Origin of the sequence: Nonomuraea helvata, assembly GCF_039535785.1 — a bacterium.
GTDB classification, from domain to species: Bacteria; Actinomycetota; Actinomycetes; order Streptosporangiales; family Streptosporangiaceae; genus Nonomuraea; species Nonomuraea helvata.
This window is the reverse complement of sequence record NZ_BAAAXV010000009.1, coordinates 171,264-284,403: the sequence shown is the minus strand read 5'-3', so window position 1 is coordinate 284,403 and position 113,140 is coordinate 171,264. Positions and strand designations below refer to the sequence as shown.

Below are 113,140 nucleotides of genomic sequence, written 5' to 3'. Positions count from 1 at the left end.
GGTGTCGCGCGGCAGGCTGACCACGGTGACGCGCTTGTGGTCCGCCGACAGGTGGATGACCATCATGGTGTCGGTGCGCTGGCCGGCCTCGCGGCCCAGCTTGAGCTGGTTCTGCTGCTGGCGGGTGAGGTCGTCGCGCTTGTCGATGCCGACCAGCAGGATGTTCTCGGGGCCGTGGGCCGACGGCGGCGCCGACACGCCCGCGTCGACGGTGCCGATCTGCCGCGGGGTCGCCCACACCACGCCGGTGGTGACCAGGATCCCGGTGGACAGGAAGCCGGCGACGAGCACGTTGCGCCGGCGGGCCTTGGCACTCTTGAGCGGCCTGCGGGGGCGGGTGGGCGTGAGCTTGACGCCGCCGTAGGCGTCCCCGCCCACGAGCACGCCGGCGTCCTCCTCGCCCGCTACCTGCCCTCCCCCTTCGCGCATGCCGTCCCCCTCTTGTCACCCGGAGGATCGGGCTTTCGATTGCCCTCCTCCCCTGGTCGTACAGTAGCGTGAGCCCCGCCATGAAGCAGTTCCCCGACTCGCCGCAGGCCCCCGCGGAGACGCGTGCCTGGCCCCCCATTTCCGTCATCATGCCGGTCCTCAACGAGGAGCGGCACCTCCGCGAGGCCGTCGACCAGGTCCTCGCCCAGAGCTACCCAGGTGAGATCGAAGTCGTGCTCGCCGTGGGTCCGTCCCAAGACCGCACCCAGGAGGTCGCCGACGCCATCGCGGCGGCCGATCCCCGGGTGACCGTGGTCCCCAACCCGACCGGCCGCACCCCCAACGCGCTGAATGCCGCCATCGCCGCCTCGCGCAACGGCATCATCGCCAGGGTCGACGGCCATGCCATGCTGCCACCCGACTACCTGCGCGTCGCGGTCGAGACGCTGGAGGAGACGGGCGCCGACAACGTCGGCGGCATCATGGCGGCCGAGGGCGTCACGCCGTTCGAGCAGGCCGTCGCCTGCGCCATGACTTCCAAGATCGGCGTGGGCGCCGCCGCCTTCCACGTGGGTGGCACGCCCGGCCCCGCCGACACCGTCTACCTCGGCGTCTTCCGACGCTCGGCGCTTGACCGGGTGGGCGGCTACGACGAGCACTTCCAGCGTGCCCAGGACTGGGAGATGAACCACCGCATCCGCCAGAGCGGCGGCCTGGTCTGGTTCCAGCCGCGCATGCGGGTCTCCTACCGGCCCCGGCCCAACGCCAAGGCGCTGGCCAAGCAGTACTTCCACTACGGCCGGTGGCGGCGGGTGGTCTCGCGCACCCATGAGGGCACGATCAACCTGCGCTACCTCGCGCCGCCCGCCGCGGTGCTGGCCATGCTGCTGGGGCTGGTCGTCTCGCCGTTCTTCCCCTGGTCGCTCGTCATCCCGGGGGGCTACGCGGTCGCCATAGCGGCGGGCTCGGTGCTCACCGGCTCCGGGCTGCCCGGGGCGGCGCTGCTGCGGCTGCCCGTCGTGTACGCGACCATGCACTGCTCCTGGGGCTGGGGCTTCCTCACGAGTCCGAAGAAGCTGGCCAGGCCGCCCGGCTCATGATTCCCCGAAGACCCGTTCGATCGCCGCGTCGAAGCGGGTCAGCGCGTCCGGGGTCTCCGGTCCGAGCAGATAGGTCCTCAGCTTGACCCTGGCACGGGCGAGCGTGTCCTCCCCGTCGAGGAGGTCCGCGAGCCCGGCCAGGTCCGTCCCGAGCAGCACGCCCGCCTCGGTGCTCGGATAGCGCTCGTGGAAGGCCTGCTCGGGCAGGCCCGAGACGTTCGTCACCGCGTACGGCTTCTCGCTGGCCAGGAAGTCGGCCACGACGCTGGAGATGTCGCTGATCAGCAGGTCGCACTGGTTGAAGCAGTCGTACAGGTGCGGCTCCGGCCCGGTGACGATCAGATGCTCGATCCGCGGCGTCTCCCCGGACGCCTGCGAAGGGTGCCTGGCCTTCGACTTGGCCAGCTCGGCCGCCTCGATCATGGTCACGATCTTCTTGTGCGCGCGGGTCGCGCGCTTGTCGCGGTGGCCGGTCAGCGGGTGCGGCTTGTAGATCACGCGCAGCCGCGGCCGGTGGTCGAGCAGCGCCCGCACGATGCGCGGGCCCATGGTGATCAGCGAGGTGTGGAACAGGTCGTCGTTCCAGCCCTCCCAGGTGGGGGCGTACAGGACGGTGCGGTACGGCAGCTCGGGCCCCCGCGTCGAGATGCCTTCGAGCTGCGGCCGGCCGACCTCGTGGACGTTCTCGTCCCTGACGCCCACCTTGGCCCGGCGGTAGCGGTCGCGGCCCGCGGGCCCGGCCACCCACACCTCGTCGTACACCCGCGAGAACGGGTTGAACGAGGCCTCCTTGTCGCTGTCGCCGTGGTTGAGGAACGCGCTGCGCAGGTGCGGGATGCGCAGCATGTGGACGTTCCTGCCGACGTTGGCGACGTACAGGCAGAGCTTGGCGCTGGACAGGGCGCGGAAACTCATCAGGTCGGCCGCCGACGGGATGCACACCATCGGCAGCGTGGTCGATTCGAGGTGGCCGGCCATGCCGCGCTCGCGCAGCACGACGATGGCGCGCCGGCCGATGCGCTCGAGCGTGGGCAGCCACATCCTGGCCTGGTAGGCGGCCGCGGTGGCGCCGGAGAAGTACAGGATGACCTCGGGGCGGTACCTCTCGACCTGCTCGCCGACGACCGTCAGGACTTTGGCCCGGTCGGTGAGGGGGGTGGCGCGCCGCACGTACGGGATGAGCGCCAGCGCCCCCGCGGCGCCCAGCGCGAGCGCCAGGACGGCGCCGATCGTGGCGGGTCCGACGCCTGCGGCCGCGCCGAGCACGGGCAGGGCGTCCAGGTAGAGGAAGGGCACGCTACGGCTGTCACGCAGGTACGGGGGCGGCATCTTCGGGATGCGCAGCGCCGAGACGTCGAGGTTGCGGGTGGTCACCGGCATCCTGCTGAGCATCCCCTTGAGCCGCAGGGCCAGCCCGGTGTGCCCGGCGCGCACCACGTGGATCGCGAACATCCCGGCCGCCAGCGCCATGAACCACGGCGAGTCCACCCCCGCGGTCCGCGCCACCAGCAGCAGCGCCATCGTCTCCCTGGCCGCGAAGCGCAGCGTGGTCCCCAGATGCACCCTGCCGAGCAGCTCGGGCAGCGGCCTGGCCGCGCGCGCGGTCACGTACTCCATGACGTAGGAGAGCGCGGCGACCGCCCCGAACACCGCCGGCGCCGGCCAGAGGGCCGCCACCAGCAGCACGAGGTAGCCGCCGAGCAGGGCCGCGATCGCGATGAGTCTCCTCATGTGTTCGCACGGTAGCAATCGGCAGGTCAAGCGCCGTTCACGAGAACGTCTGCGACGTATCAGGGCAAGTCGGAGATCGACGGAGTTGCGGCGAGCTGGAAGAGCAGCTCGGCGATCCGCAGGTCGGCGGGGTGGGTGACCTTGATGTTCTGCTCGCTGCCCGGCACGAGGTGGATCGGCACGTCGGGCAGGTAGCGCAGCACCACGCCGCAGTCGTCGGTGGCCGGCCGGGAGGCGAAGCCGGGGTCGGCGAGCGCCCGCTCGTACGCCTCGCGGATCACCGAGAGGCGGAAGCACTGCGGCGTCTGGCTGCGCCGCAGCACCGAACGGTCCAGCACCTCGCCGATCACCTCGCCGTCGGGCGCCGGAACGGCCACCAGGACCGTGTCGGAGCTCGGGATCGCCACGTTGACGGCCCGATGCGTCTCCAGCGCCTTGACGCACTCGGTGATGATCCGGGGCTCCAGGAGGGGGCGTACGGCGTCGTGCAGCAGCACGTTGCACTCCTCGGCGCCCAGCGCCTGAAGGGCCAGCCACGTGCTCTCGGTACGGCTCGCGCCCCCGTCCACGACCTTGCCGACCTTGTCGTATCCGCCCTTGGCCACGATCTCGCGGATCCGGTCCGCGTAGCCCGGCGTCATCAGCACCACGATCTCGTCGATCTCCGGCGCCTCCTGGAACACCGCCAGCGAGTGCTCGATGATCGTCTTTCCCGCGACCTCGATGAGCTGCTTGGGCCTGCCCAGCCCGATCCGCTGCCCCACGCCGCCCGCGAGAAGCACCCCGACCGACCGCAACCGTGAATCCATATCGGCAGCGTAAGCCAGGTCGGCCGGACAAAGCCCACCGAGCGCTGCCCGGTTTGCTATCGTGATCTTGGATATGTCCGGACGCGCCGAGGAGGTCGCATGACGACGGAAAACGCCCCGAACATCCCGTTAGGTGTGCCAACGGCCGCGCGCATGTACGACGAAGCGCTCGGCGGCAAGGACCACTTCGAGGTGGATCGGGCGGCCAACGCGAAGCTGTACCAGGTCATCGGCGAGAACCGGGTGCGCTCCACCGCGCTGGAGAACCGCCGCTTCCTCGGGCGCGCGGTGCGGTACCTGTCGCAGGAGTGCGGCATCCGCCAGTTCCTCGATGTCGGCTCGGGGCTGCCGACCGCCCGCAACACCCACCAGATCGCCAAGGAGGCCGACCCGGGCTCGCGGGTCGTCTACGTCGACGTCGATCCGATCGTCGCCGTGCACGGCAGGGCGCTGCTGGCCGACAACTCCACCAAGATCGTCACCGCGGACATGCGCGAGCCCGAGAACATCCTGGACAACGCCCAGGTCAATGGGTTCCTCGACTTCAGCGAGCCGATCGCGGTGCTGTTCGTCGCGGTGTTCCACTTCGTCACCCCGGCCGAGGACCCCTCCCGGATCGTGGCGGCCTTCCGCGAACGGCAGGCGCCGGGTTCGTACGTGGCGATCTCCCACCTGACCACCGATGGGATGTCGGAGAAGGAACAGCAAGGGTGGTACGCCGGGTTCGCCGGCGCGACGGTGCCCCTCGTGCTCAGGGAGGAAAAGGAGATCCTCCGCCTTTTCGACGGCTACGAGCTCGTCGAACCCGGTCTGGTGCGCCCGTGCGACTGGCACCCGGAGGATGACGGGTCGCCCCGCACCACCTCCTTGTTCGGCGGCGTCGGCCGGCTCGCGCGCGCTTCCTGAAGGCTCAGCCCCGCAGGCGCGCACTTTTACCGGCAGGCGCAACGGTCTCGTTCCGTGATATCGGCGTGCCCTGTGGCTACGCTGTGGCTACGCACCCCCAAGCCACGCGGCTCCCGTGCGACCGGGAGGAGACCTGCGCTTTGCCTGACTCATTGACCCGCGAGAGCACGGCCACGTCGGTCGTCCTGCTCGCGACGACCCCGGCATGCAAGCTCTCCTGTGCCGACGGCACGCTGCTCGACCGCGTCACGGACCAGCTCGCCACGCTGCCCGTCCGCGAGATCCAGGTGGTGACCCCCGGCGGCGGCCTCGCGGCCGACCTCCGCGGCATCGCCAAGATCGCCCGCATCTCGGCCGGCACCGTGGCCGTGCTCCCCGCCGACCTTGTGGCCCACACCGAGGCGCTGGCGCTCCTGCTCGACCACCCCGCCCGCGACAGCGCGGCCCTGGTCTCCTACGAGGCGGCAGCGGCGCCCATGCGGCCCCCCGTACGCGTGGAAGGCGGCGAGATCGTCGCCGCGGGCAGCTCCTTCCACGTCGTCCCCGAGGCGAACGCCACGTTCAGAGGCGTGCTCCAGGCGGGCGAGTCCGACCTGGCCGCGCTGGCCGACATCGCGGAGGAGCTGGCCGAGCTGGCCGACACGGGCAAGCTGGGCCCGGTCACCCCCGTCGAGGCGGTCGATCTGCTGCTGGTCGGGCTGGTCAGGTCGGGCGTGGCGGTGCGGGCGGCCGGGCTCGGGCCGCTGCACGCCGACCGGGTGGCCGGCCAGAACGCCGCAGACGCCGCCGTCACCAGGCTGGCCGAGGTGGACGAGGCCAGGGTCAGGCTCGACCTGTCGATCAAGGAGAACGACGGCTTCTTCGCGACCTTCTTCGTCTCCACCTGGACGCGCCACCTGATCAAGCCGGCGGTGCTGATCAAGGTCGCCCCCAACACCGTCACCGGCGCCTCGATCGGGCTGGCCGGGCTGGCCGCCGTGTGGTTCTCGGCGGGCACGCAGGGCGGCCGGCTGGCGGGGGCGCTGCTGTTCTACCTGTCGTTCGCGCTCGACTGCCTCGACGGGCAGCTCGCCCGCTACACGCGTACGTTCTCGCCGCTCGGCGCCTGGGCCGACGGCATGGCCGACAGGGCGAAGGAGTACGTCGTCTACGTCGGCCTGGCCATCGGCTTCGGCGGCGACGAGATCTGGCGCCTCGCCGTGGCCGCCATGATCCTCCAGGTGGTCCGGCACACCATCGACGTCACGTACGCGGGGGCCGTCGCCGACGCGGGCCGCGTGGGGGCGCTGTGGGGCCGTCCCGCGCGTTCCCTGCTGGAGTCGGCCGACGGCGGTCATGCCAAGGGCGTGCTCCGGCTGGCCCAGCGGATGGAGCGCGACACGGTCGTCCGCTGGCTCAAGAAGATGATCGCGCTGCCGATCGGCGAGCGCACGGCACTGATCGCGATCACCGCCGCGATCTGGAGCGCCAGGGTCACGTTCCTGTCGCTGCTCTGCTGGGGCGGCGTGGCGGCCCTCTACCAGCTCGGCGGGCGGATCGCGAGGTCGGCACGGTGACATCCACCCACATGACACCCGTTCCCAGCGGCACGGTCGTGGCCTACCGCGACGACGGACCGCTTTCGCGCGCCATGGGACTGCTCGTGGCCGGGCAGCTCCCGCCGCTGCCGCCGGTGATCGCGGGCACGTTCGTGACCGCGGTGCTGCTGATGCTGGGCGTGGCGGGCACGGACGGGCTCGCGGTGTTCGCGCCCGCGGTGACGCTGCTGCTGGCCGGGCCGGGGAGCACGCACGCGCACGACGGCAGGTTCGACTGGCTCGTGCCGCCGATCCTGCGGGTCATCGAGTACACCTTCGTCGCGGCGTGCGGGTTCGCGCACGGGCTGCACCCCGTGCTGATCTTCCTCCTGCTCGGCGCACTGGCGTTCCACCATTATGATCTTGTTTACCGGCTCCGGCAGCGGATCTACCCGCCGCCGTGGCTGGCCACGTTCGGCCTCGGCTGGGACGGGCGGATGATGGCGGTCTCACTGATCGCCCTGTCCGGCTGGCTGGCCGCCGGCTACGTGCTGCTCGCGCTCTACCTGTGGGCGCTTTTCGGCTGGGAGAGCCTGACATGCTGGCTGGCCGCGCCCCGGTCCGGGGTGGAAGCGGCCGATGCGGGAACGCAAGACTAACCCCGGATTACCCGCAGAGGGTCTAAAGACGAATACTCTTTGGACCCACGAAGTCATGCTCTACCTAGGAGTGCACGTTGCTGGGAATGGTTCTGGCCGCTGGAGCCGGACGACGCCTGCGGCCGTACACCGACACGCTGCCCAAGGCGCTCGTGCCGGTCGACGGCGAAACCACGATCATGGACATCTCGCTGCGCAACCTCGCCGAGGTGGACCTGCGGGAGGTCGTGGTCGTCGTCGGTTACGCGGCGCAGGCCGTCCACGAGCGCAAGGAGGCCCTGGAGCGCCGGCACGGCGTCAAGCTCACCCTCGTCCACAACGACAAGGCCGAGGAGTGGAACAACGCCTACTCCCTGTGGTGCGCCCGCGACTACTTCTCCCAGGGCGCGCTGCTGGTCAACGGTGACACCGTGCACCCGGTCTCGGTCGAGAAGACGCTGCTGTCCGCTCCCGAGACGAGCGACATCCTGCTGGCCGTCGACAACGTGAAGAAGCTCGCCGACGAGGAGATGAAGGTCACGCTCTCGCCCGAGGGCTCGCTGCGGCGCATCACCAAGCTGATGGACCCGTCCGAGGCGTACGGCGAGTACATCGGCGCCACCCTCATCAGGCCCGGCGCCGCCGAGCGGCTGGCCGACGCGCTGAAGGCCACTTTCGAGCGCGACCCCCAGCTCTACTACGAGGACGGCTACCAGGAGATGGTCGAGCGCGGTGAAGTGATCCACACCGCGCCCATCGGCGAGGTCGACTGGGTCGAGGTGGACAACCACGACGACCTGGCGAAGGCTCGCACCATAGCCGTTCGCTACTGAGGGGGCGCGCATGCCGCTTCTAGCGAGGATGCTGCCGGCGCCGCTGACCATGCAGGTCAGGCGGGGCGCCGTGGCCGAGCTCGGCGCCCTGCTGGCCGACAGCCGCGTGGCGACCTCGGGCCGGGTCGCCGTGGCCGTCGGCCCCGGGCAGGGTGACCACATCGAGAGCCTGATCGCGCCCACGCTGGGCGAGGCCGAGGTGTTCCGGGTGGCCGACGGCACGGTCGACGCGGCCGTCTCGCTCGGCGCCGACCTGCGCAAGGCCGCCTACGAAGTCGTGGTGGGCGTCGGCGGCGGCAAGACCATCGACGTGACCAAGTACGCGGCCTCGCTCGCCGGCATCCCGATGGTCGCGGTGGCCACCAACCTCTCCCACGACGGCATCTGCTCGCCCACGGCCTCCTTGGTGTACGAGGGCGGCAAGGGGTCGTTCGGCGTGCCGATGCCGCTGGCCATCCTGGTCGACCTCGACTTCGTCCACAACGCGCCGGAGTCGCTGGTCAGGGCGGGCGTGGGCGACGTGGTGAGCAACCTGTCGGCCATCGAGGACTGGCAGCTCGGCAACACCGAGCGCGGCGAGCCCATCGACGGGCTGGCCTGCTCGATGGCCCGCACGGCCGCCGAGGCGCTCATCGGGCGTACGGACTCCATCGAGTCCGACGCGTTCCTGACCGTGCTGGCCGAGTCTCTCATCCTGTCCGGCATGTCGATGGTGGTCGCGGGCTCGTCCCGGCCCGCCAGCGGCGGAGACCATGAGATCATGCATGCCGTGGATCAGCTCTTCCCCGGCACCTCCAACCACGGCGAGCTCGCCGGCATCGGCGCCGCCTTCTGCTATTTCCTGCGGGAGGACGAGGCCCGGGTCGCGCAGGTCGCCGACTGCCTGCGCAGGCACGAGCTGCCCGTCGTGCCCGCCGACATCGGGCTGACGGTCCAGCAGTTCGCCGAGGCCGTCGCCCTGGCCCCGAGCACCCGTCCCGGCCGCTACACGATCCTGGAGCACCTGCGCATGCAGGACTCCGAGATCCACGATCGGGTGGGGGACTATGTCCGGGCCTTCGGTAGCTGAGCTGCGGCGGGTCGCCCAGCCCGCCGGCCACCTCGAGCGCAGGAACGGCGAGCACTGGGCAGGCGTGCTCTACATGCGCCAGCTGTCCATCTACGTCACCTGGCTGATGACCAAGACGTCCGTCACGCCCAACCAGCTCACCTGGGTGATGACGGTGGCCGGGATCGCCGGCGGCGTCGTGCTCGCCCTGCCGGGGCTGTGGGCCGCCGTGGCCGCCGCCCTGCTGATCCAGATCTACCTGCTGCTCGACTGCTCCGACGGCGAGCTGGCCCGCTGGACGGGGCAGACCTCGCTCGTCGGCGTCTACCTCGACCGTGTCGGCGCCTACTTCGCCGAGGCCGCGGTGCTCGTCGGCCTGGGCTGGCGGGCCTCGGCCGTCCTGCCCGACTGGTACACCGTGCTGGGCCTCGCCGGCGCGCTCGGCGCGATCCTCATCAAGGCCGAGACCGACCTGGTGGAGGTGGCGCGGGCCAAGGGCGGTCTCCAGTCCTCCACCGAGGCGTCGGTGGGACAGTTCCGCTCCGGGCTGCTGGGGCTGGGCAGGCGGGTGCTGTCCGCGACGAAGTTCCACCGGATCGTGCAGCCGATCGAGCTGTCCCTGCTCGCGCTGGCGGCCGCGGTGATCGACCCGTTCACCGACGGCCTGACGGCGACGCGGGTGCTGGTCGTCGCCTGTTTCGTCGCGGCCTGCCTACAGGTTGTCCTGCATTTGGTAAGCATCCTCGCCTCGAAGCGGCTGGCGTGATCTCATGTCGGAACCGGAAGAGGTCCTCGTCCGTCGTATTGATCGGACGTCCGCCGTTCGGTGGGGGTTCACTGTCGGTTCCGATACGCTTAGCCCCAGCCTTTCCATTACATGCAGACCAGCAGACTCGGTGATCATGAAAGAATGCTCCGCTCGTGTTCTCAACGCGTCAGGACAGTGATTCGTTGAAGATCTCGTGCGTCATCCTCACCATGGGCAACCGGGTCGCGGAGCTGAACCGGGCAGTCGAGTCCGCGCTCAACCAGATCGACGGCGACGTCGAGGTGGTGATCGTGGGCAACGGCGCCGACGTGCCCGAGCTGTCGGCGACGCCACCCGAGGGGTCGGCCGCGGTCGTGAAATCGATCCGGCTCGACCAGAACACGGGCATTCCCGCGGGCCGTAACCGGGGCGTGGAGGAGTGCTCGGGAGACGTCGTGCTGTTCCTCGACGACGACGGCTGGTATGCCAGCCAGAAGGTCGTCGCGCACGTGCGCGACCGCTTCGCCACCGAGCCGGACCTCGCGGTGATCTCCTTCCGGGTGATGGACCCCGACGGCGGCATCGGCCAGCGGCGCCACGTCCCGCGCCTGCGGGCGGGCGACCCGCAGCGCTCCTCGCCGGTCACGACGTTCCTCGGCGGCGCCTCGGCCATCAGGCGGTCGGCGTTCCTCCAGGTGGGCGGCCTGCCCGAGCGGTTCTTCTACGCCCATGAGGAGACCGACCTGGCCTGGCGGCTCCTGGGCGAGGGCTACCGCATCGAGTACGACGCCGAGACGGTGATGTACCACCCGCAGGTCCCGCCGACGCGGCACGCCGAGTTCTACCGGCTCAACGCGCGCAACCGGGTCTGGCTGGCGCGGCGCAACCTGCCGTGGCCGCTGGCGTTCCTCTACCTGACCAACTGGGTCGTGCTCACCCTCGTGCGCGAGCGCCGCTCGGGTGAGGCGATCAAGTCGTGGTTCGCCGGGTTCTTCGAGGGGCTGCGCACCCCGGCGGGGGAGCGGCGGCCCATGGCGTGGCGCACCGCCTGGCGCATGGTCAAGCTCGGCCGCCCGCCGATCGTCTGACACCGGTTGCCCGGCTCAGACCTCGACGGCTTCCCCGAAGGACATCGCGGCCCGCGTGACCGTGCTGGTGAACATCGCCCGCTTGGGCAGCCCCAGCTCGCTCAGCTCCTTGGCGATGGGATGGTTGCCCAGGCGGATCAGCGCGCCGCCGGGGCGCACCTTGGCCCCGCGGGCACGTACGGACCAGGGGACACGCCGCGTGATCCCGTCACGGTGGGTGTAGGCGTCCAGCGGCGCCATGACCGTGGCGCCCGGCGCGGGCACGCCCGCCTTGATCAGGATGTCCAGCACGAGCCTGCCGTCCTTGCGAAGGATGCACCGTTTGTACGGCGAGCCGAGCCGCAGCTCGATGTCCGCCAGCTCCTTCGGGAACCCCCACAGCGTCCGCCCGGCCTCCAGCGTGAACGACTGGTCCACCGGCAGCCAGTGCACGAACACCCCGGCCTGCCGCAGATCCCTCAGCCCTCCGGTCCCTGAGACGCCTGGAGGGCGCACCAGGAACGCCATGCCGAACTCGTGATAGGGATCGAGGTCGCCGTCTCGGTAGTCCACGAACAGCAGCACGCAGACGGCCTTGCCGGGCAGGATCTCGGCCACGTCGAGCCCGGAGTACGCGATCACCGCCCTGGCGGCGTCGGCGCGTACCGCGTAGAAGGCGCTGCAGACCTCCGCGTCCCGCACCCGCACCGGCATGGCCACGGTGCGGCCCTGGATGAGATGCGTTGCCATGCTTCCCAGTACATCAACCCGTCGGTCCTGTCGCCATTGCCGCCCCCGATGTCCTTCCGTGGTGCGGTGGCCGGCGCGTCTCCGCCAGGGCGTGGAGGGATCAGACGGCCAGGGCGTGGGCGGGGAGGCCGGCCCAGGACTCGGCGCGGCGTACGAAGGCGGCCGCGTGGTCCGGCCAGTGGTGGCGCAGGCGCGCCTCCGTGTGACCCAGCGCGCCGAGCCGGGCCCGCCGTGCCGGGTCCTCCTTCAGATCCAGTACGGCGTTCAGCACCGCGTCCACGTCCAGCGGCACCACGAGCCCGCACCCGGTGGCCTCGACCAGCGCGGAGCCCTGGGGCGTCGTGATCACCGGCAGCCCGCGCCCCATGTAGTCCATGATCTTGGTGGGCAGCGTCAGCACCGTGTCGTCGGCCAGCGAGAGACCGGCCAGCGCCCCCTCGGCCATCCGCAGCGCGTGCCGGTTGGGCACGTACCCGAACCAGTCGAGCAGCCCCACCCGCTGCGCGTCACGCAGGAGCGGACGGACCTCGCGGGCGGCGGCGCCGATGAGGTCGAGCCTGACGCCGTGCGGGATCAGCCGTTCGGCCAGCCCGATCAGCTCCGAGACGCCGCGCTCGGCCGAGAGACGGCCGATGTGCACGACCCTGGTGTCGCCGGGAGGAGGCGGGCTGGTCGACACCAGGGTCGCCTCGGGCACCACCGCGGGAGTGATCACCTGGTGGCGTCTTCCGGCCCTGACGAGCTGCTTGGGGGCCACCTGCTCGCGCACGTCCCAGACCACCGGAGGGCGCTTGTAGGGCAGCACGCGCAGCAGCCGGTGCTCGTGGACGATCAGCAGGTCCGCGTCCTTCACGCCGCGTCTGAGCGCCGTACGCGCCCTGCCGTACGAGGCGTGCCGCGCCACGTCGATCGCGGTGAGCCCCATGGCGGGGGTCACGTTGAAGTACGTGAACGGCGCGACGTAGGTGACCTCGTGGCCCGCGTCGAGCAGCGCCCTGATCTGCCGGTGCATGATCCGGGCGTCCTCGGGATGATGGACGGTCGTGGCGACACATACGCGCATGCGTCGATGCTCCGCGCCCACCAGGTCAAAGGCGTAAATACGGGTGAAACGGTCGCTTAACTTCGTGAGGGGCGACGATAGAGCCAGGTCAGGCGGGGCTCCAGCACCCACTTGAAGATCGTACGGGTCTCGGGCAGGCACAGCACGATCGCCAGCGCGAAGCAGCTCGAAGCGATCGCCAGCGCTCCCAGCGGTCCGAACAGCCACGGGAAGTCGAGCCAGCCCATCTCCTTGGCGACCAGCACGGGGATGCCGTGGAGCAGGTAGCAGTAGAGCGTGCGGGTGCCGAGGTCGGAGAACCACGTCTCACCCCTGGGCACCAGCGCCAGCACGGCGAAGCACATGGCCAGCGAGCACACCAGCAGGCCGCTGCGCAGGGCGAGCCCCATGTACCACGACAGGTGGAGGTCCTGGTAGCTGGCCTTGAAGTAGAACGGGTCGAGCGGCGCCTTCGGCGCGATGTAGATCGCCACCGCCGCCGCGCCGAGGACGGTGAGGGCCGCCAGGATCTTGATCCAGCGCCGGTTGAGCATCTCGAAGTGCTCGGGCTGCATCACCAGGCCGATCACGAAGAACGGAACGAGGCCGAAGAAGCGGTCCATGCTGAAGTCGCCCGAGATCTGCGAGAACCCGGCGAACAGGTAGATCGCGATCGCCACCGGCACGGGGAACTTCATCCGCTTCCACACCGGCGTGGACAGCCGCCAGAACAGCAGCGCCAGCAGATACCAGTTGAGCCAGGCCGGGTCGATGATCGTCAGGCTCCACTTCTGGCCCACCGAGGTACGGAGGATGGCGTAGCCGACCTCGACGATCACGTACGGGATGAGGAACGTGTCGACCAGCTTGTTGGTCTTCGCGTTGGAGTTCCAGAAGTTTCTGGACAGGTAGCCGCTGATGAGCACGAACAGCGGCATGTGGAACGTGTAGATGAAGATGTAGAGGGCCCGGTTGGAGCCGGCCGCGAGCGTCGGCACCAGCGCGTGGCCGATCGGCACCAGGGCGATCAGGACGAACTTGACGTTGTCGAGGAACGGGTCGCGCTTGCGCCTGGGCGGCTCGGCCTCGAGCTTCGGCTCGGGCTGCTGCTGGGGCCGGTCATCCGTCGTCGTCCGCGGCTGGGGTCGCTCCTTCGTGACCGTCGCCCGCGCGTCGTCCTTCACCGCGCCCTTCGAAGAGGTCTTCGCAGAGCCCTCCACCGCGCCCTTCGAAGGGGCCTCCTCTGGGCCCTTCGCCGGGCTCTTCGCAGGGGCCTTCACCACGGGCTGAGGCTCGGTGAGCTCCCCTGGCGCGACCCCGTGCGGGTCGGCGGCCTCGCTCCAGAACGCCTCCTCCGGCAGTGGCCAGCGGGCCCCCGTCTGGGCGGGGCCGCCGGCGTCCTCCTCGGGAGTCCGCGGAGTCGTGACCGATGGGGAGAATCTGGTGTCAGACACAGGGGAAGTCGCTCAGCTTCGCTCTCGGGGCCGGGGAACACGACGTCAACACGATCAGCGGATGCCTCTCGGCACCGTGTCGCGCTGCGTCGCCGACCCGCAACAGACTATCCCGCCCGCGCGGGTCCTGTCCCTCGCGCGGACGGAGAACACCCGATTCCACAGGGAACTTGGAGGTCAGGTGCAGGCGTTCTTCTGCTCGGACGCGGTGATGGTGCTGTTGTTGACGCTGTCGGGCAGCTTGGTCACCTTGACCGACTCGAAGTCCTCACCCACGACGAGCTGCATCACCGGAGTGCCCTTGGGTGCGGCGGTCGCGGGCGGGGCCGCGGCGGTGTACGGCTGAGGGTTGGTGACCGTGACCTTGCCCGCCGCCGGAGCGGGCTTGGGCACGACGGCTCCGGCCAGCGTGCTCGCGTGGTCGGGGGCCGTCTCGATGGTCTTGGCGTAGTGGATCTCGGTCTTGGCCAGGCTCTGGCCGCCCGCGGCCTCGTAGTTGCCCAGGCCGACGACGTTGAAGCCCTCCTTGGCGAGCTGGTCGGCGACCTCGCGCCCCTTGCCCACGGTCTTGGTGCCGTTGAGCACCTGGACCTTCACCTGCTCGGGCTTGATCGTGACCTTCGGCTTGGCGTCTGTGCCGGCGCTCGCGGACGGCGCCGGGGTGGCGACCTCGGTGTCGGTCTTGATCGAGGTGAACAGCTCGTTGGCGTCGGGCTGTCTCCAGACCACGCGGTTCTTGTCCTCGGGGTCGGGCCCCCACGGGATCGTCGTGAACTTGACGCCCCCCGCCGTCAGCTGCTTGGCGCTCATCGCGATGTTGATGAGCTGCTCGGTGTCGTTGGCCAGCTCGGGGTCCATGGTGACCGACTTGCCCGCGGCCGCGATGAAGTCCGTGAGCTTGCCGACGTCGGTGAGCAGCTCGCTGCTGGTGGCCTTGGCGACGACCTTGCTCAGGAAGATCTGCTGCCGCTTGATGCGCTGGATGTCGCTGCCGTCACCGTAGTGGCGCAGGCGCACGTACCCCAGGGCCTTCTCGCCGTTGAGCAGGCTCTTGCCCGGTGGCAGGACCAAGTGGGAGTTCTTGTCGTTGACGCCCGACTTCAGGCAGATCTCGATGCCGCCGAGCGCGTCCACGATGTTCTTGAAGCCGCTGAAGTCGACCTCGACGAAGTGGTTGACGCGGATGCCGGTGAGGGTCTCGATCGTGGAGATCGTGCAGGCGATGCCACCGGAGTTGTACGCCGAGTTGATCATGTCTCGGCGCGGGGGCATCTCCTGCTTGGTGGTCTCGTTCTTGCACTTGGGGATCTGCACCATCGAGTCGCGCGGGAAGCTGATCAGGCGTGCTTTGTCCCGGCCGGGGGAGAGGTGCATGAGGATGATCGTGTCGGTGCGCTTGCCGCCGGCGTCGGCCGTCCTGGCGAGCTGCTGGCCGTACTTCGCGTTGCCCTTGCCCGCGCGGGTGTCGGAGCCCACGAGCAGGACGTTGAGCGCTCCGGTCTCCGGCGGCCTCGGGTTGAGGATGTCGCTGTTGACGCTCTTCTTGTTGATGTTGCCGAGGGCGTCGCGATAGACCGTGTAGCCGGTCAGCGCGCCGGCCACCATGACCGTGGTGAGGCCGATGCTGACCCAGGCGAGGATCCGCATCTTGTTCTGGCCACCGCCGCCGCCGCCACCGCCGCGGTGACCGCGCGCCGACCGGTCGTCGGGCGGTGGCGGAGGCGGCGCGGAAGCGGCCGCTCTGCGTGCCATCCTGCTGCCGGGCTGGGTGGGGGCACCCCTGTAGCCCTGCCCGGTGTCGACTACGGGCACGCTCCTGTAGTCAGTCATACGTCCCCTAGCCTCGCTTCTTGCGCCTGACGCGCTGGCTTCGTCGCCTCGCGCCACGAGACGAGGTCACGTACGGCGTACCAGGTGTCATGACCGTGGGGGACGACCGTGACCCGGGCCTGAAGTTTCCGCGGCAAAGCATACTCAGAGCTGGACATTGGGTGGAATATCATCGCCAAACTCCTTATCGCCTCCGGACTGTCTTAGCACGTCAGGCCTGATGCTCAGGGCCGCCGCCAAACAGGCCAGGGGTACGGCCGGCAACACGTACCGATAGTCGAACTCCGCCGCCACGGCCGGTGTGACCAGCAGCACGACCGCCGCCGACCAGGGCACCAGCCAGGCCGGGGGGCGCCTTGGCCGACGCCTGCGCGTGACGGCCGCCACAAGGGGCACCAGCAGGGCCCCCAGCAGCACCAGGCCGGGCAGCCGCGCCACGCTCTGGTAGGCCCTCAGCCATCCGGCGTAGGGCTCGACGATCTTTGTACCGATCGCACCCTGTTCGTAGAGCTTTGCATAATCGGCACCGACCTGTGCGGGATAGCGGCCAGGTGGCCCGGGCTCCTTCACCGGGAACTGGTAGTAGCCGTAGATCTCGGGATCGGGATAGACCGGACGGCTCCAGGTGAAGGTGCGCCCCAGCTCGGTCAGCACCGAGGCGGCGTAGTCGACCGGCTGACTCCTGATCGCCAGCGTCGCGAACCTGCCCGCCAGGTCGTCGTTCTTCTTCGTGAACGTGATCCCGGGCAGCTCCACGAGAGGGGAGTCCTTGGCCCAGATGTACTCCTGGGACGGCGGGCGCCGCTCCGGTGGCCGCGGGTCGCACAGGACCCTCAGGTCGGGCGGCGGGTCCATCTTGGCGCAGTCGGCGAACGCCATCGTCCGGGCGTACAGGAAGACGCCGTTCGCGCCCACGAGGCCGACGCGCTGGTAGGTGGCGTAGAACCAGCCGCCGTACGCGACCACGGGCACCAGCGCGGCCGCGAGCAGCACCCCGGCGAGCCGCACCCGCCCGCGCAGGACGAACCACGCGGCGAACAGCACGATGAGGGGCTGGCCGATGGTCCTGGTCAGGGTGGCGGCGGCCAGCAGCAGCCCGATGGCGACCACCGTGGCCCGCCGCTCCGTCACGCACAGCGCCGACGCCACCACGACCAGGAACATGAAGAGCGTGTCGGAGACGAGCAGGTGCTCCAGCTCGATCTGGTACCCGTCGAGCAGCACCGGCACCGTGGCCAGCGTCGCCGCCCACCGGGGCGCCCGTCTCGCGGTCCGGTAGATCAGCACGCCGACGGCCAGGCCGAGCAGGTGCTGCGCGGCGGTGACCACCCCGAAGCTGTGGAACGGCTCCAGCAGCTTCATGAACATCGGGTAGCCGGCCGGCCTGACCCGGTCGGGGATCGGCTTGAAGACGGTGACGATGTAGGTGTAGGAGTCGGGGAACCACAGGGCCGGGCGGTAGCCCAGCATCGCCAGCGCCCGCAGGACGGCGCCGAGGGCGAGAACACCCAGGAACCACCGGTGCCGCTTCCACCAGGACGGATCCTTGAGCGGGGCGAGCCTGCCCCGAAGCCCTCTGCCGCTCCGGCGGGACGGGTCGCGCGGCGCGCGGCGCCTGCCGCGGCCGGTCTTCGCGGGCTCATCGGCGCGAGCCTCCGCCATCACCCCGCCTGTCCTCCCGCGTCTCTTTCCGGCACATGTACGCTACCCGCGATTCCGCGAGCCCCGTGCCATTGGCGCCGCACCCGCCGCGTTCGTCGAAGTGGCCTCCCAGGTTGGATACGCTCGCTCACCGATGGAACTCGATCGACCCGGACGGGTCCTCGCCCTGCTCTCGGTGGCGCCCGCGCTCGCCGTGGCCGGCTGGCTGCTGGCGGGGCTGCCGCTGCTGCTGCTCGGCTGGTTCGCGCCGCTGCCGGCCGGGCTGGCCGGGCTGTCCGCCGCCGCCCTGCTGTGCTGGGCCGGCACGCGACGGCTGGGCACGGTCGTCCAGGCCACGTGGCGGCAGGTCGCAGGGGTCGTGGCGGTGGCCGTGGCGTCGGGCGTCTTCAACGTGGTCATGCATGCCGAGCAGGTCATCGTCCGGCGGGATCCGGCGACGTACGCGCAGTACGCGGCCTGGATCGCGGGCCACGGCTCGCTGCCCGTCCCGACGCAGGCCGCGGCGTTCGGCGGGGCCGATCCCGCGCTGATCTTCGAGAGCGTCGGGTTCTACGAGGTGAACGGGGCGGTGGTGCCGCAGTTCATGCCGGGGCCGCCGATGCTGTTCGCGGTGGGCGACTGGCTGGGGGTGCCGTTCGCGGTCCCGGCGGTGCTGGGCGGGCTGGCCGTGCTCGTGGTGGGCGGGGTGGTGGCCCGGCTCGCGGGAGCGCGCTGGGCCGTACTGGCGTCGGCCGTCTTCGCGGTGAGCCTGCCGGTCCTCTACACCTCACGGACCACGTTCAGCGAGATCCCCTCGCTGATCCTGCTGTTCGGCGGGCTGGCGCTGATCTACGACGCGCTCGCGCGGGTGACCGGCGAGTCCTCGAACGGCGAGTCCTCGAACGGCAGGCTCAGGCCCGGCTGGTCGGGCTGGGTGCGGGGGCTGCTGGCCGGGCTGGTGTTCGGGCTGGCCGTGCTGGTCAGGGTGGACGGGCTGCGTGACGTGCTGCCGGTGCTGGCGTTCGCGGGATTGCTGATCGCGATGCGGCGCTTCGCCAGGCCGCAGGGGGCGCTGGGGCCGCCGCTGCTGGCCGGGCTCGTCGTGGGCGCCGGCACCGGGATGCTCGCGGCGTACCTGCTCGCCCGGCCCTACCTGTCGTACCTGTCGAGCTCGGTCAGGCCGCTGCTGTTCATCTGCGCCGCCGTCCTCCTGCTCACCCTGGTCGGCACGGCCGCCGCCCCGCTGCTCGCCAGGATCCGCCTGCCGAGGTGGGCCCCGGCGGCCGGCGCCGGGCTGGTGGTGCTCCTCATGATCGGCCTGTACGTCCGCCCGTGGCTGCAGACCGTCACCCGGATCCCCACGACGTTGGAGGACCGGCGCACGGAGCTGATGATCAGGCAGACCCAGGAGATCTACCGGCTGCCCGTCGACGGCACGCGGCTCTACTTCGAGAACTCCCTGCACTGGGTGATCTGGTACGTCGGCCTGCCCGTGGTGGTGCTGGCCACGCTCGCGGCGGCGGTGCTGGTACGCAGGCTCCTGCGGGACGGCCGGCCGTTCGAGTGGCTGCCGCCGCTCGCGGTCATCGGCTGGACCACCGTCACCACGCTGCTGCGCCCCGAGATCACCCCCGACCATCCGTGGGCCGCCCGCCGCCTCGTCCCCGTCGTGATCCCCGGGATGATCCTGCTGGCCACGTACGGGCTGGCCTGGCTGCGCGACCAGCCCTGGCTACGCGACCTCGCGGTACGGCGCGGCCCCAAGTGGCTGTCCGGCCCCCGGCTCCCGCGCTGGGGGATGGTGCTCGCGGTGCTGGCCGTTCTCGTGCCGCCGACCGTCACCTCGATCGGCACCGCGTTCACCCCGGTCGAGCGGGGGGAGGCGGCGGCCGTGGCGGCGATGTGCGCCAAGATCCCGCCCAACGCGTCGGTGCTGATCGTCGAGCGGGTCACCGGCGACCGGTTCACCCAGCTCGTGCGCGGCATGTGCGGCCGCCCGGCCGCGGAGGTGGCTCGGGAGAAGAGCTTGAGCGTCGCCCCTGAGTGGCGGGTGCGCCGCCTGATCGAGCGCGTGCGCGCCACGGGCCGCGTCCCTGTCGTCCTGGCCGCCGAGGCGGACCAGGTCTCGCCGTACGGGCCGGCGTCTCAGGTGCTGGCACTGGTCACCCGCCAGGACGAGCGCTCGCTCGTGGACGCGCCGGACAGTACCTTCACCCTGCGGATCAATGTCTGGATGGCCCTGCCCTGACCGCCCCTGCCACCCGGGATGATCTTGAAAGTAGGGGCTCCCACTGGGCGCACGTGGACTCGGCTTTGATGTGGGCAGAGTAACCTCAACCCCCGTGAGCACGCTTGAGACCCCCAAGAGTGGACCTGCCGTGGAAGAAGCGCCGTACGTCACCATCGTCCTGCCCTGCTACAACGAGCAGGATCACGTCATCGACGAAGTCGAGCGCATCACGAGGGCCATGGACTCAAGTGGCTACACCTACGAGCTCGTGGCCGTGGACGACTGCTCGACCGACGGGACGCTGGCCAGGCTGAAGCAGGCCGCTCCCGACTATCCCCACCTGCGCATCCGCGCCTTCCACCGCAACGGCGGCGCGGGCACGGTGCGGCGCATCGGGACGCAGGAGGCCAAGGGCGAGATCGTCGTCTGGACCGACGCCGACATGACCTACCCCAACGACCGGATCCCCGAGCTGGTGCAGATCCTGGAGAAGGATCCGACGATCGACCAGGTGGTGGGGGCGCGCACGAGCGAGGAGGGCTCGCACAAGTTCCTGCGGGTGCCGGCCAAGTTCGTGATCCGCAAGGTGGCGGAGGTGCTGGCCGGGCAGAAGATCCCCGACCTCAACTCCGGGCTGCGGGCCTTCCGCCGGACGGTGGCCAAGCCCTACCTGCGGCTGCTCCCGCCCGGGTTCTCGTGCGTGACGACGATCACGCTGTCGTTCCTGTCCAACCAGCACGACATCTACTACCTGCCGATCGACTACGCCAAGCGGGCCGGGAAGTCGAAGTTCAGCTTCGTGTCCGACGCGTACCGCTACATCCTGCAGGTGCTGCGGATGATCATGTACTTCAACCCGCTCAAGGTGCTCATGCCGCCCGCGTTGTGGCTGGTGGGCATCGGGTTCGTGAAGGGGCTATGGGACATGGTGCAGCATCCGTTCTACTTCCCGGCCAACACCGTCATGATCTTCTTGTCCGGCATGCTGATCGGGGCCGTGGCGCTGCTGGCCGACCTGATCGTGCGGTCGCGGGGAGAGTAGGCGCGTGCGGATCGCGATCGTCGGCCCGAGCTACCCGTACAAGGGGGGCGGGGCCCAGCACACCACCGAGCTGGCGCACCGGCTCGCGGCCCAGGGGCATGACGTGGTGATCGAGTCGTGGCGGGCGCAGTATCCGTCGTTCCTCTATCCGGGGCAGCAGACGATCTCCGCACCCGAGGGCACGCCCTTCCCGGACACCGTGCGCAGGCTCGACTGGCGGCGGCCCGACGGGTGGGTAGCGGCCGGGAGGCGGCTGCGGTCGGCGGATCTCGTGGTGCTGGCTGTGCTGAGCCCGGTACAGGTCCCCGCATATTTGGGGATTTTGTACGGGATAGGGCGAAAAGTCAGGACCATTGCCCTCTGTCACAATGTGCTGCCCCACGAGCGCAAGCCGTACGACGAGCCGCTCATGAAAGCGCTGCTCAAGCGGGTCGACGGGGTGCTCACCCACTCCGAGCAGCAGGCCGGGCTGGCCAGAGGGCTGACGGGCAAGCCGGTCGGTGTGGCGGCGCTGCCACCGCACCTGCCCTCGACGAATGCCGAAAAATCCACCCAGATCCATCGCCGGCTGCTCTTCTTCGGCATCGTGCGGCCGTACAAGGGGCTGGATCTGCTCCTCAAGGCGCTGCCCGACGGGATCTCGCTGATGGTCGCCGGTGAGTTCTGGGGCGGGCTCGACGAGACCAAGGCGCTGATCGCCGAGCTGGGCATCGGCGACCGGGTCGAGCTCCGCCCCGGCTACGTGGCCGCCGCTGACGTGCCGAAGCTGTTCGCCCAGGCGGACGCGCTGGTGCTCCCGTACCGGAACGCGACCGCCAGCCAGAACGTCTGGCTGGGCCACGAGCACGGCGTGCCGGTGATCGCCACGCGCGTCGGGGCGCTCGCCGACCACGTCACCGACGGGGTGGACGGGCTGCTGGTCGAGCCGGGCGACGTCGGGGCGCTCCGCGCGGCGATCGAGCGGTTCTACGCCTCGGGGGAGCCGGAGAGATTGCGTTCGGGCGTCAAGGCGGTCGATCCCGAGCCGTTCTGGTCGGCGTACACGGGGGCGCTGCTCGGCGTCTGACGGCCGAGCACGAACGAGACGCCCGCGGCGGTCGCGTCGGCCAGCGTGAACGCCAGCCGCGACACGATCGCCACCGCCAGCGCCGCCGGGGCGCCGATGACGGGGCCGAGTGCGAGCACCAGCGCGCCCTCCCTGACCCCGACCCCGGCCGGGACCACGACGGTGAGGATGCCGGTGGCCCAGGCGAACGCGTACGCGCCGGTCGAGACGATGTAGAGGTCGGGGCGGCCGGAGAGCAGCCAGATGTGCACCCCGTACACCAGCCACCCGAGCCCGGTCCACGCGACCGCGACGATCACGGTTCGGCCGGGCAGCACGCTCTCCAGCGGCTCCTTGCGGGCGATGCGCAGCGCCAGGTTGAGACCCCAGGTCAGCACCTTGGGATGCAGGCAGACGATGATCACCGGCACCAGCAGCACGAGATACCAGGCCTTGCGGACCGCCTCCTGGGAGCCCAGGGTGGCCGCGGCAATCATGAGCGCGACCCCGAGGTTGATCACGAGCCCCAGCGAGATCGTCGCGAACGTGCGCCTGGGCGGGCTGCCGTGGTCGCGCCCGAGGTCCATCATCGCCGCGTACGCCCAGACCCCGCCGGGGATGTACTTCCCGAGCTGGCCCACGAACATGATCCGCCCGGCGATCCGCAGCGGGACCCGCGTGCCGAGCCCCGCCAGGATCTCCCGCCAGGCCACCAGCATGAGGAACTGGCCGAGCAGCACCGCGGCGAACGCCCCCAGCACCGCCCACGGCGACATCGCGGCGACGGCGCCGGTGGTCGCGTCCCAGTTCTTCGCCAGCCCGTACCCCAGGAAACCGAGTGCGACCAGCGCGAGGACGACGCGCAGCAGGCGACGGAGCATTCGCTCAGGCTACGCGCGGTACACCAGGTATAGCCAGACGACCGCGCCGATCAGCGCCAAAGTCGCGAACGTCGTTGGGTACTGTGGGTCCTCGTGGGTACGCAACGAGTCGCGCAGCTCGAATACTCGGAGTTCCAGTCCGCCATGCTCGACGAGGGCAAGCGGCGGCGGAAGGCCGCGAAGATCATCGCGGTGCTCGAGCACTTCCGCGGGCCGCTCGGCGGCCTGACGGTGGGCGACGTGGGCTGCTCCGCGGGGTTCATCGCCGACGAGCTCGCGCAGGCCGGGGCGAAGCACACGCTGGGCATCGACATCGACGTCCCCGGGCTGCGCAAGGCCGCCGACCGGTTCGGCGAACGGGTGGCGTTCGTCTGCGGCGACGGCACGGCGCTGCCGTTCCCCGACGGCTCGATCGACGTGCTGGTGTTCAACCACATCTACGAGCACGTGGTCGACCCCGACGCGGTGGTGGCCGAGATGCACCGCGTGCTGTCCGACGACGGGGTGCTCTACCTGGGGCTCGGCAACCGGCTCGGCGTCATGGAGCCCCACTACAAGCTGCCGTTCCTGTCCTACCTGCCGCCCACGCTCGCCGACCGCTACGTGCGGGCGTTCGGGCGGGCCGACCACTACTACGAGCGGTTCAGGACGCGGCGCGGTCTGCGCAAGATGCTGAGAGCCTTCCACGTGTGGGACTACACCTTCCCCGTCCTGGCCACGCCCGGCCGGTTCGCGGGGGGCGAGCTGTTCCCCGGCGCTCTGGGGCGGATCGCGCAGACCCTGCTGGCCCGCACCCCTCGCGAGGTGCTCCGGCTGCTGCTGCCGCTCGTGCCGACGTACCTGTGGGTGGCCACCAAGACCCCGCGGCGGCCGGCGGGCGCCGCGCTGCCGCAGCCGCCCGAGCGGGTCCGCCCGCTGTGACCACGGTGGAAGACACGGTGAAGGAGACGGTGAAAGAGGCCGCGCCGCGGCGGTCGCTCGTGCGCAGACTGATCCGGTACGGCTTCCTCGCCGTCGCGCTCGGATTCGGCGCCTACGCCGTGGCCAAGCAGTGGGACGCCGTGGTGGCCGGGTTCGCCCGGCTGTCGTGGGCCGCGCTGGCCGGCTCGCTGGTCGCGGTGGTCGCCGCGCTGCTCGGGGCCATGCTCACCTGGCGCACCCTCCTGGCCGACCTCGGCTCCCCGCTCCCGCTGAGGCCGGCCGCCAAGGTCTTCTTCGTGGGCCAGCTCGGGAAATACATCCCCGGCGCCGTCTGGCCGGTGATCGCCCAGATGGAGATGGGCCGCGACCTCGGCGTGCCGCGCTCGCGCAGCGCGGCGGCGTTCTTCCTGATGATGCCCATCCAACTCGCCACCGGCCTGCTCGTCACGCTGGTCACGCTCGGCTGGGACAGGTACGGCTGGCTGCTGCTGTTCATCCCGCTGCTCCTGGTCCTGCTCGAGCCCAAGGTCATCAACGCCGTGATCGGGTACGCCCTGCGCAGGCTCAAGCGGGAGCCGCTCGAACGCCCGCTCACCCGGCGCGGCATGCTCACCGCGCTCGGGTGGGCGCTGGCCGGCTGGCTCTGCTACGGCGTGCACCTCTACTTCGTCGTCCCCCAGGCCGGCCTGCTCTTCGCGGTCGGCGCCTTCGCGCTGTCGTGGTGCCTGGGCATCCTGACCTTCGTCGTCCCGGCGGGCGCGGGTGTGCGGGAGGTCGCGATGGTCGCGGTGCTGGCGCCCCAATTGGACGGCGGTGCCGCGATTGCGGTGGCGCTTTCGTCCCGCATTGTCATCGTCATAGGGGACCTGATCTGCGCGGGTCTGGCGGGAATCGCGGCGCGTCGCGACTCGGTGTGATTTGGCCCACGATTTAGGGGAGGCTGGTCATAAGCTGAACTTGAGAGGGGGACGACCAGTCCCACGTGGATCTTGAGGGGAGAAGATCTTCGTAATGCCTCGAGTGCTCGTCGACGCGGCGGCGGTCCCCGCGGACCGTGGCGCGTTGATCAGATATGTGGACGGGCTCGTGGCCGCGCTCCACCGGGCCGGCGCGGACCTCGTAGTGGTCTGCCAGCGTTCCGATGCCGAACGGTACCGGCGTCTCGCGCCCTCGGCCCTGGTCATTCCCGGGCCTGTCGCGATCTCCAACCGGGCCGCCAGGCTCGCCTGGGAGCAGAGCGGCCTGCCGCTGCTCGCCCGTCAGACGGGGGCGGACGTGATCCACGCCCCCTATTACTCCATCCCGCTCGGGTCGGGCCTGCCGACCGTGGTGACGATCCACGACGCCACCTGGTTCACCGAGCCCGACCAGCACAGCCCGCGGGCGTCGTTCTTCCGCTCCGCCACCCGCACGGCCGTACGCCACGCCCAGCGGGTGATCGTGCCGTCCAAGGCGACCAGGGACGAGCTCGTCCGCGTGCTCTCCGCCGATCCCACCCGCATCGACGTCGCCTACCACGGGGTCGATCTGGAGCAGTTCCACCCGCCGAGCGAGGAGGAGATCCGCCGGACCGCCCTGAGGTGCGGGCTGCACGGCCAGCCCTATGTGGCGTTCCTGGGCGCGCTCGACCCCCGTAAGAACGTTCCCAACCTCATCCGCGGCTTCGCCACCGCCGTGAAGCAACTGGCCGAGCCGCCCGCGCTGGTGATCGGCGGCGGCGTGCACGAGGACGACGTCGACGCCGCCTGCCGCGAGGTCGAGGCCACCGTCCGGGTCATCCGGCCCGGCTACCTGCGCGCGCCCGACCTGCCCGGATTCCTGGGCGGAGCGCTGGTGGTCGCCTTCCCGTCACGAGGGGAGGGGTTCGGGCTGCCGGTGCTGGAGGCCATGGCCTGCGGCGCCCCCGTACTGACGACGCACCGCAGCTCGCTGCCCGAGGTCGGCGGGGAGGCGGTGGCCTACACCGAGCCCGACGCCGACAGCATCGCCACGGCGCTCGGAGACCTGTTGGGGTCCCCGGCGCGCAGGCGGCGACTGCGGGAGGCGGGGCTGGCACGAGCACGTGAGTTCACCTGGGAAGCCTCGGCAGAGGCGCATCTCAGCTCTTATCAACGCGCGATCGAATAGTTCGGTAACCTCACGGAGTGATGGAGAGCTCATTGCCAGACCTCGAGGCGATCCTCCTGGTCGGGGGGCAGGGCACGCGCCTGCGTCCGCTGACACTGGGCACGCCGAAGCCGCTGCTGCCGACTGCCGGCGTTCCGTTCCTGGCCCACCAACTCGCCCGGGCGCGATCCTTCGGAGTACGCCGGATCGTCTTCGCGACCTCGTACAAGGCGTCGATGTTCGAGCCCGCCTTCGGCGACGGGGAGGCGTTCGGGCTCTCGCTCGAATACATCACGGAGGAGACGCCGCTGGGCACCGGCGGCGCGATCCGCAACGCGGCCGAGGCGCTCACGTCCGGGCCGTCCGACCCCGTGCTCATCCTGAACGGCGACATCCTCTCCGGCCATGACATCGGCGAGCAGGTGCGCACTCACCTCGCGCGGCAGGCCGCTGTAACGCTCCATTTGACAGAAGTGGACGATCCCTCGCGCTTCGGGTGCGTGCCGACCGACGAGACGGGGCGGGTCACCGCGTTCCTGGAGAAGACCCCCGACCCGGTGACCAACCGGATCAACGCCGGCTGCTACGTCTTCAGCCGGTCGGTGATCGACTCGATCCCGCGGGACGAGGTCGTGTCGGTGGAGCGGGAGACGTTCCCGGGGCTGATCGAGTCGGGCGAGCTGGTGCTGGGGTACGCGGACCGCACGTACTGGCTCGACGTCGGCACGCCCGCGGCGTTCGTGCAGGGGTCGCGCGACCTGGTGCTGGGGCGGGTGGCGTCGCCCGCGCTGCCCGGGCCGACGGGCGAGTACCTGGCGCTGGAGGGGGCTCGGGTCTCGCCGGACGCCAAGGTGGAGGGCGGCACCGCGGTCGGGGCGCGGACCGTCATCGAGGCGGGGGCCACGGTGGTGGGCTCGGTGCTGACCGACGACTGCGTCATCGAGGCGGGCGCCTGCGTGACGGACTCCGTGGTGGGCAGGGGGGCGCGGGTCTGCGCGGGCACGGTGGTGAGCGACGCGGTGATCGGCGACGGCGCCATCGTGGGGCCGGGCAACGAGCTGCAGAACGGGGTGCGCATCTGGCCGGGGGTCGAGCTGCCCGAACGCGCGATGCGCTACTCGAGCGACGTCTGACGCCCCTCACCTGACGCCCATCCTCTCCAAAGGACTCCGCCGAAGTACGGCGGGTGACGGGGGAAGCGCGGGCCGCGAACGGAGCTCGCAGGTCCGAGCAGGGGGTCGGGCGCGCGAGACTGGAGGGGTGAGGGAGCGTCGATGGGTGCCGGAGGGGCCGCTGGACGTGGGGATGGCGTTGCTGCCCCACAGGCGCGGCGGTGGCGATCCCACCTGGCGCAAGACCGGTGACGGGGCCGTATGGCGGACGTCCAGGACGCCCGACGGGCCGTGCACGCTCAGGGTGAGTGTCAAGGCCGGGTGTGTGCACGGGCAGGCGTGGGGGCCGGGCGCGGAGTGGGCGCTGGAGACGCTGCCGGCGTTGCTGGGCGCGCTCGACGACGCTTCCGGATTTATCGTCAGACACGAGGTTCTGGCGGAGGCTGTCCGTAAATATCCGGGCTTGCGGATAGGGCGTACCGGCCGGGTCATGGAAGCCCTCGTACCGGCCGTGCTGGAGCAGAAGGTGGTCGGGCAGGAGGCGTGGCGAGCCTGGCGGTGGCTGCTGGACCGGTACGGCGAGGCCGCCCCGGGACCCGCGCCCGAAGGGATGCGGGTCGTGCCCGAGTCCGCGGTCTGGCGGCAGATCCCCAGCTGGCACTGGCACCGGGCGGGCGCCGAGGCCGTGCGGGCCAGGACGATCGCCAACGCCGCCTGGCACGCCGACAAGCTGGAGGCCGCCGCCACCACCGAGGAGCTCGACCGGCTGCTGCGCGCGCTGCCGGGGATCGGCGTGTGGACGTCGGCCGAGGTGCGCCAGCGTGCCCTCGGCGACCCGGACGCCGTGAGCGTCGGCGACTTCCACCTGGCCAAGCTCGTCGGCTATGCGCTGACGGGGGAGAAGACCGACGATCCCGGGATGCTGCGGCTGCTGGAGCCGTACCAAGGGCATCGGCATCGCGCCACGGTCCTGGTCTGGCTCACCGGCCTGCGCCCGCCCGCGCGGGGGCCGCGGATGCCGGTGCGGGACTACAGATCGTTCTGAGACGCCCCCTGGGTGCGGGCGGTGAACCCAGCTCGTCGTACTGTGCCCGTATGAGTCTCGTCAGCGATTCCGCACTCCGCCGGGCGCTCGCGCGTGCGCGCGACGGCAAGGCCCTCGACGTCACGGAGGCGACCGTCCTCCTGCACGCCCGGGGCGAGCACCTCGACGCCCTGCTCGAACACGCCTCCCGCGTACGTGATGCCGGGCTCCAGGCGGCCGGCCGGGAAGGGATCATCACGTACAGCAGAAAAGTATTCATCCCGTTGACCCGGCTCTGCCGGGACCGTTGTGGGTATTGCACCTTTGCCACCGCGCCGCACAAGTTGCAGGCGCCGTTCCTGAGCCCTGACGAAGTGCTGGAGATCGCCCGGCAGGGGGCGGCCATGGGGTGCAAGGAGGCGCTGTTCACGCTGGGGGACCGGCCGGAGGACCGCTGGCACCAGGCCCGCACGTGGCTGGACTCGCATGGTTACGACGACACCCTGTCCTACGTGCGCGCCATGGCGATCCGGGTGCTGGAGGAGACCGGGCTGCTGCCGCACCTCAACCCGGGGGTGCTGGGCTGGCGGGACCTGCAGCGGCTCAAACCCGTCGCGCCGTCCATGGGGATGATGCTGGAGACGACGTCGCGGCGGCTCTTCGAGGAGAAGGGGCAGGCCCATCACGGATCACCGGACAAGGACCCGGCGGTGCGCCTGCGCGTGCTGGAGGACGCGGGCCGGACGAACGTGCCCTTCACCACCGGGATCCTGATCGGCATCGGCGAGACCATCGAGGACCGGGCCGAGTCGCTCTTCGCCATCCGGCGGGTGGCACGCGAGTACGGCGGCATCCAGGAGGTCATCGTCCAGAACTTCCGCGCCAAGCCGGACACGGCCATGCGGGGGCTGCCGGACGCCGACCTGGAGGAGCTCGCGGCCACCATCGCGGTGGCGCGTCTCGTGCTCGGTCCGCGCGTACGCATCCAGGCCCCGCCCAACCTGGTGGACTCGGAGTACGAGCTGATGATCCGGGCGGGGATCGACGACTGGGGCGGGGTGTCGCCCCTCACCCCCGACCACGTGAACCCTGAGCGTCCCTGGCCGCAGATCTCCCTCCTGGAGTCCCGTACCGCTTCGGCCGGGTTCCGGCTGCGGGAGCGGCTGACCATCTATCCCGAGTACGTGCTGGCCGGGGAGCCGTGGCTCGACCCCCGGCTGACCGCCCACGTGGCCGCTCTGGCGGACCCCGCCACGGGGCTGGCGCGCGAGGACGCGGTGTTGCGGGGGTTGCCGTGGCAGGAGCCGGACGGGGGGTTCGCGGCGTCGGGGCGGGTGGACCTGCACGTGGAGGTGGACACGGCGGGACGCACGCACGATCGGCGGGACGACTTCGACCATGTCTACGGTGACTGGGACGTCCTCCGCGACCGCCTCACCCCGGCGGCACACGTCGCACCTCACTCAGCCGCCTCTTTGCCCGGCGCCGACCACGTTGCACCGAGCTCCACCGATGAGGTGCTCGCCGCACCGGCGCCGGAAACACGGCCCGGCGGGAGCGCGGGCGCTGACACCGCCGCGCCGTCGTCACACGCCGCGTCGTCACACGCCGCGTCGTCGGGTGTCGCGTCCTCGCAGGGCGTGTCGTCGGACGCTGCGTCCTCGCAGGGCGTGTCGTCGGACGCTGCGTTGTCGCAGGGCGCGTCGTCGGTGGCGTCCGGCGCAACGAGGTCGGCGCCCAGCAAAGAGACAGCCGCAACGCCCAGCACAGGGACGCCCGGCGACGTGCGGCAGGCGCTCAGGCGGGCGGCCTCGGACCCGGCAGGCCTGAGCGATGCCGAAGCGGTGGCGTTGCTCCAAGCCGACGGAGAGGCGCTGGACGAGCTGGCCGCCATCGCCGACGAGCTCAGAAGGCAGGCCGTGGGCGACGATGTCACGTACGTCGTCAACAGGAACATCAACTTCACCAACGTGTGCTACACCGGCTGCCGCTTCTGCGCCTTCGCCCAGCGCAGGACGGACGCCGACGCGTACACCCTGAGCCTCGACCAGGTGGCCGACAGGGCAGAGGAGGCGTGGCAGGCGGGCGCGACCGAGGTCTGCATGCAGGGCGGCATCCACCCCGACCTCCCCGGCACCGCGTACTTCGAGCTGGCCAGGGCGATCAAGGCCAGGACCCCTGGGATGCACGTGCACGCGTTCTCGCCCATGGAGGTCATCAACGGGGCGAGCCGTACGGACATGTCCATCCGGGCCTGGCTGGAGGCGGCCAGGGAGGCGGGGGTCGACTCGCTCCCCGGGACGGCGGCGGAGATCCTGGACGACGACGTACGGTGGGTGCTGACCAAGGGGAAGCTGCCCGCCAAGGAGTGGGTCGAGGTCATCACGACGGCCCACAAGGTAGGCATCCCGACGACGTCCACCATGATGTACGGGCACGTCGACAACCACCTGCACTGGGTGCGGCACATCAAGCTGATCCGGCGCATCCAGGAGGAGACCGGCGGTTTCTCCGAGTTCGTGCTGCTGCCGTTCGTGCACACCAGCGCCCCCATCTACCTGGCGGGCATCGCCAGGCCGGGCCCCACGGCGCAGGAGAACCGGGCGGTGCACGCGCTGGCCAGGATCCTGCTGCACGGCGCGATCAAGAACATCCAGTGCTCCTGGGTGAAGCTCCGCGACGACCTGTGCCGGCAGGTGCTCCAGGGCGGCGTGAACGACCTCGGCGGCACCCTCATGGAGGAGACCATCAGCCGGATGGCGGGCTCGGAGAACGGCTCGTACAAGACCATCAGCGAGCTGCGCGAGATGGTCGAGGTCACCGGCAGGCCGGTCAGGCAGCGCACCACCGAGTACGGCACCCCCACGCAGGAGCGGCTCGACGCCTCACGGGCGAGCGACGGCGTGTGCAAGAGCGTCAGGAGGGTCCTGCCGATGGCGTAGCTATAACATGTTCTAGAAACACTTGCGCCCGCTGTGGGAGGCGCTGCGAGAATCGTCACTCCCCGGGAGAGAGGTTCACCGTGCGCTTGGGTCGACACCGCGCCGCGCTGGCTCCCAAGCAACGTCGCAGGAAGGCGTTACAGCGCGGGATGCTGGCCGGGATCACCGCCGTGGCCATCGTCGCCGGTGGCCTCGTCGTGGTGTTCGGCAGCGGTGGCGTGCTGTGCAGCACGCGAGAGCCTGTTCTGGTCAGCGTGGCAGCCGCGGTCGACGTGGCGCCGGCGGTCATGGAGGCCGCCGGGCGGTTCAACGAGACGAAGACGGCGGTGGGCGGCCGGTGCGTACTGGTCCAGGTGACCGAGCAGCCGCCGGCCACCGTCCTGCGCACGCTGATCGGCGACCGCGCGGGCGTGCTGCGCGAGCGGCCGGACGGGTGGATCGCGGACTCGTCGGCCTGGATCAGGCTGGCCCGCCAGCAGGGCGCAAACGCGCTGCCCGCCGGTGAGAGCGTGGTGGCGACGTCACCGCTGGTGTTCGCCACCCGCTCGTCGCTGGCCCAGCGCTTCTCCGTGGGCAAGACCGAGATGAACTGGCGGATGGTCTTCCCGCCGACCGTGCGCGGGCGGCTGCGCCCCAACGCGAACGAACCGGACGTCGTACGCGTACCGGACCCGTCGCTGGCCGGGGCGGGGATCGCGACCGTGGCCGCCGCCAGGGACGTCGTCGGCACGGGACCCGAGGCGGACAAGGCGCTGACCGCGTTCGTACGGTGGGCGCAGGCCGGCTCGGCCCCCGACTACCGCAGCATGCTGGCGGCCGTGGACGACCACACGTTCTGGCAGCGCCCGGTCGTCATCGTCCCCGAGCAGTCGGTGTGGAACCACAACCTGCGCCCCTCCTCCGACCCGGTCGTCGCGCTGGCCCCGCGCGAGGGCACGATCAACCTCGACTACCCGTACGTCGTCACCGCCGGCGACGCCACGGTGGCCGAGGCGTCCACGGTCTTCGCCGACTGGCTGAAGGGCCCGCAGGCGCAGGAGATCGTACGGCGGGCGGGGTTCAGGTCGGGCGACGGCACCCAGGGGCCGATCTCGCCGGGCCCGCAGATTCCCTCGATGGCCCTGAAGACCCGGTCATCGGTGTCGCCGCAGGACATCGACGAGGCGCTGCGCGCCTGGAGCAGGCTGGCCCCGCCGACGAACATCCTCGTCCTGGCCGACACCTCCAAGCACATGGCCGAGCCGGCGAACGGCAGCACCAGGATCAGGATCGCGCTGGACGCGGCCAAGATCGGGCTGCAGCTCTTCCCCGACTCGACGCACATGGGTCTGTGGGAGTTCGCGGACCGGCTGGGCGGCGTCAAGAACTACCGGGAGCGCGTCGGGCTCGGCGCGATCACCGAGCCCGAGACGGGACAGGTGGTACGCAAGAGCCGTCTCGCCGAGGCGACCGCCACGATCGCCGCCCATCCCGACCTCGGCAGCTCGCTCTACGACGCGATACTCGGCGGCTTCCGCAAGGTCACCAGCGACTACCGCGAGGAGATGAACAACACGCTCCTGGTGATCACGGCGGGCAAGGACGACGGCAAGGGCACCACGCTGGCGAAGCTCCTCGACGCGCTGCGGCATGAGTGGAACCCGGACAAGCCCGTACAGATTGTCATCATCGCCTTCGGCAAGGGGGTCGATCACGGCAGCCTGTCGCAGATCGCGGCCGCCACGAACGGCTCCCTGCACGAGGCCCAGGAGCCGGGGGAGATCATCGACGTCTTCCTCGCCGCGCTGGCCCGCCGGCTCTGCCATCCCACCTGCAAGCCGACGACATGAGAAAGGGGGGCGTTCCGGCGCCCCCCTTTCCCGCTCAGATGCCCCGCTCAGATGCCCCGCTCAGATGCGCTGCCAGAGCGCCGGGACGTTGGGCGGCTCCCAGCCGGCCAGCGCGGTGTGGGCCTGGATGCAGCGGTATGTGACGCCGTTGTAGGTCACGATCGAAGGTTTAGGGTGCGGACCACTGGCTCCCGGCCATGGGGTAAGCCCTTTCTCGAAAACTTCTGCAAAGCCAGGGGCGTGAGGGTAATGTCTCCTTCACCGGCAGTGATAACCAAGCTGTTGGTGCTACTCACCGCCGGGAGGGCGGAGCTCGCGACAGTCAGGTCGGCTGTGCGGGTTGGGGCGTGGAAACCCGCGCAAGCGGGGCCGGAAGGTGAACCGCCAAGCGACAGCGTCTGAAGTCGCCGTACAGACGGGACACTTGGACGGCTGGAATCTCCTGGCTCTTAGCCATGGGGAGCGCTTCAAGTAGTACTCGTAGTTGAGGGCGGTGTGGTGTGCCGGGCGGTGAAGGTCACCGTGGTGCCCACCTGGGTGACGGGCCTCGCCGTGAAGGCGATCCGACAGGCGAGGCCCCGCCGGGGAAGTGAAAGACGTATAGGGAATTCCTAGCGCTAACGTATTGGCCGACCTCGGGGTTTCCCGGTCCGGTCAGCGCGTGACGATGAAGTCGTCCGGGTCGCGGGGCGCGCGGTCACGCGGCGGGGCGGCCGCGTGACCCACCGCCACGCAGCCCATGGGGTCCCACGATCCGGGCAGGTCGAGCACCTCGCGGACGACCGGGCGGCAGAACATCGTGGACGACACCCACGCCGAGCCGAGCCCTTCCACGGCGAGCTGGATGAGGAGGTTCTCGACCCCCGCGCCGGTCGCCACCACGAACATCTCCCGCTCCGACGCGTTGCGCCGATCGTCCCGGTAGGTGTGGGAGCCCTCCATCACCAGGCACGGCACGATCAGATAAGGCGCGTTACGCAGCACGTCGCCCCGCTTGATCCGCTTGGCGATCGACTCCTCGCTGAACCCGTCGCCGCGCAGGTCCTCGATCCAGGCCGCGCGCATGGCGTCGAGCAGCTTGGTCCGGGTCTCCGGCGACTCGACCAGCACGAACCGCCACGGCGTCGTGTGGTGCGGCGCGGGCGCCGCGATGCCCGCCGCCACCGCCCTGCGCACCTTCTCCGGATCGACGGGCCGGTCGGAGAACTCCCTGATGGTACGGCGCGCGAACACGACATCCCGCGACCCGTAGCGGAACAGGTCATCGTCGGCCGGTCGCACCAGCGGCCTGACCCCGGGCCCGTCGTCGTCGGTCACCAGGTCGGACAGCCCGCGCACGATCGCCACCGGGACCCCGTCGAGCTTCCCCTTGACCAGCTCGGCCGCGCTCGCGATCTCGTCGGCGAGCGCCGTGACGGTGGCGTTGAGCTCGTTGCCGTAGCCGTCGGACGTGCCGCGGAAGTCGTCGAGCGGGCGCACGCCCGCCGCCCCGATGGCCACGTCGGTGAGCCCGTTACGCCACGGGCGGCCGAAGGTGTCGGAGAGGATCACGCCCGCGCGCACGGGCAGGCCCTTTCTGATGCGCCTGGCCGAGGCGTCGGGATCCTCGGGCAGGAGCAGCACCGTGCCCGGCTCGGTGTTGGAGGCGTCGACCCCGGCGGCGGCCATGACGAACCCGTGGCGGGTCTGTGAGATCACGGTGTCGCCACGCCTGGCCACCACGCGCTCGGTCTCGTCCGCGATCGCCTGGATGCGGTCGGGAGCCTGGCGGATCCGGCCCTCCGCCTTGCTGACGATCTTGGAGGTGACGACCACGATGTCACCGTCGCGCAGGCCGACGTCCTCGAGCAGGGCCGCGACGTCGTCCCCCGGCCGCACCTCGCCGATGCCGGGCACGGGGATCACTTCCACTCGCCGCGTGGGCTCGCCGCTCATCGCGCGACCTCCTGGGCGAGGTCGAGGGCGGTGCGGGCGATGTCGGCCGCGGCGTCTGTGTCGTGCATGAGGATGGGCCGGGCGACCACCCGGACGCCGTCGAGCGTGACCCCTTCGTCCTCCTCCGCCACCAGCCACCCGTCGATCAGCTCCGAGCCGTACAGCTCGAGGACGGCCTGCGCCGTCGTCTCCACCCCGATGGCCGTCAGGCAGGCGTCGGCCATGCCCCTGACCGGCGCGCCCCCGATGATCGGCGAGACACCGACCACGGTCTTGGGGAGCAGGGCGTCGCGGATGCCCGGGATCTGCAGGATCGTGCCGATGCTCACGACCGGGTTGGACGGCGGCAGGATCACCACGTCGGCCTGCTCGATCGCCTCGAGGACGCCGGGCGCGGGCTTGGCCGTGTCGACCCCCACCAGCGCGAACGACTGCGCCGGGATCGAGGCGCGCAGCCGTACCCACCACTCCTGGAAGTGGACGGCGCGCTTGCCGCGCTCGTCCTCGACCACCACGTGGGTCTCGCAGCGGTCGTCTGTCATGGGCAGCAGCCGCACGCCCGGCTGCCAGCGCGCGCAGAGCGCCTGCGTGATCTGTGACAGGGGGTAGCCGGCCTCCAGCATCTGCGAGCGCACGATGTGGGTGGCGAAGTCGCGGTCGCCGAGCCCGAACCACTGCGGCTCCACGCCGTACGCGGCCAGCTCCTCCTTGACGACGTGGGACTCCTTGGCCCGCCCCCAGCCCTGCTCCTCGTCGATGCCGTTGCCCAGGGTGTACATGACGGTGTCGAGGTCCGGGCAGACCCGGAGCCCGAACAGGGTGATGTCGTCGCCCGTGTTGCCGATGACCGTGATCGAGGCGTCTGGAGCGGCCGCGCGCAGGCCACGCAGGAAGCGGGCCCCGCCGATGCCGCCCGCGAGTGACACGATGTGCATGCCGCCCAGTCTTCCATCGGCCCCTGACAAGCCCCTCTCGGGAGGGGTTTTACTCAAGCTGTTATGAGAGAAATGCCAGGTGTAGACCGAATTGGGATGCGGGAGGTTCCTGGGACTCCCGCCGTCCAAGTCAGTGATGTGGCAAACTCCCTTCGGACCAATGGGTCGGTTGGGGGTAGTTGTGAGCAAAATTGACGTCGCGCGGCTGAGAGATCCGGCCGCCTGGATCATGCTCGTCGCCGGGTTGCTGACCGTGCTGCTGGTGCTGGGCGACATCCTGGTGGGCTCGACCGGGTTCGGCCTGACCGTGCGCGCCGCCAGGAACGCCCTGGACCTGACGAACCCCGTGGTGACGGCACTGCTGCTCGGCGCCGTGCTGCTGGTGACCAAGGTCGGCGAGCCGTCGCCCAAGGCCAAGCCGATCATGTACGGGTCGGCGGCCGGGCTGCTGATGGTCTCGGTGTTCGGCACGCTGTCTCTGCTGCTCGGCCTGTTCGCCGGGATCGGCGGCTGGGTGACGGTGCAGATGGTGCTCCTCGGTGTGCCCTACATCGCGCTGGCCGCCATCGCGCTCGTCTATCTGCTCCCGCAGGTCCTTCCCGAGCGGCCCGCGCAGGTCTACAACCAGCAGCAGTTCGGCCAGCAGGCTCCGTACTTCGGGCAGTCGCAGCAGCAGTTCGGCCAGCCCGAGCAGCCCCAGCCTGGCCCCGGCTACGGCCAGCCCCCTTACCCCCAGCAGCCCCCGTCCGGCCAGCAGCCGGGTTACGGGCAGCAGCCGCCCTCCGGCGGGTACGCCCAGCCCCAGCCGGGCTCGCAGCCGGGTTACGGCCAACAGCCCGAGTCCGGCCAGTACGCCCCTCAGCCCGACTCCGGTCAGTACGGCCAGCAACCTGAGTACGGCCAGCAGCCCCAGTCGGGCCAGTACGGCCAGCAGCCCCCGTCAGGTCAGTACGGCGAGCAGCCCCCTAGCTTCGGCGGCCAGCCCGACCCCCAGACGGCCCAGCCCCAACACGCCGCCGCCGCGCAGCAGCCCCAGCAGTTCCAGTCGCCGCAGATCAGAGGCGCCCTGCCCGCCGCCCCCTCGGACCAGGGCCAGCCCGACCAGTCCTACGCGCCGCAGAGCTTCGGCCAGTCGCCCTACGCCCCCGCCGACACGGCTCCGTCGGTCCCGGAGTACAACACTCCGCCGGCCGCCGAGTACCAGCCCGCCCCGTACGTGCCCGCCGACAGCCAGCCGAACGTCTACGGCCAGCCGAGCCCCAACCCCTACGCGCCTGCCGCGGCCGACCACTCCAACCCGTACGCCCCGCCCGCGGATCAGCCCAACCCCTACGCCCCGCCCGCGGCCGACCAGGTCAACCCGTACGCGCCACCTGCGGACCACCAGGCCAATCCGTACGCACCGCCCGCGGCGGACCAGGTCAACCCGTATGCCCCACCCGCAGCCGACCAGGCCAACCTTTATGCCCCGCCGGAGCCCGCGCCCAACGCCTTCGCCGGCCAGGCGTTCCCGACGCCGGCGGCCGACACCGCTCCGAGCGTGCCGTACCCCCCGGCCCCCGAGCAGCAGTCGCACTTCGGCCAGAGCGCCTTCGACTCGCAGGGCGGCCAGCCGTTCACCGGTTACTCCGGCCACGAGTACGCCGCGCCGTACCAGGAGCCCGACCCGCCCGTGGACCCGCGGTCCCAGCAGCTCATGGACGCCTACCAGCAGGCCGAGACGTACCAGCACTCCACGGTCGGCACCCAGCCGGAGCTGCACGTGCCCGACTACTCCAACCAGGCGCCCAGGTCGTACGACGACCCGTTCGGCCACCCGCAGCAGCCGGCGCAGGGCGGCTACGAGCCCCAGCAGGGCCAGTACCAGCCCACTCACCAGGCCCAGCAGCAGCAGCCGGGCTGGCCCCAGCCGGAGGGCGGGGACGCGACGATGCGGCTCGACCCCTCGGCCTACGGCTCCCGCCCGGGGGACGACCCGATCGACCCAACAGCCATATACACGCCCAACGAGCCACGCAGGTAACGGACCGGCAATGAACGGTTAGAGAGAAGGTGGGCCACGGGCGGGTGTCTATCCCGCCCTGGTACGGTTCGGACCGCTGACACGTTGAAGAAGCCTTGCCGACCCCGAGAGCAAAGGGTGTCGGCCGGGTGTGAACATCACATGCCAAGCACACCGGGGCGAGCTCTGGTCTTTCCCCGGATAGCTGCATGCCGCTTGACGTCGGCTACGGCACACGCGTGTAATTACAACCATGTTGTTACGCCTTCCAGTGGGTGGGTAATAAGGAAGGCGTCCATGGGGGGCTCCATTGCGGGCGGGCGGCAGGGAGGTGTGCAGTGACCGATCCGGTCATCGCACAGGATCAGCTTGACGCTGAAGAACTCGGCTGGCAGGAGCGCGCGTTGTGCGCGCAGACGGATCCGGAGGCGTTCTTCCCGGAGAAGGGTGGCTCCACCAGAGAGGCCAAGAAGGTCTGCCGATCATGCGAAGTCCGTGCCGAGTGTCTGGAATACGCACTCGAGCACGATGAGCGGTTCGGCATCTGGGGAGGGTTGTCCGAGCGAGAGCGCAGACGGATCAAGCGCCAGGCCGTTTAGGTATATGGGTGACAGGGGTCACGCGGGCGACCGCGTGACCCCTTTTCACATCTCCTGCCGCGGTGTGGCCGGCACGAGCGCGTCCCGGTCGGCGAAGTGGATGTACACCGAGGTCGCCGCGACGCCGATCTCCCGAGCCACCGCGCGCATGGACAGGGCCTGGTCGTCGCCGAGTTCGTCCAGCAGTCGCAGGGCGGCGCCGACGATGCCCTCGCGCAGCCGCTCGCCCTGGCCGCGCGGGTTGCGACCCCGCCTGCCGCCGCGAGGGCCGGCCGGGGCGGAGGAGGTCTCATCCATAGCGGCCCATCGCAGGCAAACGAACGTTGCACTACAGTCATACCGCTACAGCCGTTCACTTATGGCGGTGAACGCTGACGGCACCGGCCTGGCCCTGACCTGGGATCCGGTCCCCGGCGCCGTCCACTACGACGTGATCCACCTGACCCTGCCGGACGACCGGGAAGTGGTCCTCGGCAGCACGACCGGCACGTCGTTCACGCACTGCGTCCTGGATCGGCGATGAGTTTCGCGCGGTTCGCGGGTCCAACCAGGTGAACCGAACGACAGGAGGCCCGAAGTGGGCGAGCAAGTGAGCACCGTTCTCCACGACCCGGACGGCAACGGCCTCGAGATCGTCGAGGAGCGGGAGGGCGAGCTGTGATGCCTCCTGCCTGCGGCCCGAGTCACGTGGCGGTGAGCTTCGCGAAGTCGGGGGCGTAGACGGTCATCCAGTGCGGGTGCAGCCGGTAGAAGACCACGTCGTCGTCCCAGTCGAAGGCGTCGTCGCCGTAGAAGTCCTTGAAGTACGCGAGCAGGTCCGGCCAGTCCGCAGCCGGCTCCCCGTCCTCGGGGTTGAGGATCTCCACTGTGCCGTGCGTGAACACGCCCAGGTCCTCGCCGCGCATGTGCGCGGCGCCGGCGGCGGGACGGGCGGCGAGGTGGCGGGCCTTGGCGGCGTTTCGCGCGGTGCCGAAGTGCCACTTGCCGTGCAGGAAGTGCCCGTCCACGCCGCTGATCCGCGGCTCGCCCTTCGCCGTCACGGTGGACAGGGCGAGCGTGCACATGCCGGCCAGGACCTGGGTGAGCTGCTCCGCGGTCAGGGTGCGCTCGGTGACGATCGAGCGGAGGTGCGTGGTGGAGCGGGACAGGGAGGCGTCGAGCAGGGCCTGGAGTTCGTCGAGTTCTCCGGACGTTTCACGCATCGGGCCACTGTAGTCACGTCGGAGGCGGCGCGCTGCCGCTCGTCACTCCTGTGCGGGCGGAGCGTCGGTGGGTCCGATGGCGCGTACCGCGATGTAGGAGGTGCGGTGCCCGTCAGCTCCCTCGTACTCCTCTTTTGCCAGCGGCAGGCCGCTGACGGGGTCGATGACGATCCGGCTGGTCGCGACGCCTTCCGATCCCTCGCCCGTACGCGTGAACGCCTGCCCCTTGCGCCCCAGCGGATCGGTGAGCTCTCCCAGCGACCGGACGCCGGGCAGATCAGCCAGGATCCGGTACGAGGCAGCGCGGACCTGCGGCGACACCGGACCCTCCGGGTTGAAGAACACCGTGCTGACCGCCGCCCAGAGTTCGCCGCTCCTCGGGTTTTCTTCACGCTCACGTCGGCCGCGTACGTTCATAGGCCCGCCCTCGGGGAACCACAAGCCGCATGTTCGAAGGCTTCGTGACCGAAGACATCGATGTGGGCGACGCGTCGCTGCACGTCCGCCACGGCGGAGAAGGCTTTCCCGTCCTGCTGTTACACGGGCACCCGCGCACGGCCGCCACGTGGCATGAGGTCGCCCCCCGCCTTGTACGGCAGGGTTTCACGGTGGTCTGCCCGGACCTGCGCGGTTACGGCAGGTCTCGAGGCCCGGCGCCGACTCCCGATCACTCGGCCCACTCGAAATGTGCCATGGCGGGAGACATGGTGCGTCTCATGCGGGCGCTGGGCCACGAGCGCTTCGCCGCGGCGGGTCACGACCGCGGAAGTTACGTGGCCCTCCGGCTCGCGCTCGATCACCCGACGGAGGTCGTACGCCTGGCCCTGCTCGACTGCATCCCGATCAGCGAGCACCTCAGGCGGGCGAACGCCAAGTTCGTGAGCAGTTGGTGGCACTGGTTCTTCTTCGCCCAGCCGGAGATCCCGGAGCGTGTCATCAACGCCGATCCGGACGGCTGGTACCACGGCGATCCGGCGAAGATGGGGCAGGAGAACTATGACGAATGGCGGGAGGCCACGCGCCAGCCCGAGGTGGTGCGAGCCATGCTCGAGGACTATCGAGCCGGCCTCGCCGTGGATCGGCACGACGAGGAGGCCGATCACGCTGCCGGAAAGCGGGTGACGTGTCCCCTGCTCGTCCTGTGGTCCCTCCGGGACGATCTCGAGGAGCTGCACGGGGATCCTGTGGCGATCTGGCGAGAATGGGCTACGGACGTGCGGGGACACGGCATCGACTCGGGGCACCACATGGCGGAGGAGGCTCCGGAGGCACTGGCCACGGCGCTCTCGGACTTCTTCTCGGCGGAGAAGTCTCCTCTCGCCGCCCCTTGCGGAGGACCGTGCTGTTAGGCCCCGGTCAGCGGCGGTCGTCGTAGCCCGGGTCGACGGTCTCCGGGGAGAGGCCCAGGAGGGTGGCCACCTGTTCCACCACCGTGTCGTGGACCATGGCGCCCAGGGTGTCGCGGTCTCTCGCCCTCGCCTCCAGCGGCCGCCGGTAGACCACGATCGACGCCGGGTTCTGGCCGCTCGCCGCGTCCGCGCGGCCGAACGGGATCGGGTCCGCGCTCAGACTGGGCCCGTCGCCCAGCTCGCTCAGCGGCGGGACCTCCTCCACCGCGAACTCCACCGCCGAAAGCTGGCGCTCCCAGCGGGGGCGGAGCCGGTCCACCGCGTCCAGCACGAGGTCGTCGAAGCGCTCGCTGCGGGACTTGGACATGGGCACGTGGGAGGGCGCGAGCGGGCCGCGGAGGCCGCGACCGTGGCGATCGCGCCGTCTGGGGCCGCGCTGCTGAGTCACGAAAGCCAGTTTAGGGTCTGGTCCAGTCGCTCCGGGGAGTGGTGTGACCCCGAAAACCTGACCGGGCCCCGCCTTGGGCGGCGGTCGTCTGAAGACGGTTCTCTGGGGCGGCAGGCAGGGTGGGGTTGCGGGCAGCAGACAGAGGACGGAACGCATGCCCGGAATACGGCTCCCAGGCGGTGCTGGGGAAGGGCGATCGCCCGTTGATTTCGGGGTTTCCGGTGCTGGGGTCTTCGGGGCATGTGGGTGGAAAGGCTGCGACAGGTGTCCGAATTGTGGCGACACGCTCGTTAAGAGCGCTCAGATAGTGGCGCCTCGCACTCTTACCAGATACGGTCCCTCCGTGAGCCCCGTCCGCCGCTGTTCCCGCACCGCCTGCAGTCAGCCTGCCGTCTTCACGCTCACGTACGTATACGCCGACTCGACCGCTGTTCTCGGCCCCCTGGCGACGTACGCGGAGCCACACTGTTACGACCTGTGCGCCGAACACGCTGAGCGACTGACCGCCCCCCGCGGCTGGGAGGTGGTACGGCTGCCGACGGACGGCGCGTCCCCGAGTTCCGACGACCTCGAGGCGCTGGCGAACGCGGTCAGGGAGGCCGCGCGGCCCACGCCGTCCGGTGGCGGCGAGCCGGTCGGTCAGGGCGTCGAGGTCGGACGCAGAGGGCATCTGCGCGTCCTGCGCTCGGCCCAGCAGCACCGCGACCGGTAAGCCGCCTGACCTCGCCAACCGGCCCCGCCAACCGGCCCCGCCAACCGGCCCCGCCAACCGGCCCCGCCAACCGGCCCCGCCAACCGGCCCCGCCAACTGACCCCGCCAACTGACTGGGCCATCGGCGGAGTTCCGCCTGCACACCAGCGCGTACGCCTCCCGGCCACGATGGGAAACGTTCCCGGACCCTATGTCTCGCCCAGGATCGCTAAGCTGACGAAAGATGCTCGGTAGACACGGAGAAACGACCTAGGGGCGGAGCTGGAGAGTGGGCGACCTCGCCAAGATCTTCAAAGCGTACGACGTTCGCGGCGTGGTGCCCGACGAGCTCGACGAGCCGACCGCCGAGGCCGTGGGAGCGGCCTTCGTCGAGGTCACGGGGGCCGATTCGGTTGTCGTCGCGCACGACATGCGTGAGTCCTCCAGGCCGCTGGCCGACGCGTTCATCCGGGGCGCACGTTCGCGCCGCGCCGATGTCGTGCACGCGGGGCTCGGCTCCACCGACCTGCTCTACTACGCTAGCGGGAGCCTCGGGCTGCCCGGCGTGATGTTCACCGCCAGCCACAACCCCGCCCGCTACAACGGCATGAAGATGTGCCGGTCGGGCGCGGTGCCGATCGGCGGCGACACGGGCCTGAGCGAGATCCGTGACAGGGCCACCGAGCTGGTGGGCATCACCGCCACGCCCAGCGGGTCGCTGATCGAGAAGGACCTGCTGCAGGGCTACGCCCACCATCTGCGCACGCTCGTCGACCTCACCGGCATCCGGCCGCTCAAGGTCGTCGTGGACGCGGGCAACGGCATGGGCGGCCACACCGTGCCCGCCGTGTTCGAGGGGCTGCCGATCGAGCTGACCCCGCTCTACTTCGAGCTGGACGGCAACTTCCCCAACCACGAGGCCAACCCCATCGAGCCCCAGAACCTCGTCGACCTCCAGCGGGCCGTGGTCGAGGGCGGGGCCGACATCGGGCTGGCGTTCGACGGCGACGCCGACCGGTGCTGGGTGATCGACGAGCGCGGGGAGTCGGTTTCGCCGTCGGCCGTCACGGCGCTGGTCGCCGCGCGCGAGCTGGCCAAATATCCCGGGGCGACGATCATCCACAACCTGATCACGTCGCTCGCGGTTCCCGAGATCGTGCGCGAGCACGGCGGCGTGCCCGTGCGCACGCGGGTCGGGCACTCGTTCATCAAGGCCGAGATGGCCCGCACAGGAGCCGTCTTCGGCGGCGAGCACTCGGCCCACTACTACTTCCGCGACTTCTGGTTCGCGGACTCCGGGATGCTGGCGGCGCTGCACGTGCTGGCCGCGCTCGGCGAGCAGGATCGACCGCTGTCGGAGCTGGTGGAGGTCTACTCCCGCTACCACGCCTCGGGCGAGCTCAACAGCGCCGTGGCGGACCAGGGCGACGCGTTGCGGCGAGTGCGGGAGGCGTTCGCGGGGCGCGGGGAGTTCGACGAGCTCGACGGGCTGACCGTGACCGGGCCCGGCTGGTGGTTCAACCTGCGGGCGTCCAACACCGAGCCGCTGCTCAGGCTGAACGCCGAGGCGGCCGACGAGACCGAGATGAAGGCGATCAGGGACGAGGTCCTCGCCATCGTGGGAAAGGTGTCAGAGTGAAGATCGACGACTGGTTGCTGGAGATCCTGGCCTGCCCGGCGTGCAAGGCTCCGCTGCGTGCCGAGACCGAGGCCGAGGAGCTGGCGTGTACGGGCTGCGGCCTGATCTATCCGGTACGGGATGACATTCCAGTCCTGCTCGTCGACGAGGCCAGGAAGCCGTGACCTGGGAGCCGGAGCGGCTCGACGACCAGCGTCACCTCAGTGAGGCCGATCCCGCCGGGATGCTGCCGGCGGTCGCGGCCTCCGCGGCCCACGTACGCACCGGCTACCGCACGGCCGTCGAGGCCGAGGTGGTCGGCCGCCTGGCCGGCCACGGGCGCCCGCGTGCCATCGTGGTCGCGGGCGTGGGCGGCTCGGCCATCGCCGGCGACATCCTGGCGGCGGTCGCCGGCAACGGCGCGCCGCTGCCGATCCTGCCCCTGCGCTCCTACCAGCTCCCCGGCTGGGTGGGGGCCGCCGACCTGGTCATCGCCGTCTCCGGCTCCGGTGCGGCCGAGGAGACGCTCTCCGTCGCCACCCAGGCCGTGCGGCGCGGCTGCACGCTGCTCGGTGTGGGCGCTCCCGGATCCCCGCTGGAGGCCATCGCCACCCAGGCGTCGGCGACGTACGTGCCGGTGCCCGTCACCGGCCAGTCCAGGGCGAATCTCTGGCTGCTGGCCACCCCCCTCATCGTGGCCGCGGCCGGGCTGCGGCTCGTCCAGGCCGACGCCGAGCTGTTCGAACGGGTGGCCAAGGCGCTGGAGGACATGGCGCATCGGTGCAGGCCGTCCAGCGAGTCCTTCATCAATCCGGGCAAGTCGCTGGCCATGGACCTGGCCGAGAGCGTGCCGATGATCTGGGGATCGTCGGCCCTGGCCTCGGTGGCGGCGTACCGGCTGGCCTGTCAGCTCAACACGAACGCGAAATATCCTGCCGTCCACGGCGAACTGCCCGAGGTCGACCACAACCAGATCGTGGCCTTCGACGGGCCGCTGGCCGAACGCGACATCTTCGCCGACACGGCGGGGCGCACGCTGAGGCTCGTCGTGCTGCGCGACGTCGAGGAGCATCCGCAGGTGACGAGGCGGCGTGAGGCGTCCGTACGGCTCGCGACCGATCGCGACGTGCCGGTGACGGAGCTCACGGCCGAGGGCGTGCACCCGCTGGAACGGATGGCCACCCTGATCGCGCTCGGCGACTACGCGAGCACGTATCTGGCCCTGGGATACGCCATCGATCCGACCCCCGTGTCAGCGATCACTGAGCTGAAGGCCAGAATTTCGCAATAGGATCCCTTTTCAGGTCTTTGTACGTGATCTTTATGGTTGGAGAAGATCGGTGAGCGCGAGCGGCGGAACGAAAGCGATCATTGCGGCGTTGTCCGCGAACCTGGCAATCGCCGTGTCGAAATTCGTGGCCGCGTTCTTCACGGGATCGTCCTCGATGCTGGCGGAGGGCATTCACTCGGTGGCCGACTCGGGCAACCAGGTGCTGCTGCTGATCGGCGGCAAGCGGGCGGCCAAGGCCAGCACCAAGGAGCACCCCTTCGGCTACGGCCGCGAACGTTACTTCTACGCCTTCGTGGTGGCCGTGGTGCTGTTCACGATCGGTGCGGCGTTCTCGATTTACGAGGGTGTCCACAAGATCTCCGATCCGCAGGAGGTGGAGGCGCCGATCTGGGCGTTCGCGGTGCTGATCTTCGCGATCATCGCCGAGGGGTTCTCGTTCCGCACGGCAATCAAGGAGTCGAACGGGATCCGCGGCAAGCTGTCGTGGGTCACCTTCGTCCGCCGGTCCAAGTCGCCCGAGTTGCCGGTCATCCTGCTGGAGGACCTGGGCGCGCTGCTCGGTCTGGTCTTCGCGCTGTTCGGCGTGACAATGGCGGTGATCACCGGTGATGGCGTCTGGGACGGCATCGGCACCCTGATGATCGGCGTGCTGCTGGCCGTGATCGCGGTCGTGCTGGCCGTGGAGACCAAGTCGCTGCTGGTCGGTGAGGGTGCCACGCCGGAGATGGAGGCGCAGATCCGGACCGCGCTGGAGAGCACGCCCGAGGTGGCCAGGATCATCCACATGCGCACGCTGCACCTGGGGCCGGAGGAGCTGCTGGTGGCGGCGAAGATCGCCGTGGCGCGCGACGACACGGCGGCCGAGGTCGCCCATGGCATCGACGAGGCCGAACGCCGCATCCGCGAGGCCGTGCCGATCGCTCGCGTCATCTACCTGGAGCCCGACCTGGACCGCCTCCGCGCCAACCCCTCGAGCTCGCCCTCCGAGGCCACCTCGAGCTGAAACGGGCCTCCTATGAGGCGAGCCGGGCCGGACCCAGCCAGGGAAGGCGCAGGCGGCGCCTGGGGGAGCGGCCCAGGGTGATGAACGCCTCCGCCTGCAGCGCCGAGACCCCGATGCGCGGCAGGTCGCGGGCGTTGGGGTAGACCACGAAACGGGGCTCCCAGATCGGCCGGAACTTGGCGTTGAACCGATACAGCGACTCGATCTGGAACCAGTGCGACAGGAAGATCAGCAGCGCTCGCCACGCACGCAGCACCGGACCGGCACCGAGGCGCTCCCCACGGGCCAGGACCGCGCGGAACATGGCGAAGTTCAGTGAGACCTGCGCGATGTTCAGGGCGGGCGCGGCCTGAAGGGTCTTGGCGATCAGCAGCTCGTTGAGCCCCGGCTCGGCGTCTCGGTCGCGCCGCATGAGGTCGAGCGAGATGCCGCGCGGTCCCCATGGCACGAAGTGCAGCACGGCCCTGAGCTCGCCGTCCTTGTGGGCGGTGGCCACCAGGCAGTCGGCGTCCGCCGGGTCGCCGAAGCGGCCGAGCGCCATGGAGTAGCCGCGTTCGGTCTGGGTGCCGCGCCAGGAGTCGGCGGCCTGCCGGATGTGCTCCCGCTCCTGTTCGGTCAGGTCCGCGGTGCGGAGCACGCGGCAGGTGTAGCCGGCCCGCTCGGTCCTGTTGACCATCTGCCGCACATTACGCATCGCGCGGCCCTCCAGCGTGAAGTCGGCGACGTCGATGATGGCCTCGTCGCCGATCTCGAGCGCGGACATCCGGGCCTCACGGGTCCACACCTCGCCGCCGGTCTCGCCGCAGCCGATGACAGCGGGCACCCAGGCGTGCCGCCTGGCCTCGCGCATGAACGTCTTGATCGCCGCGGGCCAGGCCTCGCGGTCGCCGATCGGGTCGCCACTGGCCAGCATGACCCCCGACACCACGCGGTAGGCGATGGCCGCCTTCCCCGAAGGGGAGAACAGCACGCTCTTGTCCCGCCGCAGCGCGAAGTAGCCGAGCGAGTCGCGTTCGCCGTGCTGGGCGAGCAGGGCGCGCAGGCGCCGCTCGTCGTCCTCGGTGAGCTCCGCGATCGGGCGTTCGGGACGCAGCGCCAGGTACAGCGTGGTGACGGCGGTGAGCGTGCCGAGCGCGAGCAGGGAGAAGTAGACCAGGTCGGAGACCCGCTCGACGGTGAACGCGACCGGTCCCTCGATGCCCGCCAGGCCGAGGAGCACGTGTTCGAGCCGGTCGAGCACGCTCGGATCGCCTACGAGCATCCGGGGGCGGGCACTGATGATCACATAGCCGAGGCCGATGTCGAGGGCGCCGAGCACGAGCAGGTTACCCAGGGCCCGCCAGCGCGAGCGCGGATCCGGGAGCGCGGAGAACTCGCCCCTGCCCATCACCAGCACGGCCAGCAGGGCGAGGCTGATCACGGCCGAGGCGGGGCGCAGGTGGATGAAGCTCACGACGGCGCTCGCCGGCAGCAGCACCACGACGGCACGCCAGGCCCGCACCTTCCCCCGGCGCAGCGCGTGCGCGATCATCACCAGCATGATGCCGACGACCAGGGAGGACGCCCTGGCGACGGTGGAGACGATGCCCGGCAGGAAGTCGGACCACTCGCCCATCCGCGTGTGCTCGAAATGGGGGAACACGGCCTTGCCGATGTCCAGAAGGCCGATCGCCAACGACGCGTAACCGGCGACGGCTGGGATCCAGGAACGCTTCACACCCCACATTGAAGACCTGGCTCGATAATGCGCATGTTAACTCTCCGCTTACGCTCCGACAGGTATCTCATACCCATGGAACTCACCTCGATGGGGTTGCTGGTCACGACGGCGGTGCTCGCGGTGGCGGCGCTGGTGGCGACGGTGTGGCTGTGGCCGCGGTTGAGCGCGAGCAAGCTGCAGGCCGTGCTGGGCCGGGTCGGCGTGCTGGCCGTCTGCCAGGTGCTCACGCTGGCCGCCCTGGGGCTGGCGCTGAACTCGTACTTCGCCTTCTACAGCTCCTGGGGCGACCTGCTGGGCACCGACACGGCGACGGCGCCGATCACGGTCGCCGCCACGGGGCTGCAGGTGCTCGGCAGCCGCGCGGTGCCGGGCGGGCGGATCGAGCAGGTGATCATGCCGGGGGCGTCCACGAGGCTGAGCTCGGAGGCGTACGTGTTCCTGCCGACGGCGTACCTGAAGCACAAGACGGAGCACTTTCCTGCGATCATCGCTCTCACCGGCTATCCGGGTGATCCGCGCAACCTCATGACCCGGATGGACCTGCCGGGGCGGATGGCGAAGGCGATCGCCGCGGGCCAGGTCAAGCCCACGATCCTGGTCATGATGCGGCCCAGCGTGGTGCTGCCGCGCGACACCGAGTGCGTGGACGTGCCGCGAGGGCCGCAGGTGCAGGCGTACTTCGCGAACGATGTCAAACAGGACATGATCGCTCACTACCGGGTGGCCCCGGATCGGGACTCGTGGGGCATCCTGGGCGGTTCGACCGGCGGTTACTGCGCGCTGAAGATCGTCATGAGCCATCCCGAGCAGTTCTCCGCGGCCGTCTCGCTGTCGGGGTACTTCAAGACGATCATCGACCGCACCACCGGCGATCTGTTCCATGGGGACAAGTCGCTCGAGCAGCGCAACGACCTCATGTGGCGGCTGGCGAACCTGCCGGCGCCTCCCGTGAAGGTGCTCGTCACCAGCAGCAAGAAGGGCGAGAGCGACTATCCCGCGACCGTGCGCTTCCTGGGGGCGGTGCGGCCGCCCATGCAGGGGTCGTCGCTCTTCCTGCCCAGCGGCGGCCACAACTTCAACACCTGGAACCGGGAGCTCCCGCAGGCCCTGCCCTGGCTCGCCCAGCAACTCGTCAGTCCCTCCGTCTGAGCGGCTTCCTCTGAGGAGTGGGGTTCTCTACGGGTGGCTCCCCATGGGGTGGCACCGGCACGCTGGTGGGCGTGGGATCAAGCCCTCGAAAGGAGCATGGCGTGCCGTGGGGTCAGCGGCCTGAGGGGCGGAGCAGGCGGAGGGCCTTCTCCTTCTCGAAGTCGAGAGCCCGGCGAGGCACCTGGATGCGTCCGATCCGAACCCCGAGGTCACGTACGGCCGACGCCACCGCTGGCTCGGTCAGCACCCGCAGCGCGAACGCCAGCTCGGCCGGCGAGACGTCGAACCTCTTCTCCAGTTCCACCCCCTGTGCCACCGCGGCCAGCTCCTCTGGGCCGAACCGCCGGTGCGCCCCCTGCTCGCGTACCGGCGGCAACAGGCCGAGTGCCTCCCGGTACCGGAGCATTCGCGGGGACATGCCGAGCCGCTTGGCGGCCTCAGTGATGCGCATCCTTACATTCTTACGTCAGGTTTGCGCGCCTGAAGATGCGGCCCCGCCGACAGGCCGCCTAAACTCTGTGGCGACACCCATCCGCGACGCGAGGGAACACCGATGGACTTCAAGGTCGCAGACCTTTCACTGGCCGACTTCGGCCGCAAGGAGATCCGGCTCGCCGAGCACGAGATGCCCGGCCTCATGGCGGTCCGAAAGGAGTACGCGGCCTCCCAGCCCCTTCGCGGCGCGAAGATCATGGGCTCCCTGCACATGACGATCCAGACTGCCGTCCTCATCGAGACGCTGGTCGCCCTCGGCGCCGAGGTCCGCTGGGTCAGCTGCAACATCTTCTCCACGCAGGACCACGCCGCCGCCGCGGTGGTCGTCGGCCCCAACGGCACCGTTGACGACCCGCAGGGCGTGCCGGTGTTCGCCTGGAAGGGCGAGACGCTGGAGGAGTACTGGTGGTGCACCGAGCAGGCCCTCACGTGGCCTGACGGAGACGCCCCCAACATGATCCTCGACGACGGCGGCGACGCCACGCTGCTGGTCCACAAGGGCGCCGAGTACGAGAAGGCCGGCGCCGTGCCGCCCGCCACCGCCGAGGACCCGGAGGAGTGGCACGTCATCATCGACCTGCTCACCCGCACGGTCGGCGACGACAAGCGGTGGACCAGGATCGCCGAGAGCATCAAGGGCGTCACCGAGGAGACCACCACCGGCGTGCACCGTCTCTACGAGATGCACAAGAACGGCCAGCTCCTCTTCCCGGCCATCAACGTCAACGACTCGGTCACCAAGTCGAAGTTCGACAACAAGTACGGCTGCCGCCACTCCGTCATCGACGGTCTCAACCGCGCCACCGACGTGCTGATCGGCGGCAAGGTGGCCGTGGTCTGCGGCTACGGCGACGTCGGCAAGGGCTGCGCCGACGCCCTTCGCGGCCAGGGCGCCCGGGTCATCGTGACCGAGATCGACCCGATCTGCGCGCTCCAGGCGGCCATGGACGGCTTCCAGGTGACCACGCTGGAAGAGGTCGTCGGCATCGCCGACATCTTCGTGACGGCCACCGGCAACTTCAACATCATCACCGCCGCCCACATGGCGAAGATGAAGCACCAGGCGATCGTCTCCAACATCGGCCACTTCGACAACGAGATCGACATGGCCGGCCTCGCCAAGCTGCCCGGCATCGTCAAGAACAACATCAAGCCGCAGGTCGATGAGTGGGTTTTCGAGGACGGCCACTCGATCATCGTCCTCGCCGAGGGCCGCCTGATGAACCTCGGCTGCGCGACCGGCCACCCGAGCTTCGTCATGTCCAACTCGTTCACCAACCAGGTGATCGCGCAGATCGAGCTGTTCGCGAAGACGTCCGAATACCCGATCGGCGTCTACACCCTGCCCAAGCACCTGGACGAGAAGGTCGCCCGTCTGCACCTCGACGCCCTGGGCGTCAAGCTGACCGAGCTGACCAAGGAACAGGCCTCCTACATCGGCGTCCACGTCGAGGGCCCCTACAAGTCCGACCACTACCGGTACTGAATTCGGATGTTGAGGCTCCGGCTCCGGAGGGGTTCTCCCTTCCGGGGCCGTTCCGTAGGAGCGCTCAGAACCCCGTCTTTGGTGCGGCCGCGCACGGTGGGCCGCCCTCTTGTCATCTTGTACGGCTGCGCACGGTGAGCCGCACGCGCCGACGTCAGCGGCCGTCCGTCATGGCCGGTCGTGAAGGCTCACGGGTCGCTCGCCGTGACGACGCGTATTCTTGGCCTTCTTCTTCGCTCAAAGGGCTGGCATGGATCTCTGGGAAAGCGGTGAGCGGCAGATCTCCTGGGCCGCTCGTTCGATGCCGGTGCTGACGGCGATCGGAGAGCGGTTCGGGCTCGAGCGGCCGCTGGACGGGTTGAAGATCGCTGCCTGCCTGCACGTCACCGCCGAGACAGCCGTGCTCATGGGGGCGTTGAAGGCCGGAGGGGCCGAGATCGCGCTTGCCGCGTCCAACCCCCTGTCCACGCAGGACGACGTGGGCGAGGCGCTGCGGATGTACGGGATCGACGTGCACGCGCGTGCCGGGGTCGATCGGGCCACCTACTACCGGCACATCCACCAGGCGCTCGATCTCGAGCCCGATCTCGTGCTCGACGACGGGTGCGATCTGGTGAACATCCTCCACACCGAGCGCACCGACCTGCTCGAAGGCGTCGGCGGCGGCTGTGAGGAGACCACCACCGGAATCATCAGGCTCCGGCAGATGGCCGCGGAGGGCGCCTTGAGGTTCCCCATGGTGGCCGTGAACGACACGCGTACCAAGCGCATGTTCGACAACCGCTACGGCACCGGGCAGTCCACGCTCGACGGCATCATGCGCGCCACCAACACCATGCTCGCCGGTCGCACGGTGGTCGTGGCCGGGTTCGGGTTCTGCGGGCGGGGCGTGGCCGAGCGGGCCAAGGGGTTCGGGGCGCGGGTGATCGTGACCGAGATCGACGCCGTCAAGGCGCTCGACGCGACCCTGCAGGGCTACGAGGTACGGCCGATGGCCCAGGCGGCGATGGTCGGCGACCTGTTCGTCACCGTGACCGGCAACCGTGACGTGATCAGGGCCGAGCACCTGTCGGTCATGAAGGACGGCGCGATCCTGGCCAACGCCGGGCACTTCGACGTGGAGATCGACGTGCGGGCGCTGGACGAGCTGGCCGCCGAGGTGCACCGTGGGGTGCGGCCCAACACCGACGAGTACGTCATGCCCGACGGCCGGCGCCTGCTGCTGCTCGCCGAGGGGCGGCTGGTGAACCTCACCGCGGCCGAGGGTCATCCCGCGGCCGTCATGGACATGTCGTTCTCGGCGCAGGCCCTCGCCGTGGCCTGGCTGGCAGGCGAGCGCTCCCGCCTTGACCCGGGCGTGTACGACGTTCCCGAGGAGATCGACCACGAGGTGGCCAGGCTCAAGCTGGCCGCCGCCGGCATCGGCATCGACGTCCTGACTCCTGACCAGGAGGACTACCTGCACTCCTGGCGCGTCGGCTCCTAGCCACCCTGAGCGGGGCTAAAGGGCGGACTGCATCTCCTGCATGCGGCGGATCTCGGCCGCCTGGGTCACGCTGACGTCCGTGGCCAGTTCCTCCACGCGGATGTGGGAGCCGCTGGTCAGCACCTGCTCCGACATCTTGATCGCCCCAAGGTGGTGGTTGATCATGAGTTGCAGGAACATCCGGTCGAAGTCCTTTCCCGTGGCCGCCTTCAGCGCCTCCATCTGCTCGGGTGTGGCCATTCCCGGCATTCCAGCGTGGGCGGCGTGATGGTCGGGCACCGTCTGCTGCTGCTCCTGCAGCCAGGTCGTCATGAACTGGATCTCCGGCCCCTGTGCGTCCTTGATCCGGCCGGCCAGGCTCTTCAGCTTGGCCGAGTCGGCCCTGCTGGGCGCGAGGAGGGACATGTCCAGGGCCTGCCGGTGGTGGACGATCATGTCCTGGACGTATTTGATGTCGGCCGCGTTGGCGGTGGCCGTGGGGACGGCGGTGGCGGCCTCGCTCGGCGACAGCGTCCTGGCCTGCTCGCCGGGACGGCCGGGAGCGATCACCGGCGCGGTCGAGTCGGCGCGCGGGGCCTGCGGTGGGGAGCTGCAGCCTGAGAGGGCAACGACCGTACCCATGACGACTATGAGCGCGGCGCGCACTCAACCTCCCTGACTGACTCGGTCGAGAATGCGCACTCTAGGCCAAAAGGGGACAACTTCAAAGGGGGCGAACAGGAACAAAAATTGACAAGTTGTCTGCTGGCTTGTTGAGGCCGGAGAGGCGAGGATGACGTAGATTTATGCCCCCTTTATAGGAGGATCCCGAGTGTTCTCCCTCCGCAGGGCCCTCACCCTGATGGCGACGGTCGCGCTGCTGGGCGGCGTCGCCTTACCGGTCCAGGCCGCGGACATCCCGGCTCCCGGCGAGATCGTCATGAGCCCCAACATCCAGCACGTCACCAACGTGCCCAAGCCCGAGGCGCTGGCCGACATCCACACGGACATGGCCTTCCAGGGCGACTACGCCTACGTGGGCAACTACTACGGCTTCTCGATCTACGACATCAGGAACCCGAAGCGGACGTCGCTGGTCAGCTCGGTGGTCTGCCCAGGCGGCCAGATGGACGTCACCGTCTACGGCAACCTGCTGTTCGGCTCCGTGGACTCCTCGCGGAACAACGACTCGTGCAGCAGCACCTCCCAGCCGGCCTCCGTCAAGGAGTCGTGGGAGGGCATCCGCATCTTCGACATCTCCGACAAGGCCAGCCCGAAGTACATCAAGTCGGTCGAGACGAACTGCGGCTCTCACACGCACACGCTGGTGCCCGACCGCAGGCGCGAGAACGTCTACCTCTACGTCTCCTCCTACGCGCCGAACGCGTCGTTCCCCGACTGCCAGCCGCCCCACGACCTGATCTCGATCGTCAAGGTGCCGCTGCGCGACCCGACGGCCGCCACGGTGATCGGGACGCCGAACCTCTTCCCCGACGGCGGCAACCCCGGCCTCCCGCTGCCGTACCCCGACGGCAAGTCCGCCACCACCGGCTGCCACGACATCACGGCCTACCCCGAGAAGGGCATCGCCGCGGGCGCCTGCATGGGCGAGGGCATCCTGCTCGACATCCGCAACCCCGAGCAGCCCAAGGTCACCGCCAAGGTGCGCGATGACACGAACTTCGCGTTCTGGCACTCGGCCACCTTCAACAACGACGGCACGAAGGTCATCTTCACCGACGAGCTCGGCGGCGGCACCAGGGCCACCTGCAACGAGGCCATCGGCCCGAACCGGGGCGCCAACGCGTACTACGACATCGTGAACGGGCAGCTCCAGTTCAGGAGCTACTTCAAGATCCCGCGCTACCAGGCCGACACGGAGAACTGCGTGGCGCACAACGGCTCGCTGATCCCGGTCAAGGGCCGGGACATCATGGTGCAGGCGTGGTACCAGGGCGGGATCTCGGTGGTCGACTTCACCGACTCGGCGCACCCGCAGGAGATCGCCTTCTTCGAGCGCGGCCCCGACAGCACCGCGCCGGCGCTCAGCGGCGGCTTCTGGTCGGCCTACTACTACAACGGCTACATCTACGGGTCCGACTTCAACCTGGGCCTGGACGTTCTGAAGATCAACGACTGGCGTACCAACCGGGCGAACGGCGTGCGGATGCGCTCCCTGAACGCGCAGACCCAGGCGTCGTATCCCGAACACGGCCACTGATTCTCCGGCGGCGAGGGCCCCGCGCGGGTCCTCGCCGCCTCCGTTCTGTCCGGACACACGATCTTGGAGGCTCCGGAGTGTCCAATCCGCGCCGCGCCCTCGTGGCGGCGGCAGCAGCCGTCGCGCTAGCGCTGACGGGAATGCCCGCCATGGCCGCCGACATCCCACCGCCCGACGCCGTGGTCAACAGCCCCAACGTGACCCACGTGCTCAACATCCCCAAGCCCGCCCCGATCGCCTCGACGATCAACACCGACATCGCGTTCCAGGGCGACTACGCGTACGTCGGCAACTACGGCGGCTTCTCGATCTACGACATCCGCAACCCCAAGAAGGCCAAGCCTGTCAGCTCCGTCGTCTGCCCCGGCTCCCAGATGGACGTCACCGTCTATGGCGACCTGCTGTTCACCGCCGTCGACTCCTCGCGCAGCGACGACTCGTGCAACAGCACGGCGCTGACCGCCGACCACAAGGAGGCCTGGGAAGGCGTCAGGATTTTCGACGTCTCCGACAAGGCAAGCCCGAAGTACATCAAGTCGGTCGAGACGAACTGCGGCTCCCACACCCTGACCCTGGTGCCGGGCAAGGGCCGCGACCAGTACAAGAACGTCTACATCTACGTCTCGTCCTACAACCCGAGCGCGACCTTCCCCGACTGCCAGCCGCCGCATGACAAGATCTCGATCATCAAGGTGCCGCTCAAGGACCCGGCCTCAGCCGCGGTCGCGTCCACCCCGGTGATCTTCCCTGACGGCGGCAACGAGACCCAGCCGGGCCTGCTGCTGCCGACCAGCGGCTGCCACGACATCACCGCCTACGCCGAGAAGGACATCGCGGCGGGCGCGTGCATGGGTGACGGCGTGCTGTTCGACATCTCGGACCGGCTGAACCCGAAGGTGACCGCCAGGACCACGGACCCGAACTTCGCCTTCTGGCACTCGGCCACCTTCAGCAACGACGCCAAGAAGGTCGTCTTCACCGACGAGCTCGGCGGCGGCGGCGCGGCCACCTGCAACGAGGCGATCGGCCCGAACCGCGGCGCGGACGCGATCTATGACATCTCGAACGGGCAGTTCACGTTCAAGAGCTACTTCAAGATCCCGCGCTACCAGGCCGACAGCGAGAACTGTGTCGCGCACAACGGCTCGCTCATCCCCGTCAAGGGCCGGGACATCATGGTTCAGGCCTGGTACATGGGCGGGCTCTCGGTCTGGGACTTCACCGACGCGGCCCACCCGAGGGAGATCGGCTACTTCGAGCGCGGTCCCCGCTCGGCGGGCGGTGGCGGCGGCATCTGGTCCGCGTACTACTACAACGGCTACATCTACGGGGCCGACTTCCACGAAGGCCTCGACGTCATCAGGATCAACGATCCGCTCACGGACAGCGCCAGGGGTGTCCGTACCGACCGGCTGAACGTGCAGACCCAGGGGTCGTACCGGAACGGCTGGCACGACTGACGGATCACCCGCGGAAGCGCCGTCCTCACTGAGGCGGCGCGAACCCGCCCGGAGTCGCCTTCGGCGGCTCCGGCGCGGGTGCGGCCGGAACCTGGTGGTGGTTCGGCTGAAACGGCGCATAAGGCCCCTGAGGCTGGTACGGCGCCGGAGCCGGCTGCCGGTACGGGCCTGACGCCGCCTGCTGATACGGGTTGGGCGGCACCGGCTGCTGGTAAGGGTTCGGAACCGGAGGCTGGTACGGGCCCGGCTGCTGATACGGAGGCTGCGGGGCCTGGTGCGCGAGGCCGTTGCCGGTGCGCAGCGCGAGGCGCATCTGCTCCCTCCTGCGGCGCTCGGCCAGGACGGCGCTCAGGTACGCGTGCGGCGGCACCCCGCCCGGCGCGGCGGGCGAGACGAACGCCGCCACCTGGGTCGCGATCCGCACCCCCATCTCGTGCTGGACCTGCGGCGACAGGTCGTGCCATCGCGACAGGTACTGCCTGGCGGCCTGCGCCACCTCGTCGGGCAGCTGGGAGAGCTCCAGCGTGGCCGCCCAGGTCATCAGCGGCGGCGGCATCTCGATGAACTGCCCGCGGTCGCGCGGCGCCCGCTCGGAGATCACGATGGTGCCCGCGAAGATGTCGCCGAGCCGCTTGCCCCGCTGCGAGACCAGCGACGAGATCAGCGCGGGAGCCCCGGAGAACATCCAGAACTCCACGACCCCGGCCAGGCCCCTGAACAGCGCCTGCCTGAAACGCTCGGGGCTGCCGTCGTCGCCGACCACCCGCAGCCCGAGTGCCAGCTTGCCGAGGCTGCGCCCTCTGGAGAGGGTCTCGAAGATCACGGGGTAGCCGACCAGCACCAGCACCACGAGCACGATCATCGCGGCCCCGAACGCGGCGGAGTCCGAGATGGCCGAGAACGCGCCCAAGATCGCATAGGCGGCGATCAGCACGGTGAACTGGACGGCCATGTCGATGATGATCGCCAGCGCGCGCGAGGGCATCTGGGCGACCCGCACTTCGACGACGACCGCGTCGCCGGTCACAACCTCTGACATATATGGAGCCTAACGGCTATGTCGCACTGACTGAGCGGCCAGAATGTTCGGGTGGACATCGATGCGTTCATCACAGCACACCGCCCCGTGTGGGACCGGCTCGACCACCTGGTCAAGCACCGCTCGTCGCTGACCGGCGACGAGGTGGACGAGCTGGTCGACCTCTATCAGCGGGTGTCGACGCACCTGTCCATCGTGCGCTCCTCCTCCGGTGACGCGATGCTGACCGGGCGGCTGTCGGCGCTGGTGGCCAGGGCCAGGTCCGCCGTGACCGGCGCGCACACGCCTGCCTGGCGGGAGTTCGTGCGGTTCTTCACGGTGTCGTTCCCCGTGGTGGCCTACCGGGCGCGGTGGTGGTGGCTGGCGAGCGCGGTGGCGTTCACGCTGGTGGCGTGGGTGATGGGCGCCTGGGTGGCCGCCAATCCCGACGTGCAGTCGTCGATCGCCTCGCCTGACCAGATCACCCAGCTCGTCGAGCACGACTTCTCCGACTACTACTCGGAGAACCCGGCCGCGTCCTTCGCCGGCCACGTGTGGGTGAACAACGCGTGGGTCTCCGCGCAGGTGATCATTTCTTCGGTGCTGCTCGGGTTGCCGATCCCGTACATGCTCTACATGAACGCGGAGAACGTCGGCGTCTCAGGTGGTCTGATGGCCTCCCGCGACAAGCTGGACATCTTCTTCGGCCTGATCATGCCGCACGGCCTGCTGGAGCTGACCGCCGTGTTCCTGGCGGCGGCCGTGGGCATGCGCCTGGGCTGGGCGGTCATCGACCCCGGACCGCGCCGCCGGACGGAGGCGCTGGCCGAGCAGGGCCGGGCGGTGATGAGCGTGGCGCTGGGGCTGGTCGCGGTGCTGTTCGTGTCGGGGCTGATCGAGGCGTTCGTCACACCGTCGGGGCTGCCCACGTGGGCGCGCGTGGGGATCGGCGTCCTCGCCGAGGCGGCGTTCCTGACGTACGTGATCGTCTTCGGCCGCCGCGCCCTCCGTCAGAACGAGACCGGCGACCTCGAACGCGCCCCGGACGTCGCCCCGACCGCCTGACCCCGCCCCCACCGCAGGCCGGTCACCGACGGCGGCGGGAGAGCCACCAGGGGAGGGTGGGGCTAGAGCCGTCCCGCCGCCTTCAGGGCCAGGTACGCGTCCGCCAGCGCGGGCGCGATGTCCTCCGGGGGCGCGTCCACGACCTCCACCCCGTGCCGCCGCAGCCGCGCCGTGATGCGCCGGCGTTCGAGCTGGGTGTGCTCGGCCGCCGCCGCGTCGTACACCTCCTCGGCCGACTCCCGGCGGCCCGCCAAGGCCGCCACCCGGGGGTCCGACACTCCGGCCACCAGCACCAGATGGCGCGAGGAGAGCTGGGGGAGCACCGGCATGAGCCCCTCGTCCAGCGCCGCCGCGTTGAGGTCGGTGAGCAGCACGACCAGGCAGCGCCGCTTGGCCCGCGCCAGAATGGCGGCCACCATGCCCTGCGAGTCGGCCTCGATCAGCTCGGCCTCGATCGGCGCCATCACGTTGACCAGCGACGACAGCAGCTCAGTCCGAGAGGCCCCGCTCACCCAGGCACGCACGGCCCGGTCGTAGGCGAGGAAGTCCACCTGGTCACCGGCCCGGGCGGCGAGCGCGGCGAGCAGCAGCGCCGCGTCCATCGACCAGTCGAGCCGCGGCCAGCCGGGCGCCGGGCGCGGATCCGGCCGCACCAGCAGCCCGCTGCCGCCCTGCGCGGCCCCCGCCATGGGGATCGGCGCGTCGCCCACCCGGCCCGCCGACGTGCGGCCGGTGTCGAGCACGATCAGCACGCGGCGGTCGCGTTCCGGGCGCCAGGTGCGTACGACGACGTCGTGGCGGCGCGCCGTGGCCCGCCAGTCGATGGAACGCACGTCGTCGCCCACCACGTACTCCCGTAGCGAGTCGAACTCCGTGCCCTGACCGCGCACCAGCGCAGGGTGCTGGCCGTCCAGCTCACGGAGCCTGGCCAGCCTGGACGGCAGGTGCTTGCGCGACAGGAACGGCGGCAGCACGCGCACCGACCAGGGCGCCTGGTGGCTGCCCTGGCGGGCGGCCAGGCCCAGCGGCCCGACCGAGCGCACGGTCACCGCCACGGACGACCGGTCGCCGCGCCTGGTCGGAGCGAGCGTCACGACGATCTTGCGGCGCTCGCCCTTGGGCACGTCCAGGTCGGCGACGCGCGGGGTGGCTCCCGCAGACGGCGGCCAGGCGTCCCTGAGCGCGCCGCGTACGCGTCTGGAGCCGGGGTTCTCGACGATCAGCTCGACCGTGGCCCGCTGGCCGAGCCGTACGAGCGTGTCGCCGGAACGGTGGAACCTCAGCGGGCGCACGGCCCCGGCGAACACCAGGTCCACCAGGATCGCGGCGGCCAGCAGCAGGCAGACCCCGGCCAGCGCGGCCCCCGGCTGGGGCGCCAGCAGCACCACCACGATCCCGATCGCCGCGACCAGCCCGGCACGTCCCGTGAGAGCCATCAGCGCACCACCACCGAAAGTGCCATCAGCGCGGGACCGGGACCGAGGCCAGGATGCCGTCGAGCAGTCCGTCGGCGGTCGCGCCCTCCAGCTCGGCCTCCGGCCTGAGCTGGATCCGGTGCCGCAGCGCGGGCCTGGCCAGCGCCTTCACGTCGTCAGGCGTCACGTACGAGCGCCCGGACAGCCAGGCCCACGCCCGCGAGGCCGCCAGCAGCGCCGTGGCCCCACGCGGCGAGACGCCGAGCTGCAGCGACGGCGAGTTCCTGGTGGCGCGGGCCACGTCCACGATGTAGCCGAGCACCTCGGGCGCCACGTGCACCTTGGAGACCGCCTCGCGCCCGAGGGCGAGGTCCTCGGCCGTGGCGACGGCCTTCACCTCGGTCAGGTCGCGGGGGTCGAAGCCGCGGGCGTGCCGTTCGAGCACCGAGATCTCCTGCTCGCGCGGCGGCAGCGGCACGGTCAGCTTCAGCAGGAACCGGTCGAGCTGCGCCTCGGGCAGTTGGTAGGTGCCCTCGTACTCGACGGGGTTCTGCGTCGCGCACACCACGAACGGGTCGGGCAGCTGCCGCGCCGAGCCCTCCACGCTGACCTGCCGCTCCTCCATCGCTTCGAGCAGCGCCGCCTGGGTCTTCGGCGGGGTGCGGTTGATCTCGTCGGCGAGCAGCAGGTTCGTGAACACCGGCCCCTCGCGGAACTCGAACTCCGCGGTCTTCGCGTCGTAGATCAACGACCCGGTCACGTCACCCGGCATCAGGTCCGGCGTGAACTGCACCCGCTTGAAATCCAGGGCCAGAGCAGCCGACAACGTGCGCACCATCAACGTCTTGGCCACGCCCGGCACGCCTTCGAGCAGCACGTGCCCCTTGCACAACAGCGCGATGACCAGCCCCGTCACCACCGCGTCCTGCCCGACCACGGCCTTGGCCACCTCGGCACGCAGCGCGCCCAGCGCCTCTCTGGCCGAGTCGCCCAGGCTCGTGACGCGCATAGTCTCCTCAGGGTTCACTGACCTGCCTTTCGATGAAGTCCAAGTATCCGGCCAACCCGACGAGCCCGGCGTCGTCCGCCGGCGGCGGCCCGTACAGTGCCGCGCCGACCTGCTGGGAGGCCTCCCCCGTGCGGGCGGCGAGCGCCGCGACGATCTCCTGCGGCCCGGCCCCCGACGCGAGTCCGAGCCTGGGCCTGAGCCGGTCGATCGTGCCCGCGCGCAGCGAGTCGGCCGCCCGCTGCCTGGCCCGCCTGGCCCGGTAGAGCCTGCCGCGCCCCTCGACGGTCTCGGCCGCGCGCACGACGACGGGCAGCTTCTCCGTCACCACGGGACCCAGTCGCCTGCCCCGCCAGAACGCGGTCACGGCCAGGGCGATGAGTGACATGTAGATCGTCCAGCGGATGCTCTCCGGCATCAGGTCGTACATCGACTCGCCCCGCTCGCCCGGCAGCTCCGAGATGGGCGGCGGGTTCTCGGGAGGCACGAGCCAGGTCACGCGCTTGCCGGTGCCGATCAGGTTGAGCGCGAGCGCGGCGTTGCCGTCCTCGGCCAGGAACTGGTTGGTCATGAAGCTCGCGTCGCCGACGACCGTGGTGGTGCCGCCCGCGTTCGGGAGGCTGACCAGCGCGTAACCCTCGCCGGACGGGTAACAGCCGGTGGCTCCCGCAGGGGCGGTGAAGTCGGTGCCGCCGATGTACGCGCTGCCGCCGGCCGTGGCGGCAGGAAGCGCGCACTCGGGCTCGCGCGAGCGGGTGCGCGCCCGGGCCAGCTCGCTGCGCACGCCGGGGGCCAGGGCGTCGAGTCCTGGCTGGTCACCGAGGATCAGCCGGTCGCCCTGGATGGTGGCCAGGGTGTACTCGTTGAAGTACGACACGTCCGTGATCAGCAGCAGCCGGTTGCCCGTGGTGGCCCTGTCGACCGCGGCCTGTACGGAGTCCACCCGGTCCACCGCGACGCCCCGGGACTTGAGCACCTGGGCCAGCGCCTTGGCGCCCTGCAGGGAGGTGTCGTCGGGGTCCAGGGGACGTGACGGGCCCCGCTGGGGGGTGAACAGCACGCCGGCGATCGCGACGAGGACGATGATCAGGCCGAGCAGCGCGATGAGCCGGCTGCCACGCCAGGTGGAGCGGGCGGTGGGGGAGGTCGAGTAGGACCCGCCGTCCTGCGCCGGAGCGCCGGCGGCCGGCGGTGGTGTGAGCACGCTCATGCCGCCCCACCCGCCCCGTCACCGGGCTGCTCGGGCGCCCTTGCCGACGACCCTTCCGCCGGGCCGCTCGATGGTGCGGCAGGCGGGCCCATCGGCGGGCCCGCGACGAAGTCGCCGGTCGGTGCGCCGGTGACCGGTCCCCCCGGTGCGGGAGCGGACGCGGCGCCGACCGGGGCACCCGCGCCGACGCCGGCCGGGACCGGGACCGCGAGCGGGACCGGGCGGGCTTCGCGGAGCTGATCGTCCAGGGCGGACATCACCTCGTACGCCTCCCGCGTCCCCGGAACCCCGCCGTACGTCACGTCGTCGAACGACCGCGCCGCCGCCGCCAGCCTCGTCGCGAACCCCGGCAGCGAGACGGCGGCCTCCGCGGCCAGCTCGTCGGCCGTGCGCCCGGGCATGCCGTCGACCAGCGCGCGTTCCTCCAGGTCACGCGCGATGGCCCGGAGCCGTTCCTGGATGGCCTCGGTCCAGCGCCCCTCGGCGGCCAGCCCCTCGGCGGCCGTCCGGTGCTCGGCCGCGGTCATCGCCCGCTGACCGAACAGCCCTCCCACGGCGAGCGCGTTCTTGCGGGTGGCCTTGCGGAGCTGCCACGAGATGAGCACGATCAGCGCGAGAATGATCATCACGATCAGCACGGCGGCGATGATTCCGCCGGTGGAGCCCCCGCTCGACGCCCTGTCGACCAGATCGCCGAGGAACTGCATGACCCGCCGGTAGATCTGGTCGATCAGCGGCTCTTTCTCGTAAGCGGGCTTGAGCAGCTCCTCCGCGGCCCTCCGCGCGGCCTCCTCCCGGTCGATCGGGGTGTCGAGCCGCAGCCCGGAGGCGGCCGCGGTGAGTGCGACCATGGGCACGCTCACGACCTGGCGGAGTTGGACGGGTGCCAGAGCTCGTCCGCGGACGCGTGCACCCATCCCTGGCGCTGCTGCTCGATGGCCGCCGTCTGCAGCACGAGGTCGAACGCCTCGCTACGCATGCGCCGGTCGGCGTAGAGCAGGCCGGCGACCCCGGCCTGGAACGGATAGCTGATCATGGCGCCGACCGTGCCGCCGATCGCGATCAGCACGGCCGACACCACGGCCGTGGTGGCCGAGCCCGCGCCGAAGATGCCGAACATCGTGCCCGCCAGCGTGAAGGGCACCGACAGGACGCCCGAGACCAGCCCGACCAGCAGGGACGTGAGCAGCAGGATGCCGAGCACCCGCCAGAAGTCGCCCGTCACCAGGTTCCACGAGCGCCGCATGGCGTCGAGGGGGCCCCTGGACTCCAGCACCGCGACGGGTGAGGCGAACGCGAAGCGGGTCGTGAAGAACAGGTAGTAAGGGATGTACGTGACGACGAACAGCAGGAACAGCCCGGCCAGCCAGCCGACGCTGTCGGCGGAGGGGTTCATCACGATCGCCGCGAAGAGCAGCCCGAACACGATCAACGGCACCACCATGATGGCCGCCATCAGCCCCACCACGCCGAACAGTGCGGGCACCCGCCCCTTGACCAGCCGCCAGGCCTCGCCCGCGCTGAGGCTGCCGCCGAAGACCGCCCGGCCGAGTATCCGGGTCAGCACGCCGGTCAGCAGGGTGACCACCACGAACTGGACCGCGTAGGAGATCAGGGTGCCGGCGTACTGGCTGGGCAGGGCGGTCATGCTGCTGAGCTGACCGGTGGAGGTCGCCGTCTCGGGGTCCCACAGGTCGAGGAAGAACGCCTGGCCAACAGCCACCGGCACGGCGGTGAGCAGCGCGGCGACGGCCGACAGGCCGAGCACGGCCTTGGGGTTGGAGCGGATCAGCTTGATCGTGCCGTCGAGTATGTCGCCGAGCCCCAGCGGGCGCAGGGGGATGATGCCCGGCCTGAGCGCCGGCTGGTAAGCCGTGTGGCCATAACCGGGCTGAGGATGCGGATGGGGCGGATATGGTGTTTGGGGCCCCGGTCCGGGGGGCTGCTGTGGCTGCGGGGGCTGGCCGTACGGCTGCCCGTAGGGCACCTGCTGCTGCGCGCCCGGTGCGGTCCACGGGGAGGCCGACGGGGCGCTGTACGGCGGGGGCTGTTCGGCCGACCAGCCTGATGGCGTCTCGGGCGGGGGACCGTGACCGTCTGACATATCCCAATCCTGGCACGCTGAACGGGGCATTGGTGTCACCGAGTGGATTCGCCGCCGCATCTTGCCCGCATTCCACGGCGAATCCGGCCGAGGTTCGTGCCGAGGGATGGCCGAAAGTCGCTCTGTTACCGCAGACTGAGATAGCGGTCGCGGGGGCGGACCTAAAATTCGCCTTTTGCATGGCTCATGTCACACTCATGGGCCTACCAAGGGTAACCTTCAGCGGTCGTGCGGGTATGTCCCACAATGCGTAGAACGAATGAGGGGCCATGAAAGGTCGCGTGCTGGTCGTCGATGACGACGCCGCTCTCGCCGAGATGCTGGGGATCGTGCTGCGAGGGGAAGGCTTCGAGCCGTCATTTGTCTCCGACGGCGACAAGGCCCTCGACGCGTTCCGGGATACACGCCCGGACCTGGTCCTGCTCGACCTGATGCTGCCGGGGGCGGACGGCATCGACGTCGCGCGGAGGATCAGGGCTGAGTCGGGGGTTCCCATCGTCATGCTCACGGCCAAGAGCGACACGATCGACGTCGTCCTCGGCCTCGAGTCGGGCGCCGACGACTACATCGTCAAGCCGTTCAAGCCGAAGGAGCTCGTCGCCAGGGTACGGGCGCGCCTTCGCCGCACCGACGAGCCGACGCCCGAGATCCTCCAGATCGGCGACATCACCATCGACGTGGCCGGCCACTCGGTCAAGCGGGGCGAGGAGACGATCAACCTCACGCCGCTGGAGTTCGACCTCCTGGTGGCGCTGGCCCGCAAGCCGCGCCAGGTGTTCACCCGCGAGGTCCTGCTCGAGCAGGTCTGGGGCTACCGCCACGCGGCCGACACCCGGCTGGTCAACGTGCACGTACAGCGGCTCAGGGCCAAGATCGAGAAGGACCCCGAGCACCCCGAGATCGTGGTGACGGTCCGCGGCGTCGGCTACAAAGCCGGCCCCGCCTGATCTTTCTTCTGCCCTGCCATGCCCCCGACGACGAAGAGGTCCCGCCGACGGACACTCCGCCAGATTCTCGGCGGCGTTCGCCGGCGGGTGCGTCGTGCGGCGGGCAAAACACGGAGCGTGTGGCGGCGCTCGCTCCAGCTCCAGGTGGTCACCAGCACGCTGGTGATCTCCGTGATCGTGGTGGTGGTGCTCGGCACGTTCCTGTCCGAGCAGATCAACAGGTCGGTCGTGTCGAGCAGCCAGCGCTCGTCCGCCAGCGAGGCGTCCGCCGACCGGCTGCAGATCGCCGACGCGCTCACCCCTGAGGCCGACGACCAGGCCAAGCCCGCCGACAGCGGCAAGAAGGGCGCGGCCAACCCGCTCGACGACGTCATGGACATCGTCACCGGATCGGGCGAGAACGGCTCCAAGAAGCGCTACGACGTCCTGATACTCAACCAGACCTCCCCAGGCCAGTCGCGGGCCTCCGGCGGCGTCGTGCCGATGAACGTGCCGCTGAGCCTGCAGCGCAAGGTGCAGAACGTCGAGTACGGCAAGGCCGTCGGGTCGATCGAGCAGATCAAGTTCGTCGGTGAGAGCCAGCCCAGGCTCACGTACGTGGTCGGCGGCATCGTGCACGTGCCGTCCACCGCCGAGAACTACGAGGTCTACCACTTCTTCCCGTTCACGGACGAAGAGGAGCTGCTGTCCAACGTCCGGCTCGCCATCGTCGTGGTGGGCCTCGGGCTCGTGCTGCTGCTCGCCGCCATCGCTTATCTGGTCGCCCGGCAGGTCGTCACTCCCGTACGGCTGGCGCGCCAGGCCGCGGAGCGCCTCGCCTCCGGCAAACTGGACGAGCGGCTCAAAGTACGCGGCGAGGACGACCTGGCCCGCCTGGCGAACTCGTTCAACGAGATGGCCGCGAACCTGGCACTGAAGATCCACCAGCTGGAGGAGCTCTCACAGGTCCAGCGGCAGTTCGTCTCCGACGTCTCCCACGAGCTGCGCACGCCGCTGACGACCGTGCGCATGGCCGCCGACCTGCTGTACGACGCCCGCGAGGACTTCGACCCGATGGCCGCCCGCTCGGCGGAGCTCATGCAGGCCCAGCTCGAACGGTTCGAGTCGATGCTGGCCGACCTGCTGGAGATCAGCCGCTACGACGCCGGCGCCGCCACGCTCGACCTCGACCCCGTGGACGTGCGCGACGTGGTGCTGCGGGCGATCGCCGACTCCGAGGCGCTGGCCGAGCGGCACTCGACCCGCTTCGAGCTCCGGCTGCCGAACGAGCCGTGCATGGCCGAGATCGACAACCGCAGGGTCGAGCGCATCCTGCGCAACCTGCTGTTCAACGCCATCGAGCACGGCGAGGGCAGGGACATCGTGGTCACCGTGGGCGCCGACAGGGACGCGGTCGCGGTCGCCGTACGCGACCACGGGATCGGGCTGAAGTCCGGCGAGGACACGATGGTGTTCGACCGGTTCTGGCGGGCCGACCCGTCGCGGGCGCGGACGATCGGCGGGACCGGACTCGGGCTGGCCATCTCGCGCGAGGACGCCACGCTGCACGGCGGCTGGCTGCAGGCGTGGGGGCAGCCGGGGGAGGGCTCGCAGTTCCGGCTGACGCTGCCCAGGACCGCCGGGGCCGATCTGAAGGGCTCGCCGCTGTCGCTGGTGCCGCCGGAGATCGAGATGCGCCGTACGTGGCGCACGGCCATGACCCCGGTGCTGCTGCCGGCGTCCGCGGACGGGACCGGCCATGACGAGGACTAGACGCCCCGCCGTAGCGGGGACGGGGCGACGGGCCAGGGCCTGGCGGCTCGCCGCGATGTTCGCGATCGTGGCGGCCATGGTGCTGGCGGGCTCCGGCTGCACCGTGATCCCCGTGACCGGGCCGCTCAACCTCAACGAGGCCGGCAGCAACGATCCGCTGAGCAAGCCGTTCCAGCGGATGATCGCCATCCTGCCCCAGAAGACGTGGGGCCTCGAGCAGACCCTCAGAGGCCTGCAGGCCGCCATGGCGGCCTACGCCGACGACCCGACCGTCCTGCCTCAATACCTGACGCCCGAGGCGCGGGCCAAGTGGAACGCCTCGGGCCCGGTCACGGTGATCGAGGACGACTCCGAGGTCGTGCTGCCGACGGCGCGCGAAGAGCCGGGGCAGGAGCAGAAGGTCACGCTCAAGGGCCGGTGGGTGGCGAGGATCAACGAGGACGACTCGTACGTTCCCACGGGCGGACCCTGGGAGGGCACCTTCGAGCTCGTGCAGGTGCAAGGGGGCGGCTACCGCGTCAAGAGCCTGCCGAACGGGCTGCTGCTCACCCATGCCGACGTGGCGCGCGCGTACCGGGCCACGAACCTCTACTACCTGAACGGCAACACCCGGGACCGGCTGGTCGTCGACCGGGTGCGCCTGCGGCTGAGGCCGACGGAGACCTACGCGCACGCCATTCTGCAGCGCCTGCTCAAGAACCCGACCGGGGCCCTGCAGGGAGCGGTGACGACGAGCTTCCCGCCCGGCACCAAGATCCTGTCGATCAGGTCGGACGAGCGCGTGGTGATCAACCTCTCCGGCCCCATCGACACCCTTGACCCGAGCACCGAGGCCCTGCTGAAGGCCCAGATCAGATACAGCCTCAACAAGAACGAGATCGCCAAGGGCCGCACCATCGAGATCCAGGTGGACGGCGAGCCGTACTCCGTCGACCAGCCCAACTCCGACGATCAGTGGCTGGACGACAGCAGCGACACCGCCTACTACGTCACCAAGGGCGCCGTCCACTACATGGGCAAGGACGGACCCTCGGTCGCCGTGCCCGGCCCGGCGGGGGAGCCGCGCGAGGGCTATTCGGGCTACGCCCTGTCCAAGGACGGCACGCAGATCGCCGCCAAGACCTCGACCGGCATCTCGGTGGCCGGGCTGACGGCGCAGGGGCGCTGGCAGGAGGTCATCCAGGGCGCGAAGCTGACCCTGCCGACGTGGCACCGGGACGGCTCTCTGTGGACCTATGACCAGGAGAACTCCGTCCTGCTGCGCTACGACCCGTCCAGCGGGAAAGCCCCCGAACGGGTGGCCGCCCCCAAGCTGACCGGCCTGGACGTCACCCGGCTCAGGATCGCCAGGGACGGCGTGCGGGTGGTGGTGATGACAGGGGAGAACACCGTCCAGATCGGCGCGCTGACCGGCGAGGCCGGGGGGACGATGCTGGGGAACTTCCAGTTGCTGACCACCACCACGGCGGGCAACAAGATCCTCGACGTCGCCTGGAGCGATGACGAGCACCTGCTCGTACTGGTGGGGAGCAAGGCCGGGCAGACCCTCAACGAGATCAACGTGGGGGACGGTGAGGTCGTGGGGGTGCCGTTGAACGACGTGAACGATCCGGTGACATCGGTGGCGGCGCTGGACGATCGCGTGCTGGCGGAGGCCGACACGGACCAGAGCACCAAGATCTACGAGCTCAACCAGGACCGGCAGACCTGGACCGTCAAGATCGAGTCCGACGCCGGCTCCCCCCTCTTCCCCCTCGGCTGACCCACCTTCCTGGCCCTGCGCCCTCGGGTGGTGGTGGCGCGGAATTGTCGGTCGCGGGCGGCATCCTGGTGCGCGTGCTGAGCGCCGTACTGGATCTCGTCCTGCCCCAAGCCTGCGCCGGCTGCGGCGCCAAAGGGGCGCGGTGCTGCCCGGGGTGCCTGGCCGAGCTCATCGGCGCCCCGGCGCGGCGGCTGCCCGAGCCTGTGCCGCGCGGCCTGCCCGACTGCTGGTCGGCGGCCCCGTACGAAGGCGCGGTGCGCAGGGCGATCGTGGCGTACAAGGAGCGGGGCGCGGTGGTGTTGGCGGGGGTGCTGGCGGAGGCCGCGGCGTTCACCGTCGTGCGGGCGGTCGGCGGCACCGGGGCGTCCTGGGCGGACCGGACGTTCGCGGTGGTGCCGGTGCCCAGCGGGCGGCGGACGCGGCGGCATCGGGGGCACGATCCGGTAGGGCGGTTGGCGGTGCTCGTCACGGGGCGGCTGCGGGCGTTCGGCATGCGGGCCGAGACCTGGGCAGCCCTCGGCCAGGCGAGGCGGGTCGCCGACCAGGCGGGGCTGAGCTCCGCTGAGAGGAGCGCCAATCTCGCCGGGTCACTCCAGGTCCCGGAGGCCGCGAAAGGCCCTCCAGCGGCCTGTGCGCTGCTCCTGGACGACATCGTCACGACCGGGGCGACCCTCGTCGAAGCCACGAGGGCGCTGCGTTCCGCCGGGGTGCGGGTGCCGCTGGCGGTGACCGTGGCCGCGACACGCCGAAGATCTTGAAAAGGATTACGGTCACGCTGTGTAAAGAAAGATCCAAATCATGACCCTCACCTGGAGGTCACATGTCACTTCCCCCAGGGCCGCGATGGGGCTGCTCGGCAGGCTGGAAGCCAGCGCTCATAAGCGTTGCCGATCGGTTAAATAGGGCATTTATGGCCCTCCATATACCCCGGGAAAGTCACGGTACGTGATCCTTTGGCCGATCCTCCGGCTGACATTCGCCCTGGATGCGGATAGCGTTCTGACATGGCACCCGTTCGGGTCCGTGGTTGCGCAGGGCCGGTGATCCCGGCTCTGCTAGCCGATGCCAGCCGCAGGCAAAACGGTCCACGTAAGGCGACTCTTTGTCGACCGATCACGGTGCGGCTTAGGGGTAAGTCCTGCCTTCCCGAGGGTCCAGATGTCCCTCGCCAGAAGAGAAGGGCAGTAGTGGCGACAGAGCTGCGAGACCCTCAGCAGGCGAATGTGGGGTCGAAGACCAGGTCGGCCGGGCGGGTGCCGCCAGAGTTCCCGAGGACGCAGAGTCGGAAGAGGGTAACGGTGAGAGAAAGGCAGACAGCAGACCTCGTCCGACGCGCACGTTGTCGGACGCTCTTGCTCAGTCGTTAGACCGAAAGGGGGGCTGTTGCATGGACATCATCGTCAAGGGCCGGCACACAGGAGTGAGTGATCGGTTCCGAGACCAAGTGACGACCAAGCTGGCCAGGATCGAACGTCTGGACAACAAACTCATCCGAGTCGATGTGGAGGTGTCCAAGGAACGCAACCCGCGTCTCGCCGATCAGCGCGAGCGCGTCGAGCTCACCATTCACTCCCGAGGACCGGCCATTCGCGCCGAAGCCTCGGCCGACGACCGGTTCACAGCCCTCGACATGGCTCTCGACAAGCTGGAAGGCCGCCTCAGGAGACTGGCCGACCGGCGCAAGGTCCATCACGGCAACCACTGCCCGCCCTCGGTGGCGGAGTTCACCGCGACGCTCCCCGACGTCGCCGACCTGGCGCCCCGGACGGAGCCCACCGTCCCCGAGCAGCAGGCCGAGCCCGACGAGGACGAGCTGGCGCGGAGCGACCAGCAGTACGACGACATCGTCCCGATAGAGATGGACGGCGAAGGGCCGCTCGTCGTACGGGAGAAGTTCCACAAGGCGGAACCCATGACCATCGACCAGGCTCTCCTCGAGATGGAGCTGGTCGGACACGATTTCTACCTCTTCCGTGACAAGGAGAGCGGCCAACCGTGTGTCGTTTACGCCAGACGCGGCTATAACTACGGCGTGTTGCGGCTCGTAGAGCCCTGATCGCACGCTAAAAGATCTTCTCGACCACCCGAGAACCGCGGCCACGTGCCATCATGGCGGTTCAACGGCTCTGGCCCCCCGACGAGGAGGAGACGTGAGCGAGCTCAGTCAGGTTCAGATGAGCGAGCGAAGCGAGGGTAAGGCAGTCGCGAGGCACCCCGAGGAGGCCTCGTGACCGAGTCCGGCGAGGCTCGCCCGTCAGCGAGCGAGCCGATCCGCGTGCTGATCGTTGACGATCACGAGCTGATCCGGCGGAGCCTGGCGCTCGCGCTGGCCGCCGAGCCCGACATCGAGGTGGTCGGTGAGGCGAGCGACGGGCAGGAGGCGGTCGAACTAGCCGATCGCCTCATGCCCGACGTCGCCCTCATGGACGTGCGCATGCCGCGGCAGGACGGGATCGAGGCCACGAAGGGCATCAAGGCCTCCGTCCCGAGCACCCGCATCATCATGCTGACGGTGAGCGACGAAGAAGAGGATCTCTTCGAGGCCATCAAGGCGGGGGCCACCGGCTACCTGCTCAAGGACGTCCAGATCAACGACGTTCCGGCCGCCGTGCGCGGCGTCCACGAGGGACAGTCGTTAATCAACCCGGCGATGGCGGCCAAGCTCATCAGCGAGTTCGCGAACATGAGCCGCAAGGAGGCCGAGCGCCCGCCCCAGCTCCCCGTGCCCCGGCTGACCGACCGCGAGATGGAGGTCCTGCGGCTGGTGGCCAAGGGGATGAACAACCGCGAGATCGCCAAGCAGCTGTTCATCTCCGAGAACACCGTGAAGAACCACGTGCGCAACATCCTCGACAAGCTGCAGCTGCATTCGCGGATGGAGGCAGTGGTCTACGCCGTGCGGGAGCGCATGCTGGAGATCACCTAGCGGGGCGCCCGGCTCTCCGAGCAGTTCAGGCCCCTATCGCCCCGACGCCGGCGCCTGGTGCTGTGGGATGCTGGTCGGGTGACGTCGTTGGAGGACCTCGTACGGTTGCGCCGCGCCCGCGACCTGATGGACCGCGACTACGCCAAGCCGCTCGACGTTCCGGCGCTGGCGGGTGTCGCCTTCATGTCGCCGGGCCATTTCTCCCGCAGCTTCCGCGCCGCCTTCGGCGAGACGCCGTACAGCTACCTGATGACGCGCCGGATCGAGCGGGCCAAGGCGCTGTTGCGGCGGGGTGACCTGTCGGTGACGGAGGTCTGCTTCGAGGTGGGCTGTACCTCGCTGGGGTCGTTCAGCTCGCGGTTCACCGAGCTGGTCGGCGAGACCCCGAGCTCGTACCGGGCCCGCCCCCACGACGAGGGCGCCGCCATCCCGGCCTGCATAGCCAAGATCTACACACGCCCGGTGCGCAACGGCGAAGCGAGAACCACCCCTCGCCGGTAGCGTGAGGTGCATGGACCTCAAGCTCTCAACGTGCTTCATCGCCGTCGACGACCACGACAAGGCGATCGCCTTCTACCGGGACGTTCTCGGCCTTGAGGTACGCAACGACGTCGGCTTCGAGGGGATGCGCTGGGTGACGGTCGGCCCGCCGTCGCAGCCCGATGTGAGCATCGTTCTCGAACCGCCTCTCGCGGATCCCAGCGCCTCGCCCGCCGACAAGGAGGCCATGGCAGAGCTCCTGGCGAAGGGCCTGCTGCGGGGTGTCATCTTCGAGACCGACGACTGCGACGCCACCTTCGAGCGCATCAGCGCCGCGGGCGGCGAGGTGCTGCAGGAGCCGATCGACCAGCCGTACGGCGTGCGTGACTGCGCCTTCCGCGATCCCTCCGGCAACATGCTGCGCTTCAACCAGTCCCGCAAGCGGTGAGCGGACCGGTCGCCATCCTGCGGGCGACCGGAAGCCCCTGGTCACAGGCGGCCCTGTCGCTTGCGGCGGAACGCGGCACGCAGCCCCGCCCCAGCTCCGCCTGCGCCACGTGGTGCGCGGGAGGTCGGCGGGTGGTGGATCAGCGCGGCGCGTTCAGGAGGGGGATGAGCTCCGGCGGGTCGGCCCGCTCGACGCGTACGGCCTCGCAACCCACCCACTCGGCGGCCGACCACAGGGCCTCGCTGAAGGCGTCGGCCCACTTGGCGGCCGAGAGGCCCGGCTCCAGGTGGAGCTGCCTGATGACCAGGGTGCTGCCCTCGCGGGCCGGGTCGACGCGGCCGATCAGGCGGCCGCCGGCGAGCACCGGCATCGTGAAGTAGCCGTGGACGCGCTTGTGCTTGGGGACGTACAGCTCGAGCGTGTACTGGAAGCCGAAGACGCGCTCGGTGCGGCCGCGGTGCCAGATGAGGGAGTCGAACGGCGACAGCAGCGTCGTGCGGTGACGGCCGCGCGGCTCGGACTCCAGGGCCGCCGGGTCCGCCCAGGCATTGGGCCTGCCCTTCTTGCCCGGCCAGCCCGTGACCGTCACGGGCGCCAGGCCCGCGGCGCCGCTGTGCAGGAGCTCGTCGAGGACGGCCGCCTGCTCGCCCCTGAGACGGAGGAAGTCGAGCAGATCGGTCCGGTTGGCCACGCCCAGCGAGCGCCCTGCCACGGCGGCCAGGCGGCTGATGCACTCCTCGTCGGAGAGGTCCTCGGCCAGCAGGTCGGCCGGGACCACGCGCTCGGCGAGGTCGTAGACGCGCCGCCAGCCGACGCGGCGGCTGCAGACCAGCTCGCCGATGTCGAGCAGCCACTCCAGGCCGATCTTGGAGTCGGACCAGTCCCACCACGGGCCGCCGTTCTTGGCGCCGCCGACGTCGGTGGTCGTGAGCGGGCCCTGCTCGCGGACCTGCGCGAGGAGCTTGTCGACGCCGTCGGGGACCTCGTGCCAGCGGTAGCGCCTCTTGAGGTATGCCCGGCGCCTGAACGCATAGAGCGGCCAGTGCTCGATGGGCAGGATGCAGGCGGCGTGGCACCAGTACTCGAAGCTCTGGGCGGGGTTGTGCCAGTAGGCCCGCTCGATCTTGGGCCTGCCCACCGCGCCCAGGCGGGCGTATGCGACCAGCTCGTGGGAGCGCGCCAGGACCGAGATCGTGTCGAGCTGCACGGCGCCCAGCCTGCGCAGCATGGCGTGCGCGCCGCCCTTGCGGGCGTCGGCGCCGATCAGGCCCTGCGCACGGAGGACGATTCGGCGCGCCTCGTCGGGGGTGAGCTCGGTGACACCGGTCATGGGGGAAGTTCCGTACGACGTTGCATGCGAGCAATTTGACCTGCACCTCGCCCTGAAGGGACGAGGATTCCCGTGCCGCCTGCGGCGGCAACCCACAGCGCTGGACGCCATAGGTTATGGAACGGGGTGCTTGACGCTTCACAGACCGGGCAACCCCGAAGTCTCCACGTCCTGAGACGACCAGCCCGGCCGCCTTGTTCCATAAAAGCGATCTCCCGCGCGGCTTGGTTATCGCTCGCTTGTTCGACCGCCACTGACTGTAGACCCGGCCACGTCACTGCTGCAAGTGATTTCGGCAAGGTTCCGGGTCCGCTGTGCGCTCCGGTCTACCCCGCCTTCGGCGGGCCATCCCCTGGCGGGGCCGCATTCATCCACGGCCTGAAGGCCGATGGCTTTCTGCGGGTTCTTGGTAACGGCGACGACCGACAGAAACGGCGTTGCGGATGCCTCGCCTCCGGGGGCGATGTCAGTCGCCGGGGAAGCATGAGCGCCGGAGACACGCCCGGGATCCGGGACGCCGGCAGGGCACCCGTTGGGGCGGGTGCCCTGCTCTGCGGAGCCTGCGTCAGCGGTGATCCTCAGCGCGCATGCCCACGCGCGGCGCGTCGATCACGACATCGGTGGTGATGTTGAAGACCAGGGCCAGGATGCCACCCACGACGAACACGCCGGCGCCGACCCAGACGAGCATCCAGTTGGCGGCCGTCATGCCGAAGCCGGCCACCACGGTGCCCACGATCATCACGGTCACCGCCAGCCACGATGACGCACGACCGCCGTGACTGCCGAGATTCTCCGCGTGCTCCGACTTCGTCCCCTCAACCATGCCTAATCCTTCCTTTGCCGGTTATCGCGCTTATTGGTGCGAGCCGGCTCTCAACCGGCATACCCTCTGCCTTGCCCCATTCTCCCAGACAGGTCAGGCGCCCTCGTCGGCACGGTGGCTGTGTCTGGTTGCGGAACCGCCTACGATGGCAACGGGGAAGTTTGTCTCGGCCTCTCCTCCTGGCGACGCCGCCGGGGTAGACCTGCGAGGAGCTTTACATAAAGTGGCAGCCATTCTCGACAAGATCCTACGTGCCGGCGAAGGTAAGACCCTGCGCAAGCTCAAGCGGATTGCAGACCAGGTCAACTCCATCGAGGACGACTTCACGAGCCTGTCCGACGCGGAGTTGCGTGCGCTGACGGCCGAATTCAAGCAGCGCCACGCAGACGGCGAAAGCCTCGATGATCTGCTTCCCGAAGCGTTCGCGACCGTGCGCGAGGCGGCCCGCCGCGTGCTCGGCCAGCGGCCGTACGACGTGCAGATCATGGGCGGCGCCAACCTTCACCTTGGCAACATCTCGGAGATGAAGACCGGTGAGGGCAAGACGCTGACCTGTACGCTGCCGGCGTACCTCAACGCGATCTCCGGCAAGGGCGTCCACGTCGTCACGGTCAACGACTACCTGGCCAAGCGCGACGCCGAGACCATGGGTCGCATCCACCGCTTCCTCGGCCTCGAGGTCGGCTGCATCATCGCCGGCCAGCAGCCGGACGAGCGGCGCAAGCAGTACGAGGCCGACATCACGTACGGCACCAACAACGAGTTCGGTTTCGACTACCTCCGCGACAACATGGCCTGGTCGCTGGAGGAGTGCGCGCAGCGCGGCCACAACTTCGCGATCGTCGACGAGGTCGACTCGATCCTGATCGACGAGGCCCGCACGCCGCTGATCATCTCCGGCCCCGGCGAGCAGTCGGGCAAGTGGTACCAGGAGTTCGCCAAGATCGCGCCGCGGCTGCGCAGGGGCGTCGAGGCGAAGAACCCGGGCGAGGAGAGCACCGGCGACTACATCGTCGACGAGAAGAAGCGCACGGTCGGCATCCTGGAGTCCGGCGTCGAGAAGGTCGAGGACTGGCTCGGCATCGACAACCTCTACAAGCCCGAGCACACCCACCTGGTCGGCTTCCTGAACAACGCGCTCAAGGCGAAAGAGCTGTTCAAGAAGGACAAGGACTACATCGTCGCCGACGGTGAGGTGCTGATCGTCGACGAGTTCACCGGCCGCATCCTCCACGGGCGCCGCTACAACGAGGGCATGCACCAGGCCATCGAGGCCAAAGAGGGCGTGAAGATCAAGGACGAGAACCAGACTCTCGCCACGGTCACCCTGCAGAACTACTTCCGCCTGTACGACAAGCTCGCCGGCATGACCGGTACGGCCGCCACCGAGGCCAACGAGTTCCACCAGACGTACAAGCTGGGCGTCGTCCCCATCCCGACCAACCGCCCGATGGTCCGCAAGGACCAGGCGGACGTGGTCTACAAGAACGAGGACGCCAAGTTCAACGCGGTGGTCGACGACATCAAGCAGCGCTACGAGGCCGGGCAGCCGGTTCTCGTCGGCACCACCTCGGTGGAGAAGTCGGAGCGGCTGTCCAAGGCGCTCAAGCGCCGTGGCGTGCCGCACGAGGTGCTCAACGCTAAGAACCACGCGCGTGAGGCGTCGATCATCGCCGAGGCCGGGCGCAAGGGCGCCGTCACCGTGGCCACCAACATGGCCGGTCGAGGCACCGACATCATGCTGGGCGGCAACTCCGAGTTCCGCGCCGACCTCGAGCTGCGCCAGCGCGGCCTCGACCCGGTCGAGACGCCGGAGGAGTACGAGAAGGCCTACCCCGAGGCGCTGGAGAAGGCCAGGGCGGCGGTCAAGGCCGAGCACGACGAGGTCACCAAGCTCGGCGGCCTCTACGTCCTCGGCACCGAGCGCCACGAGTCCCGCCGCATCGACAACCAGCTCCGCGGCCGCTCCGGCCGTCAGGGTGACCCGGGCGAGTCGCGGTTCTACCTGTCGCTCGGCGACGACCTCATGCGCCTGTTCAACTCGGCCAGGGTCGAGATGATCATGACCAGGTTGCAGATCCCCGACGACCAGCCGATCGAGTCCAACATCGTCTCCAAGGCGATCGCCTCCGCCCAGCACCAGGTCGAGCAGCAGAACTTCGAGATCCGCAAGGAAGTTCTGAAGTACGACGAGGTGATGAACCGCCAGCGCAAGGTCATCTACGCCGAGCGCCTCCGCGTGCTGGAGGGCGCCGACCTGCACGAGCAGGTGCGCGGCTTCATCGGCAACGTGATCGAGGGCTACGTGCAGGGCGCCACCTCCGAGGGCTTCGCCGAGGAGTGGGACCTCGACAAGCTCTGGAAGGCGTTCGGCGAGCTCTACCCGATCTCGGTGCGGATCGACGACCTCATCGAGGAGGCCGGCTCCCGTGAGGAGCTGTCCGCCGAGTTCATCACCGAGAAGGTCAAGGCCGACGCGCTCGCGGCGTACGACAAGCGCGAGGAGGAGTTCGGCCCCGAGACCATGCGCGACCTGGAGCGCCGCGTGATTCTCTCGGTCCTCGACCGGAAGTGGCGCGAGCACCTCTACGAGATGGACTACCTGCGCGAGGGCATCGGCATGCGGGCCTACGCGCAGAAGGACCCGCAGATCGAGTACCAGCGCGAGGGCTTCGAGATGTTCGCCGCGATGCTCGAGGGCATCAAGGAGGACTCCGTCGGCTTCCTGTTCAACCTCGAGGTGGAGGTGCAGGAGAACCCGATCGTCGAGGAGGAGGACGCGGCCATCGCGGAGACCCGCTCGATCATCGCGCGCGGGCTGCGCGGCCCCGAGCGGCCGGCCGAGCTCGAATACTCGGCGCCCGGTGAGCAGGGCGAGGTCGAGCACGTCAAGGTCCGCACCACTTCGGCGGAGCGGGCGGCGTACGGCAACGTGGAGCGTAACGCGCCCTGCCCGTGCGGCTCCGGCAAGAAGTACAAGCGCTGCCACGGCGATCCCAAGAACGCCGCCTGACAGCTCTTCTGAGACCCCCACCTCGGTGGGGGTCTCTTCCTTTTCCAGGCCGTCTCGAAGCCCTAAGCCGTCTCGAAGTCCGTGCAGAGCCATCGCACGCCTCTCCGTTCGAGGCGTACGGCGAGTACGTGGTCGCGCTCCCCGCAATGGATGAGCAGGCACATCTCCACCACGCCGTCGCGGGGCTCCTTCACGTGCACGCTTCCCGCGAACGGCGGCCGGGCCGTCTGGATCATCGGCCCCGCCTGGATGAGCTCCCGGTAGGCGCGGTCCGTGAGCTTGTCGGCCACGGTCTCCGCAGGACGCCGGCCCGCCAGCACCTCGGCCAGGGCCTGTCCCAGGTGGCGCAGCCTGCGCTCGTCGGGGACGGCCCCTGGCGGCCCCCAGACCATCGGGTCCAGGGCCAGGGCGCCGTGGGTCCGGGGAGTCTCGGGCGGCTGGTCCTCGTCGTACGCGGGCTCGGGGGCGGGGGTGATGCCGACGCGGGGGGCGGGTGACACGCATCCTCCAAACTCTTGAGCGAAGAAACAATCGCTTTAAGGAGTTTTCGGGCTGGCCGAGGAATACGAATGCCGCCAACTTCTTCAAGCGTCGATGGAGTTTGTCCGGGTTTGGTGGAGGAAGGCGCTGGAAGTTGGATTCCCTGGCGTGGAGAGCGTGAGGCCTCCGCTATGCCCGAAACGGCACTGAGGGCTGTCCCCAACCGTTCTAGACGCGCACAGACGTGGTTAGGTTTCGCCCGAATCGACGTCCGGCTCGGGTTCGCGGCCCGGGGTCATGATGTTGAGCTTGCGGATGAGGAACGTGAAGACCACGTAGTACACCACTCCGTAAACGACGCCCAATATCAGTATTCCGGCAAGGTTCGCGGTATTCGCCTTGCTGGCGTTCAGCAGCATGTCCAGCAGGCCCGCTGAGAAGCCGAAGCCCAGTTGGCCGCCGATCAACGTGGTCAGGGCCATGGCCAGGCCGGTCAGCACGGCGTGCACCACCAGCAGCAGGGGCGCCACGAAGATGAAGGCGAACTCGATCGGCTCGGTGATCCCCGTGACGAAGGACGCCAGGGCGGCCGACAGCATGATGCCGCCCACCGTGGCCCGGCGGTGCGGCGGGGCCGCGCGCCACATGGCCAGGGCGGCGGCGGGCAGGGCGAACATCATGATCGGGAAGAAGCCGGCCATGAACTGGCCGGAGTGCGGGGCGCCGCCGAAGTAGCAGTTCCAGTCGCCGCCCAGCACACGGCCGCCGACCTCGCACTGCGGCACCACGTACCAGACGACCGAGTTGACGAAGTGGTGCAGGCCCAGAGGGATCAGCAGGCGGTTGACCAGGCCGTAGATCCCGGTCCCTATCGGGCCGATCGAGGTCAGGGCCTCGCCCGCGTGGCGGATCCACTCGCCGATCACCGGCCAGAGCCAGCCGAAGAGCACGCCGATGACCAGCGCCATGATCGAGGTGATGATCGGTACGAATCTGCGCCCACCGAAGAACGCCAGCCAGGACGGCAGCTTGATCCGGTGGAAGCGCTGCCAGAGCAGCGCGGTGACCAGGCCCATGACGATGCCGCCGAGGACCTTGGTCGGGTTCTGCATGCCGTAGTCGATGACCTCCTTGACGCCCTGGGCCTGGACCTCCTTGACGAGGATGGTGTCCCTGATGTCCGAGCCGAAGAACATCACCTTGCTGACCCGGTCGAAGACCAGGTAACCGACCACGGCGGCGAGCGCGGTGGAGCCGTCGGACTTTCGGGCGAAGCCGATCGCCACCCCCACGGCGAACAGCAGCGGCAGGTTCTCGAGGAGCGCCGCGCCGGCCGCGGCCAGCACCTCGGCCACCTGGTTCATCCAGGCGAACCCGGCCACGTCCGCCAGGCCTCCCGGCTCGGCGCCGTTGGAGCCCAGCATGTCGGGCTGGCCGAAGCGCAGCAGCAGGGCTGCTGCGGGCAGGGCGGCGATGGGCAGCATGAGGGAGCGGCCCAGCCGCTGGAGCACGGTCATCACACGAGCGAACGGCGAAGGCCGGGCGGCGGTGGTCTCGTTCACCGGGCGTTCCTCCGAGCCGGGTGAGGCCTCAGCCCCGTCTTACGGGCATTTCCAGGATGGTGCGTAGCTGGTAGCGGTCCGCGCGGTAGGTGGACACGCCCAGCTCCGCACAGACCCCACCGGCGAACGACCTGCGTTGCAGCAACAGTACGGCCCCGCCACGCGGCAGCTTCAGCAGGTCGGCGTCGCTCGGGTCGGCGATGCCGCCGTCGATGGTGAGCTCGCCGGCGTCCATGACCAGGCCGTAGCGGCTCTCCAGCAGCTCGTACAGCGATTTGTCCGACAGATCCAGGGAGCCCAGGTCGGGCGCGAGCTTGACCGGGATGTGCGCCCGTTCGATGGACAGCGGCTCCCCGTCGGCCGTCCGCAGCCGCTCGATGAAGTGCACCTCCTCGCCCGGCTGGATCCCCAGCTCCTTGGCCAGGTGGGCGCTGGCCCGCACGATCCGGCGGTCGAGGTCGCGCGAGCCCGGGATCATGCCTCGTGCCCGCATGTCGTCGGTGAACGACGTCAGCTGCAGGGCCAGTTCGATCTTGGGCCGCGCGACGAACGTCCCCTTGCCCGGCACGCGATGCAGGCGGCCCTCGGACACGAGATGGTCGACGGCCTGCCGCACGGTCATCCTGGACAGGCCGAAGCGCTGGCAGAGCTCCCGCTCGGACGGGATGGCCGCCCCGATGCTGAGCTCGTCGCTGTCAATGAGGTCCAGCAGGATCTCGCGTAGCTGGAAGTACTTGGGCACCGGGCTGTCCGGATCGATGTGCGCCACGGATCCTCCCCTCGATGATCAAATAAGAAATCTGCGATACGGACTGCCGCTACGGGCCTTTACCAGGCACAAGGGTAGGGCGGCAGTCTGCTGAGCAGATTTCTTGTTTGTTGGACATCAGCTATGGTTCGTACTGGTCTAGTCCGGACTAGACCACATGTCGCAAAAGACGGTCAAGTCCGCACCTCAGCCGATCAAGGAAAGAGTCCGAGATGACCACGAAGATGCGCAGCGAGATCGCCGAGCAGCCGGCCGCGCTGCGGGCCACGCTGGACGCCCTGCTGCCGAGGGTCGGTGAGGTGAGGGCGGTGGCCGAGCAGACTCGCCAACTGCTGTTCATCGCACGGGGCACCTCCGACAACGCAGCAGTGTACGGGCGGTACCTGGTCGAATCACACGCGGGCCGCCTGGCCGCGCTCGCCGCGCCCTCGATCGCGACCACGTACAAGCGCCGGCTCGACCTGGACGGGGTGCTGGCCGTCGCGATCTCCCAGTCGGGGCGCACGGAGGAGATCGTCGAGACGCTGGCCTGGGCCAAGGAGTGCGGGGCCACGACCGTCGGCATCACGAACGGGGGCGAGCAGAGCCCCCTCGCGCAGGCCGCCGACGTGGCTCTGTGCACGGTCGCCGGGGAGGAGAAGGCCGTTCCCGCGACCAAGACGTACACGACGCAGCTCGCCGCGCTGGCCGTGCTCGCGCTGGGCCTGGGCGCCGACGTGGACGCGGACGACCTGCGGCGGGTGCCCGAGGCGGTGGAGAAGCTGATCGCCGAGCCGGGCGATCTGGACGCCGTGGTCGAGGGGCTGTCCGACAAGCCGGGCGTCGTCGTGTCCGGGCGCGGGCTGGCGTTCTCGACGGCCCTGGAGACGGCGCTGAAGCTCAAGGAGGCGTGCTACCTGCACGCCATGGGCCTGTCGTACGCCGACCTGCTGCACGGCCCCATCGCCGTGGTCGACGCCGACACCCCGGCGCTGCTGGTCGCCGCCCAGAACAGCCCGACGCTGTCCGGGACGATCGCGCTGGCCGAGCGGGTGGTGGCCGCGGGCGCGGCGGCGTACACGATCGGGGGCGGCGAGGCGCTGGCACGGGCGGGCACGGCCGCGCTGAACGGCCCTGACCTGCCCGAATGGGTGGCGCCGATGGGCCTGATCGTGCCGGGGCAGCTGCTCACGGAGGCGCTGGCCCGCCGGCTCGGCATCGATCCCGACGCGCCGCGCGGGCTGAACAAGGTCACCCAGACCGACTGAAATAGCCTGGGCACGAGAGCGAGGGAGGGCCGGATGGCGGCGGATGCGAATGCGATCATCGCCGGGCTCGGCGGCGCCGACAACATCATCGAGATCGAGCCCTGCATCACCCGGTTGCGTACGGAGGTGCATGACGCGTCCAAGGTCGACCAGGCCGCGCTCAAGGCGGCGGGTGCGCACGGTGTGATGGCAGCGGGAAACGTGGTCCAGGTCGTCGTGGGGCCTGAGGCGGACACCATCGCCAGCGACATCGAGGACATCATCGGCTAAGGGCGAGATCATGACGACTGTTCTCGCCCCGGTCGAGGGGGAGGCCGTGCGGCTGGCCGCCGTGCCCGATCCGGTGTTCTCGGCGGGGCTCGTCGGGCCGGGAGCGGCGATCGATCCGCTCAGGGGCCCGGGGAAGGCCGTGGCCCCCATCGCGGGAAAAATCATGAAACTGCATCCGCACGCGTACGTGATCGTGGGAGACGACGGCAAGGGCGTGCTGGTGCACCTGGGCATCGACACCGTCCAGCTCAGAGGCGAGGGGTTCCAGCTCCTGGCCGCCGAGGGGGACAGGGTGAGCGCCGGGCAGCCCGTCGTGGCCTGGGACCCGGCGGTCATCGAGGCGGGCGGGCGCTCTCCCGTCTGCCCCGTCGTGGCACTCGACGCCGACTTCGTGAGCGGAGTCGCTGAGGGGGCAGTGCATGTGGGAGACGAGCTTTTCCGATGGGACTAGCCACGGCGGCCGAGGCGTCACAATGAACGGGCGCTATCACATGAAAGGTCCGGCTGGTCTGGACCGGCACAGAAGGAGGAGTAATGGCTGAGCGCAAGGTCACCGTGGCCGCGGAGGTAGGGCTGCACGCCCGACCCGCCGCGACGTTCGTCCAGCGGGCCAAGAAGGCCCCCATGGACATCACGGTGACGAAGTCCCACGGCGGGGAGAAGGTCAACGGCAAGAGCATCCTCGCCATCATGGCGCTCGACGTCAGGCAGGGTGAGACCGTCGTGATCAGCGCGGAGGGCGAGGGCTCGGAAGAGGTCCTCGACGAGCTGGCCGAGATCGCCGGCACGCCATGAACCTGCGGGGGGTGGGGGTCAGCCCGGGCATCGGGCACGGCCCCGCTTACGTGCTCACCGCCTCCGTGCCCGAACCCCCCGAGGGCGCCACCTACACCGGCGAGGCTGAGCAGGAGAAGGAGCGCGCGATGGTCGCGCTCACGCAGGTCGCGGGCGAGCTGGAGGCCCGCGGCAACCGTGCGGGCGGCGAGGCCGAGGAGATACTCAAGGCCCAGGCGCTGATGGCCGAGGACCCCGGGCTGGTTGTGAAGGTGCGAACGCTGATCGACCGCGGCCTGGCCGCCCCCAGGGCGGTCTTCGAGGCCTTCACGAAATATCAGGCCGTGCTGGCCGGCTCCGGCGGCTACCTGGGCGAGCGGGCCGCCGACCTCGACGACATCAGGGACCGCGTGATCGCGATCCTCTACGGTCACGCCATGCAGGGGCTCCCGATCTCTCCCAAGGAGCCGTACGTGCTGGTCGCCAGGGACCTCGCGCCCGCCGACACGGCGCTGCTGCGCAAGCAGGACGTCGCCGCGTTCGTCACCGAGGAGGGCGGGCCCACCAGCCACACCGCGATCATCGCCAGGGCGATGGGCGTGCCCGCCGTCGTGGCCTGCGGGGGCGCGACCGCCATCCCGCCGGGCGTCCGGGTGATGGCCGACGGCACCTCGGGAGACGTGCGCGTGGAGCCCGCCGCGTCCGACGTGGCCGAGGCGGTCGGCGCCGACACCGCCAGGCAGACCGCGTTCGCCTCGGCGAAGGGCCCCGGCAGGACCGCCGACGGGCACGCGGTTCCGCTGCTCGCGAATATCGGCGGCCCCTCCGAGCTCGACGACGCCGTCAGCGCCGGCGCCGAGGGCGTCGGGCTCTACCGGACCGAGTTCCTCTTCCTCGACAGGGCCGAGCCGCCCTCCGCCGAGGAGCAGCGGCGCGCCTACCGGGCCGCGCTCGAGGCGTTCCCCGGCGGCAAGGTGGTCGTGCGGACGCTGGACGGCGGTGCCGACAAGCCGCTGGCGTTCCTGCCCGCGCCCGCCGAGCCGAACCCGGCGCTGGGGGAGCGGGGGCTGCGCAGGTTCAGGCGGTTCCCCGAGGTCATGGACGCGCAGCTCGGCGCGCTGGCGGCCGTGGCGTCCCCGGGGCTCCAGGTCATGGCGCCGATGGTGGCCACGGCCGAGGAGGCCGGGTGGTTCGCGCAGGAGTGCCGGGCCAGGGGCCTGAGAGACGTGGGTGTGATGATCGAGATCCCGTCGGCCGCGCTGCGGGCCCGCGAACTGCTCGTCCGGGCGGACTTCGTCTCGATCGGCACCAACGACCTCGCCCAGTACGCCTTCGCCGCCGACCGCCAGGTCGGGGCCGTGAGCGCGCTGCACGACCCGTGGCTGCCCGCGCTGCTCGACCTGGTGGCCATGACCGCGACCGCCGCCTCGGACGCGGGCAAGCCGTGCGGCGTCTGCGGCGAGTCGGCCGCCGACCCGGCGCTGGCCTGCGTGCTCGTCGGGCTCGGGGTCTCCACGCTGTCGATGGGGGCCGCCGCGCTGCCCGCCGTACGCGCGGGGCTGGCCGCGCACACGCTGGACCAGTGCCGCCGCGCCGCCGAGGCCGCGCGGGCACAGCCGACGGCGGCCTACGCGCGTGCGGCGGCCCGCGCCCACCTGCCCGGGCTCGACCGGCTCGGACTGTAACCCGACGCGCCCGGTAGAGGGTAAAGGGAAGGTCTCGGCCGGGTCGTCGGATGGATACCTTTGGAGGCATGCTTCGACGGATCGGTACGGCAGGCCTCCTCACGCTCGCTCTCACCGCCTGTGCCGGCAGCGGCGGATCGGCGGGCGCGACCCCCACCGGAGGCGGCAAGGCCGCGCCGCCCGCGCAGACCACGGCACCCGAGACCGCGACCCCGCAGAGCCCGCCGCAGGCCCAGGGGGGCACAGTCGGGCGCGCCCTGTCGAAGATGAGCGTGCAGGAGAAGGTCGGCCAGCTCTTCATGCCCGTCCTGTACGGCACCGCGGCCGACACGGTGTCGGGCGAGAACCAGGCCAGGTACGGCGCCGGCACCCCGGCCAAGGTGATCGCGAAGTACCATCTCGGCGGCGTGATCCTCTTCCCGCACAACATCAAGGGCGTCGGCCAGGTCGTCGGCCTCACCACCGGCCTGCAGAAGTCGTCCAGGGAGGTCCCGCTCCTGATTGGCACCGACCAGGAGAACGGCCTGGTGGCCAGGATGTCCGCGCTCATGACCGACTTCCCCGGCGCCGCCGAGATCGGCGCGACCAAGGACCCCGACCTGGCCAGGGCCGTGGCCAAGGCCACCGGCGACGAGCTGCGCGCGCTCGGCGTCAACCTCGACTTCGCCCCGGTCGCCGACGTGAACGTGAACCCGGACAACCCGGTCATCGGCCGCCGGGCCTACGGCGACGATCCGGCGCGGGTGGCGAAGATGGTGGCGGCGGCGGTCAAGGGCTTCGGCGCGTCCAAGGTGGCCGCCACCGCCAAGCACTTCCCCGGCCACGGCGACACCGACGTCGACAGCCACACCGGGCTGCCCGTGATCAAGCACACGAAGGCCCAGTGGGAGCGGATCGACGCGCCGCCGTTCAAGGCCGCCATCGGCGCGGGCGTGGACGCCGTGATGAGCGCCCACATCGTCTTCCCCAAGCTCGACCCGTCGAGGGACCCGGCCACGCTCTCCAAGCCCATCCTGACCGGCCTGCTCAGGCAGAAGCTCGGCTTCAAGGGGGTGATCTCCACCGACGCGCTCAACATGGAGGGCGTGCGCAAGAAGTACGACGACGGGGAGATCGCGGTGCGGGCCGTCCTCGCCGGGGCCGACCTGCTGCTCATGCCGAACGACCTGCAGAAGGCTTATCAGGCGGTGCTGGCGGCGGTGAAGTCCGGCCGGATCTCGCAGCAGCGGCTCGACCAGTCGGTCACCCGGCTGCTCACGCTCAAGCAGAAGCGGGGATTCCTGGCCAAGGCCCCCGTGGCCGACGCGGATGAGGCAGCCCGCGTGCTGCGCTCCGCGGAGCACCGCAAGCTGGCCGCCCGTGCCGCCGGTTAGTGCGAGCCGCGCAGCCCGCTGGCGATGAACATCCCGGCCAGCATGGCGAACAGGAACGCCTGCAGGAACTGGATGAGGATCTCCAGCGCGGTCATCACGATCGTCATCGCCACGCCGAGGACACCGAGGCCCGCGCCCAGCGGGGTGAGCCGCTCGAACAGGAACCAGAAGCCCACCGAGCTGAAGAAGGCCACGATGATGTGGCCGGCGAACATGTTCGCGAACAGCCGGATGAAGTGGGTGAACAGTGACGTGATGAACACCTCGGCCAGGATCATCGGGGCGTAGAGCCCGTACGCCCAGCCCGGCAGGCCGGGCAGGTGCACGATGCCCCGCAGGTAGCCGCGCACGCCGTGGTGCCGGACGCCGAGGTAGATCTTGATGACGTACACGGTGACCGCCAGCACCAGCGGGAAGGCGACGTGCGCGGCCACGGGGAACTGGATGAGCGGGATGACGCCCATCAGGTTCCAGATGAGCACGGTCAGGAAGACCGTGAAGAGGAAGCCCATCCAGCGGTCGGAGTCCTTGCCGAGGTTGGGCTTGGCGATCTGCTCGCGCACGAACTCGTACGCGTACTCGCCGATGCTCTGCCAGCCACGTGGGATGATCTTCGGCTTGGCGAACGCGGCCCAGCACACGGCGATGGCGATGGCCGCGCTGAGCAGGGCGATGAGCACGGGTTTGGTGAGCCATTCCGGGCCGCCGGGGAAGATCGGCGGGAACTGGAACAGCTCGGTTCCGGGGGCGGTCCAGTGATCTGGGGAGGCGGTCAGGCCATTGGAGGCGGTCAGGCCATTGGAGGTGATCAGGCCATTGGAGGCGGTCAGGCCATTGGAGGTGATCAGGATCGTCGTCCGCACGGCGGTCCTTTCTGGTAGCGAGCTATCGCTGGAGAATCACCATAACGGCATATTTCGGACATTCTTTTTGTGGGGTTTTGCCGATTAACAAACGCCGAGTCGTGTAAAGGCGACATCCGGGACTGCTCTACGCTGGAAGCGTGCTTACGGGTGTGCTCATCGACTGGGGCGGGGTGCTGACGACCGGCCTCTCCGACGCCATCGCGCGCTGGATCGCGGCCGACAGGATCGACGGCGACCACTACCGCGACGTGATGCGGAAGATGATCGACCACGCCTACCACGGTGACGGCGAGAGCGTCGTCCACGCGCTGGAGCGGGGTGAGATCGACGGCTCGGCTTTCGAGCGTGACCTGGCCGCGAGGCTGCTGACCGTGGACGGCGTGCCGCCCGTGGCCGACGGGCTGCTGGCCCGGATGTTCGCGGGATTCGAACGCGTTGACGCAATGTACGACATGCTCCGCGAAGTTCGGAAAAATGGTGTCAAAACGTGTTTGGTCTCTAACTCATGGTCGAATGAGTATCCCCGCCACGACTGGGACGAGTTCTTCGACGCGGTCGTGATCTCCGGCGAGGTCGGCATGCGCAAGCCCGAGCCGCGCATCTTCCACCACGCGCTCGAGCAGATCGGGCGCGGCGGCGAGGAGTGCGTGTTCATCGACGACATCGAGGCCAACATCGTGGCCGCCCGCGCGCTCGGCATCGCCGGCATCCACCACAGCGACGCGAACTCGACCATCGCGGAACTCGAGACCCTCCTCCGCCTCACGTTGCGACGGGCATGATAGATCCCTTGCAAGGTTGAGACGGATCCGCAGCGCAGCGAGGACATCCGTCTCAACGCCGCCGAGCGGAGCTCGGCCAGAAAGCACGAAAGGTTCGTCATGCGCGTCTATCTGCCGTGCACTCTCCCGGCACTGGCCACGGCGGTGCAGGCGGGGGAGTTGGGCCCGGCCCCGCTGACCGGCTACGCGGTCACCCCCGCGCTGACCGAGTGGTATGCCTCGGGTGACACCGAGGAGCTCGAATACGTGGCGCTCACCGAGGCGGCTCGCGCCTCGCTGCGGATGCTCGCCGCCGACCTCGCGGACGGCCTCGAGGCCGCGCCGCGGCGCGTGGTGGTCGCGGCCGAGGTGCCCGACCGCTCGGTCTCCGCGGGGGCCGATCTGGAGGAACGGGCGAGAGTACGCCTCGCCGACCCGATCCCGCTGGCCAAGGTGGCCGCGGTGCACATCGACGACCACGAGGCCGGCCCCGACATCGAGGCCGCCGTCGCCGCGCTGCCCGCCGCCGACGCGGGCGACGACGACGCGAGGTTCACCGTGGACGGGGCCGAGGCGCACGAGCTCATGTGGTACGCCACGCAGGAAATTCCCGACTTGCTGCGTTGATAACGGTGAGATCACATAGATCACCGTTCCGTGAACGTCCGGAGCCCGGTCTCGCTAAGGTCCCGACGCAGCACTGTCAGTTAGATGCAAGGAGTCGGTCCCAAGTGAAGCTTCGAGTCGCGGCCGCCGCCGCGGGCGCCATGGCAGCGGTCCTGCTGGCGGGCACGCCCGCGAACGCGCAGGCCAAGCCGTACGACCACCAGGACCCGGCCAAGTCAGGTTGCTGGAACGCGGCCAAGGTGGTCCGGACGGCCGACATCAAGATGCGGCGCGAATCAGTCGGGACGATCAAACTGTGGTGGTCCTTCAAGTGCAAGACCAACTGGGTGGAGATCAGGACATCCTCGGCCGCGACCGGCACCATCAGCGTTTTCGCGGGCGACGGCCGGAATGACAAGTTCAGCTTCAAGGCGGGCAACAAGGGCAAGCACTGGGGGAACATGATCTGGGCGAACAACATGTGCGCCTATGGCCAGGCCTCCGTGCGGTGGAACGGCGGCCGCGGCGGCCAATACGGCTCCGGCAGCACCACCAAGGCCTGCAAGTAGCTCTTCGCGGGAGGCCGTGGCCGGATGGTCGCGGCCCCCGCCCTTGACGTTCATCGAGTTGTCACACGTGCCGTCTAAGCTAGTCGCAACATGACGACGCACATCATCTGGGATTGGAACGGCACCCTCTTCCACGACATCGACGCCGTGGTCGGTGCCACCAACGAGGTCTTCAAGCCGTACGCGCTTCCTGTCCTGACCGCCGAGGGCTTCCGCGCGGTCTACACCCGGCCCATCTGGGTCGCCTACGAGCGCCTGCTCGGCCGTCCCCTGGCCGAGGGCGAGTGGCAGTTGCTGGACGACGGGTTCCACGAGCACTATTTCCGGCTGAGCGAGGTCTGCGGGCTGGCCGACGACGCCGAGCTCGCCCTGACGAGCTGGACGGGCACCCAGTCGCTCTGCTCGATGGCGCCGCACGCCCACCTGGTGCCCAAGGTCGAGTCGTTCGGCATCACCAGGCACTTCAACCGGATCGACGGGCTGCTCGGCACCACGGGCGGCGAGAAGGCCGCGCACATGGTGGCGCACATCGAGTCCATCGCCGTGGACCCCCGCGAGATCCTGGTGATCGGCGACAGCGTGGACGACGGGCTCGCCGCCAAGCACGTGGGGGCCAGGGCGGTGCTCTACACGGGTGGGATGACCACCAGGGCCGAGCTGGAGGGCACCGGCCTTCCCGTGGTCGACACCCTCTCCGCCGCGCTGGAGTACGCGTAGGGCAGTCCATGCCCAAATCGCCCAGGCGCCGAACCCGAGCCGGGCGTTGGCCTTAAGCTCAAGGACTGAACTCGAGCGGCGGCGCACGTCGTACGCTATGCAGCGTCACCCCCAGGAGGCTGCCATCAACCGGCTTGTGCTCTGGAACGTCGACCTGACGCTGGTCGACGTCGCCATCGTGACCAGGGACGCGTACGCCGAGGCGTTCCGCTTCGTGACCGGGCGGCCGCTGGTCAAGCTCGTGCCCCCGATGGGCCGCCCGGACTCCGAGATCGTCTTCGAGACGCTCGCCGTCAACGGCGTCCAGGCCGAGGACGATCACCTGCCCAAGTTCCTGTCGGCGCTCGCCGTGGCCTTCGCCGACCGGCGCGGGCGGCTGGCCAAGGAGGGGCGCATGATGCCGGGGGCGAAGGACGCCCTGAAGGCGGTGTCCAGGCTCGACGGCGTGATCCAGACGGTGCTGACCGGCACCATCAAGAGCAATGCCGTTCACAAGCTCAAGGCGTTCGGGCTGGACAAGCACGTCGACTTCGCGCTGGGGGGATACGGCGAGGAGGTCTACCCCAAGGCGACGCTGCTGCAGGTGGCGCAGTCGCGCGCCAAGCAGCGCCTCGGCACGCCGTTCACCGCGGCCAACACCGTGGTGATCGGCGACTCCACGCGCGACGTGCAGGCGGCCAAGATCGGCGGGGCCGCGATGATCGGGGTCGCCTCCGGTCGCTCCATGGCCGCCGAGCTGCGCGACGCGGGCGCCGACGTGGTGCTGCCCGACCTCTCCAACGCCTCCGAGGTGGTCGCCGCCGTCGCCTCTCTCACCGCCCCCGCCGGCCGCGCCGTCCTCTGAACCGTCCTTCCGGCGGTTCCTGCGGGGTTGTTCTTCGGCCCCGTCCGGGTGCGCGAGCCGTGGGTCGGGACAGGGCGGTCAGGACAGGGCGGTCAGGACAGGGCGGTCAGGACAGGGCGGTCAGGAAGCGGGCGGCGGCGGGGGCGGCCACGGCGGCGCCTGGGCCGGCGCCCTCGGCGATGACCGCGAAGGCCAGGTCGCCCCGGTAGCCGATGAACCACGAGTGGGTCGGCGGCTCCTTGCCCGAGCCGTACTCCGCCGTGCCCGTCTTGCCGGCCGTGCCCTCCGGGAAGCGGACCGCGTGGGCGGTGCCTTCGGTGACGACGGCGGGCATGAGCTTGCGCAGGGCGGCGACCACCCCCGGCTCCAGCGGGCGCGGGTTGTCCGGCTGGGCCCCGGGGATCAGCTCTTCCTTGACGAGGTGAGGGGCGATCCACGCGCCCGAGGCGATGGCGGCCGCGACCGAGGCCATGTTGAGCGGGCTCGCCAGGACGCGGCCCTGGCCGATCGCGGCGGAGGCCAGATCCGTGTCGTCCTTCGGGTCGGGGAACTCCGCGCGGACCGCGGGAACGCCGGGCGTGATCGGGGTGCCGAACCCGAAGCTGCGGGCGACCTCGGCCAGCCGTCCGCCCTTGAGCCGGTCCACGCTCATCTGCCCGAACGTCGTGTTGCACGAGTGCGCGAACGCCTCCTCGAACGACAGCGAGCCGAAGTCCTCGAAGTTCGCGTTGTGGAACGGGAAGCCGCCGATGTTCTGCTCGGCGGGGCACGTGACCCGGCGGGACGGCTCGGTCCCGTCCGCCACCAGCGCGGAGGCGGTCACGACCTTGAACGTCGAGCCGGGCGGGTACTTGCCGAGCAGCGCCCGGTTGAAGCCTCCCGGCCTGTTCACCACCGCGAGGATCTCGCCGGTCGAGGCACGGAGGGCCACCAGTGAGGCGGGCTGGGAGACGCCCTCCAGGGCCTTGGCTCCTGCCCGGTGGACCTTCAGGTCGACGGTGGTCTGGATCGGTCTGTATCCGGCCGCGGGAACGACCGTCTGGATGGGTCGGTCCCCTTCGTAGAGGTCGATCCGGTCGCGGTTCTGCGACTTGAAGCGGTCTGGGAACGTCTGCTTGATGCCCTCCACGAGCTGCTGCACCGAGCCCGGCGCGGACGGGGTGTTGATCGGGGTGCCGTCGGCGGCCAGGACCCGCAGCGGGTCGCCCTGCTGGGTGATGACGCGCAGCGAGCGGCCCTTCCTGAGCAGCGGGTGGATGGTCGCCGGCGTCCAGGCCACCTTCCAGGTGCGGTCGCGCTCGACGAGCTTCAGCTGACCGCTGTAGTCCCAGTCCTCCTGGCCGGTCAGCTTCGCCGCGAAGCTGATCTCCTCTCCGTAGGAGGCGAAGACCCCCGACGCCCTGGGGACGTAGAACTGCGCCCCGGTGAGCTTGAGATCGGTGCGGAAGCGGCGGTGCCAGGTCTCGAAGTCGGCGGGCGGGTCCGCGACCAGGGCGCGCATCCCCGCATAGTCCTGGTCCGACCACGCCGCCAGATACTTGTCGGCCGTCTCTTTCGGCGAGCCCTCCGTGCGCAGCGCCCAGATGACGCCTCCCGCTGCGACTACCGGGACCAGGAGCGCCGGAATGATCCACGGCCACCGGCGGCGCCGCACGTACAGTGTCCCCCTTTGTGGTGCCATGACGCAGAGAACACCAGAGGAAAGGCAGGGGTGTCCAATACTGATATGGCTGCTTCAAAGATATAAATGTGGATATAGTGGCTGGTCGTGGACCTCGTCCGGCATCTACGCTACTTCGCCGTGGTCGCGGAGGAACTCCACTTCGGCAACGCCGCGATCCGCCTCGGCATGGCACAGCCGCCGCTCAGCCAGCGCATCAAGCGCCTGGAGGAGGAGCTCGGCGTGCGGCTGTTCGACCGCTCGGCCCGCCAGGTGCGGCTCACCGAGGCGGGCAGGCTGCTCCTGGGCGAGGCCCGCGAGATCGTGGCCAGGGTGGACCGCCTGCACGAGCTGGCCAGGCAGGGCGAGGGCGCGGTGCTCAAGGTCGGTGTCCCGCCCGACCTGGCCGACGCCGTGATCGCCGCCCTGGTCGCGGGTTTCCGCGAGACCAATCCCGAGGTACGCCTCGCGCCCGCCGAGATCTGGACCGCCGACCAGGTGACGGCGCTGGCGGAGGGGACCATCGACGTGGGCCTGGTCCGCCATCCGGTCTCCGCGCCCGGTCTGCGGTTCGGCCAGGTGCTCGTGCAGGCGCAGGGCGTGCTGCTGGCCGAGGGCGACCCGCTCACCGGCGTCGGGGAGGTGCACCTGGCCGACCTGGCCGGACGTGAGTTGCTGATGCCGCCCCAGGAGGGCGAGCCGGGTCTCTACGCGGAGATGCTCTCGGAGTGCCGCCGCCACGGCTACGTGCCCGTCCAGGTGCACGAGGGGGCGGGGCTGGGTCTGGTGCTGGCGGGGGCGGCGGTGGCGTTCGGCCCGAAGGTGGAGCTCCCGGGGCTCTCCTGGCGGCCGCTGCTAGGCTCGCCGATCACGTGCCGGGTCTCCACCGCCTGGCGTGTGGCGGCGAACGCGGTCAACGACTTCTCGGCCGTGGCCGTACGTACGTTGAAGGAGAGCGCCGGGATGACGGACGAGCGCGCTGTGTCCGTGCGGCGGGTCAGCCGCCGGCCGGGGATGCTGGCATGAGTGAGCGCAGCGAGCGAACAATCAGACACAGCCGGCTGCCGCTCGTGTGCCCGACGAAGGAGGGCGCATGAGCGGCCCGGACTTTGACGCGCTGTTCCGGGCGGCGGGGGTGACCGGCTGGCTGCACGCCGCCGACATCGACTCGGGGCGGCATGTGGGGCACAGGTCGGACGAGCCGGTGCCGACGGCGTCGATGTTCAAGGTGCCGCTGCTGGTGGCGCTCTGCCGGCAGGCCGACGCGGGGCTGCTGGATCTCTCCGAACGGGTGACCGTGACGGCCGGCGACCGGGTGCCGGGGCCGACGGGGATCTCGGTGATGCTCGACGACGTGACGATCTCGCTGCGCGACCTGGCCTACCTGATGATCACGGTGAGCGACAACACCTCGGCCGACCTGCTGCTGCACCGGGTGGGGTTCGACGCGGTCAACGCCGTGCCGGCGGAGTTCGGGCTCGACGGGACGCGGGTGACGCAGAGCGGCCGTGAGCTTCTCGACAGCATGAGCGTCGACGCCGGGCACGCGTGGCCGTTCGTGGATCCCGAGGACATCGCGCGGCTGCGCGTGCTCGACCCCGCGCGGACGAACCGGTCCACCCCCCGCGAGCTGGCCCGGCTGTTCGGGATGATCTGGCGGGACGAGGCGGCCTCGGCGGAGTCGTGCGCCTGGATGCGCGGCGTGTTCAACATGCAGGTGTGGCCGCACCGCCTGGCCTCCGGCTTCCCGTACGACGACGTCGCGGTCAGCGGCAAGACCGGCACGCTGCCCACGCTGCGCGCCGAGTCCGGCGTCGTCGAGTACCCCGACGGCCGGCGCTACGCGGTGGCCGTGGTCACCCGGTCCTTCAGCACCGCGCTCAACCAGCCACGGGCCGACGCCGTGATCGGCACGGCCGCGCGTATGGCGGTGGACCACCTACGGAAATAGCAAGTTATGTGGAAGGTCGGGTATGACTTTCCCCCAAACGGGCGACAGGATGGGGCACATGGTTGCTGAGGGCGCGCTTCTCTGGGAGCCGAGCGAAGAGGTGGTCGCGAAGGCCAGGCTGACCCGCTACCTGGAGTGGCTGGGGCGGCCGGGTCCCTATGAGGACGTGTGGCGATGGTCCGTCGAGCGCCCCGAGGAGTTCTGGACATCGGTCTGGGACTACTTCGACGTGATCGGGGAGCGTGGCGACGGGCCGGTCCTCTCAGGGACGATGCCGGACGCCAGGTGGTTCGAGGGCGGCTCGCTCAACTACGCCGAGAACGCGCTGCGCCGTACGGAGGGCACCGCCGTGGTGTTCGTGTCCGAGGACGGCGCCCGCCAGGAGCTGACCTGGGAGGAGCTGCGCGAGGAGGTGGCCTGCGTCCGTACGGGGCTGGCCCGGCTCGGCGTGCGGCGCGGCGACCGGGTGGCGGCCTACCTGCCGAACATCCCGCAGGCCCTGATCGCCTTCCTGGCGACCGCGTCGCTGGGCGCGATCTGGTCGGCGGGCTCGCCCGACTTCGGGGTGCCGAGCATCGTCGACAGGTTCAAGCAGATCGAGCCCAAGGTGCTCATCGCGGTCGACGGCTACCACTACAACGGCAAGACGTACGACCGCTCCGACGCCGTCAACGAGATCGCCGCCCAGCTGCCCACGCTGCGCGCGACCGTGTGGATCCCCTACCTGGCCGCGCTCGACGAGGGCCGTGCCCCTCAGCAGGCCGAGCCCTCCGAGGCGCGCACCCGGGAGGTGCCGCACGGCGAGGTGATCGGCTGGGAGGGGCTGCGGGCGGAGGAGGGGCCGCTGGAGTTCGAACGGGTGCCGTTCGACCACCCGCTGTGGATCCTCTACTCCAGCGGCACCACGGGGCTGCCCAAGCCGATCGTGCACGGCCACGGCGGCGTCGTCCTGGAGCATCTCAAGTCGCTCGCCTTCCACCAGGACGTGGGCGAGGGCGATGTGTTCTTCTGGTACACCACCACGGGCTGGATGATGTGGAACTACCTCATCGGCGCCCTGCTGGTGGGGGCCACGCCAGTGCTGTACGACGGCGCGGCCACCTATCCGTCGCCGGCCGCCCTGTGGCGGATCGCCGGCTCCGAGGAGGTGACCTACTTCGGGGTCGGGGCGCCGTACATCATGGCCTCGCTGAAGGCGGGGATCCACCCCGAGGGGCTGGAGCGGCTGCGGGGCATCGGCTCGACCGGGTCGCCGCTGCCGCCCGAGGGGTTCGAGTGGGTGGCCTCCGAGCTGCCGGGGATCCCGCTGGGATCCTTCTCCGGCGGGACGGACGTGTGCACGGGGTTCGTCGGGGCGACCGTGCTCCACCCGATCAGGGCGGGGATCATCCCGTGCCGGTCGCTGGGCGCCAAGGTGGACTCGTACGACGTCTCGGGCAAGCCGGTCGTCGGCGAGGTGGGCGAGCTCGTGCTGACCGCGCCGATGCCGTCGATGCCGGTGAAGTTCTGGAACGACCCCGACGGCCGGCGCTACTTCGAGAGCTACTTCGACGTCTACCCGGGCGTGTGGCGGCACGGCGACTGGATCAAGGTCAACGAGGACGGCAGCTGCGTGATCTACGGCCGCTCCGACTCGACGCTCAACCGGGGCGGCGTCCGGATGGGCACCAGCGAGTTCTACCGGGTGGTCGAGCGGTTCGAGGAGATCGCCGACAGCCTGGTGATCGACACCGGGCAGCTCGGGCAGGAGGGCCGGCTGCTGCTGTATGTGACGCTCGCGGAGGACGCGACACTCACCGAGCCGCTCGAACGCGCCCTCTGTGACGCCCTGCGCAAGGAGCTGTCACCGCGTCACGTGCCCAACGAGATCCACGTGGTCCCGGGCATCCCCCGCACACTCTCCGGCAAGAAGCTGGAGGTGCCCGTACGCAAGATCCTGCTGGGCACGCCCGTCGAGCAGGCGGCCAACCCCGACGCCATGGCCAACCCCGAGGTGCTCCGCCACTTCACGCCGGAAGCAGGATGATCTTGCCGCGCGTGTCGCCCTCCTCGGCCCGGCGGTGCACCTTCCCCAGCTCGGTCAGGGGGAGCGACTCGGCGATCTCGACGTCGAGCTCGCCCCGGTCGATGAGGGCGGCGAGCTCGGCCAGCTGAGCCGGGTCGTTGCGGGCCACGAAGTGGGTGCCGCCCTCGATCGGGGTGGCGATGGTGACCACCGTGCGCCCGAGCCCGGCCAGGGCGGCGGCGTCCTTCGCGGGGAGCGCGGCCAGGTTCAGCAGCACGTCCATGCCGCCGGGGAGCGGTGTGGTCGTGTAGTCGATCACCTCGTCGGCGCCGTACCGCTTGACCGCGGCCGCGCTGCGCGGGCTCGCCGTGGCGAACACGGTCGCGCCTGCGAGCTTGGCGAGCTGGACGGCGAACATACCGACCCCGCCGCCCGCCCCGTTGATCAGCACGCGCTGCCCCCGCGTGACGCGGGCGTGCTCGTGGACCGCCTGCCAGGCGGTGAGCCCGGCCACCGGCACGGCGGCGGCGTGGGCGAGCGGTACGCTCTGCGGCGCCCTGGCCAGCACGCTCGCGGGCACGGCGGCGTATGCGGCCGCCACGCCGCCCACCAGGCCGAACACGCGGTCGCCTGGTGCCAGGTCCGTGACGCCCCGGCCGGTCTCGACGACCGTGCCGGAGACGTCCGAGCCGAGCGTCCACGGCAGCTCCACGTGGAGCACGTCGCGCAGCAGGCCCGCCCGCAGACCGACCTCCGACGGGTTGAACGAGGTCGCCGCCACCTCGATGAGCACCTCCCCAGGGCCCGGCCGCGGCGTCGGGATCCGGTCGTGGCGGATCTCGCCGCCGTATTCGTGGATGCGGGCGGCCGACATGGTTTCGGGCTTGGGGACGGCGCCGAACTCCGCCGCGTGCTCCGCCACCCAGGTGGCGAACGTGCGGGGCGGGGTCTTGGTGACCTCCTCGACCGTCGCGGTGAGGGGAGCAGGGTGGGCGACCAGGTCTGCCTGGGCGCGGAGGACGCCGTCCACCGCCTGTGGGGGCCATCCCCTGGCCAGCAGCTCCTCTCGGGTGTGATGCGCGGGGACCTCCTCCCAGCGGACCGGAAATTTCATGATTTCGGAAATGATGCGTACCTGATCGGCCTGGGTGATCGACTCTGGGCCGGTCAGCTCGTGGACGGCGCCGTGGTGCCCGTCGTCCAGCAATGCCCGTACGGCGACCGCCGCGATGTCCCGCTCGTCCACCACCGGCATGGCGGCCCGGCCGTACGAGCCGCGTACCACCCCTGACCGCACCTGCGCGGCCCATCGCAGCGCGTTGGCCGCGAAGGCGTGCGGACGCAGGAACGTCCACTCCACCCCGGACTCCTCGATCAGCCGCTCGATCTCGCGTTCGTGGTCGCGTACCGCGGCGGAGGAGAGGTAGACCACGCGGCGGGCCCGGCGCGCGATGGCGTCGATCACCGCCCGCGCCCCGTCCGCCGTGGCGAACGGCCACACCAGGAACGCCGACTCCACCCCGTCGAGCGGCAGCGACCCGGGGTCCGACAGGTCGCCCCCGGCCCTGCTGAATGGCCTGACCTCGACTCCCGTGTCACCCAACTGCGCCGCCACCAGCCTGCCGACCGTGCCGGTCGCGCCCGTGACCAGTACTTTTCTCATGCAGGCCACCGTAGGTGCCCAGAGCGAGACAACCAATGCGTCAGACTCGCCTGTTTCATACGCGATCGTCTTCCTGTAGGTTTCGTCCGTGGATGTGCTCAGCGACGTGATCGCCCTCATGCGCACCGGCAGCCCCCGCTCGGCCCGCGTCGAGCTGCGCGCCCCCTGGGGGCAGCGCTTCCCCTCCGTGCCGGGCTCCGCGGGATTCCAGGTGATCCTGCGGGGGTCGAGCTGGCTGATCCCGCCGGAGGGCGACCCGATCGCGCTGTCGGTGGGCGACGTGCTCTTCTTCCCCCACGGTCACGGCTACGCGATGGCCGACTCGCCGACCACGCCGGTGGTCGAGCTCGACTGCGACCCGCTGGACGACGGGCTCGGCCTGTTCGCCTCCGAGTCGATCGACGGCCCCGTGTCCGCCGTCCTGCTGTGCGGGGGCTACCGGCTCGACCCAGGACGGGCCCATCCGATCCTGCGCGAGCTGCCCGACCTGATCCACCTGCCTGCCCGGCTCGGCCTGCACACCGAGCTGCGTTCCGCCGTCGAGGCCCTGGGTGCGGAGATCCAGCGCCCTCGGCTGGGCGCCGACACGGTGGTGTCGTCGCTGCTCGACCTGCTCCTGCTCTACATCCTGCGGGCCTGGTTCGAGGGGGAGCACGGCCGATGCTCGGTCGGCGGGTGGGCGCAGGCGCTGGCCGATCCGGGCATCAGCGCCGCGCTGGACGCCATCCACCGCGATCCCGCCCATCCGTGGACGGTGCAGGAGCTGGGCGCGCGGGCGGGGCTGTCGAGGGCGGCCTTCTCCCGCCGCTTCAGTGCTCTGGTGGGCCGGCCGCCGCTCGCGTACATCACCTGGTGGCGCCTGGCCACGGCGGCCCGCCTGATGCGCGAGTCCGACGCGCCGCTCAGCAGGATCGCCGCCAGCGTCGGCTACGGCTCGGAGTTCGCTTTGGCCAACGCCTTCAAGCGGGAGTACGAGGTGGCGCCGGGCAGGTACCGCCGCGAGGCGTGTTCTTTGCCCGCGAAAGAACTTCTTAAAACGTAACAATTTCCGCACGACTTTGTGCGTGTGACGATCTCTTATTCGGCGGCCATTGACGCTCTCTCATCGCTGAATTACCGTCGCCACATTGCTTAAAACGATTTTGCCGGGGAGTCGCGGCAAATGAATGAGACGCCCGTTCTGTCCCTCTCGCAGGTCAGCAAGGCGTTCGGTGCGGTGCGCGCCGTACGCGAGGTCTCTCTGGAGCTCTTCCCCGGCGAGGTGCACGCGCTCGCCGGGGAGAACGGCGCGGGCAAGTCGACGCTCGTGAAGATCCTCTCCGGCGTCCACCGCCCCGACTCGGGGCGGATCCTGCTGGACGGTGCGCCGGTGGAGTTCGGCGGGCCCGCGGACGCGCAGCGGGCCGGGGTCGCGGTCATCTACCAGGAACCGACCCTCTTCCCGGACCTGTCGGTCATGGAGAACATCTTCATGGGCCGCCAGCCGCGCCGCCGCCTCGGCATCGACCGGCGGGCCATGCGCGCGAGCACCGCCGAGCTGTTCGGCAGGCTGGGCGTGCACCTCGACCCCGACCAGCCGGCCCGCGGCCTGTCGATCGCCGACCAGCAGCTCGTGGAGATCGCCAAGGCGCTGTCGCGGCAGGCGCGGGTGCTCGTCATGGACGAGCCGACCGCCGCCCTGTCGGGCACGGAGGTCGCCCGGCTGTTCGGCGTCGCGCGGGCGCTGCGCTCGCAGGGATGCGCGCTGCTGTTCATCTCGCACCGGCTGGAGGAGATCTTCGAGCTGTGCCGGCGGGTCACCGTCCTGCGCGACGGCACGTACGTCGCGAGCGACCTGATCGCCGACATCACCCCCGACGACCTGGTACGCCGCATGGTCGGCAGGGAGCTGGACGCCCTGTTCCCCAAGCAGGAGACGTCCCGCGGCGAGGTGGCGCTGAAAGTGGACCGGCTCACCCGCGAGGGAGTCTTCACCGACGTCTCCTTCGAGGTGCGGCGGGGCGAGATCGTGGCGCTGGCCGGGCTGGTCGGGGCGGGACGCAGCGAGGTGGCCAGGGCCGTGTTCGGCATCGACCGGTGGGACGCGGGGAGCGTGGAGGTGGACGGTGAGCGGCTGCGGCCCGCCAGCCCCACGGCGGCCATGGCGGCCGGGCTGGCGCTGGTGCCGGAGGACCGGCGGCAGCAGGGGCTCGTCATGGACCTGTCCATCGAGCGCAACATCGGGCTCGCCGGGCTGGCCGCCGTACGCCGGGGGCCGCTCATCTCCCGGCCGGCCGAGCGGGAGCGGGCGAGGGACTGGGCGGTGCGGCTGCGGATGAAGTTCGGGCGGCTGACGGATCCCGTGAATGTGCTGTCCGGCGGCAACCAGCAGAAGGTGGTGCTGGCCAAGTGGCTGGCACGCCGGCCGTCGGTGCTCATCGTGGACGAGCCGACCCGCGGGATCGACGTGGCCACCAAGGCGGAGGTGCACCGGCTGCTGTCGGAGCTGGCCGGGGGCGGGGTGGCGGTGCTGATGATCTCGTCCGAGCTGCCCGAGGTGCTGGGGATGGCGGACCGGGTGCTGGTCATGCACGAGGGGCGGCTGGTGGCCGAGATCCCCCGCGCGGACGCGACCGAGGAGAGCGTGATGGCCGCCGCCACCGGAAGGAGCGTCGCATGACCGCGACCGCCACCAGGACGGAGGCCGTGCGGCGGGGCGGCGGGCGGCGGCTCGTGGACCGGGTCGCGCGGGTGCGCGAGCTGGGCATCGTCGTCGCGCTCGGCGTCCTCTTCGGTGTCACAGGCGCCGTCAACCCGTCCTTCCTCACCTACGCCAGCATCCGCGACATCCTGCTGAACTCCGCCATCGTCGCCATGCTCGCCGTCGGCCAGACACTCGTGGTCGTCACCAGGAACGTCGACCTGTCCGTCAGCTCCGTGGTGGGCCTGTCGGCGTTCGGGGGCGCGCTGATCCTGGCCGACCACCCGGGCGTGCCGGTCGCGGTCGTGGTCGCCGGGTGCGTGCTGCTCGGCGCCCTGTGCGGGGCGGTCAACGGGCTGCTCGTCGGGGCGGCGAAGGTGCCCGCGCTGGTCGCCACGCTCGGCACCCTGTACGCCTTCCGCGGCATCGACTACGCCTGGGCCGGCGGACGCCAGGTCAACGCGGCCGACATGCCCGAGGGCTTCCTCTCACTCGGGACGCGCTCGGTGCTCGGGGTGCCGCTGCTCGCCCTGACCGCCCTGGTCGTGCTGGTGGTGGTCGGCTGGATGCTGGGCAACCTGCGCTCCGGCAGGGAGCTGTACGCCATCGGCTCCAACCCCGAGGCGGCGGTGCTTGCCGGGATCAGGGTGCGGCGCCGGATCGTCGCGGCGTTCGTGGCCAACGGGGCGCTGGCGGGCCTGGCCGGGGTCATGTGGGCGGCCCGCTTCGGCACGGTGGACGCCACCGTGGCCACCGGGAAGGAGCTCGACGTGGTCGCGGCCGTCGTGGTGGGCGGGGTGGCCATCTTCGGCGGCAGCGGCACGGTGTACGGGGCGGCCCTGGGGGCGCTGCTGCTGTCCGGCATCACCAGCGCGCTGGCCGTGCTGCGGGTGGACGCGCTCGCCCAGACGGCGATCAACGGCGCGCTGTTGCTCGCCGCCATCGCCCTCGACCGGATACTCGCGCTGCGGGTGGCCGCCGCGCTGCGCCGCAGGAGGTTCCACGATGCGACTTGACCTGGCGCGCCGGTGGGAGGGGCTCATCCTCGTGCTGCTCGTCGGCGTGGTCGTGTGGGCCTCGCTGGGCGTGGACGGGTTCGCGAACGGCTCCAACATCTCCTTCCTGCTGCTCGACACCACCGAGATCGCCCTCATGGCCCTGACCATGACCCTCGTGATCATCGCGGCCGAGATCGACCTGTCGGTGGCCTCCACCCTGGGCCTGTCGTGCGCGGTGCTCGGCCGGCTCTGGAACGCCGGGCTCCCGATCGAGGCGATCATGCCCATCTGCCTCCTCGTGGGCGCGGCGTGCGGCGCGTTCAACGGGCTGCTCGTCACCCGGCTCGGCCTGCCCTCGCTGGCGGTCACGATCGGGACGTTCGCGCTGTTCCGCGGCCTGGCTTACGTGATGCTCGGCGACCAGGCGGTGGCCGACCTGCCGCCCGCCTACACGGGCCTGGCGACGGCCTCGTTCGGGCCGGTCCCGGTCGCGACCGCGCTGGTCGCGGTGCTGGCGGGGGTGGCGGCCGTGGTGCTGCACGCGACGGGGACGGGCCGGTCGATCTTCGCGCTCGGCTCGAACGTGGAGGCCGCCTTCTTCGCGGGCGTCCGGGTCAAGCGGATCAAGCTCTGGCTGTTCGTGGCCTCCGGGGTGATGGCGTCGCTGGCGTCCCTGGTCTACACGTTCCGCTATGCCAGCGCCAGGGCGGACAACGGCGTCGGGCTCGAGCTGGCTGTGGTGGCCGCCGTACTGCTCGGAGGGGTGTCGATCTTCGGCGGGCGCGGCACGCTGCCCGGGGTCCTGATGGCGGTGCTGCTGCTCGGCGTGGTGCGCAACGCGCTCATCCTCGCCGACGTGGCCAACGAGGTCCTGAACTTCGTGACGGGCCTGCTGCTCGTCGCATCCGTGCTGGCGCCCAACGTGGGGGCGGTATGGCGGCGGCGCACATCACCACAAGTGGAAGGGAAGTCCGCTTCATGACAACGCGCACCCCTTGGCGGCCCACGGCGCTTCTCGCCGGACTCGTCCTGCTGACGGCCGCCTGCGGCGGCACCACCAAGAGCGACGTGGCGCAGCAGTCCTCCGCCTCCGCCACGGCCGCGGCGTCGTCCGCCGCGGCCGATCCGAACGCGCCCGTCAAGCAGGGACTGAAGATCGCGTTCCTGCCCAAGCAGGTCAACAACCCCTACTTCACCATCGCCGACGGCGGCGGCGCCGCGGCCGCCAAGGAGTTCGGGGGCGAGGCCAAGGAGGTCGGCCCGTCCGAGGCCAGCGCGTCCTCCCAGGTGTCCTACATCAACACGCTGATCCAGCAGAAGCAGGACGCCATCGTCATCTCCGCCAACGACCCGAACGCCGTCGTGCCCGCGCTCACGCGGGCGCGGGCCGCCGGGATCAAGGTCGTCAGCTACGACTCCGACACCGCGCCCGCGGGCCGGCACGTGTTCGTGAACCAGGCCGGTGCCGAGGACCTCGGCCGCACGGAGGTCCAGCTGCTGGCCGAGCAGATCGGGCACAAGGGCAAGATCGCGGTGCTGTCCGCCACCCCCAACGCGACGAACCAGAACACCTGGATCGACTTCATGAAGGACGAGCTCAAGAAGCCCGAGTACAAGGACATGGAGCTGGTCAAGGTCGCCTACGGCAACGACGAGGACCAGAAGTCGTTCACCGAGACGCAGGGACTTCTCCGCTCGTACCCGGACCTGGCGGGCATCATCTCGCCCACGACCGTGGGGATCGCCGCGGCCGCCCGCTACCTGTCGGACTCGCCGTACAAGGGGAAGGTCAAGCTCACCGGGCTCGGCACCCCCAACCAGCTCAAGAAGTTCGTCAAGGACGGGACCATCGAGGCGTTCGAGCTGTGGAACCCGGCCGACCTGGGCTACCTCGCGTCGTACGCGGCGGCCGCGCTCGCGTCCGGGCAGATCACCGGGGCCGAGGGGGAGAAGTTCAAGGCGGGCAAGCTCGGCGAGTACACGATCGGGGCCAAGGGCGAGGTGCTGCTCGGCAAGCCGACCGTGTTCAACAAGGAGAACGTCGACAAGTTCGACTTCTGACGTTCAGGCCCGGCCGCGCGGCACGACCAGGCCCGACTCGTACGCGGCGACGACGGCCTGGGTCCTGTCGCGCAGGCCGAGCTTGCCCAGGACGCGGCTCACGTGCGTCTTGACCGTCTCCTCCGTGACCACCAGCCTGGCCGCGATCTCGGGGTTGGACAGGCCCTCGGCGACCAGCCGCAGGACCTGCGTCTCGCGCGGGGTGAGCGAGGAGAGCGCCGCCGTTCCCGGCTTCGGGCCCAGGCGGGCGAACTCGCTGATGAGGCGGCGGGTGACCGCCGGGGCCAGCAGCGCCTCCCCGGCGGCGATGACGCGGACCGCGTCGAACAGGCGCTCGGCCGTGACGTCTTTGAGCAGGAAGCCGCTGGCTCCCGCGCGCAGGGCGTCGTAGACGTACTCGTCGAGGTCGAACGTGGTCAGGATGAGCACCTTCGGGCCGCCGGCGAGCCGCCTGGTGGCCTCGATGCCGTCCATGACCGGCATGCGCACGTCCATGAGCACCACGTCGGGGGAGAGCTCGCGACAGGCCCGCACCGCCTCGGCCCCGTCGGCGGCGGTGCCCGCGACCTCGAAGTCGGGCTGGGTGTCGAGCAGCTCGCCGAACCCCGTCCGCACGACCAGATGATCGTCGGCGATGACGATCCTGATCTTGGAGGTCTCGCCGCTCATCCGTCCGTCCTGTCCCTTCCCGGCAGGCGAGCCTCGACGAGGAAGCCGCCGCCATGGGCAGGACCCGTGCGGAGCTCGCCGCCGACGGCGGCGGCGCGCTCGCGCATGCCGGACAGCCCGTGCCCGGCCGCCTCCGCCGTCCGCATGCCCGGCCCGTCGTTTCCGGCCGCTTCCGTGCTCGGCGGCCCCGGGCCGTTGTCGCGGACGAGCAGGCGCAGGTCGTCGCCGGTGTAGTCGAGCTCCACGTCCACCGCCGCCCCCGGCGCGTGCCGCCGCGCGTTGGTGAGCGCCTCCTGGATGATCCGGTACGCGGCCAGCTCCACCCCGGGGTCGAGCTCCACGGGCGAGCCACGCAGGATCAGCCGGGTGCTCGTACCCGACGCCTCCCTGGCCTCGTCCACCAGCTCGTTGAGCTCGTGCAGGCGCAGGCCGGGCTGGGGCCGCCAGGCGGCCCCAGCCTCGGCGTGCTGCTCGGCGTCCTCGCGCAGCACGCCGAGCAGCCGCCGCATCTCGGTCAGCGCCGCCCTGGCCGTGTCGCCGATCGCCAGCAGCCGTTCGGCGCCCGCCGCGGGCATACCGGGAACGGCCAGCCGGGCGGTCTCCGCCTGCACGGCCACCATGGAGATGTGGTGGGCGACGACGTCGTGCAGCTCGCGGGCGATGCGGGCGCGCTCGCCGCGGGCGGCGTGCTCGAGCAGGCTGTCGGCGATGACCTGCCGGGCGGCGGTGTCGGCCCTGGCCTTGCGCCGGGTCCGTACGGCGATCCCGGCCAGCGCCGCCGCCGGGGCCAGGAACGCCAGCAGCAGCGTGAGCCGCCGCACCTGGTCGCCCGGCCCGAGCGCCGCCGCCAGCACCGGGTACGGCATGGTGACCAGCACGGCCGCCGCCGGTGAGCCGTGGCGGCCGAACCGGTAGCCGGTGGCGAGCTGCGCCACCGCGCCCGCCACGGTCAGGGTGTGGAAGGCGCCGATCGACAGCAGGCACGCCCCTGAGGTCAGCACCGCCGCCACGGCCGGCTGGGCCCACAGCAGGGGGAGCGGCAGCGTGGTGGCCAGGGCGAGCAGGGAGAAGACCACGAGGACCAGCGGCGTGCCCTCGGACCGCACGGGTGAACCGTCTACCGAGCCGTTCATTGGGCTGTCCATTGGGCCATTCACAGGGGCGCTCACGGTGTCGCTGAAGGCGGGCATGCTCCCGGCGTGTGTGACCGACTCGGCCACCGCGAGCAGCGCCAGCACCACGCCGGCCACGATCGGCGCGTACGGCGCCGAGGCGACCCGGCACCCCCAGCCGTACGCCACCCCGACCAGCCGCGCGGCGCGGTCCTGCGCTCGTTCCACCAGGTCATTGTCCCGGGCGCCCGCGATCCTGGCATCCCTCACAAGAGGGACGTGACGTAGCTGACGTCAGCGACGGCGGAGATCGCTCCGCCGCGTGACGACCGCGACGGGGGCCGCTGCCTAGTCTGCCTGGCGTGGAAGCAACCATCGAAGTAGCCGGCCTGCGCAAGCGGTTCGGCCAGACCCAGGCGCTGGACGGGATGACGTTCACCGTGCTGCCGGGCCGGGTCACCGGGTTCGTGGGGCCGAACGGGGCGGGCAAATCCACCACCATGCGGGTGGTGCTCGGCCTGGACGCACCCGACGAGGGCCGGGCGCTGGTCGGCGGGCATCCGTACCCGAGCCTGCGCAATCCCCTGAGCCACGTCGGCGCGCTGCTCGACGCGGCGGCGCTGCAACCGAGCCGCACCGGGCGCAACCACCTGCTGTGGCTGGCGCACTCCCAGGGGCTCGGGGCCAGGCGGGTGGACGAGGTGATCGAGCAGGTCGGGATGACCCCCGCGGCCCGGCGCAGGGCGGGCGGTTACTCGCTGGGGATGCGCCAGCGGCTCGGCATCGCCGCCGCGCTGCTCGGTGACCCGCCGGTGCTCATGCTGGACGAGCCGTTCAACGGCCTCGACCCCGAGGGCATCGTGTGGATCCGCGGCTTCCTGCGGTCGCTGGCCGCGGAGGGGCGCGCCGTGCTGGTCTCCAGCCATCTGATGAGCGAGCTGCAGGACACCGCGGGCCATCTCGTGGTCGTGGGCAGGGGCCGGGTCGTCGCGGACACCGGCGTGGACGACCTGATCACGACCGCCTCGCGCGACCGCGTCACGCTGCGTACGACGGCCCGCGCCGAGGCGATGTCGGTGCTGGCCGGCGCGGACGCGACCGTGACCGTCACCGAGCGGGACACCCTCGTCGTCTCCGGGCTGGCCGCCGAGCACATCGTGCGGCTGCTCGGCGCGCAGGGGGTGCCGTTCTCGGAGGTTGCCGCCCACCGCGCGACGCTGGAGGAGGCGTACCTGGATCTCACCAGGGACGCGGTCGAGTTCAGGGGAGCGGCGCGATGACCGCCGTCACCCCCTACCGCCCGGGGCAGCGGACCGGGCGCGACGGCTTCGCGCAGCTGCTGCGCGCCGAGTGGACCAAGCTCCGCACGGTACGCGGCTGGATGGTCGGGCTGGCGCTCGTGACACTGCTGATCGTGGGCCTGGGAGTGCTGTTCGCGACCGGCAGCCGCTCCTCGTGCAGCAATGGGCCGATCGAGGTGCCTTGTCCCGCCCCACTGATGGGTCCCGGCGGCGTGGCCGTGGAGGACCGCTTCTACTTCGTGCACCAGCCGCTGGCCGGCGACGGCAGCGTCACCGTACGCGTGAGCTCCATGACCGGGCAGCTCCGCAAGCCCGACGTCACCCCCGGCGTCAGGAACGTCGTCCCCGGCGTCACGCCGTGGGCCAAGGCCGGGGTCATGATCAAGCAGAGCGTCCGGCAGGGCACCGCGTACGCGGCCCTGATGGTCACCGGCAGCCACGGCGTGCGCATGCAGCACAACTTCACCGAGGACCTGGCGGGGCGCCCAGGTGGCGTCTCGGCGGCGTCGCCCCGGTGGCTGCGGCTGACCCGTACCGGCGACACGATCACCGGCGAGGAGTCGGCCGACGGCTCGCACTGGACCACAGTGGGCACCGTCCGTCCGGCCGGGCTCTCCGGGAAGGCCGAGATCGGGCTCTTCGCCGCCTCTCCCGGCGACCTGACCGTGACCCCGAACGTGATGGGCGGGGCCGCCGTCGCCTCGCGCTTCGCCGAGGTCACCGCCGTCATGGACCGGGTCGCCGTGCGAGGCGTGGCGGCCGGGGGCGCGTGGGGCCGCGACGACATCGGCGTCACGATGGAGACCGACGGCGTCACCCCGCACCATCCGGGCGGGCTCGTCCAGTCGGGTGGCACGTTCAAGGTCACGGGGGTGGGCGACATCGCGCCGTCCGCGGAGGGCATGCCGGTCGAGCGCGTGCTGACCGGGGTGTTGATCGCGCTCGTCGCGATGACGGCGGTGGCGGTGATGTTCGTCACCGCGGAGTACCGGCGGGGCCTGATCCGCACCACCCTGCTCGCCAGCCCGCGGCGCGGTCGGGTGCTGGCGGCCAAGGCCGCCGTGATCGCCGCCGCCGTCTTCGCCGCCGGACTGGTCGGCGGGGCCGTGACCGTGCCGGTCGGCCGGTCGATCCTGGCCGGGAACGGGAACGTGCTCGCCCCGGCGGCGCCGTTCACCTCGCTCCGGGTGATCGTGGGCACGGCCGCACTGCTCGCCGTGGCCGCCGTCTTCGCCCTGGCCGTCGGGGCGCTGCTGCGCCGCAGTGCCATGGCCGTCATCGCGGTCATCGTGGCGATCCTCGTCCCGTACGTGCTCGCGGTCGCATCCGTCCTGCCGGACGAGGTGTCGCGGTGGCTGCTGCGGGTGACCCCGGCGGCGGGGTTCGCGATCCAGCAGACCATGCCCACATACGCGCATGTGACCGCCCGTTATGCGCCGGCTGAGGGCCACTTCCCGCTGCCGCCGTGGGCGGGTTTCGCCGTCCTGTGCGCTTACGCGGCCCTGGCCCTCGCCCTGGCCGCCCACCGGCTGCGCAGGAGCGACGTATGAGGCGCGAAGTGCATGCCGAGTGGACCAAGCTGCGTACCGTGGCGGGGCCCTGGTGGCTGCTGGGCGCGCTCGTCGTGCTGACCGTGGCCGCGGGCGCGGTGGCGGCCGCGGTCGTGCCCTGCGCGGCGGCGGGATGCGGGCAGGACCCCGCCCGGATCAGCCTCGTCGGCGTGCAGCTCGGTCAGGCGATGGCCGCCCTGCTGGCCGTGCTGGCGATCTGCGGCGAGTACAGCACCGGCATGATCCACAGCAGCCTTACCGCCATGCCCCGCCGGACCACCGCCCTGGCCGCGAAGGCGGTCGTGGTCGGCGGGCTGGCGCTGGCAGCGGGGACCGTCGCCGTGCTCGGATCCGTGCTGGCCGGTCGGCTCCTGCTGCCGGGCAGCGGCTTCACCCCCGCGCACGGCTATCCGCCGCTGTCCCTGGCCGACGGGCCCACCCTGCGCGCCGCCGTCGGCTCGGTCCTGTACCTGGTGCTGATCGCGCTGCTCAGCCTGGGCCTCGCCACTGCCGTACGCGACTCCGCGGCGGCCGCCGGGGTGGTGCTCGGCCTGCTCTACGTGTTCCCGATCGCTGTCCTCATGGTCTCCGGCGAGGAGGCGAGCCGGTTGCTCTGGTCGATCTCCCCGACGAACGCGGGGCTAGCTGTCCAGACGACCGTGGATCTCGCCAACCTCCCCATCGGCCCGTGGGCCGGCCTCGGCGTGGCGGCCGCCTGGGCCGCCGCGGCCCTCGCGGGTGGCGGCCTGCTGCTGCGACTACGCGACGCGTGACTCCCGCCGTCAGGGGGTGTCCAAGCCGAAGAGGGGCAGGCACGGGGCCAGGTTGTGGATCTCGAAGCCGGGTGACTCCGTCCAGTCCTCGCGGAGCATGCGGAAGCGGCGGGTGGCGACCGGCTCGCTCTTGCGGGAGTGCATGAAGATCCCGTCGTCCTGGTATCCGAGCTTCCGCGTCACCGCCAGTGACGGGTGGTTGTCCTCGAACGCCTCCGTCGCCGCGTGCCTGGCACCCAGCCCGGCGAAGGCGAGGTGCAGCACGGCCCGGCGCATCTCCGTGCCGATGCCCCGGCCGTGGAAGCGCCGCCCCAGCCAGGATCCGGTCTTGACCTCGCGGGTCACCGGGAAATCCTTGGCCATGATGCCCTGGACGCCCACGACCTGGCCCTCGAAGACGACGGCGAACTCCACCGACCAGTCGGCCGCGGTGAACGCGCCCCACGTGCGGAACTGGTACTGGATCGCGTTCCTGGCCCGCTCGGCCGGGTCGGTCTCCGACCACGGGACGAAGAACGGCATGAACCCCTCCTCGTGGATGCCCTCGGCGGCCCGGTCCCCGAGCTCGTCGAGGTCTGCGAGCGATGGGAAGCGCAGCACGAGGCGCGGGGTCGTGATGGAGAGCTCGGTGAGCGGCCAGTGACGCATGGCATCGCATGGTTTCATCCATGGCCGCCGCCATGCCACCCGTTTTCCGCCCCACAGAAGCAAGACAAAAGCTAAATTGTCGTATTTAGCGGGGTTCGCTGATTCTCCTGGAATTTGCTTGGCGGGACCCGCGCTGGAGATGAATTTCCCGGCGATCTGGGTACCCGTCGATGCATGACGAGAAAGTTCTGCGTACTTGCGGCCCTGATCGCAGGATGCGCTCTGCCGCTCCTGGCGGTGCTGCCCGCTCTGGCGGATGACCCGCCCGGCCAGGTGGAGCAACCGCCTGTTCAAGCGGAACAACCGGCGGCCGAGGAAGAGAAGGAGGGGACCGTCACCATTCTGCGGCCGGGCGCCCAGGGCGACATGGTCAAGCTGCTCCAGCAGCGCCTGCACGACCGCGGCTTCTACTACGGCGCCATGAACGGCAAGTACGATGTCCAGACGAGGTACGCGGTCTGGGCCTTCCAGAAGAGCCGCCGGATGCGGCCGATGAACGCGGTGGGGCCGAAGATCTGGCAGGAGTTCGAGCGGCCCAGACGACTGCGCCCCCTGGTGCCCGACGGTCCCGCGAACCGGGTCGAGATCAACCTGACCGACCAGCTCCTCACCGTCTACCGGCGCCGCCGTCCGGTGCTGACCTCGCATGTCTCGACCGGCGCCAACGTGCACTACTGCGAGGCCGGCCGCTGCGGCTACGCCATCACCCCGGTCGGGGACTTCAAGGTCTACAAGCGGGTGCCCGGCTGGGAGAAGAGCCCTCTGGGCATGATGTTCGACTCGCTCTACTTCAACGGCGGCATCGCGATGCACGGCTCGTCGGTGGTGCCCACCAAGCCCTCCTCGCACGGCTGTGTGCGCGTCCCGGTGCCCACCGCCGTACGCCTGTACGAGATGGTGCAGGTTGGAGAGCCGGTATATGTGCGCGGAAAGTCCTAAATGCCCTGCGGAAGCCGGAACAGCCGGTCGGGGTCGTAGGTGGACTTCACCTCGGCCAGCCGGGCTGCATTGGGGCCGTAATACGCATTCCGCCAAGTCTGCAATTCGGGATCGATGTAATTGACATACGCATGATCCCCGAAATATTTAGACATGTCGGAATGTAGGCTGCGCAGCCACCCCCGATCCGTCCCCTCCTCGTAATACTGGACGCTGAAAAGTGCCGCCCGATGTGGAAATGCCGTGGCCGCGGGGCCGACGCGGCCGATGGCCCCGCCCATGGCGTCCAGCAGCACGGCGTGCCGCCCGCCGCGCTCCACCCGGTTCACGAGCGTGCGGATGCCGTCCGCCGGCAGCTTCCCGTACGCCATGTGCGACTTGGCCGAGAACGCCTCCCGCGGCATCCGGCGGCACTGGTCGATCGTCATGGCCGCGCAGCCGCCCATGACCTTCATCCCCTCCAGGTAGGGGACCGTCCGCGCAGAGCGGGACGACGGCCGCCCGGCCTTGGCGACGAGCGGGGCCAGCAGCCGGTCGAGCGCGGCTCGGCCGCCGACGTAGGTGCCGACGACGGCGGCGTCCAGGCCGCTCGCCGAGCGCGCCAGGTGCAGCGACGACCACAGCTCGTCCGGCGCGGAGGGCCCCCACGACTGCCACGCCTTGACCACGGCCCCCGCCTTGGACCACGGCCAGTGCAGGAAGAACACGGTGACATCGCGCGCCTCGAACGTCCTGAACGTGAAGGACACCGCCACGCCGAAGTTGCCGCCGCCACCGCCCCTGCAGGCCCAGTAGAGTCCGGCGTTACGCGCGGCGTCGCAGGTCAGCACCCTGCCGTCGGCCGTGACGACGCGTACGGACTCGAGGGTGTCGCACGTGAGCCCGTACTTCCTCGACACCACGCCGATGCCCCCGCCCAGCGTGAGCCCGCCGATCCCGACCGTGGGGCAGGAGCCGGCGGGGATGCTCACGCCGTGGCGCGCGAGCTTGTCGTAGACGTCGATCAGCTTGGCGCCCGCGCCGATCGTGGCCCGGCCGCCCGCATGGGGGTCGAGCTTCGCTGCCCCCTGCGATGGTCCGCTGGAACGCGGCCCATCGTAGGTGACCGTGCTCATCCTGGACACGTCGATCACCAGCCCCGTGCCCGTCGACCAGCCCGCGTAGGAGTGGCCTCCGGAGCGGGCGGTGACCGGCACGCCGCTGGTGCGCGCGAACGTCACGCACGCCGACACGTCGGCCGCGTTCGCGCAGTACGCGACCCCGCCCGGCCTGATGCGGTCGAAAGCGGGGTTGTAGAGGCGGCGCGCGGTGTTGTAGCCGGCGTCGCCGGGCAGCACGAGCGTGCCCGCCAGCTGCGTGCGCAGCCGCGCCCAGTTGGGCGGCGGCGCGGAGACCCCGAGCGTCCCGGTCCGGGACGCCGCGGCGGCCAGCGGCGCGAGCGCGGCGACATGCAGAAAGTCCCGGCGGTCCATGGACATCTCCCAGCTGATCGGTGTTCGGCCGATCGGTGAGACGTCCGGATGACCCGCCAGGTTGGTCACATCTTCATCACTTCGGGCTCACCCGGCCGTCCCCCCAAGCGCGTTCCTGGGTACGGCGCCCACCCGCGTGAGCCGGGGCACGCTCGCCCCTGCCTTCTTGAGCACTCCGTCCTTGACCAGCCGCAGCGGCGACCCGACCGGCTTCGGCCCGTCCCCGGTGGTCTGGACGAGCCGCAGGGCCAGCGCGGGGCACATCTCGACGGTGCGCCGCGCCTCCTTGGCCATCCATCCCGGGACGTTCCTGAACGACGGGAACCCGTAGTCGTCCAGGTCCACGAACTCCGGCAGCAGGTGCGCGCACAGGCCGTGCCCGGCGCAGCGGGACCAGTCGACCTCCAGCCGGTACTCGACGTCCGCCTCGCGCTCGGGCATGGGCAGCACGCCGCGCACCGGCCGTCCGCACGAGCCGTGCTCCAGGTGGAGCGCGATCTCGCTCTCGAACGCGTCCAGCGCCGACAGCACGAACTTCGCCGTGCCGTCCGGGTGGAAGCAGGCTCCGCGCCGCTCGACGCCGCGCACGCAGCGCCGTACGGCGTCCACCGAGCCGGTGCCCTCGACCAGCGCGTACATGGCCCTGGCGATGTCCGGCAGGCCGAGCCGGCACGGGCCGCACTGGCCCGCGGACTCGGCCGCCAGATAGGCGGCGACCCTGGCGGCCTCGCCCAGCGAGCACGTCGACTCGCCGAGCGGGACGATGATGCCGGCGCCCAGGGTGGCCCCGGCCTGCTTCATGCCCTCGCGCGAGAGCACCGCCGTCTGCGCCACCTCCGCCGACAGCCACGCGCCGTGGTAGCCGCCGATGAGCACCCCGTCGCCGACGTCGGCCTCGGTCAGCGCGAGCACGTCACCCAGGTAGGTGCCGGTCGGCGCCTCGATGACCGCGCCGTTGGCCGCCCCGCCGCTGACGGTGAGCAGGATGGTGCCGGGCTCCTTGCTCGTGCCCACCTCGGCGTACCTCTCCGGGCCGAGCTCGGCGAGCAGCGCGAACTGCGCGTACGTCTCCGTGTTGGACAGCAGGGTCGGCAGCCCGTCCACGCCGCTGATCGCGGCCCGCCGCTTGCGGCCGGGCGGAATGCCTTCCTCGCCGTTGACGGCGTTGACGAGCGCACCGCCCTCCCCGGAGATGAACCTCTCCTTGATCCCGACCACCCGGATCGGGACGCGGCTCTCCGCGCCGCCCGCGATGTTCGCGGCCCTGCGTTCGGCCACGGCCGCGGCGACGGACGCCTCGGCCACCTCGCCCCCGGCCGTGGCGACGACCACCTCGCGGGCGCCCAGCGCCTCGGCCGCCAGCACCGCGCCGTCCAGCACCAGGTGCGGGTTGCGGGTGAGCAGCATGGCGTCCTTGGAGCTGGCGGGCTCGCCCTCGGCGCCGTTGACCAGCACGACGCTCTCGCCGGAGCCGGCCGAGTCCGCGACGGCCCGCAGCTTGCGCGCGAACGGGAACGCCGCCCCGCCGCGGCCGCGCATGTCCACCTCGTTGGCGTGCGAGATGAGCTCGCCCAGCTCGCGCGGCTCGGGAGCGCCGTGGAGGGTGCGGTGTGCGGGAAGGTCCAGCCGCCGGGTGTGGTCGAGCCCGGCGGTCAGCCGGGCCGGTCCCATGCGTAACACCCGTGGCACTCGGGCCGGAATCACGGTTGCTCCTTCGTGGTAGCAGGGGTCATCCGGCCTCCTGATGCGCGGGCCGGGCAGATCTCGGGCGAGGTCGTCCGGTCCCCTGATGCGCGTGCCGGACGTATCTCGGGCGAGGTCATCCGGCCTCCCGGTATCTGCGCCGGGCGTCGGCGAGGCTCACCGGCGCGTTCAGCCTGGCGGCCGCCTGGGCCGCCTGGGCTGCCGCCGCCACCGGCGCCGCCGCCTTCTGCGGCCGCTCCGCGGGCACACCCACGGTGGCGGCCGAGGTCACCGCGGGCCCTTCGATCCTCTCGGGTACGACCGGAGGCCGGCGCACCGTGGCCAGCACGCGCACGACCAGCGCCGAGCCGACCGCCGCCAGGCAGGCCACGTAGGACCAGGCCAC

General features: G+C 70.4%; 104 protein-coding genes (2 of these 104 only partly in view). 65 read left to right on the top strand and 39 right to left on the bottom strand.

All coding sequences use genetic code 11. The annotated features are described in order from the left end of the window. Positions 1–429, bottom strand: the start of a protein-coding gene (locus tag ABD830_RS33860; protein ID WP_344996776.1) for an LCP family protein. The gene continues 1,026 nt to the left of window position 1, outside the view; only the first 429 of its 1,455 coding nucleotides appear in the window; it begins with the start codon at positions 427–429; its stop codon lies off the left edge, out of view. Between the two features lie 80 nt (positions 430–509). Between ABD830_RS33860 and ABD830_RS33855 the strand changes: the two genes are divergently transcribed. Next, the gene (locus ABD830_RS33855) at positions 510–1,529 is read left to right on the top strand and encodes a glycosyltransferase family 2 protein (RefSeq protein WP_344996773.1); all 1,020 of its coding nucleotides are present in this window, start codon (positions 510–512) and stop codon (positions 1,527–1,529) included. Here ABD830_RS33855 and ABD830_RS33850 read toward each other — a convergent pair. Together ABD830_RS33850 and ABD830_RS33845 are read right to left on the bottom strand one after the other, a co-directional pair. After that, entirely contained in the window at positions 1,524–3,260 is a 1,737-nt protein-coding gene (locus tag ABD830_RS33850; protein ID WP_344996770.1) for a CDP-glycerol glycerophosphotransferase family protein, read from the bottom strand. The two genes, ABD830_RS33855 and ABD830_RS33850, sit on opposite strands and share 6 nt — an antisense overlap. Before the next feature lie 59 nt (positions 3,261–3,319). After that, positions 3,320–4,069, bottom strand: a complete 750-nt coding sequence (locus ABD830_RS33845) for an IspD/TarI family cytidylyltransferase (protein ID WP_344996767.1) — start codon at positions 4,067–4,069, stop codon at positions 3,320–3,322. Between the two features lie 99 nt (positions 4,070–4,168). Here ABD830_RS33845 and ABD830_RS33840 point away from each other — a divergent pair, with 99 nt between their 5' ends. From ABD830_RS33840 to ABD830_RS33810, 7 genes are all read left to right on the top strand, one after another. After that, positions 4,169–4,975 (top strand): SAM-dependent methyltransferase, encoded by an 807-nt coding sequence (locus ABD830_RS33840; RefSeq protein WP_344996764.1) that lies wholly within the window; start codon positions 4,169–4,171, stop codon positions 4,973–4,975. 140 nt (positions 4,976–5,115) lie between these two features. Further along, on the top strand, positions 5,116–6,531 hold the full coding sequence (locus tag ABD830_RS33835) for a CDP-alcohol phosphatidyltransferase family protein (protein WP_344996761.1): 1,416 nt from the start codon (positions 5,116–5,118) through the stop codon (positions 6,529–6,531). Positions 6,532–6,542: 11 nt separating this feature from the next. Beyond that, positions 6,543–7,151, top strand: coding sequence for a DUF5941 domain-containing protein (locus ABD830_RS33830; protein ID WP_344996758.1), 609 nt, complete (start codon positions 6,543–6,545; stop codon positions 7,149–7,151). A gap of 77 nt (positions 7,152–7,228) precedes the next feature. Next, positions 7,229–7,963 carry a phosphocholine cytidylyltransferase family protein gene (locus ABD830_RS33825; protein WP_344996755.1) on the top strand — a complete coding sequence of 245 codons (735 nt, stop codon included), beginning with the start codon at positions 7,229–7,231 and terminating at the stop codon, positions 7,961–7,963. A gap of 28 nt (positions 7,964–7,991) precedes the next feature. After that, complete coding sequence (locus tag ABD830_RS33820; protein ID WP_345002192.1) at positions 7,992–9,032, top strand: iron-containing alcohol dehydrogenase family protein; 1,041 nt, start codon at positions 7,992–7,994, stop codon at positions 9,030–9,032. Further along, positions 9,010–9,777, top strand: a complete 768-nt coding sequence (locus ABD830_RS33815; protein WP_344996752.1) for a CDP-alcohol phosphatidyltransferase family protein — start codon at positions 9,010–9,012, stop codon at positions 9,775–9,777. Before ABD830_RS33820 ends, ABD830_RS33815 begins: the two co-directional genes overlap by 23 nt. Before the next feature lie 185 nt (positions 9,778–9,962). Beyond that, positions 9,963–10,847 carry a glycosyltransferase family 2 protein gene (locus ABD830_RS33810; protein WP_344996749.1) on the top strand — a complete coding sequence of 295 codons (885 nt, stop codon included), beginning with the start codon at positions 9,963–9,965 and terminating at the stop codon, positions 10,845–10,847. A gap of 15 nt (positions 10,848–10,862) precedes the next feature. Here the strand turns inward: ABD830_RS33810 and ABD830_RS33805 are convergent, their stop codons facing one another. The 5 genes from ABD830_RS33805 to ABD830_RS33785 all read right to left on the bottom strand — a co-directional run bounded on the left by ABD830_RS33805 (position 10,863) and on the right by ABD830_RS33785 (position 17,564). Further along, positions 10,863–11,576, bottom strand: a complete 714-nt coding sequence (locus ABD830_RS33805; protein ID WP_344996746.1) for an acetoacetate decarboxylase family protein — start codon at positions 11,574–11,576, stop codon at positions 10,863–10,865. Between the two features lie 100 nt (positions 11,577–11,676). Further along, a complete protein-coding gene (locus tag ABD830_RS33800; RefSeq protein WP_344996743.1) occupies positions 11,677–12,639 on the bottom strand; it encodes a glycosyltransferase in 963 nt (320 codons plus the stop codon). A gap of 56 nt (positions 12,640–12,695) precedes the next feature. Beyond that, a complete protein-coding gene (locus ABD830_RS33795) occupies positions 12,696–14,072 on the bottom strand; it encodes an acyltransferase family protein (protein WP_344996740.1) in 1,377 nt (458 codons plus the stop codon). Positions 14,073–14,249: 177 nt separating this feature from the next. Continuing rightward, a complete protein-coding gene (locus tag ABD830_RS33790; RefSeq protein ID WP_344996737.1) occupies positions 14,250–15,902 on the bottom strand; it encodes an LCP family protein in 1,653 nt (550 codons plus the stop codon). 144 nt (positions 15,903–16,046) lie between these two features. Then, positions 16,047–17,564 carry a hypothetical protein gene (locus ABD830_RS33785; RefSeq protein WP_344996734.1) on the bottom strand — a complete coding sequence of 506 codons (1,518 nt, stop codon included), beginning with the start codon at positions 17,562–17,564 and terminating at the stop codon, positions 16,047–16,049. 133 nt (positions 17,565–17,697) lie between these two features. On the opposite strand from ABD830_RS33785, the gene ABD830_RS33780 reads away from it, so the two are divergent. The 3 genes from ABD830_RS33780 to ABD830_RS33770 all read left to right on the top strand — a co-directional run bounded on the left by ABD830_RS33780 (position 17,698) and on the right by ABD830_RS33770 (position 21,881). Further along, positions 17,698–19,791 (top strand): hypothetical protein, encoded by a 2,094-nt coding sequence (locus tag ABD830_RS33780; RefSeq protein ID WP_344996731.1) that lies wholly within the window; start codon positions 17,698–17,700, stop codon positions 19,789–19,791. A gap of 94 nt (positions 19,792–19,885) precedes the next feature. Next, a complete protein-coding gene (locus ABD830_RS33775; protein WP_344996728.1) occupies positions 19,886–20,815 on the top strand; it encodes a glycosyltransferase family 2 protein in 930 nt (309 codons plus the stop codon). Positions 20,816–20,819: 4 nt separating this feature from the next. Beyond that, positions 20,820–21,881 (top strand): glycosyltransferase family 4 protein, encoded by a 1,062-nt coding sequence (locus ABD830_RS33770; protein WP_344996725.1) that lies wholly within the window; start codon positions 20,820–20,822, stop codon positions 21,879–21,881. On the opposite strand, the gene ABD830_RS33765 is transcribed toward ABD830_RS33770, so the two are convergent. Continuing rightward, positions 21,782–22,741, bottom strand: a complete 960-nt coding sequence (locus ABD830_RS33765; protein WP_344996722.1) for a lysylphosphatidylglycerol synthase transmembrane domain-containing protein — start codon at positions 22,739–22,741, stop codon at positions 21,782–21,784. The genes ABD830_RS33770 and ABD830_RS33765 overlap by 100 nt on opposite strands. A 93-nt stretch (positions 22,742–22,834) precedes the next feature. Here ABD830_RS33765 and ABD830_RS33760 point away from each other — a divergent pair, with 93 nt between their 5' ends. The 7 genes from ABD830_RS33760 to ABD830_RS33730 all read left to right on the top strand — a co-directional run bounded on the left by ABD830_RS33760 (position 22,835) and on the right by ABD830_RS33730 (position 32,675). Continuing rightward, the gene (locus tag ABD830_RS33760; protein WP_344996719.1) at positions 22,835–23,662 is read left to right on the top strand and encodes a class I SAM-dependent methyltransferase; all 828 of its coding nucleotides are present in this window, start codon (positions 22,835–22,837) and stop codon (positions 23,660–23,662) included. Further along, entirely contained in the window at positions 23,659–24,579 is a 921-nt protein-coding gene (locus ABD830_RS33755) for a lysylphosphatidylglycerol synthase transmembrane domain-containing protein (protein ID WP_344996716.1), read from the top strand. Before ABD830_RS33760 ends, ABD830_RS33755 begins: the two co-directional genes overlap by 4 nt. A gap of 94 nt (positions 24,580–24,673) precedes the next feature. After that, entirely contained in the window at positions 24,674–25,789 is a 1,116-nt protein-coding gene (locus tag ABD830_RS33750) for a glycosyltransferase family 4 protein (protein WP_344996713.1), read from the top strand. 32 nt (positions 25,790–25,821) lie between these two features. Beyond that, positions 25,822–26,901, top strand: a complete 1,080-nt coding sequence (gene manB / locus ABD830_RS33745; protein ID WP_425567215.1) for a mannose-1-phosphate guanylyltransferase — start codon at positions 25,822–25,824, stop codon at positions 26,899–26,901. A gap of 127 nt (positions 26,902–27,028) precedes the next feature. After that, positions 27,029–27,925, top strand: coding sequence for a DNA-3-methyladenine glycosylase family protein (locus ABD830_RS33740; protein WP_344996708.1), 897 nt, complete (start codon positions 27,029–27,031; stop codon positions 27,923–27,925). Positions 27,926–27,975: 50 nt separating this feature from the next. Next, positions 27,976–30,846: a bifunctional FO biosynthesis protein CofGH gene (locus tag ABD830_RS33735; RefSeq protein WP_344996705.1), complete on the top strand. Its 2,871-nt coding sequence runs from the start codon at positions 27,976–27,978 to the stop codon at positions 30,844–30,846. Positions 30,847–30,926: 80 nt separating this feature from the next. After that, entirely contained in the window at positions 30,927–32,675 is a 1,749-nt protein-coding gene (locus ABD830_RS33730) for a substrate-binding and VWA domain-containing protein (RefSeq protein WP_344996702.1), read from the top strand. 60 nt (positions 32,676–32,735) lie between these two features. Here the strand turns inward: ABD830_RS33730 and ABD830_RS33725 are convergent, their stop codons facing one another. From ABD830_RS33725 to cofD, 3 genes are all read right to left on the bottom strand, one after another. Beyond that, entirely contained in the window at positions 32,736–32,834 is a 99-nt protein-coding gene (locus ABD830_RS33725) for a carbohydrate-binding protein (protein ID WP_344996699.1), read from the bottom strand. Between the two features lie 495 nt (positions 32,835–33,329). Next, positions 33,330–34,610 (bottom strand): coenzyme F420-0:L-glutamate ligase, encoded by a 1,281-nt coding sequence (locus ABD830_RS33720; protein ID WP_344996696.1) that lies wholly within the window; start codon positions 34,608–34,610, stop codon positions 33,330–33,332. Further along, entirely contained in the window at positions 34,607–35,545 is a 939-nt protein-coding gene (cofD, locus tag ABD830_RS33715) for a 2-phospho-L-lactate transferase (RefSeq protein ID WP_344996693.1), read from the bottom strand. Before cofD ends, ABD830_RS33720 begins: the two co-directional genes overlap by 4 nt. 181 nt (positions 35,546–35,726) lie before the next feature. Between cofD and ABD830_RS33710 the strand changes: the two genes are divergently transcribed. Next, positions 35,727–37,568, top strand: coding sequence for a hypothetical protein (locus ABD830_RS33710; RefSeq protein ID WP_344996691.1), 1,842 nt, complete (start codon positions 35,727–35,729; stop codon positions 37,566–37,568). A 317-nt stretch (positions 37,569–37,885) separates the two neighbouring features. Next, positions 37,886–38,146, top strand: coding sequence for a WhiB family transcriptional regulator (locus tag ABD830_RS33705; RefSeq protein ID WP_020546325.1), 261 nt, complete (start codon positions 37,886–37,888; stop codon positions 38,144–38,146). Between the two features lie 45 nt (positions 38,147–38,191). On the opposite strand, the gene ABD830_RS33700 is transcribed toward ABD830_RS33705, so the two are convergent. Further along, positions 38,192–38,443 carry a TetR family transcriptional regulator gene (locus tag ABD830_RS33700; protein WP_344996688.1) on the bottom strand — a complete coding sequence of 84 codons (252 nt, stop codon included), beginning with the start codon at positions 38,441–38,443 and terminating at the stop codon, positions 38,192–38,194. 67 nt (positions 38,444–38,510) lie between these two features. Between ABD830_RS33700 and ABD830_RS33695 the strand changes: the two genes are divergently transcribed. Next, positions 38,511–38,669, top strand: coding sequence for a hypothetical protein (locus ABD830_RS33695; RefSeq protein ID WP_344996685.1), 159 nt, complete (start codon positions 38,511–38,513; stop codon positions 38,667–38,669). Positions 38,670–38,829: 160 nt separating this feature from the next. Here ABD830_RS33695 and ABD830_RS33690 read toward each other — a convergent pair whose 3' ends face one another. Both ABD830_RS33690 and ABD830_RS33685 read right to left on the bottom strand, forming a co-directional pair. Further along, on the bottom strand, positions 38,830–39,348 hold the full coding sequence (locus ABD830_RS33690) for a pyridoxamine 5'-phosphate oxidase family protein (RefSeq protein WP_344996683.1): 519 nt from the start codon (positions 39,346–39,348) through the stop codon (positions 38,830–38,832). 42 nt (positions 39,349–39,390) lie between these two features. Continuing rightward, a complete protein-coding gene (locus ABD830_RS33685) occupies positions 39,391–39,765 on the bottom strand; it encodes a hypothetical protein (protein ID WP_344996681.1) in 375 nt (124 codons plus the stop codon). Positions 39,766–39,809: 44 nt separating this feature from the next. Here ABD830_RS33685 and ABD830_RS33680 point away from each other — a divergent pair, with 44 nt between their 5' ends. Further along, positions 39,810–40,697 (top strand): alpha/beta fold hydrolase, encoded by an 888-nt coding sequence (locus tag ABD830_RS33680; RefSeq protein WP_425567214.1) that lies wholly within the window; start codon positions 39,810–39,812, stop codon positions 40,695–40,697. A 7-nt stretch (positions 40,698–40,704) separates the two neighbouring features. Here ABD830_RS33680 and ABD830_RS33675 read toward each other — a convergent pair whose 3' ends face one another. Then, a complete protein-coding gene (locus ABD830_RS33675) occupies positions 40,705–41,145 on the bottom strand; it encodes a metallopeptidase family protein (RefSeq protein WP_344996675.1) in 441 nt (146 codons plus the stop codon). Between the two features lie 343 nt (positions 41,146–41,488). On the opposite strand from ABD830_RS33675, the gene ABD830_RS33670 reads away from it, so the two are divergent. The 5 genes from ABD830_RS33670 to ABD830_RS33650 all read left to right on the top strand — a co-directional run bounded on the left by ABD830_RS33670 (position 41,489) and on the right by ABD830_RS33650 (position 45,748). After that, entirely contained in the window at positions 41,489–41,857 is a 369-nt protein-coding gene (locus ABD830_RS33670) for a DUF3499 domain-containing protein (protein WP_106236645.1), read from the top strand. A 268-nt stretch (positions 41,858–42,125) separates the two neighbouring features. Continuing rightward, positions 42,126–43,475 (top strand): phosphomannomutase/phosphoglucomutase, encoded by a 1,350-nt coding sequence (locus ABD830_RS33665; protein WP_344996672.1) that lies wholly within the window; start codon positions 42,126–42,128, stop codon positions 43,473–43,475. Then, positions 43,472–43,639: a Trm112 family protein gene (locus ABD830_RS33660; RefSeq protein ID WP_106236648.1), complete on the top strand. Its 168-nt coding sequence runs from the start codon at positions 43,472–43,474 to the stop codon at positions 43,637–43,639. Before ABD830_RS33665 ends, ABD830_RS33660 begins: the two co-directional genes overlap by 4 nt. Next, positions 43,636–44,745, top strand: coding sequence for an SIS domain-containing protein (locus ABD830_RS33655; RefSeq protein ID WP_344996666.1), 1,110 nt, complete (start codon positions 43,636–43,638; stop codon positions 44,743–44,745). The genes ABD830_RS33660 and ABD830_RS33655 overlap by 4 nt, the downstream gene beginning before the upstream one ends. 49 nt (positions 44,746–44,794) lie before the next feature. Next, positions 44,795–45,748 carry a cation diffusion facilitator family transporter gene (locus tag ABD830_RS33650; protein ID WP_344996663.1) on the top strand — a complete coding sequence of 318 codons (954 nt, stop codon included), beginning with the start codon at positions 44,795–44,797 and terminating at the stop codon, positions 45,746–45,748. 10 nt (positions 45,749–45,758) lie between these two features. Here ABD830_RS33650 and ABD830_RS33645 read toward each other — a convergent pair whose 3' ends face one another. Further along, positions 45,759–47,465, bottom strand: a complete 1,707-nt coding sequence (locus ABD830_RS33645; protein WP_344996660.1) for a phosphatidylglycerol lysyltransferase domain-containing protein — start codon at positions 47,463–47,465, stop codon at positions 45,759–45,761. 75 nt (positions 47,466–47,540) lie between these two features. Between ABD830_RS33645 and ABD830_RS33640 the strand changes: the two genes are divergently transcribed. Beyond that, positions 47,541–48,617, top strand: coding sequence for an alpha/beta hydrolase (locus ABD830_RS33640; protein ID WP_344996656.1), 1,077 nt, complete (start codon positions 47,541–47,543; stop codon positions 48,615–48,617). A gap of 112 nt (positions 48,618–48,729) precedes the next feature. Here the strand turns inward: ABD830_RS33640 and ABD830_RS33635 are convergent, their stop codons facing one another. Next, entirely contained in the window at positions 48,730–49,068 is a 339-nt protein-coding gene (locus tag ABD830_RS33635) for a MerR family transcriptional regulator (RefSeq protein WP_344996653.1), read from the bottom strand. A 102-nt stretch (positions 49,069–49,170) separates the two neighbouring features. On the opposite strand from ABD830_RS33635, the gene ahcY reads away from it, so the two are divergent. Continuing rightward, positions 49,171–50,598 carry an adenosylhomocysteinase gene (ahcY, locus tag ABD830_RS33630; RefSeq protein ID WP_344996651.1) on the top strand — a complete coding sequence of 476 codons (1,428 nt, stop codon included), beginning with the start codon at positions 49,171–49,173 and terminating at the stop codon, positions 50,596–50,598. Positions 50,599–50,848: 250 nt separating this feature from the next. Further along, complete coding sequence (locus ABD830_RS33625) at positions 50,849–52,084, top strand: adenosylhomocysteinase (protein WP_344996649.1); 1,236 nt, start codon at positions 50,849–50,851, stop codon at positions 52,082–52,084. A gap of 15 nt (positions 52,085–52,099) precedes the next feature. Here the strand turns inward: ABD830_RS33625 and ABD830_RS33620 are convergent, their stop codons facing one another. Next, entirely contained in the window at positions 52,100–52,705 is a 606-nt protein-coding gene (locus tag ABD830_RS33620) for a DUF305 domain-containing protein (protein ID WP_344996647.1), read from the bottom strand. 220 nt (positions 52,706–52,925) lie between these two features. Between ABD830_RS33620 and ABD830_RS33615 the strand changes: the two genes are divergently transcribed. Then, positions 52,926–54,284 carry an LVIVD repeat-containing protein gene (locus ABD830_RS33615; RefSeq protein WP_378520738.1) on the top strand — a complete coding sequence of 453 codons (1,359 nt, stop codon included), beginning with the start codon at positions 52,926–52,928 and terminating at the stop codon, positions 54,282–54,284. Between the two features lie 77 nt (positions 54,285–54,361). Next, positions 54,362–55,744, top strand: coding sequence for an LVIVD repeat-containing protein (locus ABD830_RS33610; protein WP_344996643.1), 1,383 nt, complete (start codon positions 54,362–54,364; stop codon positions 55,742–55,744). A 25-nt stretch (positions 55,745–55,769) separates the two neighbouring features. Here ABD830_RS33610 and ABD830_RS33605 read toward each other — a convergent pair whose 3' ends face one another. Next, complete coding sequence (locus ABD830_RS33605) at positions 55,770–56,783, bottom strand: RDD family protein (protein ID WP_344996641.1); 1,014 nt, start codon at positions 56,781–56,783, stop codon at positions 55,770–55,772. A gap of 51 nt (positions 56,784–56,834) precedes the next feature. Between ABD830_RS33605 and ABD830_RS33600 the strand changes: the two genes are divergently transcribed. Further along, positions 56,835–57,827 (top strand): stage II sporulation protein M, encoded by a 993-nt coding sequence (locus tag ABD830_RS33600; protein WP_344996638.1) that lies wholly within the window; start codon positions 56,835–56,837, stop codon positions 57,825–57,827. 62 nt (positions 57,828–57,889) lie between these two features. On the opposite strand, the gene ABD830_RS33595 is transcribed toward ABD830_RS33600, so the two are convergent. The 5 genes from ABD830_RS33595 to ABD830_RS33575 are packed head-to-tail and all read right to left on the bottom strand — an operon-like array spanning position 57,890 to position 63,562. Next, positions 57,890–59,263: a DUF58 domain-containing protein gene (locus tag ABD830_RS33595; protein WP_344996636.1), complete on the bottom strand. Its 1,374-nt coding sequence runs from the start codon at positions 59,261–59,263 to the stop codon at positions 57,890–57,892. Between the two features lie 25 nt (positions 59,264–59,288). Continuing rightward, positions 59,289–60,251, bottom strand: a complete 963-nt coding sequence (locus ABD830_RS33590) for an AAA family ATPase (protein WP_344996633.1) — start codon at positions 60,249–60,251, stop codon at positions 59,289–59,291. Positions 60,252–60,258: 7 nt separating this feature from the next. Continuing rightward, on the bottom strand, positions 60,259–61,458 hold the full coding sequence (locus tag ABD830_RS33585; protein ID WP_344996631.1) for a DUF4350 domain-containing protein: 1,200 nt from the start codon (positions 61,456–61,458) through the stop codon (positions 60,259–60,261). Then, the gene (locus tag ABD830_RS33580) at positions 61,455–62,309 is read right to left on the bottom strand and encodes a DUF4129 domain-containing protein (protein ID WP_345002191.1); all 855 of its coding nucleotides are present in this window, start codon (positions 62,307–62,309) and stop codon (positions 61,455–61,457) included. Before ABD830_RS33580 ends, ABD830_RS33585 begins: the two co-directional genes overlap by 4 nt. Before the next feature lie 8 nt (positions 62,310–62,317). Further along, positions 62,318–63,562 (bottom strand): glycerophosphoryl diester phosphodiesterase membrane domain-containing protein, encoded by a 1,245-nt coding sequence (locus tag ABD830_RS33575; protein ID WP_344996629.1) that lies wholly within the window; start codon positions 63,560–63,562, stop codon positions 62,318–62,320. A 269-nt stretch (positions 63,563–63,831) separates the two neighbouring features. Between ABD830_RS33575 and mtrA the strand changes: the two genes are divergently transcribed. From mtrA to ABD830_RS33535, 8 genes are all read left to right on the top strand, one after another. Then, positions 63,832–64,509, top strand: coding sequence for an MtrAB system response regulator MtrA (gene mtrA / locus ABD830_RS33570; RefSeq protein ID WP_043620615.1), 678 nt, complete (start codon positions 63,832–63,834; stop codon positions 64,507–64,509). A gap of 18 nt (positions 64,510–64,527) precedes the next feature. Beyond that, complete coding sequence (gene mtrB / locus ABD830_RS33565) at positions 64,528–66,261, top strand: MtrAB system histidine kinase MtrB (RefSeq protein WP_378520727.1); 1,734 nt, start codon at positions 64,528–64,530, stop codon at positions 66,259–66,261. Then, positions 66,248–68,023, top strand: a complete 1,776-nt coding sequence (locus ABD830_RS33560; protein ID WP_344996624.1) for an LpqB family beta-propeller domain-containing protein — start codon at positions 66,248–66,250, stop codon at positions 68,021–68,023. Before mtrB ends, ABD830_RS33560 begins: the two co-directional genes overlap by 14 nt. A 74-nt stretch (positions 68,024–68,097) precedes the next feature. Beyond that, positions 68,098–68,781, top strand: coding sequence for a ComF family protein (locus tag ABD830_RS33555; protein WP_344996622.1), 684 nt, complete (start codon positions 68,098–68,100; stop codon positions 68,779–68,781). A gap of 629 nt (positions 68,782–69,410) precedes the next feature. Further along, a complete protein-coding gene (gene hpf / locus ABD830_RS33550; RefSeq protein WP_344996619.1) occupies positions 69,411–70,079 on the top strand; it encodes a ribosome hibernation-promoting factor, HPF/YfiA family in 669 nt (222 codons plus the stop codon). A 171-nt stretch (positions 70,080–70,250) separates the two neighbouring features. Continuing rightward, positions 70,251–70,949, top strand: a complete 699-nt coding sequence (locus ABD830_RS33545) for a response regulator (protein WP_344996617.1) — start codon at positions 70,251–70,253, stop codon at positions 70,947–70,949. Positions 70,950–71,075: 126 nt separating this feature from the next. Next, entirely contained in the window at positions 71,076–71,450 is a 375-nt protein-coding gene (locus ABD830_RS33540; RefSeq protein WP_345002190.1) for a helix-turn-helix transcriptional regulator, read from the top strand. A gap of 10 nt (positions 71,451–71,460) precedes the next feature. Then, positions 71,461–71,877, top strand: a complete 417-nt coding sequence (locus ABD830_RS33535) for a VOC family protein (protein WP_344996614.1) — start codon at positions 71,461–71,463, stop codon at positions 71,875–71,877. 139 nt (positions 71,878–72,016) lie between these two features. Here the strand turns inward: ABD830_RS33535 and ABD830_RS33530 are convergent, their stop codons facing one another. Both ABD830_RS33530 and ABD830_RS33525 read right to left on the bottom strand, forming a co-directional pair. Then, a complete protein-coding gene (locus ABD830_RS33530; RefSeq protein WP_344996612.1) occupies positions 72,017–73,207 on the bottom strand; it encodes a winged helix-turn-helix domain-containing protein in 1,191 nt (396 codons plus the stop codon). Between the two features lie 565 nt (positions 73,208–73,772). Further along, positions 73,773–74,033 carry an HGxxPAAW family protein gene (locus ABD830_RS33525; RefSeq protein WP_344996610.1) on the bottom strand — a complete coding sequence of 87 codons (261 nt, stop codon included), beginning with the start codon at positions 74,031–74,033 and terminating at the stop codon, positions 73,773–73,775. 223 nt (positions 74,034–74,256) lie between these two features. On the opposite strand from ABD830_RS33525, the gene secA reads away from it, so the two are divergent. Further along, the gene (secA, locus tag ABD830_RS33520; RefSeq protein ID WP_344996608.1) at positions 74,257–77,046 is read left to right on the top strand and encodes a preprotein translocase subunit SecA; all 2,790 of its coding nucleotides are present in this window, start codon (positions 74,257–74,259) and stop codon (positions 77,044–77,046) included. Between the two features lie 62 nt (positions 77,047–77,108). Here the strand turns inward: secA and ABD830_RS33515 are convergent, their stop codons facing one another. The 3 genes from ABD830_RS33515 to ABD830_RS33505 all read right to left on the bottom strand — a co-directional run bounded on the left by ABD830_RS33515 (position 77,109) and on the right by ABD830_RS33505 (position 79,857). Further along, a complete protein-coding gene (locus ABD830_RS33515) occupies positions 77,109–77,546 on the bottom strand; it encodes an Rv3235 family protein (RefSeq protein WP_344996606.1) in 438 nt (145 codons plus the stop codon). Positions 77,547–77,774: 228 nt separating this feature from the next. After that, positions 77,775–79,088, bottom strand: coding sequence for a PTS transporter subunit EIIC (locus tag ABD830_RS33510; protein ID WP_344996604.1), 1,314 nt, complete (start codon positions 79,086–79,088; stop codon positions 77,775–77,777). A 28-nt stretch (positions 79,089–79,116) separates the two neighbouring features. Further along, a complete protein-coding gene (locus ABD830_RS33505; RefSeq protein WP_344996602.1) occupies positions 79,117–79,857 on the bottom strand; it encodes a GntR family transcriptional regulator in 741 nt (246 codons plus the stop codon). A 212-nt stretch (positions 79,858–80,069) separates the two neighbouring features. On the opposite strand from ABD830_RS33505, the gene ABD830_RS33500 reads away from it, so the two are divergent. From ABD830_RS33500 to nagZ, 6 genes are all read left to right on the top strand, one after another. After that, entirely contained in the window at positions 80,070–81,104 is a 1,035-nt protein-coding gene (locus tag ABD830_RS33500) for an SIS domain-containing protein (RefSeq protein ID WP_344996599.1), read from the top strand. A gap of 33 nt (positions 81,105–81,137) precedes the next feature. Next, positions 81,138–81,374: a PTS sugar transporter subunit IIB gene (locus ABD830_RS33495; protein ID WP_192790232.1), complete on the top strand. Its 237-nt coding sequence runs from the start codon at positions 81,138–81,140 to the stop codon at positions 81,372–81,374. Between the two features lie 10 nt (positions 81,375–81,384). Then, complete coding sequence (locus tag ABD830_RS33490; protein WP_344996595.1) at positions 81,385–81,825, top strand: PTS sugar transporter subunit IIA; 441 nt, start codon at positions 81,385–81,387, stop codon at positions 81,823–81,825. Between the two features lie 83 nt (positions 81,826–81,908). Beyond that, on the top strand, positions 81,909–82,169 hold the full coding sequence (locus tag ABD830_RS33485; protein WP_344996593.1) for an HPr family phosphocarrier protein: 261 nt from the start codon (positions 81,909–81,911) through the stop codon (positions 82,167–82,169). After that, complete coding sequence (ptsP, locus tag ABD830_RS33480) at positions 82,166–83,833, top strand: phosphoenolpyruvate--protein phosphotransferase (RefSeq protein ID WP_378520728.1); 1,668 nt, start codon at positions 82,166–82,168, stop codon at positions 83,831–83,833. The genes ABD830_RS33485 and ptsP overlap by 4 nt, the downstream gene beginning before the upstream one ends. 68 nt (positions 83,834–83,901) lie before the next feature. Continuing rightward, a complete protein-coding gene (gene nagZ, locus ABD830_RS33475; protein WP_344996587.1) occupies positions 83,902–85,206 on the top strand; it encodes a beta-N-acetylhexosaminidase in 1,305 nt (434 codons plus the stop codon). Here nagZ and atpB read toward each other — a convergent pair. Beyond that, positions 85,203–86,069: a F0F1 ATP synthase subunit A gene (gene atpB / locus ABD830_RS33470; RefSeq protein WP_344996585.1), complete on the bottom strand. Its 867-nt coding sequence runs from the start codon at positions 86,067–86,069 to the stop codon at positions 85,203–85,205. The two genes, nagZ and atpB, sit on opposite strands and share 4 nt — an antisense overlap. Positions 86,070–86,209: 140 nt before the next feature. Between atpB and ABD830_RS33465 the strand changes: the two genes are divergently transcribed. The 5 genes from ABD830_RS33465 to ABD830_RS33445 all read left to right on the top strand — a co-directional run bounded on the left by ABD830_RS33465 (position 86,210) and on the right by ABD830_RS33445 (position 89,569). Further along, complete coding sequence (locus ABD830_RS33465; protein WP_344996583.1) at positions 86,210–86,854, top strand: HAD family hydrolase; 645 nt, start codon at positions 86,210–86,212, stop codon at positions 86,852–86,854. 99 nt (positions 86,855–86,953) lie between these two features. Beyond that, on the top strand, positions 86,954–87,460 hold the full coding sequence (locus ABD830_RS33460; protein WP_344996581.1) for a DUF6912 family protein: 507 nt from the start codon (positions 86,954–86,956) through the stop codon (positions 87,458–87,460). Positions 87,461–87,564: 104 nt separating this feature from the next. Continuing rightward, complete coding sequence (locus tag ABD830_RS33455; protein ID WP_344996578.1) at positions 87,565–88,008, top strand: DUF2690 domain-containing protein; 444 nt, start codon at positions 87,565–87,567, stop codon at positions 88,006–88,008. A 90-nt stretch (positions 88,009–88,098) separates the two neighbouring features. Next, positions 88,099–88,725 (top strand): HAD family hydrolase, encoded by a 627-nt coding sequence (locus ABD830_RS33450; protein ID WP_344996575.1) that lies wholly within the window; start codon positions 88,099–88,101, stop codon positions 88,723–88,725. Positions 88,726–88,822: 97 nt separating this feature from the next. Beyond that, positions 88,823–89,569, top strand: coding sequence for an HAD family hydrolase (locus ABD830_RS33445; protein WP_344996572.1), 747 nt, complete (start codon positions 88,823–88,825; stop codon positions 89,567–89,569). Positions 89,570–89,675: 106 nt separating this feature from the next. Here ABD830_RS33445 and ABD830_RS33440 read toward each other — a convergent pair whose 3' ends face one another. Then, positions 89,676–91,250 (bottom strand): penicillin-binding transpeptidase domain-containing protein, encoded by a 1,575-nt coding sequence (locus ABD830_RS33440; protein WP_344996569.1) that lies wholly within the window; start codon positions 91,248–91,250, stop codon positions 89,676–89,678. An 87-nt stretch (positions 91,251–91,337) separates the two neighbouring features. Between ABD830_RS33440 and ABD830_RS33435 the strand changes: the two genes are divergently transcribed. The 3 genes from ABD830_RS33435 to ABD830_RS33425 all read left to right on the top strand — a co-directional run bounded on the left by ABD830_RS33435 (position 91,338) and on the right by ABD830_RS33425 (position 95,206). Continuing rightward, the gene (locus tag ABD830_RS33435) at positions 91,338–92,255 is read left to right on the top strand and encodes a LysR family transcriptional regulator (protein ID WP_344996566.1); all 918 of its coding nucleotides are present in this window, start codon (positions 91,338–91,340) and stop codon (positions 92,253–92,255) included. A 67-nt stretch (positions 92,256–92,322) separates the two neighbouring features. Next, entirely contained in the window at positions 92,323–93,180 is an 858-nt protein-coding gene (locus ABD830_RS33430; protein WP_344996563.1) for a serine hydrolase, read from the top strand. A gap of 58 nt (positions 93,181–93,238) precedes the next feature. Continuing rightward, positions 93,239–95,206, top strand: coding sequence for an acetoacetate--CoA ligase (locus tag ABD830_RS33425; protein ID WP_344996560.1), 1,968 nt, complete (start codon positions 93,239–93,241; stop codon positions 95,204–95,206). On the opposite strand, the gene ABD830_RS33420 is transcribed toward ABD830_RS33425, so the two are convergent. Further along, the gene (locus ABD830_RS33420) at positions 95,187–96,848 is read right to left on the bottom strand and encodes a zinc-binding dehydrogenase (RefSeq protein WP_344996557.1); all 1,662 of its coding nucleotides are present in this window, start codon (positions 96,846–96,848) and stop codon (positions 95,187–95,189) included. The genes ABD830_RS33425 and ABD830_RS33420 overlap by 20 nt on opposite strands. Before the next feature lie 88 nt (positions 96,849–96,936). On the opposite strand from ABD830_RS33420, the gene ABD830_RS33415 reads away from it, so the two are divergent. From ABD830_RS33415 to rhaS, 5 genes are all read left to right on the top strand, one after another. After that, positions 96,937–97,890 (top strand): AraC family transcriptional regulator, encoded by a 954-nt coding sequence (locus tag ABD830_RS33415; protein ID WP_344996554.1) that lies wholly within the window; start codon positions 96,937–96,939, stop codon positions 97,888–97,890. 120 nt (positions 97,891–98,010) lie between these two features. Then, positions 98,011–99,507: a sugar ABC transporter ATP-binding protein gene (locus tag ABD830_RS33410; RefSeq protein ID WP_344996551.1), complete on the top strand. Its 1,497-nt coding sequence runs from the start codon at positions 98,011–98,013 to the stop codon at positions 99,505–99,507. Then, positions 99,504–100,544: an ABC transporter permease gene (locus ABD830_RS33405; RefSeq protein ID WP_344996549.1), complete on the top strand. Its 1,041-nt coding sequence runs from the start codon at positions 99,504–99,506 to the stop codon at positions 100,542–100,544. Before ABD830_RS33410 ends, ABD830_RS33405 begins: the two co-directional genes overlap by 4 nt. Further along, the gene (locus tag ABD830_RS33400; RefSeq protein WP_344996547.1) at positions 100,534–101,508 is read left to right on the top strand and encodes an ABC transporter permease; all 975 of its coding nucleotides are present in this window, start codon (positions 100,534–100,536) and stop codon (positions 101,506–101,508) included. Before ABD830_RS33405 ends, ABD830_RS33400 begins: the two co-directional genes overlap by 11 nt. Further along, the gene (gene rhaS / locus ABD830_RS33395) at positions 101,505–102,587 is read left to right on the top strand and encodes a rhamnose ABC transporter substrate-binding protein (RefSeq protein ID WP_344996544.1); all 1,083 of its coding nucleotides are present in this window, start codon (positions 101,505–101,507) and stop codon (positions 102,585–102,587) included. Before ABD830_RS33400 ends, rhaS begins: the two co-directional genes overlap by 4 nt. 3 nt (positions 102,588–102,590) lie before the next feature. On the opposite strand, the gene ABD830_RS33390 is transcribed toward rhaS, so the two are convergent. Together ABD830_RS33390 and ABD830_RS33385 are read right to left on the bottom strand one after the other, a co-directional pair. Then, complete coding sequence (locus tag ABD830_RS33390) at positions 102,591–103,256, bottom strand: response regulator (RefSeq protein WP_344996541.1); 666 nt, start codon at positions 103,254–103,256, stop codon at positions 102,591–102,593. After that, positions 103,253–104,596, bottom strand: coding sequence for a sensor histidine kinase (locus tag ABD830_RS33385; protein ID WP_344996538.1), 1,344 nt, complete (start codon positions 104,594–104,596; stop codon positions 103,253–103,255). The genes ABD830_RS33390 and ABD830_RS33385 overlap by 4 nt, the downstream gene beginning before the upstream one ends. A 134-nt stretch (positions 104,597–104,730) precedes the next feature. Between ABD830_RS33385 and ABD830_RS33380 the strand changes: the two genes are divergently transcribed. From ABD830_RS33380 to ABD830_RS33370, 3 genes are read left to right on the top strand one after another with little or no spacing between them, the layout of a single operon-like run. Continuing rightward, a complete protein-coding gene (locus ABD830_RS33380; protein ID WP_344996535.1) occupies positions 104,731–105,648 on the top strand; it encodes an ATP-binding cassette domain-containing protein in 918 nt (305 codons plus the stop codon). Further along, positions 105,645–107,219: an ABC transporter permease subunit gene (locus ABD830_RS33375; RefSeq protein WP_344996532.1), complete on the top strand. Its 1,575-nt coding sequence runs from the start codon at positions 105,645–105,647 to the stop codon at positions 107,217–107,219. Before ABD830_RS33380 ends, ABD830_RS33375 begins: the two co-directional genes overlap by 4 nt. Then, the gene (locus ABD830_RS33370; RefSeq protein ID WP_344996529.1) at positions 107,216–107,992 is read left to right on the top strand and encodes an ABC transporter permease; all 777 of its coding nucleotides are present in this window, start codon (positions 107,216–107,218) and stop codon (positions 107,990–107,992) included. The genes ABD830_RS33375 and ABD830_RS33370 overlap by 4 nt, the downstream gene beginning before the upstream one ends. A 9-nt stretch (positions 107,993–108,001) precedes the next feature. On the opposite strand, the gene ABD830_RS33365 is transcribed toward ABD830_RS33370, so the two are convergent. Then, the gene (locus ABD830_RS33365) at positions 108,002–108,640 is read right to left on the bottom strand and encodes a GNAT family N-acetyltransferase (protein ID WP_344996526.1); all 639 of its coding nucleotides are present in this window, start codon (positions 108,638–108,640) and stop codon (positions 108,002–108,004) included. A gap of 174 nt (positions 108,641–108,814) precedes the next feature. Here ABD830_RS33365 and ABD830_RS33360 point away from each other — a divergent pair, with 174 nt between their 5' ends. Beyond that, positions 108,815–109,579, top strand: coding sequence for a L,D-transpeptidase family protein (locus ABD830_RS33360; protein ID WP_344996522.1), 765 nt, complete (start codon positions 108,815–108,817; stop codon positions 109,577–109,579). Here ABD830_RS33360 and ABD830_RS33355 read toward each other — a convergent pair. The 3 genes from ABD830_RS33355 to ABD830_RS33345 all read right to left on the bottom strand — a co-directional run. Continuing rightward, entirely contained in the window at positions 109,576–111,051 is a 1,476-nt protein-coding gene (locus ABD830_RS33355; RefSeq protein ID WP_344996519.1) for an FAD-binding oxidoreductase, read from the bottom strand. The genes ABD830_RS33360 and ABD830_RS33355 overlap by 4 nt on opposite strands. A gap of 87 nt (positions 111,052–111,138) precedes the next feature. Continuing rightward, positions 111,139–112,755, bottom strand: a complete 1,617-nt coding sequence (locus ABD830_RS33350; protein ID WP_344996516.1) for an NADH-ubiquinone oxidoreductase-F iron-sulfur binding region domain-containing protein — start codon at positions 112,753–112,755, stop codon at positions 111,139–111,141. Between the two features lie 115 nt (positions 112,756–112,870). After that, a protein-coding gene (locus ABD830_RS33345; protein ID WP_344996513.1) for a hypothetical protein crosses the window boundary here: on the bottom strand, positions 112,871–113,140 show its final stretch. It continues 576 nt past the right edge of the window; the window shows 270 of its 846 coding nt (coding positions 577–846); its start codon lies beyond the right edge, outside the window; it ends in the stop codon at positions 112,871–112,873.

What these genes read in the sequence shown, in the direction of transcription:
- ABD830_RS33855 (WP_344996773.1), top strand. Translation starts at nt 510, where the DNA reads ATGAAGCAGTTCCCCGACTCGCCGCAGGCCCCCGCGGAGACGCGTGCC.
- ABD830_RS33850 (WP_344996770.1), bottom strand. Translation starts at nt 3,260, where the DNA reads ATGAGGAGACTCATCGCGATCGCGGCCCTGCTCGGCGGCTACCTCGTG.
- ABD830_RS33845 (WP_344996767.1), bottom strand. Translation starts at nt 4,069, where the DNA reads ATGGATTCACGGTTGCGGTCGGTCGGGGTGCTTCTCGCGGGCGGCGTG.
- ABD830_RS33840 (WP_344996764.1), top strand. Translation starts at nt 4,169, where the DNA reads ATGACGACGGAAAACGCCCCGAACATCCCGTTAGGTGTGCCAACGGCC.
- ABD830_RS33830 (WP_344996758.1), top strand. Translation starts at nt 6,543, where the DNA reads ATGACACCCGTTCCCAGCGGCACGGTCGTGGCCTACCGCGACGACGGA.
- ABD830_RS33820 (WP_345002192.1), top strand. Translation starts at nt 7,992, where the DNA reads ATGCTGCCGGCGCCGCTGACCATGCAGGTCAGGCGGGGCGCCGTGGCC.
- ABD830_RS33815 (WP_344996752.1), top strand. Translation starts at nt 9,010, where the DNA reads ATGTCCGGGCCTTCGGTAGCTGAGCTGCGGCGGGTCGCCCAGCCCGCC.
- ABD830_RS33805 (WP_344996746.1), bottom strand. Translation starts at nt 11,576, where the DNA reads ATGGCAACGCATCTCATCCAGGGCCGCACCGTGGCCATGCCGGTGCGG.
- ABD830_RS33800 (WP_344996743.1), bottom strand. Translation starts at nt 12,639, where the DNA reads ATGCGCGTATGTGTCGCCACGACCGTCCATCATCCCGAGGACGCCCGG.
- ABD830_RS33790 (WP_344996737.1), bottom strand. Translation starts at nt 15,902, where the DNA reads ATGACTGACTACAGGAGCGTGCCCGTAGTCGACACCGGGCAGGGCTAC.
- ABD830_RS33785 (WP_344996734.1), bottom strand. Translation starts at nt 17,564, where the DNA reads ATGGCGGAGGCTCGCGCCGATGAGCCCGCGAAGACCGGCCGCGGCAGG.
- ABD830_RS33780 (WP_344996731.1), top strand. Translation starts at nt 17,698, where the DNA reads ATGGAACTCGATCGACCCGGACGGGTCCTCGCCCTGCTCTCGGTGGCG.
- ABD830_RS33765 (WP_344996722.1), bottom strand. Translation starts at nt 22,741, where the DNA reads ATGCTCCGTCGCCTGCTGCGCGTCGTCCTCGCGCTGGTCGCACTCGGT.
- ABD830_RS33750 (WP_344996713.1), top strand. Translation starts at nt 24,674, where the DNA reads ATGCCTCGAGTGCTCGTCGACGCGGCGGCGGTCCCCGCGGACCGTGGC.
- ABD830_RS33735 (WP_344996705.1), top strand. Translation starts at nt 27,976, where the DNA reads ATGAGTCTCGTCAGCGATTCCGCACTCCGCCGGGCGCTCGCGCGTGCG.
- ABD830_RS33720 (WP_344996696.1), bottom strand. Translation starts at nt 34,610, where the DNA reads ATGAGCGGCGAGCCCACGCGGCGAGTGGAAGTGATCCCCGTGCCCGGC.
- cofD (WP_344996693.1), bottom strand. Translation starts at nt 35,545, where the DNA reads ATGCACATCGTGTCACTCGCGGGCGGCATCGGCGGGGCCCGCTTCCTG.
- ABD830_RS33700 (WP_344996688.1), bottom strand. Translation starts at nt 38,443, where the DNA reads ATGGATGAGACCTCCTCCGCCCCGGCCGGCCCTCGCGGCGGCAGGCGG.
- ABD830_RS33690 (WP_344996683.1), bottom strand. Translation starts at nt 39,348, where the DNA reads ATGCGTGAAACGTCCGGAGAACTCGACGAACTCCAGGCCCTGCTCGAC.
- ABD830_RS33685 (WP_344996681.1), bottom strand. Translation starts at nt 39,765, where the DNA reads ATGAACGTACGCGGCCGACGTGAGCGTGAAGAAAACCCGAGGAGCGGC.
- ABD830_RS33640 (WP_344996656.1), top strand. Translation starts at nt 47,541, where the DNA reads ATGGAACTCACCTCGATGGGGTTGCTGGTCACGACGGCGGTGCTCGCG.
- ABD830_RS33635 (WP_344996653.1), bottom strand. Translation starts at nt 49,068, where the DNA reads ATGCGCATCACTGAGGCCGCCAAGCGGCTCGGCATGTCCCCGCGAATG.
- ahcY (WP_344996651.1), top strand. Translation starts at nt 49,171, where the DNA reads ATGGACTTCAAGGTCGCAGACCTTTCACTGGCCGACTTCGGCCGCAAG.
- ABD830_RS33625 (WP_344996649.1), top strand. Translation starts at nt 50,849, where the DNA reads ATGGATCTCTGGGAAAGCGGTGAGCGGCAGATCTCCTGGGCCGCTCGT.
- ABD830_RS33620 (WP_344996647.1), bottom strand. Translation starts at nt 52,705, where the DNA reads ATGGGTACGGTCGTTGCCCTCTCAGGCTGCAGCTCCCCACCGCAGGCC.
- ABD830_RS33615 (WP_378520738.1), top strand. Translation starts at nt 52,926, where the DNA reads ATGGCGACGGTCGCGCTGCTGGGCGGCGTCGCCTTACCGGTCCAGGCC.
- ABD830_RS33605 (WP_344996641.1), bottom strand. Translation starts at nt 56,783, where the DNA reads ATGTCAGAGGTTGTGACCGGCGACGCGGTCGTCGTCGAAGTGCGGGTC.
- ABD830_RS33595 (WP_344996636.1), bottom strand. Translation starts at nt 59,263, where the DNA reads ATGGCTCTCACGGGACGTGCCGGGCTGGTCGCGGCGATCGGGATCGTG.
- ABD830_RS33590 (WP_344996633.1), bottom strand. Translation starts at nt 60,251, where the DNA reads ATGCGCGTCACGAGCCTGGGCGACTCGGCCAGAGAGGCGCTGGGCGCG.
- ABD830_RS33585 (WP_344996631.1), bottom strand. Translation starts at nt 61,458, where the DNA reads ATGAGCGTGCTCACACCACCGCCGGCCGCCGGCGCTCCGGCGCAGGAC.
- ABD830_RS33580 (WP_345002191.1), bottom strand. Translation starts at nt 62,309, where the DNA reads ATGGTCGCACTCACCGCGGCCGCCTCCGGGCTGCGGCTCGACACCCCG.
- ABD830_RS33575 (WP_344996629.1), bottom strand. Translation starts at nt 63,562, where the DNA reads ATGTCAGACGGTCACGGTCCCCCGCCCGAGACGCCATCAGGCTGGTCG.
- mtrA (WP_043620615.1), top strand. Translation starts at nt 63,832, where the DNA reads ATGAAAGGTCGCGTGCTGGTCGTCGATGACGACGCCGCTCTCGCCGAG.
- mtrB (WP_378520727.1), top strand. Translation starts at nt 64,528, where the DNA reads ATGCCCCCGACGACGAAGAGGTCCCGCCGACGGACACTCCGCCAGATT.
- ABD830_RS33560 (WP_344996624.1), top strand. Translation starts at nt 66,248, where the DNA reads ATGACGAGGACTAGACGCCCCGCCGTAGCGGGGACGGGGCGACGGGCC.
- hpf (WP_344996619.1), top strand. Translation starts at nt 69,411, where the DNA reads ATGGACATCATCGTCAAGGGCCGGCACACAGGAGTGAGTGATCGGTTC.
- ABD830_RS33540 (WP_345002190.1), top strand. Translation starts at nt 71,076, where the DNA reads ATGGACCGCGACTACGCCAAGCCGCTCGACGTTCCGGCGCTGGCGGGT.
- ABD830_RS33535 (WP_344996614.1), top strand. Translation starts at nt 71,461, where the DNA reads ATGGACCTCAAGCTCTCAACGTGCTTCATCGCCGTCGACGACCACGAC.
- ABD830_RS33530 (WP_344996612.1), bottom strand. Translation starts at nt 73,207, where the DNA reads ATGACCGGTGTCACCGAGCTCACCCCCGACGAGGCGCGCCGAATCGTC.
- ABD830_RS33525 (WP_344996610.1), bottom strand. Translation starts at nt 74,033, where the DNA reads ATGGTTGAGGGGACGAAGTCGGAGCACGCGGAGAATCTCGGCAGTCAC.
- ABD830_RS33500 (WP_344996599.1), top strand. Translation starts at nt 80,070, where the DNA reads ATGACCACGAAGATGCGCAGCGAGATCGCCGAGCAGCCGGCCGCGCTG.
- ABD830_RS33495 (WP_192790232.1), top strand. Translation starts at nt 81,138, where the DNA reads ATGGCGGCGGATGCGAATGCGATCATCGCCGGGCTCGGCGGCGCCGAC.
- ABD830_RS33490 (WP_344996595.1), top strand. Translation starts at nt 81,385, where the DNA reads ATGACGACTGTTCTCGCCCCGGTCGAGGGGGAGGCCGTGCGGCTGGCC.
- ABD830_RS33485 (WP_344996593.1), top strand. Translation starts at nt 81,909, where the DNA reads ATGGCTGAGCGCAAGGTCACCGTGGCCGCGGAGGTAGGGCTGCACGCC.
- ptsP (WP_378520728.1), top strand. Translation starts at nt 82,166, where the DNA reads ATGAACCTGCGGGGGGTGGGGGTCAGCCCGGGCATCGGGCACGGCCCC.
- nagZ (WP_344996587.1), top strand. Translation starts at nt 83,902, where the DNA reads ATGCTTCGACGGATCGGTACGGCAGGCCTCCTCACGCTCGCTCTCACC.
- ABD830_RS33460 (WP_344996581.1), top strand. Translation starts at nt 86,954, where the DNA reads ATGCGCGTCTATCTGCCGTGCACTCTCCCGGCACTGGCCACGGCGGTG.
- ABD830_RS33450 (WP_344996575.1), top strand. Translation starts at nt 88,099, where the DNA reads ATGACGACGCACATCATCTGGGATTGGAACGGCACCCTCTTCCACGAC.
- ABD830_RS33445 (WP_344996572.1), top strand. Translation starts at nt 88,823, where the DNA reads ATGCAGCGTCACCCCCAGGAGGCTGCCATCAACCGGCTTGTGCTCTGG.
- ABD830_RS33440 (WP_344996569.1), bottom strand. Translation starts at nt 91,250, where the DNA reads ATGGCACCACAAAGGGGGACACTGTACGTGCGGCGCCGCCGGTGGCCG.
- ABD830_RS33430 (WP_344996563.1), top strand. Translation starts at nt 92,323, where the DNA reads ATGAGCGGCCCGGACTTTGACGCGCTGTTCCGGGCGGCGGGGGTGACC.
- ABD830_RS33425 (WP_344996560.1), top strand. Translation starts at nt 93,239, where the DNA reads ATGGTTGCTGAGGGCGCGCTTCTCTGGGAGCCGAGCGAAGAGGTGGTC.
- ABD830_RS33420 (WP_344996557.1), bottom strand. Translation starts at nt 96,848, where the DNA reads ATGAGAAAAGTACTGGTCACGGGCGCGACCGGCACGGTCGGCAGGCTG.
- ABD830_RS33410 (WP_344996551.1), top strand. Translation starts at nt 98,011, where the DNA reads ATGAATGAGACGCCCGTTCTGTCCCTCTCGCAGGTCAGCAAGGCGTTC.
- ABD830_RS33405 (WP_344996549.1), top strand. Translation starts at nt 99,504, where the DNA reads ATGACCGCGACCGCCACCAGGACGGAGGCCGTGCGGCGGGGCGGCGGG.
- ABD830_RS33400 (WP_344996547.1), top strand. Translation starts at nt 100,534, where the DNA reads ATGCGACTTGACCTGGCGCGCCGGTGGGAGGGGCTCATCCTCGTGCTG.
- rhaS (WP_344996544.1), top strand. Translation starts at nt 101,505, where the DNA reads ATGACAACGCGCACCCCTTGGCGGCCCACGGCGCTTCTCGCCGGACTC.
- ABD830_RS33390 (WP_344996541.1), bottom strand. Translation starts at nt 103,256, where the DNA reads ATGAGCGGCGAGACCTCCAAGATCAGGATCGTCATCGCCGACGATCAT.
- ABD830_RS33375 (WP_344996532.1), top strand. Translation starts at nt 105,645, where the DNA reads ATGACCGCCGTCACCCCCTACCGCCCGGGGCAGCGGACCGGGCGCGAC.
- ABD830_RS33370 (WP_344996529.1), top strand. Translation starts at nt 107,216, where the DNA reads ATGAGGCGCGAAGTGCATGCCGAGTGGACCAAGCTGCGTACCGTGGCG.
- ABD830_RS33365 (WP_344996526.1), bottom strand. Translation starts at nt 108,640, where the DNA reads ATGCGTCACTGGCCGCTCACCGAGCTCTCCATCACGACCCCGCGCCTC.
- ABD830_RS33360 (WP_344996522.1), top strand. Translation starts at nt 108,815, where the DNA reads ATGACGAGAAAGTTCTGCGTACTTGCGGCCCTGATCGCAGGATGCGCT.
- ABD830_RS33355 (WP_344996519.1), bottom strand. Translation starts at nt 111,051, where the DNA reads ATGGACCGCCGGGACTTTCTGCATGTCGCCGCGCTCGCGCCGCTGGCC.